At 56.7% G+C, this 115343-nt stretch carries 107 protein-coding genes, 1 tRNA gene and 1 other annotated feature (1 of these 109 running past the window's edge); of the genes, 51 read left to right on the top strand and 57 right to left on the bottom strand.

Annotated elements, in window-relative coordinates:
• From gmk to ACWHWP_RS00510, 7 genes are all read left to right on the top strand, one after another.
• Positions 1-496 carry the 3' portion of a guanylate kinase gene (gene gmk / locus ACWHWP_RS00540; protein WP_010426438.1) on the top strand. It extends 128 nt beyond the left edge of the window, so the window shows 496 of its 624 coding nt (coding positions 129-624); its start codon lies off the left edge, out of view; it ends in the stop codon at positions 494-496.
• A gap of 54 nt (positions 497-550) precedes the next feature.
• A complete protein-coding gene (rpoZ, locus tag ACWHWP_RS00535) occupies positions 551-826 on the top strand; it encodes a DNA-directed RNA polymerase subunit omega (protein ID WP_000135058.1) in 276 nt (91 codons plus the stop codon).
• A 19-nt stretch (positions 827-845) separates the two neighbouring features.
• Positions 846-2960, top strand: coding sequence for a bifunctional GTP diphosphokinase/guanosine-3',5'-bis pyrophosphate 3'-pyrophosphohydrolase (gene spoT, locus ACWHWP_RS00530; protein WP_047347514.1), 2115 nt, complete (start codon positions 846-848; stop codon positions 2958-2960).
• Between the two features lie 4 nt (positions 2961-2964).
• Positions 2965-3654, top strand: a complete 690-nt coding sequence (gene trmH / locus ACWHWP_RS00525; protein ID WP_059310323.1) for a tRNA (guanosine(18)-2'-O)-methyltransferase TrmH — start codon at positions 2965-2967, stop codon at positions 3652-3654.
• A 3-nt stretch (positions 3655-3657) separates the two neighbouring features.
• Positions 3658-5739, top strand: a complete 2082-nt coding sequence (recG, locus tag ACWHWP_RS00520) for an ATP-dependent DNA helicase RecG (protein WP_059310322.1) — start codon at positions 3658-3660, stop codon at positions 5737-5739.
• 108 nt (positions 5740-5847) lie between these two features.
• Complete coding sequence (xanP, locus tag ACWHWP_RS00515; protein ID WP_047347510.1) at positions 5848-7239, top strand: xanthine/proton symporter XanP; 1392 nt, start codon at positions 5848-5850, stop codon at positions 7237-7239.
• 119 nt (positions 7240-7358) lie between these two features.
• Complete coding sequence (locus ACWHWP_RS00510; RefSeq protein WP_447854887.1) at positions 7359-9047, top strand: AsmA family protein; 1689 nt, start codon at positions 7359-7361, stop codon at positions 9045-9047.
• A 116-nt stretch (positions 9048-9163) separates the two neighbouring features.
• On the opposite strand, the gene yicI is transcribed toward ACWHWP_RS00510, so the two are convergent.
• Both yicI and ACWHWP_RS00500 read right to left on the bottom strand, forming a co-directional pair.
• A complete protein-coding gene (gene yicI, locus ACWHWP_RS00505; protein WP_447854886.1) occupies positions 9164-11482 on the bottom strand; it encodes an alpha-xylosidase in 2319 nt (772 codons plus the stop codon).
• A 12-nt stretch (positions 11483-11494) separates the two neighbouring features.
• Entirely contained in the window at positions 11495-12886 is a 1392-nt protein-coding gene (locus ACWHWP_RS00500) for a glycoside-pentoside-hexuronide family transporter (protein ID WP_059310318.1), read from the bottom strand.
• A gap of 288 nt (positions 12887-13174) precedes the next feature.
• Here ACWHWP_RS00500 and ACWHWP_RS00495 point away from each other — a divergent pair.
• Together ACWHWP_RS00495 and ACWHWP_RS00490 are read left to right on the top strand one after the other, a co-directional pair.
• A tRNA-Sec gene (locus tag ACWHWP_RS00495) sits at positions 13175-13269 on the top strand.
• 137 nt (positions 13270-13406) lie between these two features.
• On the top strand, positions 13407-14720 hold the full coding sequence (locus ACWHWP_RS00490; RefSeq protein WP_063957944.1) for a hypothetical protein: 1314 nt from the start codon (positions 13407-13409) through the stop codon (positions 14718-14720).
• Positions 14721-14773: 53 nt separating this feature from the next.
• On the opposite strand, the gene ACWHWP_RS00485 is transcribed toward ACWHWP_RS00490, so the two are convergent.
• The gene (locus tag ACWHWP_RS00485; RefSeq protein WP_074170371.1) at positions 14774-14938 is read right to left on the bottom strand and encodes a YlcI/YnfO family protein; all 165 of its coding nucleotides are present in this window, start codon (positions 14936-14938) and stop codon (positions 14774-14776) included.
• Positions 14939-15065: 127 nt separating this feature from the next.
• On the opposite strand from ACWHWP_RS00485, the gene ACWHWP_RS00480 reads away from it, so the two are divergent.
• Complete coding sequence (locus tag ACWHWP_RS00480) at positions 15066-15407, top strand: SymE family type I addiction module toxin (RefSeq protein WP_063957945.1); 342 nt, start codon at positions 15066-15068, stop codon at positions 15405-15407.
• 59 nt (positions 15408-15466) lie between these two features.
• Positions 15467-16504 (top strand): virulence RhuM family protein, encoded by a 1038-nt coding sequence (locus tag ACWHWP_RS00475; protein ID WP_063957946.1) that lies wholly within the window; start codon positions 15467-15469, stop codon positions 16502-16504.
• Here the strand turns inward: ACWHWP_RS00475 and ACWHWP_RS00470 are convergent.
• The 5 genes from ACWHWP_RS00470 to ACWHWP_RS00450 form a co-directional block, all read right to left on the bottom strand.
• Entirely contained in the window at positions 16501-16941 is a 441-nt protein-coding gene (locus ACWHWP_RS00470; RefSeq protein ID WP_063957947.1) for an acetyltransferase, read from the bottom strand. The genes ACWHWP_RS00475 and ACWHWP_RS00470 overlap by 4 nt on opposite strands.
• 366 nt (positions 16942-17307) lie before the next feature.
• Complete coding sequence (locus tag ACWHWP_RS00465; RefSeq protein ID WP_447854885.1) at positions 17308-18306, bottom strand: class I SAM-dependent methyltransferase; 999 nt, start codon at positions 18304-18306, stop codon at positions 17308-17310.
• Between the two features lie 85 nt (positions 18307-18391).
• Positions 18392-19273 (bottom strand): GlxA family transcriptional regulator, encoded by an 882-nt coding sequence (locus ACWHWP_RS00460; RefSeq protein WP_447856611.1) that lies wholly within the window; start codon positions 19271-19273, stop codon positions 18392-18394.
• 241 nt (positions 19274-19514) lie between these two features.
• Positions 19515-19994 carry a hypothetical protein gene (locus ACWHWP_RS00455; RefSeq protein WP_059310310.1) on the bottom strand — a complete coding sequence of 160 codons (480 nt, stop codon included), beginning with the start codon at positions 19992-19994 and terminating at the stop codon, positions 19515-19517.
• Position 19995: 1 nt separating this feature from the next.
• The gene (locus tag ACWHWP_RS00450) at positions 19996-20802 is read right to left on the bottom strand and encodes a winged helix-turn-helix domain-containing protein (RefSeq protein WP_063957949.1); all 807 of its coding nucleotides are present in this window, start codon (positions 20800-20802) and stop codon (positions 19996-19998) included.
• Positions 20803-21609: 807 nt separating this feature from the next.
• Here ACWHWP_RS00450 and ACWHWP_RS00445 point away from each other — a divergent pair.
• Genes ACWHWP_RS00445 through ACWHWP_RS00420 form a run of 6 tightly spaced genes read left to right on the top strand, consistent with a single transcriptional unit; the run spans position 21610 to position 27648 of the window.
• The gene (locus ACWHWP_RS00445; RefSeq protein WP_059310308.1) at positions 21610-22212 is read left to right on the top strand and encodes a DNA-binding response regulator; all 603 of its coding nucleotides are present in this window, start codon (positions 21610-21612) and stop codon (positions 22210-22212) included.
• 52 nt (positions 22213-22264) lie between these two features.
• Positions 22265-22849, top strand: coding sequence for a fimbrial protein (locus ACWHWP_RS00440; RefSeq protein WP_059310307.1), 585 nt, complete (start codon positions 22265-22267; stop codon positions 22847-22849).
• Between the two features lie 53 nt (positions 22850-22902).
• Positions 22903-23580: a fimbria/pilus periplasmic chaperone gene (locus tag ACWHWP_RS00435; protein ID WP_059310306.1), complete on the top strand. Its 678-nt coding sequence runs from the start codon at positions 22903-22905 to the stop codon at positions 23578-23580.
• 23 nt (positions 23581-23603) lie between these two features.
• The gene (locus ACWHWP_RS00430; RefSeq protein WP_447854884.1) at positions 23604-26129 is read left to right on the top strand and encodes a fimbria/pilus outer membrane usher protein; all 2526 of its coding nucleotides are present in this window, start codon (positions 23604-23606) and stop codon (positions 26127-26129) included.
• Positions 26120-26638 (top strand): fimbrial protein, encoded by a 519-nt coding sequence (locus ACWHWP_RS00425; protein WP_447854883.1) that lies wholly within the window; start codon positions 26120-26122, stop codon positions 26636-26638. The genes ACWHWP_RS00430 and ACWHWP_RS00425 overlap by 10 nt, the downstream gene beginning before the upstream one ends.
• Positions 26635-27648: a fimbrial protein gene (locus ACWHWP_RS00420; protein ID WP_447854882.1), complete on the top strand. Its 1014-nt coding sequence runs from the start codon at positions 26635-26637 to the stop codon at positions 27646-27648. The genes ACWHWP_RS00425 and ACWHWP_RS00420 overlap by 4 nt, the downstream gene beginning before the upstream one ends.
• Positions 27649-27651: 3 nt before the next feature.
• On the opposite strand, the gene ACWHWP_RS00415 is transcribed toward ACWHWP_RS00420, so the two are convergent.
• On the bottom strand, positions 27652-28176 hold the full coding sequence (locus ACWHWP_RS00415) for a lipocalin family protein (protein ID WP_059310303.1): 525 nt from the start codon (positions 28174-28176) through the stop codon (positions 27652-27654).
• Between the two features lie 117 nt (positions 28177-28293).
• Here ACWHWP_RS00415 and ACWHWP_RS00410 point away from each other — a divergent pair, with 117 nt between their 5' ends.
• From ACWHWP_RS00410 to ACWHWP_RS00395, 4 genes are all read left to right on the top strand, one after another.
• The gene (locus ACWHWP_RS00410) at positions 28294-29019 is read left to right on the top strand and encodes a MerR family transcriptional regulator (RefSeq protein WP_429055306.1); all 726 of its coding nucleotides are present in this window, start codon (positions 28294-28296) and stop codon (positions 29017-29019) included.
• A 99-nt stretch (positions 29020-29118) separates the two neighbouring features.
• Entirely contained in the window at positions 29119-29532 is a 414-nt protein-coding gene (uraH, locus tag ACWHWP_RS00405) for a hydroxyisourate hydrolase (RefSeq protein WP_447854881.1), read from the top strand.
• Positions 29533-29634: 102 nt separating this feature from the next.
• The gene (locus ACWHWP_RS00400; RefSeq protein WP_447854880.1) at positions 29635-30594 is read left to right on the top strand and encodes a YbgA family protein; all 960 of its coding nucleotides are present in this window, start codon (positions 29635-29637) and stop codon (positions 30592-30594) included.
• A gap of 146 nt (positions 30595-30740) precedes the next feature.
• Entirely contained in the window at positions 30741-31829 is a 1089-nt protein-coding gene (locus ACWHWP_RS00395; RefSeq protein ID WP_447854879.1) for an AAA family ATPase, read from the top strand.
• Positions 31830-32001: 172 nt separating this feature from the next.
• On the opposite strand, the gene ACWHWP_RS00390 is transcribed toward ACWHWP_RS00395, so the two are convergent.
• The 12 genes from ACWHWP_RS00390 to ACWHWP_RS00335 all read right to left on the bottom strand — a co-directional run bounded on the left by ACWHWP_RS00390 (position 32002) and on the right by ACWHWP_RS00335 (position 44348).
• Complete coding sequence (locus tag ACWHWP_RS00390) at positions 32002-33252, bottom strand: HlyD family secretion protein (RefSeq protein ID WP_063432242.1); 1251 nt, start codon at positions 33250-33252, stop codon at positions 32002-32004.
• Between the two features lie 6 nt (positions 33253-33258).
• A complete protein-coding gene (locus tag ACWHWP_RS00385; protein WP_447854878.1) occupies positions 33259-34008 on the bottom strand; it encodes a hypothetical protein in 750 nt (249 codons plus the stop codon).
• Positions 34005-36101: a peptidase domain-containing ABC transporter gene (locus tag ACWHWP_RS00380; RefSeq protein ID WP_059310295.1), complete on the bottom strand. Its 2097-nt coding sequence runs from the start codon at positions 36099-36101 to the stop codon at positions 34005-34007. Before ACWHWP_RS00380 ends, ACWHWP_RS00385 begins: the two co-directional genes overlap by 4 nt.
• 66 nt (positions 36102-36167) lie before the next feature.
• On the bottom strand, positions 36168-36353 hold the full coding sequence (locus ACWHWP_RS00375; RefSeq protein ID WP_001196016.1) for a hypothetical protein: 186 nt from the start codon (positions 36351-36353) through the stop codon (positions 36168-36170).
• A 23-nt stretch (positions 36354-36376) separates the two neighbouring features.
• A complete protein-coding gene (locus ACWHWP_RS00370; RefSeq protein ID WP_013094846.1) occupies positions 36377-36571 on the bottom strand; it encodes a hypothetical protein in 195 nt (64 codons plus the stop codon).
• A gap of 72 nt (positions 36572-36643) precedes the next feature.
• Positions 36644-37300, bottom strand: coding sequence for a hypothetical protein (locus tag ACWHWP_RS00365; protein ID WP_235836459.1), 657 nt, complete (start codon positions 37298-37300; stop codon positions 36644-36646).
• Positions 37301-37303: 3 nt separating this feature from the next.
• Positions 37304-38902, bottom strand: coding sequence for a hypothetical protein (locus ACWHWP_RS00360; protein ID WP_059310294.1), 1599 nt, complete (start codon positions 38900-38902; stop codon positions 37304-37306).
• Entirely contained in the window at positions 38880-41474 is a 2595-nt protein-coding gene (locus ACWHWP_RS00355) for a CS1-pili formation C-terminal domain-containing protein (protein ID WP_063432246.1), read from the bottom strand. The genes ACWHWP_RS00360 and ACWHWP_RS00355 overlap by 23 nt, the downstream gene beginning before the upstream one ends.
• Before the next feature lie 6 nt (positions 41475-41480).
• Entirely contained in the window at positions 41481-42158 is a 678-nt protein-coding gene (locus ACWHWP_RS00350) for an EcpB family pilus assembly chaperone (protein ID WP_059310292.1), read from the bottom strand.
• A gap of 45 nt (positions 42159-42203) precedes the next feature.
• On the bottom strand, positions 42204-42827 hold the full coding sequence (locus ACWHWP_RS00345) for a common pilus major fimbrillin subunit EcpA (protein WP_059310291.1): 624 nt from the start codon (positions 42825-42827) through the stop codon (positions 42204-42206).
• 230 nt (positions 42828-43057) lie between these two features.
• Positions 43058-43543 carry a hypothetical protein gene (locus ACWHWP_RS00340; RefSeq protein ID WP_074164749.1) on the bottom strand — a complete coding sequence of 162 codons (486 nt, stop codon included), beginning with the start codon at positions 43541-43543 and terminating at the stop codon, positions 43058-43060.
• Between the two features lie 4 nt (positions 43544-43547).
• Positions 43548-44348 (bottom strand): transcriptional regulator, encoded by an 801-nt coding sequence (locus ACWHWP_RS00335; RefSeq protein ID WP_063432248.1) that lies wholly within the window; start codon positions 44346-44348, stop codon positions 43548-43550.
• A 374-nt stretch (positions 44349-44722) separates the two neighbouring features.
• Between ACWHWP_RS00335 and ACWHWP_RS00330 the strand changes: the two genes are divergently transcribed.
• Genes ACWHWP_RS00330 through ACWHWP_RS00315 form a run of 4 tightly spaced genes read left to right on the top strand, consistent with a single transcriptional unit; the run spans position 44723 to position 49640 of the window.
• Positions 44723-45307 carry a fimbrial protein gene (locus tag ACWHWP_RS00330; protein WP_059310288.1) on the top strand — a complete coding sequence of 195 codons (585 nt, stop codon included), beginning with the start codon at positions 44723-44725 and terminating at the stop codon, positions 45305-45307.
• 52 nt (positions 45308-45359) lie between these two features.
• Positions 45360-46052, top strand: coding sequence for a fimbrial biogenesis chaperone (locus ACWHWP_RS00325; protein ID WP_059310287.1), 693 nt, complete (start codon positions 45360-45362; stop codon positions 46050-46052).
• 15 nt (positions 46053-46067) lie between these two features.
• Positions 46068-48563 carry a fimbria/pilus outer membrane usher protein gene (locus ACWHWP_RS00320; protein WP_063430913.1) on the top strand — a complete coding sequence of 832 codons (2496 nt, stop codon included), beginning with the start codon at positions 46068-46070 and terminating at the stop codon, positions 48561-48563.
• 12 nt (positions 48564-48575) lie between these two features.
• A complete protein-coding gene (locus ACWHWP_RS00315; RefSeq protein WP_047347476.1) occupies positions 48576-49640 on the top strand; it encodes a fimbrial protein in 1065 nt (354 codons plus the stop codon).
• Between the two features lie 23 nt (positions 49641-49663).
• Here ACWHWP_RS00315 and ACWHWP_RS00310 read toward each other — a convergent pair whose 3' ends face one another.
• Complete coding sequence (locus tag ACWHWP_RS00310) at positions 49664-50329, bottom strand: LuxR C-terminal-related transcriptional regulator (protein WP_072250558.1); 666 nt, start codon at positions 50327-50329, stop codon at positions 49664-49666.
• A gap of 457 nt (positions 50330-50786) precedes the next feature.
• Here ACWHWP_RS00310 and ACWHWP_RS00305 point away from each other — a divergent pair, with 457 nt between their 5' ends.
• Entirely contained in the window at positions 50787-51398 is a 612-nt protein-coding gene (locus tag ACWHWP_RS00305) for a helix-turn-helix transcriptional regulator (protein ID WP_072250557.1), read from the top strand.
• Between the two features lie 69 nt (positions 51399-51467).
• Entirely contained in the window at positions 51468-52148 is a 681-nt protein-coding gene (locus tag ACWHWP_RS00300) for an EAL domain-containing protein (RefSeq protein WP_447854877.1), read from the top strand.
• Positions 52149-52160: 12 nt separating this feature from the next.
• Here ACWHWP_RS00300 and nlpA read toward each other — a convergent pair whose 3' ends face one another.
• Both nlpA and ACWHWP_RS00290 read right to left on the bottom strand, forming a co-directional pair.
• Positions 52161-52979, bottom strand: coding sequence for a lipoprotein NlpA (gene nlpA, locus ACWHWP_RS00295; protein WP_173829320.1), 819 nt, complete (start codon positions 52977-52979; stop codon positions 52161-52163).
• Between the two features lie 170 nt (positions 52980-53149).
• A complete protein-coding gene (locus ACWHWP_RS00290; RefSeq protein ID WP_447854876.1) occupies positions 53150-54634 on the bottom strand; it encodes an MDR family MFS transporter in 1485 nt (494 codons plus the stop codon).
• Positions 54635-54727: 93 nt separating this feature from the next.
• Between ACWHWP_RS00290 and ACWHWP_RS00285 the strand changes: the two genes are divergently transcribed.
• Complete coding sequence (locus tag ACWHWP_RS00285; protein WP_447854875.1) at positions 54728-55375, top strand: TetR/AcrR family transcriptional regulator; 648 nt, start codon at positions 54728-54730, stop codon at positions 55373-55375.
• Here the strand turns inward: ACWHWP_RS00285 and ACWHWP_RS00280 are convergent.
• Positions 55372-55791 (bottom strand): GNAT family N-acetyltransferase, encoded by a 420-nt coding sequence (locus ACWHWP_RS00280; RefSeq protein ID WP_447854874.1) that lies wholly within the window; start codon positions 55789-55791, stop codon positions 55372-55374. The genes ACWHWP_RS00285 and ACWHWP_RS00280 overlap by 4 nt on opposite strands.
• Before the next feature lie 186 nt (positions 55792-55977).
• Between ACWHWP_RS00280 and ACWHWP_RS00275 the strand changes: the two genes are divergently transcribed.
• The 5 genes from ACWHWP_RS00275 (at position 55978) to ACWHWP_RS00255 (ending at position 62707) form a co-directional block, all read left to right on the top strand.
• Entirely contained in the window at positions 55978-56547 is a 570-nt protein-coding gene (locus ACWHWP_RS00275; RefSeq protein WP_059310278.1) for a TetR/AcrR family transcriptional regulator, read from the top strand.
• Between the two features lie 148 nt (positions 56548-56695).
• Complete coding sequence (locus ACWHWP_RS00270; RefSeq protein ID WP_447854873.1) at positions 56696-57817, top strand: efflux RND transporter periplasmic adaptor subunit; 1122 nt, start codon at positions 56696-56698, stop codon at positions 57815-57817.
• The gene (locus tag ACWHWP_RS00265; protein ID WP_447854872.1) at positions 57817-60927 is read left to right on the top strand and encodes an efflux RND transporter permease subunit; all 3111 of its coding nucleotides are present in this window, start codon (positions 57817-57819) and stop codon (positions 60925-60927) included. Before ACWHWP_RS00270 ends, ACWHWP_RS00265 begins: the two co-directional genes overlap by 1 nt.
• Positions 60927-62291, top strand: a complete 1365-nt coding sequence (locus ACWHWP_RS00260) for an efflux transporter outer membrane subunit (RefSeq protein WP_447854871.1) — start codon at positions 60927-60929, stop codon at positions 62289-62291. The genes ACWHWP_RS00265 and ACWHWP_RS00260 overlap by 1 nt, the downstream gene beginning before the upstream one ends.
• Before the next feature lie 65 nt (positions 62292-62356).
• Positions 62357-62707: a YicS family protein gene (locus ACWHWP_RS00255; protein WP_447856609.1), complete on the top strand. Its 351-nt coding sequence runs from the start codon at positions 62357-62359 to the stop codon at positions 62705-62707.
• Positions 62708-62768: 61 nt separating this feature from the next.
• Here the strand turns inward: ACWHWP_RS00255 and ACWHWP_RS00250 are convergent, their stop codons facing one another.
• The gene (locus ACWHWP_RS00250) at positions 62769-63719 is read right to left on the bottom strand and encodes a LacI family DNA-binding transcriptional regulator (protein WP_264439643.1); all 951 of its coding nucleotides are present in this window, start codon (positions 63717-63719) and stop codon (positions 62769-62771) included.
• Positions 63720-64012: 293 nt separating this feature from the next.
• Here ACWHWP_RS00250 and ACWHWP_RS00245 point away from each other — a divergent pair, with 293 nt between their 5' ends.
• The 6 genes from ACWHWP_RS00245 to ACWHWP_RS00220 all read left to right on the top strand — a co-directional run bounded on the left by ACWHWP_RS00245 (position 64013) and on the right by ACWHWP_RS00220 (position 69923).
• Entirely contained in the window at positions 64013-64327 is a 315-nt protein-coding gene (locus tag ACWHWP_RS00245; protein WP_014830072.1) for a PTS sugar transporter subunit IIB, read from the top strand.
• An 11-nt stretch (positions 64328-64338) separates the two neighbouring features.
• Entirely contained in the window at positions 64339-65664 is a 1326-nt protein-coding gene (locus ACWHWP_RS00240) for a PTS sugar transporter subunit IIC (RefSeq protein ID WP_059310273.1), read from the top strand.
• 17 nt (positions 65665-65681) lie between these two features.
• Positions 65682-67058, top strand: a complete 1377-nt coding sequence (locus ACWHWP_RS00235) for a glycoside hydrolase family 1 protein (protein WP_447854870.1) — start codon at positions 65682-65684, stop codon at positions 67056-67058.
• Positions 67059-67063: 5 nt separating this feature from the next.
• Entirely contained in the window at positions 67064-67366 is a 303-nt protein-coding gene (locus ACWHWP_RS00230) for a PTS lactose/cellobiose transporter subunit IIA (protein ID WP_008500136.1), read from the top strand.
• 137 nt (positions 67367-67503) lie between these two features.
• Positions 67504-68883 carry a carbohydrate porin gene (locus ACWHWP_RS00225; RefSeq protein WP_047347464.1) on the top strand — a complete coding sequence of 460 codons (1380 nt, stop codon included), beginning with the start codon at positions 67504-67506 and terminating at the stop codon, positions 68881-68883.
• A gap of 134 nt (positions 68884-69017) precedes the next feature.
• Complete coding sequence (locus tag ACWHWP_RS00220; RefSeq protein ID WP_447854869.1) at positions 69018-69923, top strand: DMT family transporter; 906 nt, start codon at positions 69018-69020, stop codon at positions 69921-69923.
• Between the two features lie 48 nt (positions 69924-69971).
• Here the strand turns inward: ACWHWP_RS00220 and nepI are convergent, their stop codons facing one another.
• Positions 69972-71162: a purine ribonucleoside efflux pump NepI gene (gene nepI, locus ACWHWP_RS00215; protein ID WP_447854868.1), complete on the bottom strand. Its 1191-nt coding sequence runs from the start codon at positions 71160-71162 to the stop codon at positions 69972-69974.
• Positions 71163-71369: 207 nt separating this feature from the next.
• On the opposite strand from nepI, the gene ACWHWP_RS00210 reads away from it, so the two are divergent.
• Positions 71370-72368, top strand: coding sequence for an aldo/keto reductase (locus ACWHWP_RS00210; protein ID WP_447854867.1), 999 nt, complete (start codon positions 71370-71372; stop codon positions 72366-72368).
• A gap of 92 nt (positions 72369-72460) precedes the next feature.
• On the opposite strand, the gene ACWHWP_RS00205 is transcribed toward ACWHWP_RS00210, so the two are convergent.
• The gene (locus ACWHWP_RS00205) at positions 72461-73681 is read right to left on the bottom strand and encodes an MFS transporter (RefSeq protein ID WP_447854866.1); all 1221 of its coding nucleotides are present in this window, start codon (positions 73679-73681) and stop codon (positions 72461-72463) included.
• Positions 73682-74016: 335 nt separating this feature from the next.
• Between ACWHWP_RS00205 and ACWHWP_RS00200 the strand changes: the two genes are divergently transcribed.
• The gene (locus tag ACWHWP_RS00200; RefSeq protein WP_045285316.1) at positions 74017-74937 is read left to right on the top strand and encodes a LysR family transcriptional regulator; all 921 of its coding nucleotides are present in this window, start codon (positions 74017-74019) and stop codon (positions 74935-74937) included.
• Here the strand turns inward: ACWHWP_RS00200 and ACWHWP_RS00195 are convergent.
• Positions 74934-75386, bottom strand: coding sequence for a DUF1198 domain-containing protein (locus ACWHWP_RS00195; protein ID WP_059311562.1), 453 nt, complete (start codon positions 75384-75386; stop codon positions 74934-74936). The genes ACWHWP_RS00200 and ACWHWP_RS00195 overlap by 4 nt on opposite strands.
• A gap of 196 nt (positions 75387-75582) precedes the next feature.
• Between ACWHWP_RS00195 and ACWHWP_RS00190 the strand changes: the two genes are divergently transcribed.
• Complete coding sequence (locus ACWHWP_RS00190) at positions 75583-76383, top strand: MBL fold metallo-hydrolase (RefSeq protein WP_063430878.1); 801 nt, start codon at positions 75583-75585, stop codon at positions 76381-76383.
• 64 nt (positions 76384-76447) lie between these two features.
• Here the strand turns inward: ACWHWP_RS00190 and uhpT are convergent, their stop codons facing one another.
• From uhpT to ivbL, 7 genes are all read right to left on the bottom strand, one after another.
• Positions 76448-77839: a hexose-6-phosphate:phosphate antiporter gene (gene uhpT, locus ACWHWP_RS00185; RefSeq protein WP_059311564.1), complete on the bottom strand. Its 1392-nt coding sequence runs from the start codon at positions 77837-77839 to the stop codon at positions 76448-76450.
• Between the two features lie 132 nt (positions 77840-77971).
• Positions 77972-79291, bottom strand: a complete 1320-nt coding sequence (gene uhpC, locus ACWHWP_RS00180) for an MFS transporter (protein WP_047347451.1) — start codon at positions 79289-79291, stop codon at positions 77972-77974.
• On the bottom strand, positions 79284-80789 hold the full coding sequence (uhpB, locus tag ACWHWP_RS00175; protein ID WP_447854865.1) for a signal transduction histidine-protein kinase/phosphatase UhpB: 1506 nt from the start codon (positions 80787-80789) through the stop codon (positions 79284-79286). The genes uhpC and uhpB overlap by 8 nt, the downstream gene beginning before the upstream one ends.
• Positions 80786-81379 carry a transcriptional regulator UhpA gene (uhpA, locus tag ACWHWP_RS00170; RefSeq protein ID WP_022646555.1) on the bottom strand — a complete coding sequence of 198 codons (594 nt, stop codon included), beginning with the start codon at positions 81377-81379 and terminating at the stop codon, positions 80786-80788. Before uhpA ends, uhpB begins: the two co-directional genes overlap by 4 nt.
• Before the next feature lie 84 nt (positions 81380-81463).
• Positions 81464-81751, bottom strand: coding sequence for an acetolactate synthase small subunit (ilvN, locus tag ACWHWP_RS00165; protein WP_006808802.1), 288 nt, complete (start codon positions 81749-81751; stop codon positions 81464-81466).
• 3 nt (positions 81752-81754) lie between these two features.
• On the bottom strand, positions 81755-83443 hold the full coding sequence (ilvB, locus tag ACWHWP_RS00160) for an acetolactate synthase large subunit (protein ID WP_447854864.1): 1689 nt from the start codon (positions 83441-83443) through the stop codon (positions 81755-81757).
• A gap of 106 nt (positions 83444-83549) precedes the next feature.
• Entirely contained in the window at positions 83550-83648 is a 99-nt protein-coding gene (gene ivbL, locus ACWHWP_RS00155; protein WP_072059244.1) for an ilvB operon leader peptide IvbL, read from the bottom strand.
• A gap of 523 nt (positions 83649-84171) precedes the next feature.
• Here ivbL and tisB point away from each other — a divergent pair.
• The 4 genes from tisB (at position 84172) to emrD (ending at position 87028) form a co-directional block, all read left to right on the top strand.
• Complete coding sequence (gene tisB, locus ACWHWP_RS00150; protein ID WP_047347446.1) at positions 84172-84261, top strand: type I toxin-antitoxin system toxin TisB; 90 nt, start codon at positions 84172-84174, stop codon at positions 84259-84261.
• Positions 84262-84325: 64 nt separating this feature from the next.
• Entirely contained in the window at positions 84326-84772 is a 447-nt protein-coding gene (locus ACWHWP_RS00145; protein ID WP_063432040.1) for a GNAT family N-acetyltransferase, read from the top strand.
• A gap of 62 nt (positions 84773-84834) precedes the next feature.
• The gene (locus ACWHWP_RS00140) at positions 84835-85668 is read left to right on the top strand and encodes an EamA family transporter (RefSeq protein ID WP_059311571.1); all 834 of its coding nucleotides are present in this window, start codon (positions 84835-84837) and stop codon (positions 85666-85668) included.
• A 175-nt stretch (positions 85669-85843) separates the two neighbouring features.
• The gene (gene emrD / locus ACWHWP_RS00135) at positions 85844-87028 is read left to right on the top strand and encodes a multidrug efflux MFS transporter EmrD (RefSeq protein WP_447854863.1); all 1185 of its coding nucleotides are present in this window, start codon (positions 85844-85846) and stop codon (positions 87026-87028) included.
• Here the strand turns inward: emrD and ACWHWP_RS00130 are convergent.
• Complete coding sequence (locus ACWHWP_RS00130) at positions 86931-88019, bottom strand: cellulase family glycosylhydrolase (protein ID WP_447854862.1); 1089 nt, start codon at positions 88017-88019, stop codon at positions 86931-86933. The two genes, emrD and ACWHWP_RS00130, sit on opposite strands and share 98 nt — an antisense overlap.
• Positions 88020-88103: 84 nt before the next feature.
• Positions 88104-89030, bottom strand: coding sequence for a DNA-binding transcriptional regulator DsdC (gene dsdC, locus ACWHWP_RS00125; RefSeq protein ID WP_447856607.1), 927 nt, complete (start codon positions 89028-89030; stop codon positions 88104-88106).
• Positions 89031-89234: 204 nt separating this feature from the next.
• Between dsdC and dsdX the strand changes: the two genes are divergently transcribed.
• A complete protein-coding gene (dsdX, locus tag ACWHWP_RS00120) occupies positions 89235-90572 on the top strand; it encodes a D-serine transporter DsdX (RefSeq protein ID WP_447854861.1) in 1338 nt (445 codons plus the stop codon).
• Positions 90573-90589: 17 nt separating this feature from the next.
• Positions 90590-91876: a D-serine ammonia-lyase gene (gene dsdA, locus ACWHWP_RS00115; RefSeq protein WP_447854860.1), complete on the top strand. Its 1287-nt coding sequence runs from the start codon at positions 90590-90592 to the stop codon at positions 91874-91876.
• A 32-nt stretch (positions 91877-91908) separates the two neighbouring features.
• Here the strand turns inward: dsdA and ACWHWP_RS00110 are convergent, their stop codons facing one another.
• From ACWHWP_RS00110 to ACWHWP_RS00095, 4 genes are all read right to left on the bottom strand, one after another.
• Positions 91909-92256: a DUF202 domain-containing protein gene (locus ACWHWP_RS00110; protein ID WP_059311577.1), complete on the bottom strand. Its 348-nt coding sequence runs from the start codon at positions 92254-92256 to the stop codon at positions 91909-91911.
• Positions 92246-92593 (bottom strand): YidH family protein, encoded by a 348-nt coding sequence (locus ACWHWP_RS00105; RefSeq protein WP_024907384.1) that lies wholly within the window; start codon positions 92591-92593, stop codon positions 92246-92248. Before ACWHWP_RS00105 ends, ACWHWP_RS00110 begins: the two co-directional genes overlap by 11 nt.
• A gap of 92 nt (positions 92594-92685) precedes the next feature.
• On the bottom strand, positions 92686-94008 hold the full coding sequence (locus ACWHWP_RS00100; RefSeq protein ID WP_063957981.1) for a 6-phospho-alpha-glucosidase: 1323 nt from the start codon (positions 94006-94008) through the stop codon (positions 92686-92688).
• On the bottom strand, positions 94005-95627 hold the full coding sequence (locus ACWHWP_RS00095) for an alpha-glucoside-specific PTS transporter subunit IIBC (protein WP_063957982.1): 1623 nt from the start codon (positions 95625-95627) through the stop codon (positions 94005-94007). The genes ACWHWP_RS00100 and ACWHWP_RS00095 overlap by 4 nt, the downstream gene beginning before the upstream one ends.
• Positions 95628-95848: 221 nt before the next feature.
• Between ACWHWP_RS00095 and ACWHWP_RS00090 the strand changes: the two genes are divergently transcribed.
• Entirely contained in the window at positions 95849-96595 is a 747-nt protein-coding gene (locus ACWHWP_RS00090; protein ID WP_061096706.1) for a GntR family transcriptional regulator, read from the top strand.
• Here ACWHWP_RS00090 and ACWHWP_RS00085 read toward each other — a convergent pair.
• From ACWHWP_RS00085 to ibpA, 3 genes are all read right to left on the bottom strand, one after another.
• Entirely contained in the window at positions 96563-98224 is a 1662-nt protein-coding gene (locus tag ACWHWP_RS00085) for a putative transporter (RefSeq protein ID WP_063957983.1), read from the bottom strand. The two genes, ACWHWP_RS00090 and ACWHWP_RS00085, sit on opposite strands and share 33 nt — an antisense overlap.
• Before the next feature lie 214 nt (positions 98225-98438).
• Positions 98439-98867, bottom strand: a complete 429-nt coding sequence (gene ibpB, locus ACWHWP_RS00080) for a small heat shock chaperone IbpB (RefSeq protein ID WP_447854859.1) — start codon at positions 98865-98867, stop codon at positions 98439-98441.
• A gap of 136 nt (positions 98868-99003) precedes the next feature.
• Positions 99004-99414, bottom strand: a complete 411-nt coding sequence (gene ibpA / locus ACWHWP_RS00075; RefSeq protein WP_010426546.1) for a small heat shock chaperone IbpA — start codon at positions 99412-99414, stop codon at positions 99004-99006.
• Positions 99408-99479: a sequence feature (ROSE (Repression Of Heat Shock gene Expression) occurs in the 5'-region of heat shock genes and acts as an RNA thermometer to modulate expression.), on the bottom strand. Its footprint overlaps the gene before it by 7 nt.
• 248 nt (positions 99480-99727) lie before the next feature.
• Here ibpA and ACWHWP_RS00070 point away from each other — a divergent pair.
• Positions 99728-100060, top strand: a complete 333-nt coding sequence (locus ACWHWP_RS00070) for a YceK/YidQ family lipoprotein (protein ID WP_047347433.1) — start codon at positions 99728-99730, stop codon at positions 100058-100060.
• Here ACWHWP_RS00070 and ACWHWP_RS00065 read toward each other — a convergent pair.
• From ACWHWP_RS00065 to ACWHWP_RS00030, 8 genes are all read right to left on the bottom strand, one after another.
• Positions 100057-101286 (bottom strand): DUF3748 domain-containing protein, encoded by a 1230-nt coding sequence (locus ACWHWP_RS00065; protein WP_447854858.1) that lies wholly within the window; start codon positions 101284-101286, stop codon positions 100057-100059. The genes ACWHWP_RS00070 and ACWHWP_RS00065 overlap by 4 nt on opposite strands.
• A 51-nt stretch (positions 101287-101337) precedes the next feature.
• Entirely contained in the window at positions 101338-102675 is a 1338-nt protein-coding gene (locus ACWHWP_RS00060) for an MFS transporter (RefSeq protein ID WP_173829319.1), read from the bottom strand.
• A gap of 87 nt (positions 102676-102762) precedes the next feature.
• On the bottom strand, positions 102763-103911 hold the full coding sequence (dgoD, locus tag ACWHWP_RS00055) for a galactonate dehydratase (protein WP_447854857.1): 1149 nt from the start codon (positions 103909-103911) through the stop codon (positions 102763-102765).
• Complete coding sequence (locus ACWHWP_RS00050; RefSeq protein WP_447854856.1) at positions 103908-104525, bottom strand: 2-dehydro-3-deoxy-6-phosphogalactonate aldolase; 618 nt, start codon at positions 104523-104525, stop codon at positions 103908-103910. Before ACWHWP_RS00050 ends, dgoD begins: the two co-directional genes overlap by 4 nt.
• Entirely contained in the window at positions 104509-105387 is an 879-nt protein-coding gene (locus tag ACWHWP_RS00045) for a 2-dehydro-3-deoxygalactonokinase (protein WP_063431022.1), read from the bottom strand. Before ACWHWP_RS00045 ends, ACWHWP_RS00050 begins: the two co-directional genes overlap by 17 nt.
• Positions 105384-106073 carry a D-galactonate utilization transcriptional regulator DgoR gene (dgoR, locus tag ACWHWP_RS00040; RefSeq protein WP_003861109.1) on the bottom strand — a complete coding sequence of 230 codons (690 nt, stop codon included), beginning with the start codon at positions 106071-106073 and terminating at the stop codon, positions 105384-105386. The genes ACWHWP_RS00045 and dgoR overlap by 4 nt, the downstream gene beginning before the upstream one ends.
• Positions 106074-106299: 226 nt before the next feature.
• Positions 106300-107112: a sugar-phosphatase gene (gene yidA, locus ACWHWP_RS00035; protein ID WP_047347427.1), complete on the bottom strand. Its 813-nt coding sequence runs from the start codon at positions 107110-107112 to the stop codon at positions 106300-106302.
• A gap of 114 nt (positions 107113-107226) precedes the next feature.
• Positions 107227-108252, bottom strand: a complete 1026-nt coding sequence (locus ACWHWP_RS00030) for a zinc-dependent alcohol dehydrogenase family protein (RefSeq protein WP_447854855.1) — start codon at positions 108250-108252, stop codon at positions 107227-107229.
• 110 nt (positions 108253-108362) lie between these two features.
• Between ACWHWP_RS00030 and ACWHWP_RS00025 the strand changes: the two genes are divergently transcribed.
• Positions 108363-109298, top strand: coding sequence for a LysR substrate-binding domain-containing protein (locus ACWHWP_RS00025; protein ID WP_447854854.1), 936 nt, complete (start codon positions 108363-108365; stop codon positions 109296-109298).
• Between the two features lie 32 nt (positions 109299-109330).
• Here the strand turns inward: ACWHWP_RS00025 and gyrB are convergent, their stop codons facing one another.
• The 4 genes from gyrB to dnaA all read right to left on the bottom strand — a co-directional run.
• Positions 109331-111742: a DNA topoisomerase (ATP-hydrolyzing) subunit B gene (gyrB, locus tag ACWHWP_RS00020; RefSeq protein ID WP_447854853.1), complete on the bottom strand. Its 2412-nt coding sequence runs from the start codon at positions 111740-111742 to the stop codon at positions 109331-109333.
• Between the two features lie 28 nt (positions 111743-111770).
• Positions 111771-112844: a DNA replication/repair protein RecF gene (gene recF / locus ACWHWP_RS00015; protein ID WP_032648574.1), complete on the bottom strand. Its 1074-nt coding sequence runs from the start codon at positions 112842-112844 to the stop codon at positions 111771-111773.
• Positions 112844-113944 (bottom strand): DNA polymerase III subunit beta, encoded by a 1101-nt coding sequence (dnaN, locus tag ACWHWP_RS00010; protein ID WP_010426557.1) that lies wholly within the window; start codon positions 113942-113944, stop codon positions 112844-112846. The genes recF and dnaN overlap by 1 nt, the downstream gene beginning before the upstream one ends.
• Before the next feature lie 4 nt (positions 113945-113948).
• On the bottom strand, positions 113949-115343 hold a 1395-nt coding region (dnaA, locus tag ACWHWP_RS00005; protein WP_447854852.1), incomplete at its 5' end, for a chromosomal replication initiator protein DnaA.

Raw genomic sequence — 115343 nt, 5'->3', positions numbered from 1 at the left:
GCCGCGTCCGGGTGAAGTGCACGGTGAACACTATTTCTTTGTGGATCACGACGAGTTCAGAGCGATGATCGGCAGAGACGCGTTTCTTGAACACGCTGAAGTTTTCGGTAATTACTACGGCACCTCGCGTGAAACCATTGAGCAGGTTCTGGCCACGGGCGTGAATGTGTTCCTGGATATCGACTGGCAGGGCGCACAGCAAATTCGCAAGAAAATGCCTGACTCGCGCAGTATCTTTATTTTACCGCCATCGAAAGATGAGCTGGATCGCCGCCTACGTGGCCGCGGTCAGGACAGTGAAGAAGTCATCGCTAAGCGTATGGAACAGGCTGTTGCAGAAATGAGCCATTACGCGGAATATGATTACCTTATTGTGAATGATGATTTTGATGCCGCGCTGAGCGATCTCAAAACCATTCTTCGCGCAGAACGTCTGCGTATGAGCCGCCAGAAGCAGCGACATGACGCATTAATCACCAAACTGTTGGCAGACTGAACCCACTTTCAGTATCATGCCCAGTCATTTCTTCACCTGTGGAGCATTTTAAGTATGGCACGCGTAACTGTTCAGGACGCTGTAGAGAAAATTGGTAACCGTTTTGACCTGGTGCTGGTCGCCGCGCGTCGCGCTCGTCAGATGCAGGTAGGCGGTAAAGATCCGCTGGTACCGGAAGAAAACGATAAAACCACCGTTATTGCACTTCGCGAAATCGAAGAAGGTCTGATTAACAACCAGATCCTCGACGTGCGTGAGCGCCAGGAGCAGCAAGAGCAGGAAGCCGCAGAACTGCAGGCCGTAACCGCTATTGCTGAAGGTCGTCGTTAATTAAACCTGCGGGTCGCCCTTGTATCTGTTTGAAAGCCTGAATCAACTGATTCAAACCTACCTGCCTGAAGACCAGATTAAGCGTCTTCAGCAGGCGTATCTCGTTGCACGTGACGCTCACGAGGGCCAGACACGTTCAAGCGGTGAACCCTATATCACGCACCCGGTAGCGGTGGCCTGTATTCTGGCCGAGATGAAACTCGACCACGAAACGCTGATGGCCGCTCTGCTGCACGACGTGATTGAAGATACCCCTGCCACTTACCAGGACATGGAACAGCTGTTTGGCAAAAGCGTTGCCGAACTGGTGGAAGGGGTCTCTAAGCTTGATAAGCTGAATTTCCGCGACAAGAAAGAGGCGCAAGCCGAAAACTTCCGCAAGATGATTATGGCGATGGTGCAGGATATCCGCGTCATTCTCATCAAACTCGCTGACCGTACCCACAACATGCGCACGCTGGGCTCACTTCGCCCGGACAAACGTCGCCGCATTGCCCGTGAAACCCTCGAAATCTACAGTCCGCTGGCGCACCGTTTAGGTATTCATCACATTAAAACCGAGCTGGAAGAGCTGGGTTTTGAAGCGCTGTACCCGAACCGCTATCGCGTGATTAAAGAGGTGGTGAAAGCCGCACGCGGTAACCGTAAAGAGATGATACAGAAGATCCTCTCTGAGATTGAAGGGCGCTTGCAGGAAGCGGGGATCCCGTGCCGCGTCAGCGGTCGCGAAAAACACCTGTACTCCATTTACTGTAAAATGGTGCTCAAAGAGCAGCGTTTTCACTCGATCATGGATATCTACGCGTTCCGCGTGATCGTCCACGACTCCGACACGTGCTATCGCGTGCTGGGGCAGATGCACAGCCTGTATAAACCGCGTCCGGGTCGGATGAAAGATTACATCGCCATTCCAAAAGCGAACGGCTATCAATCTTTGCACACCTCGATGATCGGGCCACACGGCGTGCCGGTTGAAGTGCAAATTCGCACCGAAGACATGGACCAGATGGCGGAGATGGGTGTTGCCGCGCATTGGGCCTATAAAGAGCACGGTGGCGAAAGCAGTACGACCGCACAAATCCGCGCCCAGCGCTGGATGCAAAGCCTGCTGGAGCTTCAGCAGAGTGCGGGCAGCTCGTTTGAATTTATCGAGAGCGTGAAATCCGATCTCTTCCCGGATGAGATTTACGTTTTCACCCCAGAAGGCCGTATTGTCGAACTGCCTGCGGGCGCGACGCCGGTCGACTTCGCTTACGCCGTGCATACCGATATCGGGCATGCCTGCGTGGGCGCTCGCGTCGACAGACAGCCTTATCCGCTGTCTCAGCCACTCTCCAGCGGCCAGACGGTGGAAATCATTACCGCGCCGGGCGCACGTCCGAACGCGGCCTGGCTGAACTTTGTCGTGAGCTCTAAAGCACGCGCCAAAATTCGTCAGCTGTTGAAAAACCTCAAGCGTGATGATTCCGTTAGCCTCGGGCGTCGTCTTCTCAACCACGCGTTGGGCGGCAGCCGCAAGCTGGCCGAAATCCCGCAGGAGAACGTCCAGCGTGAGCTGGAGCGCATGAAGCTCGCCTCGCTTGACGATCTGCTGGCTGAAATTGGCCTCGGCAACGCCATGAGCGTGGTGGTGGCGAAGAACCTGCAGCAGGGCGACACGACAGCCGTACCTGCCACGACACAAAGCCACGGACACCTGCCGATTAAGGGCGCGGACGGCGTGCTTATCACGTTCGCAAAATGTTGCCGCCCCATCCCTGGCGACCCGATTATTGCGCACGTCAGCCCGGGCAAAGGGCTGGTTATCCACCATGAATCCTGTCGTAACATCCGCGGCTATCAGAAAGAAGCCGAGAAGTTTATGGCGGTTGAGTGGGATAAAGAGACCGCGCAGGAATTTATCACCGAAATTAAGGTGGATATGTTCAACCACCAGGGTGCTCTGGCGAACCTGACGGCAGCGATCAACACGGCGTCTTCCAATATTCAAAGCCTGAATACGGAAGAAAAAGATGGCCGCGTTTATAGCGCCTTTATTCGTCTGACCGCCCGCGACCGCGTGCATCTGGCGAATATTATGCGCAAGATCCGCGTCATGCCGGACGTGATTAAAGTCACCCGTAACCGAAACTAGTGGTATGAATTCACAACGTTACGCGCGTATATGCGACATGCTCGCCAGGCGTCAGCCTGACCTGACGGTCTGCATGGAGCAGGTCCATAAACCTCATAACGTCTCTGCTATCGTCCGTACCGCAGATGCCGTCGGCGTGCATGAAGTGCACGCCGTCTGGCCGGACGGCCGTATGCGAAATACGGTCTCGGCGGCGGCAGGCAGCAACAGCTGGGTGTCTGTCAAAAATCATCACACCATTGGTGAAGCCGTTTCGCACCTGAAAGGGCGCGGGATGCAGATCCTTGCGACCCACCTTTCCGCTAAAGCCGTAGATTTCCGCGAGATCGACTACACCCGCCCGACCTGTATTCTGATGGGCCAGGAGAAAACCGGGATCACCCAGGAAGCGCTTGATCTGGCGGATCGGGACATCATCATTCCGATGACCGGCATGGTCCAGTCTCTCAACGTCTCCGTGGCCTCCGCGCTCATTCTGTATGAAGCGCAGCGCCAGCGTCAGAACGCCGGGATGTACGAGCGCAGCAACAGCATGCTGCCGGAAGATGAACAGCAGCGCCTGCTGTTTGAAGGTGGTTATCCGGTGCTGGCTCGCGTTGCGAAGCAGAAAAAATTGCCTTACCCCCACGTCAACGCGCAGGGCGAGATCGAAGCCGATGCCGAGTGGTGGGCCACCATGCAGTACGCTGGGTAACCGATGAAAGGCCGCCTGCTGGATGCCATCCCGCTCAATAGCCTGACGGGCGTGGGCGCGGCGCAAAGCAATAAGCTGGCAAAAATTGGCCTGCACACCGTGCAGGATCTCCTGCTCCACCTTCCCCTGCGCTACGAAGACCGCACTCAGCTCTACAAAATTGGCGATCTGCTGCCCGCCATTTATGCCACCGTTGAAGGCGAAGTCCTGAACTGCAACATCACATTCGGCGGACGCCGGATGATGACCTGTCAGATCAGCGACGGCACCGGCATTCTCACCATGCGTTTTTTCAACTTCAGCGCGGCGATGAAAAACAGCCTGGCAACGGGCCGCAGGGTGCTGGCCTATGGCGAAGCCAAACGCGGGAAATACGGCGCAGAGATGATCCACCCGGAGTACCGCGTTCAGGGCGATCTCAGCACGCCGGAGATGCAGGAGACGCTCACCCCGGTCTACCCGACGACCGAAGGCATCAAGCAGGCGACGCTGCGTAAGCTCACCGATCAGGCGCTGGAGCTGCTGGATACCTGCGCCATTACCGAGCTGCTGCCGCCAGAGCTGGCGCAGGGGATGATGAGCCTGCCCGAGGCGCTGCGCACGTTGCACCGCCCGCCGCCAACCCTGCAGCTCAGCGATTTAGAAAGCGGCAAACACCCTGCCCAACAGCGTCTTATCCTTGAGGAATTGCTGGCACATAACCTGAGCATGCTGGCGCTTCGCGCGGGCGCGCAGCGTTTCCATGCCCAGCCCTTAAGCCCGCGCGATGAGCTCAAAGATAAGCTGCTGGCCTCGCTGCCGTTTAAACCCACCGGCGCACAGGCGCGCGTCACCGCCGAGATTGAACGCGATATGGCGCTCGACGTACCGATGATGCGCCTGGTGCAGGGCGACGTGGGATCCGGTAAAACGCTGGTTGCCGCCCTGGCCGCCCTGCGCGCGATCGCCCACGGCAAACAGGTGGCGCTGATGGCGCCGACCGAACTGCTGGCCGAACAGCACGCCAACAACTTCCGCGCCTGGTTTGCACCGCTCGGCATTGAAGTGGGCTGGCTGGCCGGGAAGCAAAAAGGTAAAGCGCGCCTGGCACAGCAGGACGCCATTGCCAGCGGACAGGTGCAGATGATTGTCGGCACCCACGCTATATTTCAGGAGCAGGTGCAGTTTAACGGCCTCGCGCTGGTGATTATCGATGAGCAGCACCGCTTTGGCGTGCACCAGCGTCTGGCGCTGTGGGAAAAGGGATTGCAGCAGGGTTTCCACCCGCATCAGCTGATCATGACCGCCACGCCCATTCCGCGCACCCTGGCGATGACGGCCTACGCCGATCTGGACACCTCCACCATCGACGAACTGCCGCCGGGTCGAACGCCGGTCACAACAGTTGCCATTCCGGACACACGCCGCAGCGATATCATCGACCGCGTGCGCAACGCCTGCACCCATGAAGGGCGTCAGGCCTACTGGGTCTGTACGCTTATTGAAGAGTCTGAGCTGCTGGAGGCGCAGGCTGCCGAAGCCACGTGGGAAGAGCTTAAGCTGGCGCTACCGGAACTGAACGTGGGTCTGGTTCACGGACGCATGAAGCCAGCCGAAAAACAGGCGGTGATGCAGTCGTTTAAACAGGGTGATTTACATCTGCTGATCGCCACCACGGTGATTGAGGTCGGCGTGGACGTGCCAAACTCCAGCCTGATGATCATCGAAAACCCGGAGCGTCTCGGCCTTGCCCAGCTCCACCAGCTGCGCGGGCGCGTTGGCCGCGGCGCGGTGGCGTCCCACTGCGTACTGCTCTACAAAGCCCCGCTTTCCAAAACCGCCCAGATGCGGTTGCAGGTGCTGCGCGACAGCAACGACGGTTTTGTCATTGCGCAAAAAGACCTGGAGATCCGCGGCCCGGGCGAACTTCTGGGCACGCGTCAGACGGGGAACGCGGAATTCAAAGTCGCGGATTTATTGCGCGATCAGGCCATGATCCCCGAGGTTCAGCGCCTCGCCCGCCATATTCACGAACGCTACCCCGAACAGGCGGCAGCGTTAATTGAACGCTGGATGCCGGAAACCGAACGCTACTCCAACGCCTGATTTCAGGCAAACATCGGCAGATTTACTTGTCTTTTTTTGCTGGCAATCGTTTGCTTTTACCAGGTGGTCAGATAAAATGCCCGCTTTTCCACCGTGGGATTGCCGCTAATGTCCGTTAACACCATAGAGTCGCCCGATGCGCAACCGGTTGCGCAGAAGCAAAACAGCGAACTGATTTACCGCCTTGAAGACCGCCCGCCGCTGCCGCAGACGCTTTTCGCCGCCTGCCAGCATCTTCTGGCGATGTTTGTTGCGGTAATCACCCCGGCGCTGCTGATCTGTCAGGCGCTCGGCTTACCGGCGCAGGACACGCAGCACATCATCAGCATGTCTCTTTTCGCCTCCGGCGTGGCCTCGATAATTCAAATTAAAGCGTGGGGTCCGGTGGGGTCGGGATTGTTGTCGATTCAGGGCACCAGCTTTAACTTCGTGGCGCCGCTGATCATGGGCGGTACGGCCCTGAAAACAGGCGGTGCGGATGTCCCGACCATGATGGCGGCACTGTTTGGCACCCTGATGCTGGCAAGCTGCACGGAGATGGTGATTTCCCGCGTTCTGCACCTGGCGCGTCGCGTCATTACCCCGCTGGTTTCCGGCGTGGTCGTGATGATTATCGGCCTGTCGCTGATTCAGGTGGGCCTCACCTCCATCGGCGGCGGCTATGCCGCGATGAGCGACCACACCTTTGGCGCGCCGAAAAACCTGCTGCTGGCGGGCGTGGTGCTGGCCATCATTATTCTGCTTAACCGTCAGCGTAACCCCTACCTGCGCGTCGCCTCGCTGGTGATTGCCATGGCGGCAGGCTATCTGCTGGCGTGGGCGCTGGGCATGCTGCCGGAGAACACCGCGCCGACCAACAGCGCGCTGATCACCGTTCCAACGCCGCTCTACTACGGCCTGGGCATTGACTGGGGCCTGCTCCTGCCGCTGATGCTGGTGTTTATGATCACCTCTCTGGAGACCATCGGCGATATCACCGCCACCTCGGACGTCTCCGAGCAGCCGGTGTCCGGCCCGCTGTATATGAAGCGTCTGAAAGGCGGCGTGCTGGCGAACGGCCTGAACTCGTTTGTCTCTGCGGTATTCAATACCTTCCCGAACTCCTGCTTCGGCCAGAACAACGGCGTGATCCAGCTGACCGGCGTGGCCAGCCGCTACGTGGGTTTCGTGGTGGCGCTGATGCTGATCGTTCTCGGCCTGTTCCCGGCGGTGAGCGGCTTTGTGCAGCACATTCCTGAGCCGGTGCTGGGTGGCGCAACGCTGGTCATGTTCGGGACTATCGCGGCCTCAGGCGTGCGTATCGTCTCCCGCGAGCCGCTGAACCGCCGCGCAATCATGATTATCGCGCTGTCGCTGGCCGTCGGTCTGGGGGTTTCTCAGCAGCCGCTGATCCTGCAGTTTGCGCCTGATTGGGTGAAAAACCTGCTCTCTTCCGGCATTGCCGCGGGCGGTATTACCGCTATCGTTCTGAACCTCGTTTTCCCGCCAGAGAAAAACTGATTTCTCTCACGGCAGGCAGTCAATGCCTGCCGTGACATCTAATTACACCATTCCCGCCTTGAGGATTGCGCATAAATCGTGCATAACTCCTCTATGTGCGTTTTGCGGGATGGAAGACCATGAAATTTATTGGAAAGCTACTCGTTTACCTTCTTGTCGCCCTGCTCATTGTGGTGCTGGCGCTCTATATTCTGCTCCAGACCCGCTGGGGTGCGGCTCAGGTCAGCAGCTGGGTGACGGTGAATACCGACTACGAGCTCAGTTTCGACAAAATGAACCACCGCTTTTCGTCGCCTTCCCACATCATTCTGGAAAACGTTACCTTCGGTCGGGACGGTAAACCCGCCACGCTGGTTGCCAAAAATGTTGATATTGGCCTGAGCAGCCGTCAGATAACCGATCCGCTGCATATGGACACCATTACGCTGTTCGACGGCACGCTGAATCTCTCCCCGCAAACCGCGCCGCTGCCCTTGCAGGCGGATCGCCTGCAGCTGAACAACATGGCGTTTAACAGCCCCAATACCGAGTGGGAGCTGAGCGCGCAAAAGGTGACGGGCGGCGTCAGCCCGTGGCAGCCGGAAGCGGGCAACGTGCTGGGTAAAAACGCGCAGATCCAGATGAGCGCCGGCTCGCTGACCCTGAACGGCGTACCGGCCACCAACGTGCTGATCGAGGGCCAGCTTAACGGTAAGGAAGTGGTGCTGAACACCATTGGTGCCGATATGGCCCGCGGCTCGCTCACCGGCTCCGCCTTGCGCAACGCCGACGGGAGCTGGATTATCGATACCCTGCGTCTGAATGAGATCCGCCTGCAGAGCGATAAAACGCTGATGGCGTTCTTCGCGCCGCTGACGACGATCCCTTCGCTGCAGATTGGTCGTCTGGACGTGACCGATGCCCGGCTCCAGGGCCCGGACTGGGCGGTAACCGACCTGGATTTGAGCCTGCGCAACCTGACGCTGAGCAAAGGCGACTGGCAGAGCCAGGAGGGTCGCCTGTCCATGAACGCCAGCGAGTTCATCTACGGCTCACTGCATCTGTTCGACCCGATCCTGAACGCGGAATTCTCTCCGCAGGGCATGGCGCTGCGCCAGTTCACCTCCCGCTGGGAAGGCGGCATGGTGCGTACCTCCGGTAACTGGCTGCGCGACGGCAAAGCGCTGGTGCTGGACGATGTCGCCATCGCCGGGCTGGAGTACACCCTGCCCGAAAACTGGAAAACGCTGTGGATGGAGCCTCTGCCGGAATGGCTGAACAGCGTCACGCTGCAAAAATTCGGCCTGAGCCGCAACCTGGTGATCGACATCGATCCTGCCTTCCCGTGGCAGATCACGTCCCTGGACGGCTATGGCGCAAATTTACAGCTGGTGAAAGATCGCCAGTGGGGCGTGTGGGGCGGCAGCGCAACCCTGAACGGCGCGGCGGCAACCTTTAACCGCGTGGACGTGCGACGCCCGTCGCTGGCGCTGAACGCCAACGCCGCCACGGTGAATATTACCGACCTGAGCGCGTTTACCGAGAAAGGAATACTTGAAGCCACTGCAACGGTTTCACAGCTTCCGCAGCGTCAGGCGACCGTGAGCCTGAACGGGCGCGGCGTGCCGCTCAGCGTGCTGCAGCAGTGGGGCTGGCCTGCGCTGCCGATTGCGGGCGATGGCAATATCCAGCTCACCGCCAGCGGCAGCGTGCAGGCCAATGCGCCCCTGAAGCCAACGGTGAACGGCAAGCTAAGTGCGGTGAATATGGATAAACAGCAGGTGCAGCAGACGATGACGGGTGGTGTGGTTTCAACGCCGGTGCAATAAACAAGCCGGGTGGCGCAAGGTAAATGCAAAACGGCAACCCTGTTGCCGTTTTTGATGTTTGTTCCCTCTCCCTGTGGGAGAGGGCCAGGGTGAGGGCATCAGACCGCACAATACAATTAAAGGTAAACCACCACCTCATCCCCCTCCGCTTTCACCACCACGCCCCACTCGCTTCCCGCATGTGAACCGCCCTTCACGCCGCTCACCTTCTGCACGTTGCGCAAGCAGACCGACCAGTTCCGCGCGTCGCCCGCGCCGGTAAAGGTCACGGTGTCGCCCTGACGAGATACCTTCAGCGTAAATACTACAGAACCGTCCGCCGCAGGCACTTCACTCACCGCCGTTGCGCCATCACTCAGGTTAAACAGCTGGAAAGCCGTCCCCTCGTTCCACGCGTAGTCCGGCTTCTGGTTATTGTTGCCCAGCGCCAGCAGCGTATTGTCGCGCACGTAGACCGGCAGGCTCATGAAATCATGCTGCTGCTTATGCCAGCGGCTGCCCTGGATTTCATCGTTGTGCCACAGGTGCGTCCAGCGTCCTTCCGGCAGGTAGAACTGCACGTCCCCCGCCTCTGAGAACACCGGTGCCACCATCATTGCATCCCCCAGCATATACTGGCGGTCGAGGTAATCACACGCCGGATCGTCCGGGAACTCCAGCATCATCGCCCGCAGCATCGGCGTGCCGAACTCGCGGGCCAGCGCCGCCTGACGATACAGATACGGCATCAGCTGACATTTCAGCTGCGTAAAGTGGCGAACCACGTCGCAGGACTCGTCATCGTACGCCCACGGTACGCGGTAGGATTTGCTGCCGTGTAAGCGGCTGTGGCTGGAGAACAGCCCGAATGCGCACCAGCGTTTGTAGACGTGCGCCGGGGCTGTGTTTTCGAACCCGCCGATATCGTGGCTCCAGAACCCGAAGCCGGAAAGGCCAATCGACAGCCCCCCGCGCAGGCTTTCGGCCATTGATTCGTAGTTGGCGTAGCAGTCGCCGCCCCAGTGAACCGGGAACTGCTGCGCCCCGACGGACGCGGAGCGGGCAAACAGCACCGCCTCTTCCTCGCCCACCGTCTCTTTCAGCACGTTCCACACCAGCTCGTTATAGATGAAGGCGTAGTGGTTGTGCATTTTCTGCGGATCGGACCCGTCAAACCACTGCACGTCCGTCGGGATACGCTCGCCGAAGTCGGTCTTGAAGCAGTCCACGCCGATATCCACCAGGCCCTTCAGCTTGTCGGCATACCACCGGCACGCGTCCGGGTTAGTAAAGTCATATATCGCCAGCCCCGGCTGCCATTTGTCCCACTGCCACACGCTGCCGTCCGGGCGCTTGAGCAGGTAGCCCTTCTCTTTCAGCTCCTGAAATACCGGTGACTTCTGGCCGATGTACGGGTTGATCCACACGCAGACCTTCAGCCCTTTCTCCTTCAGGCGGCGGATCATCCCTTCCGGGTCCGGGAAGGTCACCGGGTCCCACTCAAAATCACACCACTGGAAGGCCTTCATCCAGAAGCAGTCGAAGTGGAAGACGTGCAGCGGCAGGTCGCGCTCGGCCATGCCGTCGATAAAGCTGTTTACCGTCACTTCGTCGTAGTTGGTGGTGAACGAGGTAGTCAGCCACAGGCCGAACGACCACGCCGGCGGCAGCGCCGGACGCCCGGTGAAGCGGGTATAGCGGTTCAGCACCTCTTTCGGCGTCGGGCCGTCGATCACGAAGTACTCCAGGTATTCACCTTCGACGCTGAACTGCACTTTGGAGACTTTCTCCGAGCCAATTTCGAAGGAGACGTTTTCCGGATGATTGACCAGCACGCCGTAGCCGCGGTTGGTCAGGTAAAACGGGATATTTTTGTAGGACTGGTCGGTGCTGGTACCGCCGTCGCAGTTCCAGGTGTCGACCCGCTGGCCGTTGCGCACCAGGGCGGTAAAGCGCTCGCCCAGACCGTAAACCGTCTCCCCCACGCCCAGATCCAGACGTTCAAACACGTAATTGCGGTCGGTAGTGGCGTCCTGCACGTAGCCGTTGTTTTTCAGCTGGCTGCCGGTGATGCGCTGCCCGTCGCGCAGGAAATCCAGCGCCCAGAACTCGCCTTTGGTAACGCGCACGCTGACGTTGCCGCTTTTCAGCTCGGCAAACTCCGCGTTGTTTTCAATCTCAACATTCGCCTCTTTCAGCACGTTGAGCGGGTAATGCGGGCCTTTATCCTGCGCGCCCTGGAAGTGCTCGATGCGCACCCCAACAATCCCTTCCTGCGGTGCGAAAAGCCGGACGGTGAACATCAACGTATCGAGCTGCCAGGCGCGTTCCCGCACGTCGCGCGGCGCCACGTAGACCACCAGGTCGTTGCCCTGGCGCTCCACGTCGAACACCTGAACCGGATACGTCACGTTCAGCCCCGGTTGAATAAGCCAGTTTCCATCACTGATTTTCATACTTTCGTCCTCTTAGTTCTGTAATTCTTTGCTGACCGGCAGGTTTTCAAATTCCTGCTGGTTGCGGCGTGCGCCCTGCGCCAGCTCGCCCAGGATTTTGGTCAGGAAGGGAGTTTTCAGGGTGTAGTAGCGTTTGGCGATAATGGCGCTCAGCACGTAGCAGACCGCCGGGGCCAGGGTAAACAGGCCGATAATGATGCTGATGGTCGCGCTGTTCTGGGTTTTGGCTGCCGCGTCGTAGCCGCCGCCTGCCAGCATCCAGCCGATCATCGCTCCGCCCAGAGCCAGGCCGAGCTTCAGCACGAACAGCGTCCCCGCAAAGCTGATGCCGGTCAGACGCTTGCCGTTGGTCCATTCGCCGTAGTCGACGGTATCGGACATCATCACCCACTGAATCGGCGTCACCAGCTGGTGCAGGACGCCGATGACGAAGATAAAGGCGAACATCAGTACGGTGGCGTGCATCGGCACGAAGAACATCGCCACGCTAACCACCGCCAGCGCGGCGTTGGTCCACCAGAAGATGCTGACCTTGCACTTCCAGTCGGTGAGCGGTTTCGCCAGCGCGGAGCCAATCAGGTTGCCGACGCAGTAGGTGGTGAGGAACGCGACGAACACCTCCGGCGAACCCATGATCCAGGTGCAGTAGTACATCATCGCGCCGCCGCGCACGCAGACGGCGAGGATGTTGAGGATGGTGAGCACGCCAACGATGCGCCACTGGTCGTTGTGCCAGATGTCGCGCAGGTCTTCCCGCATGGAGGTAGTGCTCGGTGGCACCTGGATGCGCTCTTTGGTGGTGAAGAAACAAAACGCCAGCATCAGGAACGCGACCACCGACAGCACGGCGATCCCGCCCTGAAAGCCGAACGCCTTATCGTCGCCGCCAATCAGGTTCACCAGCGGCATCATCAGCACCGTGGAGAGCATGCCGCCCGCCGTCGCCAGCACAAAGCGCCAGGACTGAAGGGAGATACGCTGCGTCGGGTCGTTGGTGATCACGCCGCCGAGCGCGCAGTAGGGGATATTGACCACGGTATAGAGCAGGGTCAGCAGGGTGTAGGTAACGGCGGCGTAAACCATTTTACCGTTGAGGCTGAGATCCGGCGTAGTGTAGGCCAGCACGCAGACGATGCCAAAGGGGATCGCGCCGAACAAAATCCACGGACGGAACTTGCCCCAGCGGCTGCGGGTGCGGTCGGCAATCAGCCCCATGCACGGGTCGGAGATCGCATCCAGCGCGCGTGCCAGCAGGAACATGGTGCCGACAAACCCGGCGGGAATGCCGAAAATATCGGTGTAAAAAAACATCATATAAAGCATGACGTTATCGAAAATGATGTGGCTGGCGGCGTCTCCCATGCCGTAGCCAATCTTCTCTTTTACTGACAATACTTCGCTCATCTTTTCTATCCTTCACGCTGTAAGGGGCGCTGAGACCGGTTACAAAGTTTTAAACCATTGTTTCAGGAGCGGGTATTGCGTTTTCTGGTTAGCAGATTACGTTTCTTGTTTTTTGTGATCGCGGTAAATGTTGGGGAGCACGAGGGGCTAACATGAGGATTTTATTAAGAATTAACTGAAAGGGGGCCATTCAGGTCAAAAGAGAGGTGAAAAAAGTGTGTCGGGGTATGTGGTAAATGCCTGAAAGTAGCTATAATGCGCCCCGCCTCCATGTAGCAATGCAGGCGCGGAAGATCGTCATCTCCGGTGAGGTGGCTGGATTTCAAATCCAGTTGGGGACGCCAGCGTTCCCGGGCAGGTTCGACTCCTGTGATCTTCCGCCAAAGTTCAGTTAGACAAAACAAAATATTTAGCCCGCACCGATTATTAATCGTACTATTAACAAAATAAAACATTCTTCATATCTAATAATCTTTACGCAAAACTCGCCTATAATAAAATAATCAATCTGGAGTTAACAATGAATATCACTTTAGATTTTCAAACAGTTGCTGAATTTTTCCATGAAACTCTAATCAGAGCTTTTAATTTAAGAACTGAAGATTTTAGTATAACTGAAAATGGAGTACATCAATATACAATTAATGACCATACATTATCTTTTTCCATTTCTGACATTCAAAATATCGCCAATCATCTTTCAAGTTTTTCTTCTGCAGGTGGAACTGACATTTATAATTCTAATGAGTATGAGGTTGTAATTAGGAATGTTTCACGCATCCCTTTTTTAAACATGCGTGGTGGAGTTTTAGAAGAAAAAGTAGATCAAGTTAATAAACTTAAATATTTTATAGGGCCACTATCCCCAAAACATCTCATCGCTCTGCTTCAAAATATCAGTACGATTGGAGAGCCAATTTCTTTATTAAAACGAATCTCAAGATATCCATTAAGCCATAGAGCCTATAAATTAAGAGACGAAATCTCTAGTTTTTCAAATGCGATTGATTTGATAATGAAGCTTTTTAGCATGTTTTCATCATTACATATTGAATCACAGAACAACAAAACAATTAATGAATTCGAAAAATTTGCAGATTCATTTTTATTTGAAATAAGCTACAACCTTGATATTTCAATCATGCCACAAAGACACATTGAGGAACTTGTAAGGGTTGGAAGGATTATACGAGAGAGAAGATCCACATATGAAGAAATAGATGTACCAAGAAGACATTACATTAAAGATTTGGTACACCATTATCAAATGGGAGTATCTGCAGAGGATCCTTTTTTAGAATTCATATCTTTTTATCACGTTGCAGAGCATTTTTTTCAAACCGTTTATGAAGACGAAGTCATAAATCAGATAAAAGACAAAATTACTCATCCTAATTTCTCATATAAAAGAAAAAATGACATTAAAACTCTTATAGGAAGTGTTAAAAAACTAACTCGCACAAAAGAGGATGGGATTGGTGTCTCTGAAATAGATGCTTTGGAGTACACTATAAGAAAATTTGTTAATTTAGATGATTTAAAGAATAAAATACAATCATATGATAATGACACTTATTTATATTATATAAATAGTGAGGTACCATTTTCTTCCGGTCCTCAAATTAACTTTACAGATGAAGATGAAAATAAGACACTTAAATCAATCGTAAAAAGAATATACTATACTAGAAATGCCATTGTCCATAGCAAAGATGGAGAAAAAGGGAAATATTTACCTTTTTCACACGAAAAACAATTAGTTAAAGAAATCCCTTTGATTCGGTTTATTTCCGAATCAATTATAATAAAAAACTCAAAGGTTGTAGATAGCTAAAATATACATTATTGATGGAAACCAATTAAAGATTTACGCGTTTCCATCAATAGTTATAATTTCATTTCAAGTCGCTGCCTACAAGCTTCCTTCACCCACTTACTAAAATTCCCTTTCCCCGCCGCCTTCTCAATCTGCTCCAAAAGCTCATCCTCAAACCGGATGTTCTTCATCGTGCTCTTGGTACGGTCAAAGTTTGGTTTCTTTTTCTCTTGCATGGTAGGTACCACTTCGGTTAATTTATCTGCATGTGGTACCTACCACATGGATTCAGAATTCTGCAACGCCCAGCAGTGTTGGAGCACTAAAGGGCGTCTAACCTCACCAACTATCAAGGAGTTGATTATGGCTGATTCGCATTCTACCCCAGACACAGACCAATCCGGAACCGAGCGTTCGTTAATTGTGGGATACCGCCCGAATGTTTTCGACAAATCCACGCCGAAAATCATCCTTTCCGGCAAGTGGCTACGCGCGGCGGGTTTTGATACCGGACAGCAGGTCACGGTAAAGGTCATGAAGGGATGCATCGTTCTGGTGGCGTATAACGAGCAGGAGCAGAGGTTGCAGGATGATTATAAACGGACGAAGGCAAAGCTTATTGAGATAGAAAACGCGCTTGCAGCCATCCAAACTCCGCGTCCTGGAAAGCGCCTCGCAAAATCAAATACAAACCACCTGGCTTAGCGGCTGTTTCTGGCATACTACACGCTGGTAAGGTTAATTACTCGAAAGAGGGAGGCGACATGGCAGATCAAAACGTAATCCACTCTCCGGCTGGCGAATTTGTTATGTTTGCCAGCGATGATGGAACCGTTCGCATCACATGTCGCTTTGAACACGAAACGCTCTGGCTGTCGCAAGCAGCCATAGCGGCGCTTTATCAGGTCACTCCTCAAGCCATTACTCAGCATATTAAAGCGATTTACGAAGAGGGTGAGCTTGAACAAAAAGCAACTTGTAAGGCTTACTTACAAGTTCAGCAAGAAGGTCAGCGCAAGGTTAATCGCAACACACTTCACTATAGCCTGCCCGTCATTCTCGCCATCGGCTATCGCGTCCGCTCCACGCGAGGGACACAGTTCCGCCAGTGGGCCACCCAAACGCTGCAGGAATATCTGGTAAAAGGCTTCGTTATGGACGACGAGCGCCTGAAAAATCCACCTGTTGGATCATCCGCCGTACCTGACTATTTCGATGAAATGCTGGAACGCATTCGCGATATACGGGCCAGCGAACGCCGGGTTTATCTCCGCGTGAGGGAGATTTTTGCATTAGCCGCTGATTATCAGCCATCACTCAAAGAAACCACGCAATTCTTCCAGACCATCCAGAATAAACTGCATTTCGCCTGCACGGGCCTTACCGCTGCTGAGTTGATTCACCAACGCGCGGACGCCACGCAACCGCATATGGGGCTGACCAGCTATAAAGGCGAAGAAGTCCGTAAAATCGATGTCACCACTGCAAAAAATTATCTGTCTCAGGATGAGGTGAGCGAACTAAATCGTGTCGTTAATATGTGGCTCGACTTTGCTGAAGATCAGGCCAAACGCCGCAAGCAGGTATTTTTACGAGACTGGCAAACCAAGCTCGATCAGTTCCTGCAATTTAACGACCGGGACGTTTTAGAAGGCGCAGGCAAAATCAGCAAGAAAGCGGCTGATGAAAAGGCGTGCTCAGAATACATCGAGTATGAAAAGAAGCAGCGCCTGCTGAAAGAAGCCGAGGGTGAGAAAGATATTGTCGGCTTATTAAAATGGGATAAGCAGGCTAAGCGCTAATCCCGATTCAACCGCATATGCAACAGCGGAAACGGATTCCCCTGCCCGTCCACTTCTGAGCGCCCGACCTGCTCAAACCCCATATGGCGATAAAACGCGACGCCCTGCGGATTCTGCTCATTCACGTCCACCTCGTTCGCGCCAAACTCTGCGATGGCATATTGCAGCAGCAATTTCCCAACGCCCTTCCCGCGGCTCGCATCGTCAACAAACAGCATTTCAATGCGGTTTTCATCCACGCCTAAAAAGCCGTGAATAACGCCTGCGTCATCGCGAGCGATCACGACGGTGAGGTTTGGCAGATACGCGTTGAGCAATAGCGGGCGCAGCGCCGCAATATCGCTTTCCTGTAAAAAGTGATGGGTGGCGCGAACGGAGGATTCCCAGATGGTAACCAGACGTTCGAAGTGTGAGGGGTGTGCGGTTTCTATTTTCATGGGGGGATCATTATAGAGCGCTGAGATTAAATCAAGTTTCCCGAAGCATAGAGACTGTAAATTGAAAACCTTAAACGAAGTTATATCTTCCCGGACGTCAGAAAGTCGAGAGCGTATCAAGGAGATGGCAAGGGAGTTGATTCAGGAAACAGGTCAGCAGATAGAGCATGAAAAGCAAGAATCATCACCTGACATGGACAACAAAGAAACGAGTTAACCGTACATGGCAGTTGTTCGGGTAAACCGGACAACTGAGGAACAGTTAATATCACAGCGGCCTGTTCCCCCTCACCCTAACCCTCTCCCTCAAGGGAGAGGGGACTGTCCGTGCGGTTTCTGGCCAACACAGCGCATGTACCTATAGCGCTAAACCCTCACCTCCATCACCGCGTACACCCCATCCTTCGGCACCACCACGGTGACGTTTTCCACCGGCACGCCCGCCGCGATGTGGATATCCTGCAGCTGCTGTAACGACCTCGGGTGAATATCCTCCCAACCGATACCGCGCAGGACAAAATCAATCTGCGGGCTGCTGGTCAGCATGTTCGACACAATCACCGCCCCGCCTGGCTTTACCAGCCGCAGCGCGCGCTGGAGGAAAATTACCGCATCGGTATCGTTGAAGTATTCGAAAATCCCCAGCGCGTCGACCAGTTCGGCCTGATGCTCGCCCAGCTCCAGCAGTAAGTCCTCGTTACGCACCAGCGTATGGACCAGGTTGCGCCGGAGCAGGGTCAGCTGTTCGCCCACGACAATGCCCTCTTGAGCCGCCATGGTTTCGGCCCAACTGAGCGCCACGGGGTCTTTGTCCACCAGCGTGAGATACACTTGCTGGCCGTCGAGCTTTGCCTCGCGCAGCGCCTCCAGCACCGGAATGGCGGCCCCGCTCGCCAGGCTGACCCAGTTATTCTCGCTTTCATTATGAATGTACTTATCCACCAGCGCGGCCAGCACCCGGGCGCGGGAGCGCACGCCTACCGCATCGTTAGCGTGGATAAACCACTGACGGCTGTCGCTGTCCATTTTGGTTCCGTCGGGCAGGCGGTCTTCCAGCGGGTTTTGCACCACAAACAGCGCCAGCGCGGAGGGCACCAGCCGGGTTCGCCACGCGGTAAGCGCCGGACGGTTGCGAAAGGCCTGCTCGGAATAGCGGTTCTGTGGGACAAGCACGGCCTGTCCCCCCTCGTCGTACTCAACGCGCGGAGGCCGGAGCGCAGGCTCGGCCTTCAGCGCCCGGTCGAGGGCGGCGATCTCACGGGCAGCATCGTCTTTCATCGGCCACCGATCGCTGACGTCGGGAAATGACGCACTGAAAATCGTCATATTTGCCGGTGCATCGCCGCGAAATGGCTGCCAGTTCATGTCGTCTTCCCTCCGTTGGGCTTTTAACGGAAGTCTATCCAGGCGAGCCAGTAATACCCTACGAAGAAAGCACGAAATCGGGGCATTAGCTCTGCGACGTGCGCCATACCCCGGGCGTGCAGCCGTACTCGGTCTGGAAGTGACGGATAAAGTGCGCGCAGTCGCTAAAGCCCATCCGCCGCGCAATGTCCGTGACGCTTTGCTGCGAGTTCTTCAGCAGCCAGCAGGCGTAGCGCAGCCTGGCGCTGCGGATAAATTCCCGCGCCGTTTTGCCAAACTCGGCGTGAAACAGGCGGTTAAGCTGACGCTCGCTGAGCGCCACTTCGCTGGCCAGCCCGGCGGTGCTGAGCGGGCGCGTCAGATACTGCTCAATCATCATGACCGCACGGCGCAGGCGCGAGTCAGGGATCAGGGCTATGTTGGCAGGCCGGGGCGTGGCCGTCTCATGCGGCGTCAGGGAAAGGCGCTGGCAGGCACTATGGGCGATCTCACTGCCGGCGTGGGCGCGAATAAGCTCTGTCGCCAGGGTGATGGTTGAGATCCCGCCGGGGCAGGTCAGAACATCCCCCTCGTCAATAAAATCATAGCCTTGTTCGGCGTATACCTGCGGGAAGGCTTGGCGGAATCGCTCAAGGTGGAAAGGGTGAATCGATGCGCGTCGCTCGTTCAACAACCCCTCCTGCGCCAGCACAAAGCTGCCGGTGCCGATGCCAATCAGCGGGACCTTCATATGGTGGGCATGGGCGAGGTAGTCTCTGTCCCCCGGATAACCCTGCGAGAGGTACTCCAGCTCGCCGCCGATGGTCGCAATATAGTTAAACGTCTCCGGCGGCGCGTGCGGGGCATCGGGCCTGATGCTCACCCCGGAGCTGCTGGTAACAGGGTTATCAGGCTGCTCGCTGAGTAAACTGATTTTGAATGCTTTTTTCTTTTGGGCTTTGGTTGCGTATCGCAACGCTTCCAGCAGGCCGGACAAGGCTAGCAGTGAATACCGGGGCCACAGCAGTAACCCAATATGCAGCTGAGTTTCCGACGCAGATATACCTCCACCGGAAGAGTCAAAGAGAGTTTTCATTTTCTTGCCAAATTTGAATAAGAACAACATTATTGCAACACGTGGCTGCTATTTATATTCCTAAGATAATCCTTAAGCTCTAAATCAAGCATAAATGAAAACGACGGCTTTGATAACTTTTTACTAAATACGCTCATCCATTTTTTGAACTGCGGCATACATATGTCGGTAATGTTCCTAACGTGAAAATATAGTTATCATTTTGTTGTTCATTGATCCGAATATAAATACTTTTTCCGGGGTATACGAAGAACTGCGGCTCATATTTTTCAAGCCAGTTATCGGTAACATTATCGTCCGGGAATTTCATATGCCGTAAGGAAGTCAGTAAAAAGACATTATCCTTGCGCTCAACCTGAAAAAATATTTTCCGGTCAATATTTTTTGTCGGATCGCTATCAACGCTGCCATTCATACTGAGCGTCCCGCTGTTGCCGTCAAAGATGTAATTCAGCCACAGGGTGAGTTTCTCTTCGGGATGATGCTGTACCAGGTTCGCCTGACACGAAAAAGGCTGCACGTAATACCGGTGCCACAGGTAATAACCCGACAGCATTACCCCCACCAGCAGACATGCGGTGAACAGATACAGCAGCTGACGAAAACGGGTCATGCTAGCGCTCCTCAATAAAATAGTCAGAGATGCAGCGATTCGGCTCCTTCATCGATCTGTCACACCGAATCACGGACGCGCGCGGCAGCAGGGAGTACCAGCTGATGTACACCCACGGATAGCTCGTGCAGGCGTCCTTAAACGGCGTCACATATGCCAGGGCTTTCGACCGCTCGTCCTGGGTCTGAATATCCTGAGCCAGGTAGACGTGACACGCCCCGACCAAAGCAGTAAACCTATAGTCATCGATAAAACGGTTTTCACGCGCGCTGCTGTGAGTTGCGATGCTTGCTCCAACCAGCACCAGCAGCGCGATCAGCATGCCAGGAAGCCACCGGGAGCGATGCCCGGCTGCGCGGGTTACGGCTACCGGTTCCGCCGACAGCGGTGGCAGCGCGGCAGGCAAGGCCATGACGCGTGGCTCAGGCATATCTTCCTCAGGAAGCTCCGCTGCGCGGGGATGGGCGTCTTTGATCACGATTTGCGTATCGCTCGCCAGCGTTAACCCGATGCGCGGAATGGTGACGATGGGGTCAACCTCAAAACCAATCTTTTTCAGCCCCTTTCGCAGAATAGAGATGTTTTGATAATAAGTATTGGGCGAGACCAGCATACCGCGGCGCTGCCAGACAATATCCAGAAACTCCTGTTGCGTGACAATAGTTCCGGCTCTTTCTATTAATAACAACAGACATCGGCCTGCCGGAGAATTTAAAACCACAACCCGATCGGGGCTGGCGATATCCCTCAGCGTGCTGGTCGCGGGATGAAACTCAACCATATTATTGATGATGTAATGCTTATGCATAGCGTTGGTGAGTGTTCTCCGTTCAATTGCGCCGTTTTTCACGACGGCCTGTCAGTACACCGGCGAATGTAGAATACGTTCGCCACGTAACATAAGGATTAATGTGGCTGATAAAGATTATGCTGTATATATCAGCCATTGGCGAAAAATCTTATTTTCCTCTCTTCTCTCTGTCGCTTCACTGAAGCGTGAGACGCATTAAACGCCGCTCCGGCGCGCTCTGGCTAGCTGAATATCCTCTCTCTTAACTTTTCTGAAGTAGTGAAGGAACACGGTAGCAGACCAGGAGTAATCCGCCACGCTTGACATTGACAAAACCCTACAAAAACCATAATTGAACAGCGTGGACATGGACGTCTGAAATATACAGAACGGTTAACACTTAAGTTTTCTTAACTTCCTTTAATATCAATAAATAATGCTATTTTTGCCGATATTCACCCTGCGGTATCATCAGTATAAATCGATGATAACACTCGGAAATTGTTATCCTCCGTCAGCACTTCAGCCCCCGCACTGACGCTAACAGACACTTCCCTTACACAACATTTAACAAAGACAAAGATTAATAAAAAAAAGCGGTTATGATTATTTACAGGCAATAAAGAGGAGAAACATCAACAGAGGAACCGATCGACAGCGGTATCAAAAACGACAATTAATACAAATTAAGATTAATTCAGATTACCTCTTTTATGGCCGGCGTATAGTAGGCCTACTCCATGCATAGCGTGATGACTTCGAGAACTTAGACCAACCTTAATCGTATCGGTTTGTCTTATTATTATTATAAATCGAGGGACTAACATGGCGAATAAGAATGAAACACAACAACATTTACGCATCGCGTTAATGGGTGGCGACCATTATGCGCGAAAGGGCATCATCACAATATTAAGGAGCATTACGCCAGAATCTCAGATTGAAATGACAGCCGGGGATTTTCAGCAGCTTGATAACGTATTGTCGACTACGCCAATTGATATTCTCCTGTTATCAGGTTCTGACAAGTATCACACCGGATATGATTATCTTAATGGGTTGAAAAGAATCAAAGCGAAATATCCCGGCGTGATTGTTTGTATGTATTCCGCCCCTGCGCATTCATCGCAATGGATCAGAGGCGATATCGATGCCTATATCTCGCTGCATGAGTCGGTTTATTGCTGGCGGACGAAATTATTAAAAATGGTCGATAGCCGCTATCGCCCACAAAAGAAACCAACGGCGTTATCGCTGACGCCAGGAGAGTGGAGGGTCTTGAAGGAACTCAGGAACGGACTGGATATGAGTTACATCGCAGAAACAGAGAAGCTTTCATATCGCCGGGTAAGCGCTTTAAAAAACTCCGCGATACGAAAACTCGGGCTCAGGAATAAGACAGATTTGCTGGTCTTTTTAACCAGTTAGACCTGCCGCTTTCAGAGCAAATCTCATCAATAAAAACAAAGGAATTAAGAAAATGAAAGCACGCGTAAAACACAACACATTTCTGGCATTAAGCATTGCCGCTCTGCTGCCTGCCGGTTCCGCCATGGCGGCAACCGCGAGCGGCGGCACGGTGAACTTCAGCGGCAAAGTCGTGACCTCCGCCTGCGCCATCAGCGCAGGCAGCGCCAACATTGACGTCGATCTGGGCGAAGTGCGTACCGCCACGCTGGCGGCCGCAGGCAGCGAAGCCAGCACCGCAAAAGCGTTTGCCATCACCCTGGAAGATTGCGAAATCGCCGATACCTCAGCGTCAACGGAGGCAAATCCGATTGCCGCAACAACCGTATCCGTCACCTTCACCGGTACGCCGGACTCCACCGATGCCAATAGCCTGGCCGCCGGAGCAAACGGCAGCACCACCTCCGCGCAGCATGTGGCGATTCGTCTTTATGACGAACAGGGCAACGTGGTGAATCTGGGCGAACCCGCAGCGGCCATCCCGCTGCGTAAGGGTGCCAACACCCTGAACTTCAGCGCGAAATATTACTCGCCGCAGGGCGGTGCCACCGCGGGTGATGCCAGCGCTGTCGCGACCTACACCGTTACCTATTCGTAATTTTCAGGCCCGGTCTGCTGGCCGGGCCTGACTCAGCTTTGAGGAGCGTTACTATGCGCGTAAACACATGGATTTGCCTGGCTGCCACAGTATGTTCAACCGCCGCGTACGCCGGCGGCGTGGGGTTAGGCGCAACGCGAATGGTCTACTCCAGCGCCACCAACCAGTCCATGCTGCAGGTCAGGAACACGCATCCCGACGCCACGTTCCTGATCCAGTCATGGATGGAAAACGAGAAAGGGCAAAAAACCAACGATTTCGTTATCACGCCACCGCTGTACGTCATGAAACCCGCCAGCGAAAGCGCGGTAAAAATTATGTTTAACGGCAAAGCCCTGCCAGAAGATCGCGAAACGCTCTACTGGATGACGGTCAAAGCCATTCCGCAGCAGTCCAAAAGCGGTTCCGGCAATTCGCTGCAGTTTGCGTCGGCAAACCGCATCAAGGTCTTTTATCGCCCGGAGAGCCTCGGACAAGGCGCAGGCGAGGCATGGAAAAGCCTTTCGGGCGTGTATCGCGCCGGGAAAGTGACACTCACGAACCCAACGCCGTACTACCTCACCACTATCAACGTGAAAATTGATGGTATGCCGGTGCAGCCGGTGATGGTGCCGCCGAAATCCAGCGTGGCGCTGGCCGAAACCTTCAGCCATGCGAACACCATGAGCTATCAGACCATTAACGATTACGGGGCATGGACCCCCGCCACGCGCGCGTCGTTATCCCAATAATAAAAACAGTAAGGCGTGACCACGTGAAAAGAAAAATCCTGTGCGCCACGGTGATCTCCCTGGTGATTCGGCAAGCCGTGGCTGCCGAAAGCGAACTGCAATTTAACCCCGCGTTCCTCAACGGCGAGAGCGCAAACAGCGCCGATCTCGCCTGGGTTAACGCCGGGAGTGCGCTGCCGCCGGGAGACTACAACCTCAACGTGTATATCAATAACAACTACGCGTTCACAGGCAACGTCACGTTCCGCATTGCTGAAAATACGGCGGGAGAAGCCCTGCCGTGCCTTACGCCTGAACAAATCGCCGCGCTGGGTATCGACAGCCAGCAGGCAAAAGGCGGCGCGCTGCCGCTGGCGCAGCGCTGCATCTTCCTGACACAGGCATTTGCCGATAGCCGGTTTGATTTTGACCAGCAGACGCTCACCCTGAACTTCACCGTACCGCAAAGTGCGATGCGCAATTTGCCGCGCGGGTACGTCAGCCCGGAAAGCTGGGAGGCAGGGATCCCTGCCGCGTGGCTGAATTATGTGGTGAACGGTTCGAACAATGAATATCAGGGCGAGACGCGCACGCGCGATCGGCAGCTGTTTGCAAGCCTGAACAGCGCCATCAACCTCGGCGCGTGGCGGCTGCGTGATTTCACCACGTGGACCAAAGAGAGCAACGAGCTTACCCACGTGCAAACCTGGCTGCAGAGGGATATTCCCGGCCTGAATGCCCAGGCGTATGCCGGTGAAACCTATACCTCGTCACAGATCTTCGACTCCGTGGGCCTGCGCGGTGTTGCGCTGAAAACCGATGACAACATGCTGCCTGCCAGCCTGAGCGGCTACGCGCCGGAAGTCCGCGGTATCGCCCGCAGCAACGCCACCGTGACGGTTCGCCAGAACGGCAACATCATCTATCAAACCTCCGTTCCGCCGGGGGCGTTTGTGCTGAAAGATCTCTACCCGACGTCGTCAGGTGGCGATCTCGCGATCACCATTCAGGAGAACGACGGCAGCCAGACGCAATACACGATTCCCTTCGCCAGCGTGCCGAACCTGGTGCGTAACGGGCAGGTGAAATATGCCTTCGGTGCCGGGACCTACCGCCCGATGGGCGATCAGGCGTCGCCCTCTTTCGCGCAGGGCGAGATGTTCTACGGCTGGCGCTACGGCCTGACGTTTTACGGCGGGGCGCAGTTTGCCGATCGCTATAACGGTCTGGCTTTCGGGGTTGGGCAAAACCTCGGCCGCTTTGGTGCCTACTCCATTGACCTGACCCACGCCCGCAGCCAGCTGGCGGACGATCGGCACTACACCGGCGATTCCGTGCGCCTGCGCTACAGCAAGCTGCTGAACGACATCGGCACGCGGGTAAACTTCTTCTCGCTGCGCTACTCCACGGAGGGGTTTTATACCCTCAGCGATACCACGTACAAAGGGATGGCGGGCGGGACACCAAAGCAGATTGTGGAAGACGATGGCACCGTCACCACCCACTACGACACGGTATATAACCTGCGGATGTCGCGTAAAGCCAAAAACCAGCTGCTGCTGTCGCAGCCGATGGGGGAATACGGCTCGCTGTCGCTGTCGTGGGATCAGCAAACCTACTGGAACACGTCAAATACCACGCAAAGCCTGCAGTTCGCGTGGAACGCCACGTTTCGTAACGTGTCGCTTGGCGTCAGCGTTCAGCGCAGCGCCAGCCTGTACGACAACAAGAAAGAGAACCTTCTGGCGCTCTCCCTGTCGGTGCCGTTTGGCAACCCGCAGCTCGCCACGCGCGCCCGCTTTACGACTACCCATGCGGATTCAACCGGCACCACCGCCAGCACCGGCGTGAGCGGTTATCTGCCGGGCCAGGAGAACCTGTTTTATAGCGTTAACCAACGCTACAGCAGACAACAACAGTACGGCGGTGATGTCGCCCTGCAGTACGAAGGCGCGCGCGGGGACTATAACCTCGGCTACAGCTATACCCGCGATTCCCAAAACCTCAGCTACGGGATGAGCGGCGGCGCGGTGCTGCATGAAGATGGCCTGACGCTAAGCCAGCCGCTCGGCAATACCAATATTCTGGTTAAAGCTCCCGGGGCCAGCAACGTTTCCGTGCTTAATCACAAGGGCATCAAAACCGACAGCCGTGGCTATGCGGTGATCCCGTACGCCACGCCGTATCGCGTCAATCAGGTCGCGCTGGACGTCACCACGGCGGGTAACGACGTAGAGCTGGAAAACGCCATCGTCAACAAAACGCCCACCGACGGCGCGCTGGTCCGCGCCACCCTCGTCACGCGCCAGGGGGCAAAAGCGATGTTTAGCGTGCGTCGCGGCAACGACGTGCTCCCCTTCGGCACGCTGGTCTCACTCAGTGATGACAAAACCAGCGGCATCGTCGGCGACGGCGGCAGCCTGTATCTCTCCGGTCTGCCCGTTAAGGGCGCGTTGAGCGCGGTGTGGGGCCGCAGCAGCGACCAGCGCTGCACCATTAACTATGCGTTAAATAAGAAAAATTATAATGCCCGCACCGGCCTTTATTCACAGGAGGTGGTATGTCAGTAACGCTTCGAATGGCCAGCATTGTCCTGCTGCTGTTTTTTACTCTCCCCGTTCGCGGCTATGACGTGCTGGTTTCCGTCACCGGCAATTTGATCGGCAATACCTGCGTGGTCGCCGCGGGTTCTAAAGAGCAGGAGGTACCGCTGGGGACCATTGGGATAAAACAGTTCCCCCGAGCAGGGGCGGTAAGCAATATCAAAACGCCCTTCACAATCAGGCTTGAAGCCTGCGGGCCGACCTTTGCCGGGGTAAAAATCCGCTTCAGCGGCACGCCGGACGATGACGACCCGCAGCTGGTAAAAATTGCCGACGGCGGCGCAACCGGCGTGGCGGTGCAAATCCTCGATAAAGACGGCGTGCTGATTCCACTGAACACGCAAACCACCGCCTGGGGCACGCCGGGCGATGACAGCGTAGAGATGACCTTCTATGCCCGACTGGCCGCCACGGGCGCGCCCGTCAATGCCGGCGACGTCTCTGCTTTCGCGACCTGGACCACGGAGTATCAATGATGCGTTTATTTTTTTTTATTAGCGGATTACTGCTCTGCGCCAGCGTACAGGCGATGGAGTGGAAATCGGATATTACCCTCTCCCCTCAGCCGATGACCTACAGCGGGCCCGCGGATTCGGTAGTGCCGGGCAACATCATCGGTTCGACCTGGAGCGCCACCGTCAGCGTGCAGCAGGTATTCTGGTGCGGCTGGGTGTTTACCTGCTCCAAAGGCACGCTGGAGCCGAGCAGCAGCGCAATTTCAAGCGGCATGACGGTTACCATAGATGGCGTGAACTACACCATTTTTGAAACCGGCGTGCCGGGGGTGGGGTATATCATCGGGCTGAAGGATTTCAACGGCTCCGCCTGGATACCGTTGCAGGGCGGTATTACGCAAAGCTACCCGGCGGATGGTACCAATGGCTATGCCACCGATTTAGGCTGGTCGGCCAAGGTGACCTTTATTAAGACCGGCACGGCCCTGAAATCAGGGGTTTACCAGATCCCCACCATCAACGCCGCGGTCCTGACCGCGTATAACAACGAGGTCAAAACGGCAAAGGTCATTATTAACCCTACCACCATCACCGTCACGGCGAGCGGCTGTACGGTGGGCACCAAAAGCGCGAATGTCGATCTGGGCACGATTGATATCCGTACCTTGACCACCGTGGGCAGCACGTCACCTTCCGGGTCGTTTAACGTCAGCCTGACCTGCGATGCGAACGTGGCGGTTAACGCGGTGATGACCGATCAGACCACGCCGTCGAATACCTCGTCGGTGGTCACGCTGACAGGCGACTCCACGGCGTCCGGCGTGGGGGTGCAGTTTTTCTATAACGGCACCGGCCCGCTGATGATGGGGCCAGACAGCTCGGCGGCGGGCACGACGAACCAGTTCTTTATCCAGAGCACCACCGCGGCGCAAACCCTGTCGCTGCCGTTCCAGGCGCAGTACATCCGCACCGGCGAGCTGGTCCCCGGCTCGGCGAACGCCCTGGCAAGCATTACGTTTTCCTACCAGTAGGGGCTAGTGCTTCACCCACACCAGCTGGTCAACCCGGAAGCCCAGACTGCGCGCGGTGTTCAGGTAATCCTGCTTCACCGCCTCAGGAAGGGTTGGCGTGCGCGACAGGATCCACAGGTAATCGCGGTTCGGGCCGCTTACCAGCGCGTACTGGTACTTATCGTCGAGCCTGATCACGTTATAGCCGCCGTAGAACGGGCCGAAGAACGATACCTTCAGCGCGGCGGTGGTCGGTTCGCCGGTAAAGTACGCTTTCCCCTCGCTCTCGTTCCACTTGTTCTTCACCGGATCGTAGCCCCGGTTAAGCACGCTAATGCCGCCGTCGCTGCGCTTGCCGTAGGTGGCAGTCACCTGCTCCAGACCGCGTTCAAAGCGGTTTTCCAGGCGGGCGACCTCATACCATTTGCCGAGATAGCGGCTGGCGTCAAAACCGGAAATCGGCTGCACGCCTTTCGGCGGCGTAGGGGATTTACAGGCGACCAGGGTCAGGGCAATGGCAACACCGGTCACAACAGGCCATAGCTTCATGAGAATTCCTTTCATTTGCACGGTTGGATGTTAAGTGTAGTGCACCGTTTCGGCGCTTCATCCCGTTCGGGAAAATTCGTAGTATATTGAGAGTATTCCTCCACTCTGGACACGGACATGGCTTACTCCATCGGCGAATTCGCCAGACTCAGCGGCATCACCGCCACCACCCTGCGGGCGTGGCAGCGTCGCTACGGTTTACTCAAGCCACAGCGCACGGAAGGCGGCCACCGCCAGTACAGCGATGAAGACGTCCAGCAGGCGCTAAAAATCCTCGACTGGGTAAAAAAAGGCGTCCCGATCGGCCAGGTCAAACCGCTGCTGGAACGCCCGACGCCGGGCCGGACCAACAACTGGCAAACTCTGCAACAGAACATGCTGCAGCGCCTGCAGGACGGCAAAGTCGAGTCCCTGCGCCAGATGATTTACGACGCCGGACGCGAGTACCCGAGACCCGAACTGGTCGCTAACGTGCTGCGCCCGCTGCGCAGCCAGGTTTCGGCTAACGTCGCCGCCGCCATGACCCTGCGCGCAATTCTCGACGGCATCATCATCGCCTACGCCTCGTTCTGCCTCGAGGGCGATAAAAAAGCGCCGGGCGATAATATTCTGCTCAGCGGCTGGCACCTGAACGACCCGTGCGAGATCTGGCTCGAAGCCTTAACGCGCACCGGACAGGGCCACCGGATCGACATTCTGCCCTCGCCCCCTGACGCGCTGGCACCGGAAATTTTCCCGGAGCGCAAATGGCTTCTGGTCACCAGCGGCAAGCTCACCGCGGCGCGGAAAAAGCAGGTGGCGCAGTGGCAGCAGCAGGTTTCCCTTGAGGTGATTATCCTCTGACGATTTTCTCCTGTGGGAATTGTCACGAAAAGTTGAATATTTTCCCGCGCTGCGAATGCTAACGTTTTCCTGTGACCACTCACTCCACAGGAAAATATCATGAAAAAAACGACCCCTCTGCTGATCCTGGCCGCGATGGCCTTTACTCCTGCCGCCTTCAGCGCCGCCCCGGCTGGCACGCTGAGCGTACACGTTCTCGACCAGCAAACCGGGATGCCGCCGTCGGACGTGACCGTTACCCTGGAAAAGCAGGAGCAGGATAAATGGACCCAGCTTGCCAGCGGTAAAACCGACCATGACGGACGCATCAAATCGCTCTATCCGCAGGACCAGGACATGCAGCCCGGCGTGTATAAAGTGACCTTCAAAACCGCAGAGTACTTCCACGGCAAAAAGCTGGACTCCTTCTTCCCGGAAGTCCCGGTGCTGTTCACCGTAACCCGCACCAACGAGAAGCTGCACATCCCGCTTCTGCTGAGCCAGTACGGCTACTCGACCTACAAGGGCAGTTAATACTTGTTGATTTTAAAGGAATATAAAAAATAATTCCGCGAATACTTGGACAAATTAGTCATGTTGTGTAAGTTTTAAGTATATGAACGGGAGGACCACACCATGACAACGAAACCTGTGCTCGGTATTAGCGGATGTTTGACCGGTTCCGCCGTACGCTTTGACGGCGGACACAAGCGTATGGGCTTCGTCATGGATGAGCTGGCCCAGTGGGTGAATTTCCGCCCCGTCTGCCCGGAAATGGCCATCGGCCTGCCGACGCCCCGCCCGGCGCTGCGCCTGATCGTGACGACGAATGGCGAAACGCAGATGCGCTTCAGCCATGCGCCTCATGACGACGTTACGCAGAAAATGGCGGACTTTACGGCAGACTTTTTGCCGAAGATCGGCGATCTCTCCGGTTTTATCGTCTGCGCGAAATCCCCAAGCTGCGGCATGGAACGCGTGCGGCTGTATGATGAAAACGGCAACCGGGGCCGCAAGGAGGGGGTCGGGCTGTTCACCGCCGCCCTCCTTGAAACCTGGCCGTGGCTGCCGGTGGAGGAGGATGGACGCCTGCACGACCCGGTGCTGCGGGAAAACTTCGTCGAGCGCGTTTTTGCGCTGCACGAGCTGAACATACTGCGTAAAAATGGCCTGACGCGCCGCGCGTTGCTGGACTTCCACAGCCGCTACAAGCTCCAGCTGCTGGCACACCACCAGGCGGGTTACCGTGAAATCGGCCCGTTCGTTGCCTCGCTGTACGAGTGGGAAGACCTGGACGCCTTCTTCGTGGCGTACCGGGAAAAGCTGATGACCATCCTGAAAAAACCCGCCTCGCGGAAGAATCACACCAACGTGCTGATGCATATTCAGGGGTATTTCCGTAACCAGCTGAACACCCGCCAGCGCGGCGAGCTACGCGACGTGATCCTGCACTATCGCAACGGACATCTGCCTATCCTCGCCCCGATCACGCTGCTGAAGCACTACCTGGCCGAGCACCCCGACCGGTATCTGATGACGCAAAACTACTTTGATCCCTATCCTGATGATTTGGGTCTGCGTCTGGCAGTCAAATGATCACAAAAATGCGAAGGCCCCATTGACCCGTAGAGGCCCAAAGCAGTACCCCGTTTAGACGACATCCTCACTGTCGTCTCTTTTTTGCATTTCATCTAAAAGGCTGTGATTATATACAGGCTTATTCTGCAAAAAGGGGCCTGCCTGTGATCAACACCCTGCACATCCAAAACTACCGCTCCATCCGCGATATGTCGCTGGAGCTGGAGCAGCTCAACATCGTCTTCGGGCCGAACGGCACCGGAAAATCCAATATCTACAAGGCGATACACCTGATGCACAGCGCCGCACAGGGGCAGTTTTCCCAGGCGCTGGCAAACGAGGGCGGCATTCTGAAGGTGTTCTGGGCAGGCAAAACCCGCAGCGACCAGCTGCGACGGATGAACCTGGAGGTGGAAACGGAGACCTACGAATACGAGCTGCAGGTAGGGTTTGTCGAGAAGCTGCCTTACCCTTCGCAGTTTCAGCTAGACCCGGTGATTAAAGAAGAGTCCATCTGGCTGAGCGGCCAGCACAGACGCCCGTCGTCCCAGCTGATGAAGCGCAGGAATCAGGCGGTGTTTCTGAATAACGTGCATCACGAGAAAGTGACCCACAGCGGCACACTTTATGAAAACGAATCGGTATTCGGCCAGCTCGGCGAGCCGCATCTCTACCCGGAAGTGTCGCAGATGCGCGAGTCCCTGCGGAACTGGCGCTTTTATCATGAGTTTTCCGTCTCATCCGGCTCGGCAATGCGCGCCCCGCAGGTCGGCTTCCGCTCCCCGGTGCTGGCCAGCGACGGCGCCAACCTGGCGGCGGCGTTCCAGACTATCGTCGAGATTGGCGACGAACTGCTGCTGATGCGCATTCTCGACCAGGCCTTCCCCGGCTGCGTGTTCTACAGCGACAACAGCGGCGGGCGCTTCCGGATGATGATGCAGCGCGAAGGGCTGAGCAGACCGCTTGAACCGGCGGAGTTCTCTGACGGCACCCTCCGCTTCCTGTGCCTGGCGGTGGCGCTGTTAAGCCCGCGCCCACCGGCGTTTATCGCGCTCAACGAACCGGAAAACAGCCTGCACCCGCAGATGCTACCCGCCCTTGCGAGCTTAATCGCCGAGGCCAGCCGCTACTCGCAGATCTGGCTCACCAGCCACTCGCCGGAGCTGGCGACGTTGATTGAGAAACAGAGATCGTTTTCGCTGTATCAGCTGTCGATGGTGGAGGGAGAGACGAGGGTGGAGAGGCTGGGGTAAACGCCGGGTGGCGCTGCGCTTACCCGGCCTACAAATGAGTCCGAAACGTTTTTCGCCACTCCGCCGGACTGACCTCAGTTCATGGGCTATCCTCCGGTTGGTGTGATAAGGAGGATAGCCCGTTGCCCTGCTTAACAATGTGGGTTAAAGGGCGATAACCGATGAAATCGGGTCAATCGATAAACCGCTTGCGCACCCGCTCCAGCGGCGCGATAAGCAGGTTGATGAGCGGCTTACGATCGATAACGATATCGGCGTTAACCGTCATCCCGCCCATCAGCAGACGCTTTTTCTTGTCCGGGTCGGTAAACCAGGAAGGCACCCGCACTTTAGCAAGGTAGTAGTTCTGCCCCTCCTGCAGCGGGATGAGCGCCGAATGGGCATCGATGTTCACCTCATAGAAATCAGACAGGGTTGCCTCTACCGAGCCATATTTATCCACCGGCCAGGAGTCAAAGCGCAGCTTCACCTTATCCCCTTTTGCCACCCGGCCCACCCCCGTGGCAGGCACATAGAGATACCCCTCCATCGACGCGGCGGTATTTTTACGGATCACCACCACCACTTCGCTGTTTTGCGTAATGGCCCGGCCCGGCGGGAAGTTAATCGCCACCACGTAGCCGTCGGCAGGAGCCAGCATCGCCATGGTTGAACTGCCCCGGCTGGAGAGGTTGCGGTCAATTTCGCTGATCCGGTTCTTCACGTACAGCTGCTCCTCGCTCAGGGAGTCGATTTGCGACTGGGTGCTGTCGGTGAGGCTGGTTTTGCGCGCCTCGAGGTCAAGGATGGTGCTCTCTTCCAGGGTCAGGTTGAGCTGGGCGTTAAGCACGTCGTTGTGGCTTTTATCGAGATCCACCTTTGAGACATAGCCTTTGCCCGATACCGATTTCCACGCCTCGTACGTGTCGGTGTTGTTTTTAAGCAGCGCGCGCAGCTTTTTCACCTTATCGCGGGAAACCGCTATCTGCCGGTCGGTAAGATCCAGCTGCTGCGCCAGGTTTTTGCGGTAGGACGCAATAGAATCATCAATGGCCTGAATGCGCTGCTCGCTGCGCTTTTTCTCCGCCTCCATCTGCTGGCGGTCGAACTGTACCACCGACCCCTGCTTGCCGCCGTAGTCCTGCGAAACGGTAAAAAGCGGGTCATTCTCTTTCACGTACTGGCCCGGACGCACCGCGAAATCAACGATGGTGCCGGACTCTCTGGCGCGGACTTCCACATCGCCCTGGGCCGGGATCAGCACGCCGCGCGCCAACGTGGTCTCCGAAAAATTAAAAACGATGGAAAAGACCAGCAGGCAGAGGAAAAAGGAGATAAACAGCGTCAGCACGCCTTTCAGGCGCGGGACGTTGATCTCATAGCTCTTTGAAAAATGGTGCGGGATTAGCGCCCGACGTTGTCGGCTTCGGTTTTTTAATTTCACGACATGTCATCCATGATAAATCACTGAAAGATCGTCCCATGCACTCCAGAGCGTGGGGGTTTTACGCAGCGCATTCAGCGTGGCGGTGGCGGCCTGGCGGTAGTCCTCTGGCGCATACGTCTGGCTCTCTAACCCAAACTCCGCCGCGTGCAGCGAACAGGTGGGCACCAGCGTGCGAACCGCGTATCCGTAGCGCGTTAAAAAACGCGTCGAGACATCCGTTAACCACGCTTTCTGGTCGCCCGCCTGGGTCATGAACAGCGGTGCATCCGGGAGGCGTTCATCCATCAGCAGCACGGTCACCAGCCGATGCGGCGCGAAAAACGCCCCCGCACGCCGCCCTTCGTGAGCGGCCATCAGCTTGTGCAGCGCAGGCTGGCGGGTGACAAACTGAAAGCGCACGTCTTCTGGCGCGGTGGCGAGCAGCGCATCCGCGATAAGGCCAAACCCGGCCCAGCGCATGCCCAGCAGCAGGGTGCGAGGACGGGAATAGAAATCCTGCTCGCGGGTGAATTCCGCCACGCGGGCATGGAGATCGAAGCGCACGTTGCGCCGCCACAGCGCGGGCGGGAAGATCTGTTCCACGAAGTTAAAGCCGCTCATCTCCCGGGCGTTCTGTCGCAGAAAATCGGCCGGGACGTCGGCCTCCGGGCAGCGCATAAACTGGCTGTAGTTTTGCGTTATCCGGCCTGCCAGCAGGGTGCGTCCGGCCTGCCGGGCGCAAAGTCGGGCGTAGAGACGGGGGAGAAACATCATTGCTCACTCTCCCGCAGCGTGCCGTTTTCCATGGTGTAGAGCCGTCCGTGGCAGCCGACCACCTCCGGCGAGTGGGTGACGAAAACCAGGCCGATTCCCAGACCACGCAGATTCGCCAGCACCTTCTGCGCGGTGGTTTTATCGAGGTTTGCCGTGACTTCATCGCACAGCAGCAGCTTCGGCTGGCTGTACAGGGCGCGCGCCAGCACCAGACGCTGCATCTCACCGGCGGAGAAAAAGGTGTTCCCCGGCAGCAGCTCCGTTTCATAGCCGTGCGGCAGACGCGCCACCACGTGGTCGATCTCCGCCAGACGGCAGGCGGCAATCACCCGCTCTTTGTCCGGGGCGCTATCAAAACAGGAGAGGTTATCCAGGATTGAGCCGGTAAAGAGAATATCGTCCGCGTGCACGATGCGAATATGCTGGCGCAGCGAGGAGAGATCGCATTCGGTAATGGGGATCGCGTTGATCCGCAAGCTGCCCGAAGTGGAGAGCAACATCCCGGAGATCAGGCGCAGCAGCGTGGTCTTCCCGGAACCGCTCTGGCCGACAATCACCGCTTCTTCTCCCTGCTTCAGCGTCATGTTGATGTGCTGAAGCGTCGCCTCGCGCCCCGGATAGGCAAAAGAGACATCCTCAAATTCCAGGCTGACGGGCGAGGTCACAATCTTCCGGCCGAACTGGCTGGCTTCGGAGGGGGCAAACAGCAGGTCGCCAACGCGATCCAGCGGCCCCTTCAGCGCATTTTTATCCAGCAGCTTTTGCGCCACCTGCACCATCGCATCGGAGAAATAACGTTTGTAGCTTATGTAGGCGTAGAGCATCCCGATGCTCATCTGCCCTTCCAGAATAAGCCAGGCGCCGAAGCAGACCACCAGCAGCTGCTCGGCGTTGATCACCAGCAGCGAGGCGACGTCAAAGCGGGCCAGCAGGCGCTCTTTGCGCATCAGCCCGGCAATGTGTTCGCGCTGAGATTTGTCCATCACCGCGTCCCGGGCCTGCTCCATGTTGTTGGCCTTCAGGGTGATGATCCCCTTCTGCGTCTCCACCAGCAGCGATTCATACTTCGCGGTGCGCTCAATGGAGTCATCCACCGCGCGCTGGTAAGGGCCAATCAGCGAAAAGCGGATCAGGAAAAACACCCCCATCAGCAGCATCGTCAGCACGGCGATTTTCACGTTATACAGCAGCATAAACAGCAGGCTGGTAAAGGCGATCAGGCTGGAAAAGAGGATCTGCACATAGCCGTTGCTGATGAACTCCGCGCAGGCGTGGAGTGATTTTTCAATCGCCAGCACGATGCCAGGCGGGCGGCTGCGGAACCAGCCGGTCTGGGTGCGCAGCATATAGCGGCGTACCGACTGGCTGAGGTCGTCATAGGCAATGTTGCGCATCAGGATCTCAAGTATCTGCTTGAGGAACTTACCTATGACTTCAAAAATAAAGACAATGGCGAAGATCGCGGTGAGTAAAATCACCAGATCGTTGTCGTTTCGCGAGATGGCCTCGTCCATGATCAGCTGCACGTAGGTGGGGCTGGCCAGCATGGTGATGAGGGTAAAAATCGAGAGCACAAACAGCAGCACCTGCCGCTGGAACAGGCTTGGGGATTTGTTGGCCAGCCGGCCCAGCGTGAGCGTATCGTCGGGCGATTTTTTGTCGAAGCGCGGCGTTGGCTTGAGCTCCAGCACGTAGCCGGAAAAGAGTTTTTGCGCCTCCTTGAGGCTGTAGCGACGCACGCCGCTGGCCGGGTCGTGGACCGTCACGCTGCGGCCGTCGACCTTCACGATAACCACGAAGTGATTGCCGCGCCAGAAGGCGATGAGCGGCAGTTCGGCACTTTCAATTTCAGTGATTTCGCCCTTTAGCACCCGGCCCGTCATATTTTTATCGCTGGCGAGGGTCATTAATTCCGCCATCGAGGTTCCCGCGTCGGCAGAAACCGAAATCTCCCTGCGCAGCTGGCTGACGGAGACATGGTGTTCGTAGTGCCCCAGCACCATCGCCAGGCAGGCCAGCCCACATTCGGTAAATTCATGCTGGCGAATAACGGGTGTCTTACCCTTTTTTTTATACTGAAAAAGCGAAAACATAATTATCCGTGGCTGAAATAAAAAAATGGCCCGGCAATGCGGGCCATAGGTGCATAGGTCAAGAACTTATGCGCTGAAGAAGCCGCCGATGAAGCCGCCCACCAGGCCAAACACGCCGCCGATGGTGCCGCCCAGCGCGCCTAACATCTGGCTGCCCGCGTTATAGCCCGCGCTCGCGCCCTGAATGGCAGCAGCAAACGGATCCCAACCACCGATGATGGCCTGTGCTTTTTTGAAATCGATAACTTGCATGATTGTCTTCCTGTTAATCTGAATTAGTTGTAGCTGCCAACCAGCGCACCCAGGAAGCCCATCGCGCCACCCAGAATTCCGCCAACCACACCGCCTACCATGCCCATGATGCTTGCTCCGGTGTCGTAACCCAGCTGTGCGCCCTTAACGAGGCCAGCGAACGGGTTTAATGCACCACCGATAATGTCTTTCGCTTCTACGAATGAAATCGCTTTCATTTTATTCTCCTGTAGTTGTAAATCTTCAGCTTGCGCCAAAGGTTAATTTCCTTTTATGAAGGAAAGCGGTTGTTACGGGCAGCTCGAAAGCGGAATGATTTTATTCCCATAAATAATCATCCGCCTTGCTGGCTGCGCGTAATTATCTATTTCCAGCCGTTGACCCGGCGGAAGATATTTTGAATCGTTATATTGTGAGCTACACCCCTGTGAGGAGACATATTTAAACCAGGTATTCCCGGTATTACTCACCACCCCGTTGCTAAACGCATAATCAAAATGTCTTGTCCATGGGCGGACAATTAAAATAGCCTCAAGCGAAACCACCACATCCGACTGGATGCGTTGGCCTTTGCTCATCACAACCCGCGCCTGGAGCGGCGTCTCGGTGAATTTAACGCGATAATAGCGCTCTTTGCTGTCGTGCGGACCGGTGTAATAAAACTTAAAACCGGCCTGCTCGCCGCTCTCCAGCGTTAACTGTTTAGGCGAGAACATTACCTCGCCATCTTTTATTTCAGTCTCTTTTCCGTGCTCTTTAGGAATATCGACCTGAATAAGCGAAACAGTATAATTCTGTCGAACGCTGGTATCGTTTTTTATTGGCTGAAAAACAACTTCTTTTTCGGGTAGAAAATCAATATTTAGACTTTCAATAATTAAAGCATTTGCGCTTGCAGAAATGAAGCAATTTATTGCGAAAATAGCCAGGAATTTTCCAGTCATCATCGTTTAATTCCAGGAAGCGCTGACATCAATTCGACCCTGGGCCGTCACTTCGCCAAACCAGTTATTACCGTCATAGGTGGTTTTCGATACCGGGTTATTCATCACAAACTGCAACACCAGCGGCGTTTTCCACAGCCACATGTCCGTCACACCGGAGCTTATCTTGTCCCACTCTTCCGCATGGGTGGCGGGCGCGGGAATGGACAGCGCTTCGCCCTTGCAGTTATGCGCCTTCAGCGTTTGGCTTTTGCCCACCAGCACGTTGCCGGGGATCGGCACGGTGAAGCCGTTGCCGCTAAAGGCGCAGTAGTCCACGCCGTTCAGGCTCTGCGTCGGCCCGGTGACCTTCACCGTTACCGCAATCGCCGCGTCTTTCTGCGCGCCGCTGTAGGTAATGGTGTAGGGGATCTCAATCGGCGCCTCGCCAATTGTTCCTTTTCCGGAGCCGCCAAGGCCGTTAGGGTCGAGGGTGTAGTCCGGGCTATCCGGCACAATCGCCAGTCCTGGCTGGATAGGGTTAATGACCAGCCCTCCGCCCGGCTGGAAGCAGAAATCCGCCGCCAGCGAACTGTTGCCCGGCGTCAGGCACAGGCTGACGATATTGCCAATGTTGCTGCCATCCCCCGCCTGCGCCACGCTCAAAATCAGCGCCTTCGGTAAAAAGATTTTAAGGTTGGCCTTGCCGCCGTTTTTTTGCGGCGCGGCGAGGAAGGTATTCGCCAGCACGCGGGTATCGCTCAAAATACCGCCGGAGATGCTGTACCAGTTGCTCTCGTCGAAGGTGATTTCCGCCGCCAGACCCGTTCCGCCGCTCATGTGCGACTGCAGCACGCCGTTAACGCGGGATGACGTCAGCGCCAGGCCCGGGTTATAGCCGGTGATATCTTCGCCGACGAAGGTATATTCCAGCAGCGAACAGAGCACGCCCGACACCGTATTGCGGGTGTATTTGGTGCAGGTCGCCCCGGTGGAACCATCCACAATCGTGACCTCGCCGCTGATCGGGTCTATCCCCAGATCCAGCGCCCGCGAGTTGGTCATGGTCAACGTCCCCACCTTGTGCAGCGTGTTGGTGGTGGTCACCTTATTGATAGAGGTGATCTGCGGCGTGGAGGTAATGGTCACCTCGTTGCCGGGAGCCGCATTGAGCAGATAGTTAAAGAACGGATCCCCCAGCACCCAGCGGCCATAGGAGGTGCCGGGTTCGACGATCGGCGGTTTCACCACCATAGCGGTGTCGGTATAGCTTGTCGCCGCGGTATAGCCCGTGGTGCCGCAGCTTGAAGAGCACGCGGTGCCCTTAAAGAACGGCGAGGCGCTGGAGCCGGTGACGCTGAAGTTGATGGTCAGCGCGCTGCCCGCAGGGCCGGTAAAGCTGTTGTCCGGAATGTAGCTGGCAATCCCGTTGTTGGTTTTGGCGCTCAGGGTCGGCCACTCGCGCGATCCGTGTAAAAACGCGGTTGAGGTGCTGTTCAGGCTAAACAGCGCCGCCGTGTTGCCCGTCCCGTTGTTGTCCGGGTTGTTGATCGCAAAATAGGGCATCTGCTGCGCCTGCGCAGCCGCGCTAATCAGCAGCAGATTAAGAGCGAATATCTTTTTCATCTTCACGTTCCCGCGTTCCTTTTGCTTCCTGCCAGACGAAATCGCCCTTATCGCAGGAGATGTCCCCAAGCCACAGCGCGCCGCGGTTGGACTCGATATCCAGACGCACCTCGCAGACGCTGTCGTCCGGCGTGGCAATGCTGAGCACCGGATTATTCTTGTCCACGTCAATCACGAAGCGACCGTCGTTTTCCGTGCGGGTCAGCCCGACGTGGTTTTTGATTTGCGTGGCGCTCACCGGGTTGCCGCTGGCATCGACAAGGCGACCAAACAGGGTGACGATTTTTTTCACCTGCGGCTTCATCACCACCGTGTTACCCGGGTAGACCGTGATATGCCGACGGGCATTCGCGCCGATGTCATAGCTTTCGGTCCCGGTTTCGCTGTTCATCACCTCCAGGTCATAGGCCTGATAGGCCGGCAACGACAGCCAGGTTTTATCGCCCTTAATGCGCTCCGTGCGGCCGTTCAGCTTCAGCGTGAGCGACTCGTCGGACTTCAGTCCGGTGCTGACAATCACCCCTGCGCTGTCGGTCCCTTTACCTGCCGCTATCGCTTCTTTTGACCAGCCGACGCTGCCGTCGCTGGTCAGCGTGGAGTTCCAGCCCTTGCTGGTGCCGCTCTGCACGCTGAGGATGTTGCTGTTCCACGGCGTGTCGAAGCTGACGCTGCCGCCGCCGCTCACCGTGCGATCCTGGTTGCTGCTGAAGGCTCTTGAGACGTTGGCGGTGACCGACTTCAGGTAATCCCCTTCGAACTGGCGGCTGGCGCTGACGTTAAGCGCCGTGCCGGTATCGCGGTTATGCGACACGCCCACGGAGACGGTGTTACCCAGTGGGATGGCAAAGTCGAGCATCACGTAGCGGTCTTTCTCTTCGTAGTACCCTTCGTACTTATTGCGCGACATGCCCAACCGCAGGCGCGCCGTGCCGTAACGACCGGCGTACAGCCCCTGGGAGTAGTCAATCTGATAGCGTTTATAGCGGTATACGTCGTCTTCCTGCCGCATCAGGCTCAGGTTCCCGGCGGAAGGCAGGCCAAACGACGGCAGGCTGAACGACGCGCCCCACGTGTTGCCTTTGTTTTCATAGATATCGAGGAACTTGCCGCTGGAGAGTTGCTCGTGGGAGTACCAGACCGAACCGATATTCCACGGCAGGCTGACGTTAGCCCCGTAGTTGGCGCGGTACGTGCCGTCCGAGGCGGCCATCGTCTGGGTGTTCACCGAGAAATACCCGGTCAGGTTCAGGGAGGCCCACAGTTCGCTGACCACGTGTTCGCGCATCATGTAGCCGGACGCGTTCCAGTCGACCATCCCGCTGCGCTTGCTGAAGGAGGTGCCGACCAGCGACATGGTGTCTTTGTGCTTAGTGTCGTAATCGTAGTAGTAGCTGTTGTCCTGCTCGTTTTTCCGTTTGGCATACTTCTTGTAGTTGACGACGGATTTGTCGCGGCTATAAATACCGCCCCACGTCTGCCAGCGCAGCGACTCCGACACGTTATTGCTGAAGGGTTTGTTCACCGTGTACATGCTGCGCGACACGGTGCGGCTGCCGCTGACCACTTCCACTTCCACGCTGTAGATACCGTAGGGCAGCGCGCTGGTGTCGATTTCGTGGTTACCCACGTCAAAGCGCTGAATGCCAATAAGCTGGCCGTCGCGGCGAATACGGGCTTCCCCGGCCGTCGGGAAATAGACCACCACCGGCGTCAGGGAGAGGGTATTGTCCCGCTTGCGCGAGTTAGCCTGGTTGCCCACCGACACGCCGTACACTTCACCACCGGAAATACCGCTGACGCTGGCCAGCGACTGCATCGCCCAGCCGTTCAGCATCCCGGCGGCGTAGCGCATGCCCTGATAGTCACGTTCCCACATCACCGCGTTCATCTGGGTGTCGCTGCTGCTTTCGTTAACGTAGCCAGAGCCATCGACCAGCAGGTGATCGACCCCCATCGAGATCCAGCTTTTGGCGTTGAGATAGCCGGACGACCAGCTATCGCCGTAGCCGCTTTCGGTATGATATGCGCCAAGGTTATAGGAGAGCGTGCCGCTCAGATCGTCTGATTCAGGGGCATCGATATCCACTTCACGGGGACGAATGTTGACCCCGTAATCGCGCTGGGAGAGATTCAGCAGCAGACGCATCTTTTTCTGGTCCAGCTCAAACGCCGACCCGGCGCTCACCGGAATACGCATTTGCTCGTCGAACTGTTTGCCGCTGATGCTTTGCAGCAACGTCCGCATCTCTTTCGACAGACGAATACCGTTATCAGACTCCTGGACCTGCACGTCGCGCAGCCCGAGCTGCCGATCTTTCGCGTAAATCGTCACGTCGCCAATACGGACATATTCGCTCACGTCACGCGCGCCGCTCGCCGTTTGCGCGGCATTCGGGCGGGTATTGACCAAATAAACAGGGATTTTGATCCCCTGCTCCAGCAGGGCATAGAGCGAGTCGGGAAAACGGTAATTAGCGATAACCACGGAGCTGGAGGCAGCATGCGCATACGCGGGCAGGAGGCCGGATGTGCACGCCATCATCACCGGCAACACTAATTTATTTTTCACCATGCATCCTTACTTAACAGGAATGAACTGTTTCAGGTCCCAAATTCCGAGATGAAAATGGCTGTCCGTAACGTTGATATCGTCGATCGCGCGTGAGGTACCCGGCATCAGGTAGAAGTTTTTAACGCACGGCGTGGTCGGTGATTCCGGGTTGGGTTTCAGGCACGTCCCGCTCGCATTCACGCGAAACGCGGTATTGCCTTTATTGGTTATTTTTCCGGCCACGTAGACGTAATCGACGTTCTTCTTCCGGGGCTGTACCACCAGAATGGTGCTCACCACGGCGCGGGTCATCCCTTTGCCATTCTTTTGCGAGCCGTTATCAAGATCTTCGCTGACCCCTTCATCAATGAAGGTCACGCGGTAGTAGCGCTCCCGGTCATCGGCCTTGCCGTGGTAGTAAAATTTGACGATATTGCTGGTGCCGGCGGGCATAACCATGCGCGTGGGCGTCAGCAGCAGTTCGTCGATTTTCTCCGGGTTAATGACAATGCCTTCATCCATCGGGCTGCTGATACGCTGGGCGCTGATGGAAATAATGCGCACGCTGTCCGCTTCGTTTTTTAATTCCTTGGCGGTGGAGTCGGCATCGGCAGGAATAATGGTGGTGACTTTGCCCACATTAATTGCCAGCGCGGAGGAAGAGACAAAGAGTAAAAAGAAGAAGATGGGTTTGAGGCTAAACATGATATTTCCCTAAACAGGGGCTTACGCCCCTGTAACTGTCAGCTCTTAGCCCCAGGTTGCGCGGAACGCAACGGACACAGTACCTTCCCACAGGCTGTTGGTCAGGTCTTTGAACTCTTTCGCCGCACCGGTGCTGTCCTGTGCAGAATCGACGTAGAACACAAATTTGTCCTGGCCGGTCACTTCGGTATTCGCCGCCGCGCCTGCGCTGGTGGTCAGGTTCCACAGGCCAGAAGAGACGCCGGTGTTGTTTGAAGAGTCAACCAGGGTCGTCCATGCCGTTGATTTCGCACCCACTGTGCCACCGATTGAGCCCAGATCGGTCCCGCCAAAGCGCGCGCCCACTTTCAGCTTGGTTGATTCGCCGCCAACGCTGAACAGGGTGTTGTCAGAGTCGTCAACAATCGCTTCCAGTTTGAAGCTGGTCGCTGAAGAGTGGTCACCACGAATAGCCACATCAAACAGACCGGTGTCGGTGTTAAAGGCTTTCGAGCTTGCGCTATAAACGAAGTTAAGGGCACGCGTCGGCGTGACAACCAGATCGGAATCGCTGTCTTTCGTTGCAGAAGCCTGCCAGGTTGCAGAAGCGGTAGTTTCCGCTGCATTAACAGCGCTCAGGGCAGAAAGAGACAGCAGTGAGCCCAGAACGATAGCGTTCAGTTTGTTCATTTATTTAGTCCTTCAAAAAAGAATCCAGATGTTTAAAAAAGGGGAGCCCCTTTTTCGAGGCGGAGTATAGTCACCCCAAAAATAACGAGGCAATACAGAAAATTTCATCCTGCCCACGGGAAAGGACGAAAAAAAACAGAATACATTTGCATCTTGTTGTTACATAATGAATAAACTTGAGACTTCTTGATTAATAGACAAACATCTATTCTTATTACTTTGCCGTAATATCAGGATGTCGGCACGGCCACGCACATCATTATAGGCAATACCAGTCCTTTAATTAGCCAGGCATGACTTTTAACCCGGGTAACATAAAAGAAGTCGATATTGTCCAGCAGTAACTCATTGACGATGCCGTCCGGTGCAACATCATCTTCAGATTTATTCAGTTTCTTTCCTTTAATATAGAAAATATCGCTGCCGGCCACTTTCTCAACATTGAGCACGTAGTTTCGATCTATCAAATAGCGCTTGTCACCACGGGTAAAATCCCCCTTGTGGATCACCGTGACAATATCGTTGCTGTTAAAAAGAAACAGCGTCGTTAAGGACATGTCTGCTGATTCTCCCGTGGAGTATTTTTTCCAGGAAACCGTATCTGACTGACAGCCAAATCCCTCTTCCTGCGTTCTTTCAGGGTGAAACAGAAGAAAGGCGATACCAGAAAGGAGCACGACCACGCCTAATACTATGCTCAGATTTAACTTCGACACGATCTTAACTCCCTGTCAGGCTTCTGTAAGAGATGCAGTTTTTGTAGCTATCGACGTTATCCTGTAGATAACAGACAGCCAGGAAATCATTTTCCAGCTGTGACTTTTTAAATTTTGAATAATACGCGTCAGCGTCCTGATGTTCGCAGTCGATCTGTTGATGAGCGATGACCTCTTTGGCCCGCTCAAAGTAAGCCTGCTGCGGCTGATACATATTTTTGTCGATAAGATAAACCGTACAGCGCTCGATTTTGCCCAGCAGATGGATATCAGACTCTTTCGGGCGCTCTGCCACGCGCATGTTTTGATAGAAAAAAAGCGCAGCAATGCCGGCAATGACGACCAGCGCCATTACGCACAGCGTGGTAAAGCCGCTGTCCCGACGACGCAGGCGCGCAGGCGGGTCTCGCTGTTGAGTTACCACGTCGGGCGCTTCCGCCACGATTTTCTCCGGGGCAGAGACGGGTGGCCTTACCGTGTGATGTTCTATATGCGCGGCCAGGCTAAATCCTTTACCACGAATTGTTTTAATCAACAGAGGATCGCGGCCTAAACTGCGAAAGGCTTTTCTAATTTCACTTATGGCAACATTAAGGCTAACCGAGGAGCCGGAAAACCCGCGGTCTTCCCATACTTTCTTAATCAGATCGTCCCTGTCGAGGGTTTTCCCATTATTAATGATAAGTTCATATAGCAACCGTGCCGCCTGGTTGGATAACTTAATGGAAGATTCCTCTTCTCCATTAATCATGATCACACCGGAGTCCACTTCATAAAGCATTGCGAGATCAATAAGATACTTCATATGATTATTACACCACTGTTCTTAACGACTGTATTTGTCTCGCAATAATAGGTCTAAAGAGTGTGTGGTCAAGTCATCAAATATTATTTGAGCAAGCGGCATAGAAAACTTCATAAATTAACAATTATTAATTCATTAATCAGGAACTCCGAATGAAGGTGTTTAGGTTATGATCTTAAAAAAAACATTATAACAAGATTATAATCTTATAATATGCACACAATCGGAATAATGTTTTGTTATGTATCTTTTTGATGCAACATAATATCGTCAAGGCTCGTACTCAGGTCGCTATGCGGGTTAGCCGATATCAGTGTGTTGCGCAGCCGGGAAATATTCTTTTTTATACAAAACAAAACATTATGGAGTTTATCATGTTCAAAACGATCATGACCGTATCTGTGCTTGCCGCAGCCATTGCTTCTACTCAGGCGATTGCCGCTGATAACTCAGCAGGTGGCGTAATTAACTTTACCGGTGCGATTACCGATACCACCTGTACGATTAATGGCGGAAAAAGCGCGGATATGACCGTCGCCCTCTCCCCAATTTCGGTTAAGGATGCCGGAACTACGGTTGGCCTGATTACGAAAAATAAAAAATCCATTTCGTTAACCTTCTCGGGCTGTACGCCTGCTGCGGGCACGACCGGCACGCCGCTGAAAGTGTACTTCTCCAGCGCCGATAATATTTCTACCGACGGTAAATACCTGCTGAATAACAGCGTCAATGAAAGTGACGCAAGCGTGGCCCGTAACGTAGGTTTCGCATTAGTGGAGCCGGGTAAATCAACGCCTGTTACGCTCAATCAGGCTTACACCACCAGCATTATGGGTACTGCAGCGGCGCCAGATTCTGAAACGCTGACGCTGGACGTTTATTACTATAAAACCAATGCCGCTGCCGCAACGGTCGGTGCATTGAGCTCTAACGTGACGTACACCATTTCCTACCTGTAATTTCAGTTAATCAGGCTTCGTTTCTGCGGAGCCTGTTTTTAAGGTTACCATTATGCGTAAGGTTATTTTGCTGGCATTCCTGCTGCTCGGCACGGGCTACTCATGGGCCAATATTGTTATTAATGGCACGCGTGTTCTTTATCCTGAGAATAACAAAGAGGTTATTGTTCAGTTAATCAATACGGGAGATGCCCCTGCGCTGGTGCAGTCATGGATCGATGACGGCGATATTAATTCGACGCCGGAAACGGCAAAAGTACCTTTTCTTTTATCCCCGCCGGTGGTGAAGGTCAACGAACATAATGGTCAGCAACTGCGCATTAAAAAGCTGCCTGCCAATTTGCCTGCCGATCGCGAGTCGGTCTTTTTCCTGAACGTGCTTGATATTCCACCGAAGCCGGAAAATGTGCAAAACCAGAATACCGTTCAACTGGCGATTAAATCTCGCATCAAAATGTTTTACCGCCCGGCCGCGTTAACCGGCACGCTGGACGACGCGACGGGAAAACTGACGCTGATTGCCAGCGGCAAACAGTTCCGCATCGTAAATGAGAGCCCTTTCCATATTACCGTTGCCAATATTTCTCAGGGTAAAAGCAAATTATTGCAGGAATCACCGATGGTATCGCCATTTGGTCAGCTCACCGTGGCAACCAAAAGCGCGGTGACGCGCGGCCAAACCTACCAGCTGATGTATGTAGACGATTTGGGTGCTTACAAAACCCGCACGCTTATCAGCCAGTGACCGGAAAGACTCGCCATGAAATTGAAACAAAACAGGCTCTGCATGCTGGCTGTCTGCTCGCTTCTGCTTTCGCATAAATCGGGTGCGGTATCGTTTGATACTTCCCTGCTTGCTGGCGCATCCGGCGAGTCCGATCTGTCACGTTTTTACGAAAACAACGCCATGCCTGCCGGCCCGCAGGAGATGGATATTTACGTCAACGGGGACTGGAAGGGACGCTACACGGTGACCTATGGCGAACAGCGTGATGACGTTCGCCTTGCATGGAAAGATGCCCTGATGCTGGGGATCAACACCAAAGCGATTCCGGCGCCCGCCATTGCTCAGGGACAGGTGCAACTGCACGATCTCGTTCAGGGTGGCGAGGTGAAAACGGATACCGGCACCCTGAGCCTGGCGCTCACCGTGCCGCAGGCGGCCGTGCTGCACACGGAAGAGGGCTACGTTGCGCCTCAGTTCTGGGATGAAGGGATCCCGGCGCTCATGCTCTCCTGGAACACCACCTGGTACAACACGCGGACGAAAGGCTCAGCGAAAGAGACCAACGACGATTTTTACGCCGGGCTGGATTCCGGTGCCAACCTGCTGGGCTGGCAGTTTCGCGACAGCAGCACCTGGCGCAAATCCGCAAGCGGCGACAGCAGCTGGCAAAACAATACCCGCTACCTGCGTCGCCCGCTGGCGGCGCTGAAATCTAACCTGACGCTGGGCGACTTTTATATTCCGGGCGATCTGTTTGATTCCCTGCGCGTGCGCGGCGTCTCGCTGGCGTCAGATATCAAAATGCGTCCCAACTCGCAGCAAGGCTTTTCGCCGGTGGTGCACGGGGTGGCGCGCACCAACGCCCTGGTAAAAGTGATCCAGAACGGCAACGTCATCTATCAGGAAAACGTTCCGCCGGGCCAGTTTACCCTCGACAGCATTCAGCCGACCGGATCGGCCGGTGATCTGCTGGTGGTCGTGCGCGAAGCTGACGGTTCACAGCAATCCTTCACGGTGCCCTTCTCTGCCGTGCCCGGCATGCTCAAAGAGGGCGTGAGCGAGTACAGCATGATCGCGGGTAAAGTGCATCAGAACACCGTCGAGGCGGAACCGGCCTTCCTGCAGGCCACGCTGCGCTATGGCTTTAATAACCTGATAACCGGGTATACCGGTACGATCGTGAGCGACAATTATCAGGCCGGGCTTATCGGCACCGGCTGGAATTTGCCGTTCGGCGCGGTCTCCGTGGACGTCACCCATGCCAAGACGACGCTGCAGGACAGAACCGACAGCGGCCAAAGCTTTCGCGTGTCGTACAGTAAGTTTATCGATACGACGGCCACCAACTTCACGCTGGCGGCCTACCGCTATTCCACAAAAGGCTATTACAGCTTTAGCGACGCGCTCTACTCCCGCGAAGGGTATCAGCGCCTGAAAGCGCAGTATGACGACTATAAGGATCGCTTCGGGGTCGCCCCGGAGATGACGATGAGCACCTGGGATGCCCTGCGCGCCGCGCAGCCTAAAAATACCTTCACCCTTAACCTGAACCAGCGTCTGCTCAATAACTGGGGCACGGTGTTTATCTCCGGCACGCAGCGCGACTACTGGAACGCCACGCAAACCTCGCGCGAATATCAGGCAGGCTACTCCAACGCCATCGGCCGGGCCAGCTACACCGTCTCCGCCAGCCGGGTGCGCAACAGCGAGCGTGAAGAGGAGACGCGTTTTTACCTCTCCCTCAGCCTGCCGTTCTCAGCGTTTGATAACAACGCGTGGATCACCTCCAGCCTGACGGCCAGCGACTCGCATTATGAGCAGAGCAATATCAGCATAAGCGGCAACGCGCTGGAGTCGAACCGCCTGAGCTATACGCTCTCCGGCAGCAATGCCCGGGGCGGGAACAACACGGCCAGCGTGAATACCGCATACCGTTCGAACTTCGCCACGCTGGGGGGTTCATACAGCGAGTCCTCCGACTACCGCCAGACCGGGCTGAACGGGCGCGGCAGCCTGGTCGCCGTGCCGTGGCATCTGCTTGCCTCGAACGAAACCGGCACCACCATGACGATTGTCGATGCCCCTAAGGCGGAAGGACTGATGGTCAACGGAGATGAAAGTATCGTGACCAACCGTGACGGCGTGGCGCTGGTCCCTTACGCCACGCCGTACCGTAAAAACGCCATTACCCTGTCCGAAACGGCGAACAGCCGTGGGGCAGAAGTGCGCGGCAACATCGCTAACGTCGCCCCGTACGATGGCGCGGTGAATTACATCCGCTTCGACACCGACCAGCGCCAGTCCTGGATGCTTCGCGCCACCCGTCCAGACGGGGCGCCGCTGCCGTTTGGTACCGAAGTGCTGAACGAGCGCGGTGAGTCGGTGGGGTATGTCGGCCAGGCCAGCGTGCTCTACATCCGCGCGGAAGAGCCGCCACGCGCGCTTAACGTCCACCTGCGTGACGGAAACTGCAATATCGCCGCACCGGCGTGGGGGCTGGAAAGCCCGCCTTCTGTTTGCCATAACTAACGGAACATCAACATGATACGGTTACTGACCTTTCTGTTTCTCGCCTGCGTCAGCGGGGCAAGCTATGCCACCTGCTCCGGGGGCAGCATTTCCTATGGCCCGCCAATCAGCGTCGACCTGTCGGATAAGCTCACGCCGGCCACGCCAACCTGGACCGGAAGCTTCACCACCCAGTACAGCGGGTCGTTCAACTGCTCAACCGGCAACAGCGAGTTTTCCTATACGCCGATCCTCTCGACCGACAGTAACTACGCCACCATTCTGGGCTTCAGCAACAATAAATATATGGTGCGGGCGGAGATCACCAGCACGCATCCCAACAAGACGCTGGCCGCCAGCGGTAACCATACGGCTTCTGAGCTGAATACCCCTTTCACCGTGCGCTTTACGCTGGTAAACCAGAGCGGCACCACGCTTACGGGCGACACGGCGACCATGAGCGACGTGCTGTTCGTCAGCGATATGAGCGGCATGTCGCTGTGGGAGATCATTACCTGGCCGATAAACCAGCTGGTGAAAATTGTGCAGTGGCTGTTTAACGGCTTTAAGTGGCCATACGATAACCGCGACATGTTTGGTCAGCCGATGACCATCAAATATGCGCCGAAGCTGACGACCTGCTCGTTTGACAACGCGGGGCTGACGGTGACGCTGCCTACGCTGGGCATTCCCCAGCTTAGCGCCTCTTCTCAGCCAGGGCTGACCCCCTTCACGCTTAACATGAGCTGCCAGAACCTGAGCGCGAACGGCAGTTCTGACCGGGCCATCGAGATGTTCCTCTCCAGCAATCAACTGCTCTCCACCGACAGCTCGGTGCTAGTTGATACCAGCAGCAGCGCCGCGCAGGGCGTTGGCCTGCGGCTGATTCAGCGGAACAACCCGCAGCTGCCGGTTGTTTTCTCAACCTCCACCACCAGCCGTGGTAACGCCACGCTGCTGTTTAGCGTGGCGGCGGGCGGGGCACTGAACAAGACCTTCACCCTGCCGATGGCGGCGTCGTACTATGTCTGGGCGCCGGGGAAGGTCACCCAGGGCAAGCTGAATACCTCGGCCACGCTGAATATTATCTATCCGTAATACGCAGTCCGGGACATCATCGCTTAGTTCCCGATTTTCCCCGCCATCTGCAGGTACCTGATCAGTTCACTGTGGTTGGCGAGGTTGAGCTTCTTCATCGCATTGTGCTTTTGGGTGGCGATGGTACTGGCAGAGCGGCTTCGCAGCTGGGCAATTTCCGTCACCGTGTAGCCTTCCACAATAAGATGAAGAACCTCCCATTCCCGGGCGGAAAGCACCGAGCGCGATCGCGCGCCGGCGCGCATCATCCCCTTCAAAAAGGATGAGATCCGCGGCTTAACGTCCTCTGTCGTCAGCAGCGCCCGTAATTCCGTTTTCAGCTCCCCGGGCTCGTCCTGCAGAGAAAGCGTCAGCTCGTACTTCATCTCCAGCACTTTTTTTAATAACCCGTACTGTAATTCCGGAACAAAAAGCACGCGCTTTACGTTATGCGTATGACACAACATATTAAGCCTGTTACTGGTTTGCACTCCCCAGGCGTTATGATTAAACAGATAGCTGAACTCGGTTATCACCATATCGACCTGGCGATCGATAATCGCATCAAAGAGCTGCTCTGTTGATTCAACTATCGATATGCGCAGGGAATATTCAGGCAGTAATTTCTGCAGCGCATCGCTTATCATCTCCTGCAGAATATTGACCCGATAAAACACAATAACCCTGACGGTTAATTCAGAATAAATCATATTATTTCATTGTTAACGCGAATAAAGGAGAGAGATAGTAATTTAATAAAACCACGCTCACAACTTATTCCCGCCAGGATTTTAACGCCTGGTCCGATAAAAATCCGCAACGGGGGAAAACAATAGCCTGAGGTAAGGATTTCCTGGACAGAAAGAGGCATAATCCACGCAAAAACTGGCCTGCGCGGCCATTCCGAACCAGACCAAATCTTAACTTTCGTTATTTTTCAGCATAAAAACCTGTTTGCAATATTATAAGAAGATTAAACATATTGGTTCTGACATTAAAATATTTTTTGAATTTTATTTCCCTCTAATAAAAAACATCCTCTTTACTCGATATGTTCCTCTGGCATACCTTTTACGCATCATCCCACCACCAATTAACGGGTGACCACTCCATTCGAATGACCGTTTTGCTTACAGGGACCTGGTGCTTAGCTAAAGGAGAATGACCATGAAAGAAAAAATATATGTGGCCGTTGTTGATAGTTGCGAGTTCACAATGATTGGACTGCAATATCTTGGTAACCGCGAACCTGACGAGCATCGGGATGTTATTTTCCATGGGTTTAGCAATATTGAAGATTTTCTTCTCAGCGAACGGACGTGGGATATCGTAATTTACGATCCGCTGAATACCGGAAGCTTTGTGATTACGCCAAATGAAGACATCCTGCGCATGAAAGAAATACAGCCTGATGCGAGGATCTATATCTACTCGTTATCCGCCGGTTTCCTGAAGTTTAAGCATGTGGATGGCGTCATCAATAAGCGCGTTTCGCTGGGGGACATCAAGGCGATGTGGCAAATCCTGATGAGCCAGACACCAAAGGCGTTAAACCATTACAACGTAAGCATTACGACGCGACAGCGCCCTGCAAGGCTCTCTAATGAGGAAGCCAGCGTGCTTCGGGGCTACTCATGTAACCTGAAAACCAAGCAAATTGCCCGCCAGCTGGGCTGCAACGTCAGGCTGGTCTATTTCTACAAAAACAACGCCATGAATAAGCTCAAGGCCGTCCGGGGCCCCTCGTTCTATCAGAGCATTCGCTGGATCTTGAATTAACTTCCCGACCGTGTGTCGTTTGCCTTTGTTCCCGTGTCCGCGGGAACCTTTTTTTCTCAGGGTCTCGTCATGTACACCGTTCTACCCTCTCCCATGCTGCATACCATTACGGGGCTGCGGTTTCAGCCTTTAGTGGATTTTCATTCCGGCCAGGCCGTGGCGCATGAGGTTCTTGTGGAGATCCACAACGTCAATCTGGAGGTGTTCTTCGCTTCGCTGCCCGCCCGCTGTGCGCTGCAAATCTTTTTCTGGCAGGCAAACACGCTGTTACGGAGGCCGGACAAAGGCCAGTACTGGCTAAATTTTCCGGCCGATCGGCTGCTTGACCCCAAAGCCATCGAGCTGTTACTGGCCCTACGCCATCAGCAGCGCTTAACGATTGAGATTCAGGACCCGCTAACCCTGACCCGCATGAGTACCGCGGAGCAACGCGACATCCACAAAAACCTGCACCGGCTTAAGGCGGCGGGCTGGAAAATCTGGCTGGACGACCTGACGTACGAGCTGGCCGACGACTATGCGCGACTTGCCCTGCCGGTTGACGGCATCAAGCTTGACCGCTCAGAGCTCAACGCCGCTGCCCGGTTTGACGCATTCGTTCACTTCGTCAGAGATAACATTGCCAGAGCTGTCGTGGTTGAAGGGATTGAAACCGCGCAGGATTTACAGCGAGCCCGCGCGTCGGGAGCCCGGTTCGGCCAGGGTTTTCTCTGGCCGGAAAGCCGGATAGACGCCAGCGTGACGGCGTAAAGACCGGTGGCTTTACCAGCCCGGTACCGCCCCGCCGTTAAAAATCGTTTCAGCCGCTTTTGCCACTTCAGGCGACTGATAGGACTGGATAAATTCCTTCACGTTCTCCGCGTCTTTGTTGTCTTCGCGCGTGACCACAATGTTCACGTACGGGGAGTTTTTGTCTTCAATAAAGACGCTGTCATGCACCGGCGACAGCCCGGTTTGCTGAATATAGGTGGTGCTGATAATGGCGACATCCACTTTCGGGTCATCCAGCACGCGCGGCAGCTGCGCCCCTTCCAGCTCCATAATCTTCAGATTTTTAGGGTTTACGGTAATATCCAGCGCCGTCGGCAGCAGACCGACGTCCGGCTTCAGGGTAATCAGCTTCTCTTTTTGCAGCAGCAGCAGCGCGCGACCGAGGTTGGTTGGGTCGTTAGGAATGGCAATGGTCGCCCCGTCCTTCAGGTCGGACACGGATTTGATTTTGCGGGAATAGCCGGCCATCGGAAAGACGAAGGTGTTCGCCACGGCCACCAGCTTGTAGTTATGCGCCTTGTTATCTTCTGCGAGGAACGGGCGATGCTGGAAGACGTTGGCATCCAGCTCCCCCTGGTTGGTGGCATCGTTGGGCAGCAGCGAACCGCTGAACCCCACCAGCTCCACGTCGAGGCCATATTCCTCTTTTGCCACTTTTTTAGCAACTTCCGCCACGTCCTGTTCAGCGCCATTGATGACGCCGACTTTAATGTGTTTGGCATCGCTGCCACTTTGATCGCATCCTGCCAGCAGCAGACCCGCGAGAACCAGAGCACCCAATCGACGTTTCACAAGACAGTTCCTTTTGATAAATGATGTAGTGACTATATCGACAACGAGACGCTGAAATAAAAACCGAAAAAGAATCAATAAGAAGGATAAGTTATATGCGGTCTGTTGCCGGGTGGCGCTGCGCTTACCCGGCCTGCGCGCGGAGGTGTTACAGGCCCGGTAAGCAAAGCGCCACCGGGCGATGGGCATCACGCCTGCCGGCGCAGCGGCGCCTCGCGTAAAAACCACGACAGCGCAAACGCCAGCACCATAATACCTGCCGCCAGCAGGAACACCGCATGAATGGCCGAGCCGAACGCATCAAGGTAGTCCAGCCTCAGGGCGTCAGGCAGATGATGAATGGCGGTCGGGTTCAGCTCGCGCGGCAGCTCTGCCCCTTCAGGCAACCTGTCCATCAGCCCCGCCTGAAGAACATGGGTGAACACCGCGCCAAACAGCGCAACACCGATCGCCCCGCCGATGGAGCGGAACAGCGTGACGCCAGAGGTCGCCACCCCGTATTGCTCGGCAGAGACGCTGTTCTGTACCGCCAGCACCAGCACCTGCATCACCAGACCCAGCCCCATGCCCAGCACGCTGGTAAACAGATACAGCTGCCAGGTTGGGGAGGTGAGCGAAATGCGCGTCAGTAAAAACATCCCCACCACGCCGAGCAGGGTGCCGAGGATCGGGAACAGGCGATATCTCCCGGTATGGCTAATAATGCGCCCGCTGATAATCGAGGTCAGCAGCAGCCCGCCCATCAGCGGTATGAGCTGCAAACCGGCCTGCGTTGGCGTGGCGTCTTTCACCACCTGCAAATACAGCGGCAGGAAGGTCACCGAGCCAAACAGCGACATGCCGATGATAAAGCCAATCAGGCTGCAGAGCAGGAAGCTACGGTCGCGGAACAGCGACAGCGGAATAATCGGCTCCCACGCCAGCCGCTCCTCGTAGATAAACCCGGCAATGCCCGTCAGGCCAAAGGCCAGAATGCACCACAGCTGTGGGTCGCTCCATTGACGAACGGTCCCGCCTTCGGTGGTGAACAGGATGATGCAAAGCAGCGCCATGCTGAGGTAAATGGCCCCCAGATAGTCAATCTCATGCTTGCTGCGCCGCGCGCTGCCGTGAAATACCGCGCCGATGACCAGCAGCGCAAACAGCCCCAGCGGCAGGTTGATGTAGAAAATCCAGCGCCAGGAGGCGTGCTGGACGATAAACCCGCCGATCAGCGGCCCGATGACCGTCGCCAGCCCAAACACGCCGCCAAACAGCCCCTGATAGCGCCCGCGATCGGCTGGCGGGATCACGTCCGCCACGGCGGCCATGCTGATCACCATCAGGCCGCCGCCGCCCAGCCCCTGCAGGGCACGCATCAGCACCAGCTGAGTCATGTTTTGCGCCAGCCCGCACAGCGCCGAGCCCACAAGGAACAGCACAATGGCAATTTGCAGGACGATTTTACGCCCAAACAGATCGCCAAACTTTCCGTACAGCGGCACCACGATGGTGGAACTGAGGATGTAGGCCGTGACCACCCAGGAGAGTTTATCCAGGCCGCCCAGTTCGCCGACAATGGTCGGCAGCGCCGTGGAGACAATTGTTTGATCCAGCGCGGAGAGCAGCATCACCAGCAGCAGCGCGCTGAACAGCAGCTTGATCGACGGCGCTTTCTGCGCGGGTTGAGCCATTACGTCGGACTCCATAAGACATTACTTGAAATTAATTAATCGTATAATTAATATTTGTGGAAGTGATGAATAAGATCAAGAGATACTGTGGCCATGCCAGCACAAAAGGACAATTCTGAACCGCGCCGTCCGGGCCGCCCTCGCGGCGGTAAGCGCGCCACCGCCAGCCGCGAAGAGCTGCTGGACATCGCGCTGACCCTTTTTTCCCGTCAGGGGATCGCCAACACGTCGTTAAATGCGATAGCCAAAGAGGCGGACGTGACCCCCGCAATGCTGCACTACTACTTCAACTCCCGGGAGCAGCTGCTGGATGCGATGATTGAGGAGCGTTTCCTGCCGTTACGCGAGAGGATCGGAACGATTTTCGCCGATAACCAGGATTCTCCGGTCAACGCCCTGACGGAAATGGTTAAGGTGCTGGCCGAGCTGGCGGAACAGCATCACTGGTTTGCGCCGCTGTGGATGCAGGAGGTGATTGGCGAAATGCCGGTACTGCGCACCCACCTGCAGGCGCGGTTTGGTGATGAGAAGTATCAGGCGACGCTCGCTACCCTCAAAGGCTGGCAGCAGGAAGGGAAGCTGAATCAGGCGCTGGCACCCGAGCTGCTGTTTACGACCTTGCTGAGCCTGGTGCTGGTCCCGTTCTCACGCATGCGTAATGACGAGAGGCTGAAAGCCCTCTCGCCAGATGTTGTCGTGCGTCATGCGCTCGCGGTGATTGGCAGCGGGATCGGCGGCTAGAGCGCCTTCGCCAGATAGTGTCTCTGCATACCCGCATAGGGGTAATCCTGGAGGGACATCTGCAGCTGGTAGCCCTGTTTTTCGTAGAACGGACGCGCCTGGAAGCTGACGGTATCCACCAGCGCGTGCTTGCAGCCTTTACGTCTGGCTTCCTCTTCGGCCGCTTTGATGAGCTGGCTGCCCACGCCGGTGCCCCGCACGGTGTCGCTCACCCAGAGAAAATCAATATTCAGCCAGTCGCCTTTCCGCACGCCGATCAAGCCGCCCAGCATGACGCCTTTTTCGTCTCGTACGTACACCCCCATATCGCCGCTAAAGGTCGCCAGATCTAAAAACCGCGCGTTATACGCTCTCAGTCCCGTTAATAACTCTTCTTTTTCTGCGGGTGTAACATTATCTGTTATGCTCAGGTGCATATTTCTCTCCTTATTTTCCATGCAATCTGAATATCTCACAGCTTAACCTTCATAAAAACTCCTTATTTCCTCCATTGTTTAAACGAGGAAATATTCATTCAATATGTAAATAAAAAAAGCCTTTCCAAAAGGCACCCAAAACGTATAATGAGAACGATCATTCTCACTTTTAAACGGTAGCCGACGATGAGCACAAAGCTGGAAGAACGACAAAAACTGCGCCAGGACGAGATCGTCACCGCCGCGCGCCGCTGCTTTCGCGCCAGCGGATTTCATGCTGCCAGCATGTCGCAGATCGCCAGCGAGGCGAAGCTCAGCGTCGGGCAAATTTACCGTTATTTCAGCAACAAAGATGCCATTATTGAAGAGATGATCCGCCGCATCATCGACTCGCGCATCGAGGAGATGCAGGGTAAAACGCTGGTGGAGGGGATGCCGCAGGCCCTCGCCTGGCGACAGACGCTTAACGAAGACGACGATGCGCTGATGCTCGAAATGTCCGCCGAGGCCACGCGTAACCCTCAGGTTGCCGCCATGCTGACAGAAGCCGAATCACGTATGTTCGCCAACGCCTGTGCGCACCTGAAAAAACAGTTTCCCCACCTGAGCGATGAGCATATTCGCTGCTGCGTGGAGATTACCGCCGTGATGATTGAAGGCACCATTTATCGTCGGTTTACGCCATTAAAAGTACCCTCAGAAAAATTAGAGCCCATTTATCAGGATATTTTAAATATGCTTTTCAGTGCGAAGTAATCGCATATGAATAATTAGCGGGAATAAGTCATTCCCCATTTTTACATTTCTGGCTCAGCCAGAGATGCGGTATCGCTGTGCCTTTAATTAGCCCTCCTCCCCGTTAAGCCATTAACAGGGCAGGCATCGTTCACCCTGGAAAAAGATTATGAAAACCATAACAACCTCCATCGCGGCATTACTCCTCCTGACAGGGTGCGATAATGCGCAAACGTCTGCTCCCCAGCATCCCCTTCCGGAAGTGGGGATTGTCACGCTCATGAGCCAGCCGGTTTCCGTCGTCAGTGAACTGACTGGCCGCACCACCGCCACGATGAGCGCCGAAGTGCGTCCACAGGTGGGCGGCATTATCCAGAAGCGGCTCTTCACCGAAGGCGATACGGTGAAAGCCGGACAGGCGCTGTATCAAATCGATCCCGCCAGCTACCGCGCCGCGTTTGATGAAGCCGCCGCGGCGCTAAAGCAGGCCCAGGCGCTGGTCGAGGCCGACTGCCAGAAGGCCCGGCGCTACGCGCAGCTGGTGAAAGATGACGGCGTGTCGCGCCAGGACGCGGAGGACGCCAAATCCACCTGTTCACAGGACAAGGCCAGCGTCGAGTCAAAGAAGGCCGCGCAGGAGAGCGCGCGCATTAACCTCAACTGGACCACCGTCACCGCGCCGATTGCCGGACGCATCGGCATCTCCTCCGTCACGCCCGGCGCGCTGGTGACTGCCCAGCAGGACACCGCGCTCGCCACCATTCGCGGGCTCGACAGCATGTACGTCGATCTCACGCGTTCCAGCGCCGATCTGCTGCGGTTACGCAAGCAAACCCTTGCCTCGAACAGCGATACGCTAAGCGTGTCGTTAATTCTCGAAGACGGCAGCACCTACGGTGAAAAAGGCCGCCTGGCATTGACCGAAGTCGCGGTCGATGAATCAACCGGCTCCGTCACGCTGCGCGCCGTCTTCCCGAACCCGCAGCATCAGCTGCTGCCCGGCATGTTTGTTCGCGCCAGAGTGGACGAGGGCGTTATGGATGACGCGATCCTCGCGCCACAGCAGGGCATCACCCGCGATGCCAAAGGCACGGCCACCGCGCTGGTGGTGAACGCCAGCAACAAGGTGGAGCAGCGTCAGCTCGAAACGGGTGACACCTACGGCGACAAATGGCTGGTGCTGAGCGGGCTGAAGGCGGGCGACAGGCTGATTGTGGAAGGTACCGACAAAGTCACCGCCGGCCAGCAGGTGAAGGCTGAAGAGATGAAAACCAGCGGAGGGAACGCCTGATGTTTTCCCGTTTCTTCGTGCGTCGCCCGGTCTTTGCCTGGGTGATCGCCATCCTGATCATGCTCGCCGGAATGCTGGCCATCCGCACGCTGCCGGTCGCGCAGTACCCGGACGTCGCCCCGCCGTCGATCAAGATCTCCGCCACCTACACCGGTGCCTCCGCGCAGACGCTGGAAAACAGCGTGACGCAGGTGATCGAGCAGCAGCTCACCGGGCTGGATAACCTGCTCTACTTCACCTCCACCAGCAGTTCGGACGGGTCGGTAAGCATCAACGTCACCTTCGAGCAGGGCACCGACCCTGACACCGCGCAGGTGCAGGTGCAGAACAAAGTCCAGCAGGCGGAATCGCGCCTGCCCACCGAGGTGCAGCAGACCGGCATTACCGTCGAGAAATCGCAGAGCAACTTCCTGCTGATCATGGGCGTGTACGATAAAACCGACACCGCCAGCAGCTCGGATATCGCCGACTGGCTGGTGAGCAATATGCAGGACCCGCTGGCGCGCGTGGAGGGCGTTGGCAGCCTGCAGGTGTTCGGGGCGGAATACGCGATGCGCATCTGGCTCGACCCGGCGAAGCTGGCCTCTTACTCGCTGATGCCTTCCGACGTGCAGAGCGCGATCGAGGCGCAGAACGTGCAGGTTTCCGCCGGTAAAATCGGCGCGCTGCCCTCGTCAAACGCCCAGCAGCTGACCGCCACCGTCCGCGCCCAGTCGCGCCTGCAGACGGTGGATCAGTTTAAAAACATCATCGTGAAGAGCCAGTCCAGCGGCGCGGTAGTGCACATCAGCGACGTCGCCCGCGTGGAGATGGGCAGCGAAGATTATACCGCCACCGCGAAGCTGAACGGCCACCCGGCGGCGGGCATGGCAGTCATGCTCTCGCCGGGTGCGAACGCGCTCAACACTGCGACGGCGGTAAAAGACAAGATTGCTGAGTTCAAAAAGTCGATGCCGGAAGGCTACGACGTGGCCTACCCGAAGGACAGCACCGAGTTCATCAAGATCTCGGTTGAGGACGTGATTCAGACCCTGTTCGAAGCCATTATCCTCGTGGTGGTGGTGATGTACCTGTTCCTGCAAAACATCCGCGCGACGCTGATCCCGGCGCTGGCGGTACCTGTTGTTCTGCTGGGCACCTTCGGCGTGCTGGCGCTATTCGGCTATTCCATTAACACCCTGACGCTGTTTGCGATGGTGCTGGCCATCGGCCTGCTGGTGGATGACGCCATCGTGGTGGTGGAAAACGTCGAGCGTATTATGCGCGACGAAGGCCTGCCCGCCCGGGAAGCGACCGAAAAATCGATGAGCGAAATCTCCGGCGCGCTGATCGCCATTGCGCTGGTGCTTTCTGCCGTATTCCTGCCGATGGCCTTCTTCGGCGGCTCCACCGGGGTGATTTACCGTCAGTTCTCGGTCACCATTATCTCCGCGATGCTGCTCTCCGTGGTGGTGGCCTTGACCCTGACGCCCGCGCTCTGCGGCTCAATTCTGAGCCACACGGCTCCGCACAAGAAAGGTTTCTTCGGCGCGTTTAACCGCTTCTACAGCAGGACCGAGCATGGCTATCAGAACAAGGTGCTGCGTGCCCTGCGCCGCTCCGGCGGCATGCTGGTCATCTACGCCCTGCTCTGTGGCGCGATGGGGTTTGCCATGCTGAAGCTGCCGGGCAGCTTCCTGCCAACGGAAGACCAGGGCGAAATCATGGTGCAGTACACCCTGCCAGCCGGCGCGACGACGGTGCGTACCGCCGAAGTCAGCCGCCAGGTGCGCGAGTGGTTCCTCACCAAAGAGAAAGCCAACACCAACGTGATCTTTACCATTGAAGGCTTCAGCTTCAGCGGCAGCGGCCAGAACGCCGGGATGGCGTTTGTCTCCCTGAAAAACTGGTCCGAACGTAAGGGCGACGAAAACACCGCTCAGGCCATCGCCCTGCGCGCCACGCAGGAGCTGAGCACCATCCGCGATGCCACCATCTTTGCCATGACGCCGCCTGCGGTGGACGGTCTGGGCCAGAGCAACGGCTTTACCTTTGAGCTGATGGCCAGCGGCGGCACCGACCGCGACACGCTGCTGAAGATGCGTAACCAGCTGATTGGCAAAGCTAATCAGGATGCCTCGCTGCACGCGGTGCGCGCCAACGATCTGCCGCAGATGCCGCAGCTTCAGGTGGATATCGATAACAACAAGGCTGTGTCGCTGGGGCTCACCCTGAGCGACGTCACCGATACCCTCTCCAGCGCCTGGGGCGGCACCTACGTGAACGACTTTATCGATCGCGGTCGCGTGAAGAAGGTCTATATCCAGGGCGACAGCGACGCTCGCGCCGTGCCGTCCGATCTCAACAAATGGTATGTGCGCGGCAGCGATAGCACCATGACGCCGTTCTCCGCCTTCGCCACCACCCGCTGGGAGTATGGCCCGGAAAGCCTGGTGCGCTACAACGGCTCGGCGGCGTATGAAATTCAGGGCGAGAACGCCAGCGGCGCCAGCTCCGGTACGGCGATGAGCACAATGGAACAGCTGGCGAATAACCTGCCGTCCGGCAGCACCTGGGCGTGGAGCGGTTTGTCGTTGCAGGAAAAACTGGCGAGCGGCCAGGCAATGAGCCTCTATGCCCTCTCGATCCTGGTGGTGTTCCTGTGTCTGGCGGCGCTGTATGAGAGCTGGTCGGTGCCGATTTCCGTCATTCTGGTGATCCCGCTTGGGGTGCTGGGTGCGGCGCTTGCCGCCTCCCTGCGCGGCCTGAGCAATGACGTCTACTTCCAGGTGGCGCTGCTGACCACCATCGGCCTGTCGTCGAAGAACGCCATTTTGATTGTTGAATTTGCCGAGGCAAAAGTCGCCGAAGGCTACTCCCTGACGCGTGCGGCGATGCGTGCCGCTCAGACGCGTCTGCGCCCCATCATCATGACCTCGCTGGCGTTTATCGCAGGCGTGACGCCGCTGGCAATCGCCACCGGGGCAGGTGCCAACAGCCGCGTGGCGATCGGTACCGGCATTATCGGTGGAACGCTCGCCGCCACGCTGCTGGCGATCTTCTTCGTTCCCTTATTCTTCGTACTGGTGAAACGTCTGTTCTCCGGTAAGCACTCCAACCGGAGGTCATAATGTTTCGTGTATCTATTTTAGCGTTAGCCCTGCTGAGCGCAGGCTGCGTGTCGTTAGACCCCACTTATCAGCGCCCGGATGCCCCCGTCCCGGCAACCTTGCCCGGCGCACACGGCGAAGCCACCGCCGTGGTGAGCCAGTGGCAGCAGGTGATGAACGACGCCCGGCTGAAAAGCGTAGTGACGATGGCGCTGAGCAGCAACCGCGACGTGCAAAAAGCGATTGCGGATATCGACGCCGCCCGCGCCCAGTACGGCGAAACGCGCTCGTCCCTGTTCCCGACGGTGGACGCGGAGCTGAGCCACACCCGCAGCCGCACGCTAGCAAGCGGCGTCGCGACAAGCGATGAGGCCAACGGTGCGGTCTCGAGCTTCGAGCTGGATCTGTTTGGCCGCAACCAGAGCCTCTCCCGCGCCGCGCGTGAAACCTGGCTTGCCAGCGAATTCACCGCGCAGAATACGCGCCTGACGATGGTCAGCGAGCTGACCACCGCCTGGGTGACGCTGGCGGCGGATAACAGCAACCTGGCGCTGGCGAAATCGACGATGGAGAGCGCGGCGAACTCGCTCAAGATTGTGAAGCGCCAGCAGGACGTCGGCGTGGCGGCGGCGACGGACGTCAGTGAAGCGATGGCGGTTTACCAGCAGGCGCGCGCCAGCGTGGCGAGCTACCAGACGCTGGTGATGCAGGACAAAAACGCCCTTAATCTGCTGGCGGGCGATACGGTGCCGGACAACCTGCTGCCCGGCACGCTGGAGAGCCTGAGCGATAATGCCATCACGCTGATCCCGGCGGGCGTCAGCTCCAGCGCGCTGCTGCGTCGCCCGGATATTCAGGAGGCCGAGCATAACCTGCTGAGCGCCAACGCCAACATCGGCGCGGCGCGCGCCAACTTCTTCCCGACCATCTCGCTCACCGCCAGCGCGGGCGTCGGCAGCGATTCGCTCTCCTCCCTGTTCAGCCACGGGATGAAGGTCTGGTCGTTTGCACCGTCCATCACCCTGCCGCTGTTTAGCGGCGGGAACAACCTGGCCCAGCTGCGCTACGCGGAAGCGGAGAAGAAGGGACTGATTGCCACCTACGAGAAAGCCATCCAGAGCGCGTTCAAGGACGTGGCCGACGCGCTGGCGCGGCGTGAAACCCTGAGCGAGCAGCTGGATGCCCAGCGCGAATACGTGGCGGCCGAGCAAAAAACGCTGGACGTGGCGACCCGCAGCTATCAGGCGGGCGCGGGGGATTATCTGACGGTCCTGACCGCGCAGCGGTCGCTGTGGTCGGCGCAGTCGTCGCTAATCGCGTTACAACAAACCGACCTGGAAAACCGCATCACCCTGTGGCAGTCGCTCGGGGGCGGTATTCAGTAACGCTTGCGGGGCAATCCTGAAGCGCGGTGAAGAGAAAATTCATACTTTCGGCTGGCGTCGCTACACTGAATGTAACGATATATTTCATGGGAAGCATGTGTCTCTTAAAGGGGGTTTCGATGAAAGCTGCGCACCTGGTCTGCCTGCTGGTTTGTCTGCTCTTCGCTGCGTTTGCCCATGCTCAGGAAAAGGACGACCCGGCGAAAGAGGCTCAAATCAAGCAACAGGTTCTTAAAGACGTGAAGAAAACCTGTACGCCACAGAAAAAACAGAGCGATAAGGCCTGGCAGGAGATGATTTTGTCGTCCGAGGCCAATCAGCTGCTGATCAAAAACGCCATTACCGCCGTCAAGCGCGACAACCTGGACGCCTACTGGGCCGCGATTGGCCAGGTGGATTGTATGGAAGATTATTGAGGGCTGGAAACGTGCTTCTCGCCGGGTGGCGGCTGCGCCTTACCCGGCCTACACAACATGTTTAACGCTTACGCACGTCCGGAATAATCAAATCCCCGCGCAGCACGTACGACCCCAGCATCTGCGTTTTCTCCGTCAGCCAGCTCACGATACGCGCCGCCATGGCATCCATTGAATATTCAATCGCCGGGATCACCGGAATACCCGGTAGGTGCAGCGATCCGGCCAGGCTGAAGACCATAATGTCGTCCGGCACGGATTTATTAAATGCCTGCAGCTGCGGGATCACCCGCTGGGCTTCCTGCTCGTCCGCCACCAGCAGCGCGTTGAAATTCAGGGTGCTGGCGTTGTTCAGCAGCTCCTGCAGCGCAACGGATGAGGAGGTGGCGTCCATAAAGACCAGGTTGCGATTAAAGGGCAGGAAATTTTTCTCCAGCGCGTGCTTGTAGCCGAGCAGCACCTGGTCGGCAAAACCGCTGCCGTGCGGGTGGATCAGCGCAATCTGGCGACGCCCCTGGCTGGTGAGGTAGTTACAGGCGGTTTCGGCGGCAAACGCGTGATCGAACTGGATGCTGTTGGCGTTATCAGACTCCATACAGTCGACCAGAATGACGTTTTCCATATCGACGTCCAGCGGAAAACGGGCGCCAATCACCAGGATATCATCACAGAGCCCGCAGGAGAGTTCTTCAAGGGCGTGCATCACTTCCGCTTTGCTATGCGCGAAGCGCAGCAGCAGATGTTTTTGATGCTGGCTGAGCTGTTTTTCCAGCGCGTAGAGATAACCGGTGGTCTGGTTAATGTTTTCCTGCGCGCAAATCACGCCAATACAGCCCGTCGACTGGCTTAGCAGTGATTGTGCAATCACGTTAGGACGATAATTCAGCTCATCCACCGCTTTCAGAACGGCCTGACGGCTGGCTTCCTTCACGCCGCGTGACCCGCTCAACACTCGCGATACCGTGGCTTTGGACACCCCGGCAAGACGTGATACATCATTGATTGTCGACATCTCTTTCCCCTGACAGGCTTACCTCGTGCCTGCAAATTCCATGACCGCTTCGGCTCACATTATAGCCAGAATGGAGTATATCCGTTTCCGTTTTCCATGGAAACCGATTTTCCGTTTCCACTCTAAATGATGTCAGAACAGCCAAATTCTGTGACACACATCGGGTTAATTAGCCTCATAAATCAGGGTTCTTGATGGTTGTCACACTTCTGTCTTTTATAAATGGAAACCGGTTTCCATATGATATCCAATCATCATCGCAATAACTTTTTACATTTAGAGGATGGTTGTCGATGTTCAAGATAATGCTGTGCTGCTCTGCAGGGATGTCCACCAGCCTGCTGGTCAGCAAAATGGTCGATGTCGCGAAAGAACGTGGTTTGCCGGTAAAGATTGATGCGTACGGCGTTTCCGAATTTGATACGCAGTTTCCGCAATACCAGGTTGTCCTTCTCGGACCGCAGGTGAAATACATGTTACAGACACTCTCAGACAAGGCGGCTACAAAAGGCATTCCGGTACAGCCCATCGACATGATGGACTACGGCATGCAGCGTGGCGATAAAGTACTGGACTATGCTCTGTCGCTCATCGAAGCGGCACACTAAAAGGTGTTCACATGAGTTCGTTATATCAATCCATGGTCGCGGTGATTGAGCAGTCAATTACCCCGCTGGCCGCGAAGCTCGGTCAGCAAAAGTATGTGATTGCCATCCGCGACGGCTTTACCGCCGCGCTGCCGTTCATGATCATCGGCTCGTTTATGCTGGTGTTCATCTTCCCGCCGTTCTCGGCAGATACCACCAACAGCTTCGCCCGCGGCTGGCTGGATTTCTCCCAGACCTACCGCGAGCAGCTGATGCTGCCCTTTAACCTCAGCATGGGCGTGATGACCTTCTTCATTTCGGTGGGGATTGGGGCGAGCCTGGGTCGTCAGTTTAACCTCGACCCGGTGATGTCCGGCCTGCTGGCCTTTATGGCCTTCCTGCTGGTCGCCGCGCCGTATGCCGACGGCAAGATCTCCACGCAGTACCTTTCTGGTCAGGGCATCTTTACCGCGCTGATCACCGCGATTTACGCCACCCGCGTTTACGCGTGGCTGAAGCAGAACAACGTGACCATTCGCCTGCCGAAGGAAGTCCCGACCGGCGTGGCGCGTTCGTTTGAGATCCTGATCCCGGTGATGGTGGTGATCGGCACCCTGCACCCGCTGAACCTGTTCATCGAAGCGCAGACCGGCATGATTATCCCGCAGGCGATTATGCACCTGCTGGAGCCGCTGGTGTCCGCCTCTGACTCGCTGCCCGCCATTCTGCTCTCCGTGCTGCTGTGCCAGATCTTCTGGTTTGCCGGTATTCACGGCTCGCTGATTGTCACCGGCATCATGAACCCGTTCTGGATGGCAAACCTCTCGGCAAACCAGGCGGCGCTGGCGGCCGGCGCGGCGCTGCCGCACGTTTACCTGCAGGGCTTCTGGGATCACTACCTGCTGATTGGCGGCGTAGGCTCCACGCTACCGCTGGCGTTCCTGCTGCTGCGCAGCCGCGTGACCCATCTGCGCACCATCGGCAAAATGGGCGTGGTGCCAAGCTTCTTTAACATCAACGAACCGATTCTGTTCGGCGCGCCGATCATCATGAACCCGATGCTGTTTATCCCGTTCGTGTTCGTTCCGCTGGTCAACGCTTGCCTGGCGTACGGCGCAACCAAGCTCGGCTGGCTGGCGCAGGTTGTGTCGTTGACCCCGTGGACCACGCCTGCACCGATTGGCGCCTCGTGGGCGGCGAACTGGGCGCTCAGCCCGGTGGTGATGTGCCTGGTCTGCATGGTGATGTCCGCGCTGATGTACCTGCCGTTCCTGCGTGCCTATGAGCGTACGCTCATCAAAAACGAAGAGCAGAAAGCTCAGGCGACCGTCGGTAACGCTGAAGCCGCCAGCCATTAAGTCAAAGAGGAAGAGTCATGAAATACGCATTTCCCGATAACTTCTGGTGGGGCAGCGCAAGCTCCGCTCTCCAGACCGAAGGGGCAAGAGAGGGGGAAACCACGTGGGATTACTGGTTTGCCCGCGAGCCGAACCGTTTTCACAACGGCGTGGGGCCGCAGCACACCTCCACGTTTTATCAGCACTGGAAAACGGACATTCAGCTGTTAAAGCAGCTGAACCACAACAGCTTTCGCACGTCGATTAGCTGGGCGCGCCTGATCCCCGACGGCATCGGTGAAGTGAACCCGGAAGCGGTCGATTTTTATAATCAGGTCATTGATGAGCTGAATGAACAGGGCATCACGCCGTTTATCACCCTGTTCCATTTCGACATGCCGATGGCGATGCAGGAGATCGGCGGCTGGGAAAACCGCGACGTGGTGGACGCTTACGCCCGCTATGCGCAGATGTGCTTCGAGCTGTTTGGCGATCGCGTGCTGCACTGGTTTACCTTCAACGAGCCGATCGTGCCGGTAGAGGGCGGTTATCTGTACGACTTCCACTATCCGAACGTGGTGGATTTTCGTCGGGCGGCTACCGTGGCGTATCACACCGTGTTGGCCCACGCGAAGGCCGTTCAGGCTTACCGCGCCGGACATTACGCGGGTGAGATCGGTATCGTGCTGAACCTGACGCCGTCATACCCGCGTTCGCAGAATCCGGCAGACGTGAAGGCGGCGCACATCGCAGACCTGATGTTTAACCGCAGCTTCCTTGACCCGGTCCTGCGCGGTGAATACCCGGCAGACCTGGTGGCGCTGCTGAAATCCTACGATCAATTACCCGCCTGTAAACCGGAAGACGGTTTCCTGATCGCGGAAGGAAAAATCGACCTGCTCGGCGTGAACTACTATCAGCCGCGTCGTGTGAAGTGTCGCGACAGCGCGGTGAACCCGCAGGCGCCGTTTATGCCGGAGTGGTTCTTTGATAACTACGAGATGCCGGGCCGCAAGATGAACCCGTACCGCGGCTGGGAAATCTACGAGCCGGGTATTTACGATATTCTGGTTAACCTGCGCGACAATTACGGCAACCCTCGCTGCTTTATTTCTGAAAACGGCATGGGCGTCGAAAACGAGCAGCGCTTTATTGAAAATGGCCAGATTAACGATCAATACCGCATTGATTTCATTTCCGGGCATTTAACCTGGCTGCACAAAGGCATTAGCGAAGGGTGCAATTGCCTTGGTTACCATATGTGGACATTTATTGATAACTGGTCGTGGTGTAATGCGTATAAAAATCGCTACGGATTTATCCAGCTCGATGTAAAGACGCAGCAGCGCACCCTTAAAAAGAGCGGAGAGTGGTTTGCCGCCACCGCGTTGAATAACAGTTTTGACAGAGAGTAATTGTGATGATCGCACTAGAAGAAGCCGTAATGGAAATTATCGTCAATGCCGGCCAGTCCCGCAGCCTGTGCTTTGAGGCACTGCACGCGGCGCGTCAGGGCAACATTGACGAAGCCAAAAGCCTGCTGCGCGAAGCCGACGGCTACGCGCGCCAGGCGCACAAGATGCAGACCAAACTGATCGAGCAGGATGCAGGTGAAGCGCGCCAGCCGATGACCTTAATTATGGTGCACGCGCAGGATCATTTAATGAATTCGCTATTAGCGCGTGAACTGTCTGAAGAAATTATTCATTTATATCAGAGATAGTCTATGGCGAAATAAATTACTGTAATACCTCTGGACCTTAAATAGAATTCCACTTGTTCTGATGATAGCGACATATTCTGTCAGATCGGAGCGGGATGGTTATTGTCTGAATAAAATTAAACTATATTGAGATAACCATGAATACGATTAAAAAACTTCCATTAACCATGGCGGTTATCGCCGCGCTTTGCCCAATTTCCGTGCTCGCACAGGAATTCACGCAGGAGCAAATCGACGCCATTGTGGCAAAAGCGGTGGACAAAGCCCTGGCCGAGCGTCAGGCCAAAATGGATGCTGCCGTCGCGAAAAAAGCGGACGTGGTGACCGAGCCGCAAAGCGCGGCGCAGTCCCCGGACATGGCGATTCCGTTCGGCATTAAGTTTACCGGCTACGCCCGCTACGGCGCGCACTTCCAGGCCGCCGACCAGAAATACGTGGCGGTAGACGGCTCCTATAACGGCGCGTCCGCGATTGGTCGTCTGGGTAACGAAGGCAACGGCGGGGAATTCCAGCTCTCCAAAGCCTTTAAGGGTGAAAACGGCGCCATCTGGGACATCAACGTGATGATCGACCACTGGGGCGACGAAGTTAACCTGAAAAAGGCCTACGCCGGGGTGACCAACATTATGGCCTCCAACCCGAACGCCTATTTCTGGGCGGGTCGTGACTTCCACCAGCGTCCACAGCAGGGCATTAACGATTACTTCTGGATGAACCACGACGGCCAGGGCGCCGGGGTGAAGAACTTCGACATCGGTGGCGTGCAGTTCGACGTGGCCGCCGTGGCGGCAGTGGAATCCTGTAGCCCGGAAGTGATGGAAGATGAGGCCAACCCGTCGCGCATCACCTGTACCGGCGGTTCCGGCACGGGCGATAAAGGTAACTACGCGGCCACCTCAAAAATCCACGGCATGAAGCTCGGCCCTATCGACATGGAGCTGTATGCCAACTACGGCTTTGACTCCAAGGCGGTGGAGAGCGACGAGCGTCTGAACGCCTGGCAGGGCGGCGTGGTGCTGAGCCACACCAACGACAGCGGCGTGAACAAGGTGATTGCCCGCTATTCCGATAACGCGGACAACAGCGTGTTCAACAAAACCGAGGATCTGACCACGGTCTACGCCAGCTTCGAAGGGCTGTACAAATTCACCCAGGCCACGCAGGTGGAGTACATTCTCGCCTTCCACGACTACGACAACAGCCGCGATAAAACCGATAACCGCAAGAACTACAACGCCATCGTGCGCCCTATGCACTGGTGGAACGACGTTCATTCCACCTGGCTGGAAGCGGGCTGGCAGCACGTGGATTACGACAACGGCGGCGACAACAAGGGCTGGAAGCTGACCCTGTCGCAGAACATGTCTATCGCCATGGGGCCGGAGTTCCGCCCGATGCTGCGCTTCTACGTGACCGGCGGCAAAGTGGATAACGAGCGCACCGCGCGCGTGAACGGCACCAAAGACGAAACGCTCGACGACTTCAACGTCGGCGCGATGTGGGAGGCGTGGTTCTAGTACAGCGCCGTTTGTTTCGCCCGGCGGCGCTGCGCTTGCGCGGGCCTACAAAACCTTGTAGGCCCGGTAAGCGCAGCGCCACCCGGCAAGATCCCATGTTATGCTACAACAAAACAAACATAGCAGGGGAGAACATGGGTTCCACACGTAAAGGGATGCTAAACGTCCTGATCGCCGCCGTTTTATGGGGAAGTTCAGGCGTTTGCGCGCAGTACATCATGGAGAAAAGCCACATTTCTTCGCCTTACCTGACCATGGTTCGCCTGCTGTTTACCGGCGTGATCCTGCTGACCTTATCCTTCGTTCACGGCGACAAGATTTTCTCGGTCATCAAACATCGCAAAGACGCCATCAGCCTGCTGATTTTCTCGCTGGTTGGCGCGCTTACCGTGCAGCTCACCTTCCTGCTGACGATTGAAAAATCCAACGCCGCTACCGCCACCGTGCTGCAGTTTCTGTCGCCGACGATTATCGTGGCGTGGTTCGCGCTGGCGCGGAAAAAGCGCCCCGGCGTGTTTGTCCTGTCCGCCATCATGACGTCGCTTATCGGCACCTTCCTGCTGGTCACCCACGGCGATCCGACCTCGCTCTCCATCTCCCCTGCCGCGCTGTTCTTCGGCATTGCCTCGGCCTTTGCCGCGGCGTTTTACACGACGTATCCGTCAACGCTGATTGCCCGCTACGGCACGCTGCCGATTGTCGGCTGGAGTATGTTGATTGCCGGATTGATGCTGACGCCGTTTTACGCCGGACGCGGGACCACTTTTGTGATCGACGGCAGCCTGCTGCTGGCGTTTTTCTACCTGGTGGTGATAGGCACGGCGCTGACGTTCAGCCTGTATCTGAAAGGCGCGCAGATGATCGGCGGGCCAAAGGCGAGCATTCTGAGCTGCGCCGAGCCGCTGAGCAGCGCGCTGCTGTCGGTGATTTTGCTGGGCGTGGCGTTCACCCTCCCGGACTGGCTGGGCACGCTGCTGATTGTGTCGTCGGTGGTGCTGATTTCGATGGATTCGCGTAGAAGGGTTAAGGCATCGGCGTAGCCTGATGCCCTCACCCCACCCCTCTCCCACGGGAGAGGGAGAAAAGTACTACTTCGCCTTAACCTTCCCCGCCACCAGCAGCGCCGTCAGCAGCATCAACGTGCCGGAAATCACCAGCGGTGACGTCAGCCCCAGATGGTCGAGCGCCACGCCACCCACCGCCGCGCCGCAGGTGTTCGCCAGCTGGATCACCGCCACCTGAATCGACCCGGCTTTCTCCGCCTGATCGGCAAGCGTTCGGGTGATCCACGTCGACCAGCCGACCGGGATCAGCGCAAAGGCAAAGCCCCAGATAATCGCAATCGCAGACGCTACCCACTTATCGCTGCCCCACAGCACCAGCACCGCTGCACTGACAGCCAGCACCAGCGGCGCACCCGCCAGCGCCACTTTCAGGGAGCGTTTCAGGAACTGGGATGACAGCGAGGTGCCGACAAAGCTGGCGATACCGAAGCTCAGGAGCACCAGCGTCAGGCCGTCCACGTCAAAGCCCGCCATGGTCATAAACACCGGGCGGATATAGGTGAAGAAGGCAAACTGCCCGGCAAAGGCCATAAAGATGGCGGTCATCCCCGCCAGCACGCCGGGGCGCTTCAGCAGCGCGAACATGTTCTGCTTATGGTGTGCCGCTTCGCCCGGCAGCGACGGCAGCGCTTTCCACACCCAGATAATGCACAGCAGCCCCATCACCGCCGCCGCGTTAAAGACGTTACGCCAGCCGATAATCCCGCCGAGAAAACTGCCGAGCGGCGCGGCGATCACCAGCGCGATGGAGACCGCACCAAAGATAACGGACAGGGCCTTCGGCACCGTACGCGCCGGCACCAGGCGCATGGTGAGCGAAGCCGACATCGCCCAGAAGCCGCCGAGCCCCAGGCCAAGACAGGCGCGACCGAGCAGCAGCAGGGTGAAGCTTTCAGCGAAAGAGACCAGCAGGCAGGAGAGCGTCAGCAGAACGCTGAACAGGATGACCACCTTGCGGCGGTCGATGGTGCCAATCACCTGGGTAATAAACAGGCTGGCGAACATCGCCACAAAAGCCGTCACGGTGACGGACTGCCCCGCCACGCCTTCGGAAATGCCCAGATCCTGCGCCATCGGCGTCAGGAGGCTCACCGGAAGAAACTCAACGGTAATCAGGCAGGCGACGCAGAACGCCACGGAGAAAACCGCCGACCAGTTGGGGCGAGAAACCTCTTTGGTCTGCGGTCTGGTCGTGGGCTGGATATGTTCTGTCATGGCGTCACCTGAAAATAAAAACGTGCGGAAAAGTCGCGCAGTTTATCATCAAAAGTGTGACGAATTTAACGTTTAGACAACTTTTGACGTTTTTAATGAGCCTGGAGGGGGAGCATCGTCGACTGATACCTTTTCAGCATAACGAAAATGAAAATTCAGTATCCACATTTGAGGTGAAACAATCATAGCGTCTGAAAAGGAGAAACTATGAAAACACGTACTTTATCTCAAAATCTTACCGTCAGTGCTGTCGGCTATGGTGCCATGGGTCTGAGTGAATTTTATGGCCAGACTAATGACAAAGCCTCACTGGAGGTGTTGCATAGCCTCATCGATCTGAACGTGACGTTTATTGATACCGCAAATTTATATGGCCGTGGTCATAATGAAAGACTAATCGGTCATTTTCTTGCCGGGCTGGATAAAAGCACTCGCGAGCAGTTCAAAATAGCCACGAAGTGCGGCATCGACCGCTCGCCTGACGAGTCTTACGCCCGCACCATCAACAATACGCCTGACTATATCATCCGCTGCTGTAATGAGTCCCTCAAGCGGCTTGGCGTGGAGCGAGTCGACCTCTTTTATCTTCATAGATTGAGTAACGAAACACCGGTCGAAGAGAGTATGGATTGTCTGCGCACCCTTGTTAAAGAGGGCAAGATCAACCACATCGGCCTTTGCGAAGTGTCGGCTGCAACGCTGCAACGGGCCCATGCGGTACATCCGGTCACCGCGCTGCAAACGGAATATTCTTTGTGGACACGCGATATTGAGGAAAGCATTCTGCCGGTCGTGAAAGAGTTAGGCATCGGTCTGGTGCCTTACTCGCCTCTTGGCAGAGGCTTCCTGACGGGAAAATACCTGAACAATAGCGAGTTTGCAGAAGGTGATTTCCGTAGAAATAATGAACGTTTCATTCAGTCCAGCCTCGATCATAATCGCCAGCTGCTCGATGTCATCCACCCGCTGGCGGCGAAGTACGGCTGTACCGCAGGTCAAATTGCCCTTGCCTGGCTGTTAGCGCAATACGAACGACTGGTTCCCATCCCGGGCACTAAGCACACCGGCTATCTGGCCGAGAACGCGCGCGCTGCCGATATTGTGCTTGAGAAGAGTGACATTGAATTATTGAACAGTCTGCATCGCCGGATAGAGATTAAAGGCGATCGCTATTCTGCAGAGGGTATGAAAGGCGTGAATGCCTGATACCTCATCGTGAAAATAAAAAAACCGGGCTTCACCGGTTTTTTTATCCGTTGTCGGCAATGATTATTTTTCATCCATGCTATATGCGGGCGTTAAATGGACTCATACGATTTCTCCATCCGGGATTGTTTTGCGGTCAACGTGGCAGGGATAAACACGACAAGCAGAACGGACAGGCCGATGGCCGTTCCGGCGACGATATACAGGAGCGGCAGTGAAAATGATGAAACCATCCAGGCACCGACTGACGCGCCGATACCAATGGCGGTGTTGAAAAACGACACGTAGATTGCAGAGGCCGGGAAGGTTTTACCCTCCGCCATACGTAAAACCCACGTCTGGAAGCCGACAAATATCCCTGACACGGCCACACCCCAGATAATCATGCCGGTGAATATCAGCCCAGTAGAGAGCGATGAATCTGACAGGCCCAGGAAGAACAGCACTGCACAAATCAACAGAACAGACATAGAGACCGTCAGCTTGAGATACTTATCAATCAGCACGCCGGTCAGGAAATTACCGGCCAGACCCGAAATACCGTAAACAAAAAGCACCGCAGGAATAAAGGCGTTGGACAGTAAACTCTGCGTATGTAGCCAGGGTTCAATATACGTAAAGGCAGCAAAGTGGGCCGTCACAGCCAACATAGTTGCTAAATATATTTTCCATAAGGTAGACGATCTCAACACGCTCTTTAACGCATCCAGACCAAGCGCACTTTTACTGGTAATGTGGGGAATAAGAACGCTAATGCCCGCAAAGGCAATTGCGCTCAACGCGGCCATCATCCAAAATGCCTGCCGCCAGCCGAAGTGAATACCAATATAGTTAGATATCGGCACGCCAAAAACGCTTGCTGCGGAAACGCCTCCAAATACGATTGACGTCGCCACCCCAATATATCTGGCAGGTACGATGGCAACCGTCGTCGCGCCGATCATCGCCCAGAATGCTCCATGAGCAAGTGCACCCAGTACGCGGGCGCTAAGCAGCATGCTGTAGCTCGTTACCGTTGCAGCCAGAATATTGGAGATCAGAAGCACCACGGTGAGCACGAGTAAAAGCCGCTTTCTGGACACATTCCCTAAAAAGACTGAAGCAAACAGCGCACTCAACGCCCCTACCCAGGCATAAAGCGACACGGTCATGCCCACCGCGGACTCTGAAGACTGTAGCCCCTCTGCGATTGGCGTTAATAAACCTACTGGCGCCAGTTCAGTGGTAACAATAGTAAAGGTTGAAATAGCCAGAATAAATAAAGCAAGCCATGACTTTAAGGTCATTTTTTGCGGAAAACGTTCTACAGCCATACTCGCCACCTCAATATAATAATCAGTAAATTTTTGCGAATCAGAAAATATTAAATGTTGTTACCCACAAACGGGGCACCCGATATCTTTATGCCAACGATGATATTTCTGAGAACCTTATTTATGTTCCTCGGGATAGTTTAGAATTGAGATATCCTTGTGATAAAAATAAGGAAAAGCAGAAATGAATTTATCAACTCAGCGGGCAAGTGGAATTATTAAATTTGTAATATACTTTTTGTATTACTATTAAATAAGGTTTTTCTTCATAGCGTTAGCGTGTAATATCAAAATCGAAAAAAGCCTAAATACCTTTTCGCATTCAGGACTCACGTATGGCCACAGCAGAACATTTAATCAGCAATAACCTGCCCAGTATCAAACAATTACAATGCTTTCTCGCTGTTGCACATGAACTGAATTTCCGTAAGGCTGCCGAACGTCTACGCATGACTCAACCGCCATTGACGCGTCAGATAAAGTGCCTTGAAGCGGTTCTGAAACGTCAGTTGTTCAGCCGCAGCACGCATGACGTTAGCCTCACTGAAGCAGGTCGTGCGCTGGTTGTTCAGGCTGAAAAAATACTTAAAGACATCAGTAATCTAAAAGAAGACCCTCTCTCTTCTGAAACGAGCCTGCGAATCGGACTCACGCGGACGCTTAATTTTGAATATATTGAACCCGTGAATACCCAGCTTCAAAAAATGAACGCAGGAGATGATGTCGAAACGCCGGACCTGACGTCTGCCCAACTGCTGCAAAGCTTGTCTAAAAATATGCTGGATCTGGTGCTGACCGGTGAAAAAGGAACGGGTCATGAAGACATTGTTCAATACCGCTGGGTCTGCCAGGAACCGTTGCTCATCGCAATGCCCTCTTTACATCCTGCCAGCCTGAAAGAGAAAGTCGCGCTGGAGGATATTAGCGATCTTCCCATTTTCTGGTTTTCCAGAAGCGCCAACCCGTCATTCTACGACAAATGCGAAAGCTACTTTGATACGCTGAAAACGCCGCTGAAGCGGATAAAAGAGCCGGATGATACCCTCGTGATGCTAAGCCGTATCGCAAGAGGGAAAGGATTTGCGCTGCTGCCTCAGTCGAAATGCACCTTTAATCAGGAAGGGCTTTGCTACCGTGAACTCACGGACGCGGAGGCAAAAAGGTTAAACATAGATATCTATGCCGCCACCCGCCTCAATGAAAACAGAGAAGAGATTCTTAACGCTCAAAATATCCTGTGCGGAAAAACGGCTTAATGCAGGTAAAACACCCCCTCTTCCGGCAGGAAGAGCTGGTTATAGCGTAGCTGGAAGGCATTCAGCTCCTGCGGATCGGGCTCCATCTCGCGCATAAAGCCAAGCGCCAGACGAATTTGCGCATCGGTGATGGGCGCCGCCAGGCGGGCTTTTCGCAGCATACGGTGCCAGGCGTGGAGGTTCTCCTCGCTGCCGTCGACAATGCAGACCTGCCAGATCAGCAGCACCTGCGCGGCGTTTTGCAGATGCGCCTCGTCGGGGCGTTCAAGATAATGGATAAACTCATTGCCGGGCGTTTTACCAAACTGGTCGATCATCGACTCGACCGGCATTGGGGTCATCCCCAGACGTTCGCTCAGGCGTTTGATTGCGCGGCGGGAGTCTGAGGTCAGGACGCGAAATCCCACCACAAACACCACGGCAAGCGTTGCCAGCATTATCCAGACCATGCGTTCTCCTTAGACTAGCCGCTCATCATAGCGGGAAACGCAGGGCGTCAACAGCGGGCAGAAGCATAATAGTGAACGGAAAAGCGCTGGAAAAGGGCAGAAAAGTCGTTTTAGTTTTTATAGGGACGATTGTATATCCACGGTGTATGGTCAACGGGTGGTGGTAACGAATCATGACTTCAGGGAAAGAGCGAACATGTCCATAACAATCAGTGTCCTGCTGGAGAATCGGCCTAACCATAACGCTAAAAGCTCACTGCGGGCCAAAGCAGGGCTCAGCCTGTTTATACAGGATGAAAATGATTCCATTCTCTTTGATACCGGTCCTGATGATAGCTTCCTGCATAACGCAGGTCTGATGGGGGTCGATTTAACCTGCCTGACCGCAGCGGTACTGTCTCACGGGCACTATGACCATTGCGGCGGCGTTCCGTGGTTACCGGATAATTGCCGGATCGTATGCCATCCCCACGTGGCCCGCGAGCGTTATTCGGCAATACGGTTTTCGGGGTATACCGCCAGACTAAAAAAACTGTCGCTGAATAATGATTATTCACGCTATCGCATGGAATACAGCCGTACCCCGCTCCAGCTTGGGGAGCGCTTTATGTGGTCAGGGGAGATCCCTGTCGCCAAACCGCACGCATACGGTGTTATCGGCAGCAAAAATGCGAATGCGGATTATGTAAAAGATGAAGGGGTTCTGATTTATAAGTCTGACCGTGGCCTGGTCATTTTCATCGGCTGCGGGCACCGAGGGCTGATTGATATTGTGCGTTACTGCCAGAAAATAACCGGTATCAATCACATCCATGCAATTTTCGGCGGTTTCCATCTTCGCTGTGCGTCACCGCGTAAGCTCTGGGCAGTCAGGCAGTTTCTGCGCGTCCTGCAGCCCGACAAAATAATGGGCTGCCATTGTACGGGTAAATGGGGCAATTTGTGGTTGCCGGACGCAGTCACCCCGTCAACTGGGGATATTTTTGTTCTGGGGTAGGTCTTAACTCATTGAATAAAAAAAGCCCGGCATCACACACCGGGCAAAGAAGTTACCTGCACACTCAGGCTGTTTTTAATTTCTGCACACGATTCTCACGACGAATTTTACGTTCTTCCAGCACCGCAACCATCGCCATCAGGACGATACAGCCTATGGCTGCCGCATCCAGCGCGGCGAAGGTGCCCGCCCAGCCGGTGAGGCCGAAAATCGGCGTGCCGTCGGCGATCATCCCCAGACCCAGCTTGGCGAAGCTGTCGCCGATCAGGTAGGCGAAGGTGCCTTTAATCCCGTCGGCGGCACCGATCGCTTTTTTCGGTACGAAGCCGACTGCCGCCACGCCGATCAGCAGCTGCGGACCAAACACCAGGAAGCCGAGCGCAAACAGGGACGCCAGGTAAACGTACTGGTTGCTGGCATGCTGGTACACGCCGAGGGTGGCGATAATCAGCGCCAGCGCGACGCAGGCTACCAGCGCACGACGGCCGTTGGCGAGATCGGAGAGCCAGCCCCACAGCAGGGTGCCGACCAGCGCGCCCACTTCGAACAGGGTGAAGCCCTGGATCGCCACTTCTTTAGAAAGCTTCAGCTCCTGGAAGGCATAGACGGTCGACCACTGGTCAATACCAATGCGCACCACGTACAGGAAGATGTTGGAGAAGCAGAGCAGCCAGATCACTTTGTTTTTCAGCACGTACTCAACAAAGATCTGCCATTTGGTCATCTCGTTCTCTTCGGTCTCTTTGTCCTCTTCGCTGATCTCCTCGCCGAACAGCTCTTCAGCTTTGCCGAGGCCGTAGGATTCCGGGGAGTCGCTGCCGAAGCGCAGGCCGATAAAGCCGACAATCAGGGCGATAATCGACGGGAAGATAAACATGCCGATCACGTGGCCGTCGAACAGGTAGTTCGCGCCGAACAGCGCCACGCCTGCCGCACCCGCTCCGCCGAGGTTGTGGGAGATGTTCCACATGCCGAGGTAGGAACCACGCTTGCGGCGCGGGGTCCATTTGGTGATGGTGGAGTAGCTGCACGACCCGCCAGTGCTCTGGAAGAAACCGCTCAGGGCGTAGAAGGCGATCATCAGGAACAGGCTAACGGAGCCGGTGCCCATGCTGGCGCTGAAGCCAAGCATACAGATAGCGGAGAGGATCAGCATAAACGGCAGAAACTGCTTGGTGTTTTTGCCGTCCGCGTAGTAGGACACAACGGTTTTCCCCACGCCGTAGGTGATGGAGAAGCCCAGGCCAATCATCCCCAGCTGCGTCATGCTCAGCCCGTAGGTGGAGATCATGTCGTTCTGCGCGATGTTAAAGTTTTTGCGGATCAGGTACATGGTCAGGTAGCCGATAAAGACCACCAGATAAGACTGCATGAACGGTTTGAACCACATTTTGCGCCGCACATCGAGCGGCAGATCCAGGGTCGGCTTGCGCACCTGATTTAAGAAGGCCAGCATGACTGAGTTACTCCTGAGCTGATTTTTGCAGCATTGTAAAAATCAGCCGGGAGAGAAGCCTGAGACAGCGTCCAGGTAAAACCGGGAAAATTTCCTAGTTTTGCGCCATTCGGGGCGAAAAGGTGAGGCGCATCACGCTTCGCTGGCCTCGCGCGGCGCCTGCGCGTTCAAAAACGGCAGCAGCAGCAGGGCGGAAATCCCCGCCGCGATGGCGATCACCGCGAAGAAACCGCTCCAGTGCCAGATGTCGATCACCCGCGCCAGAGGCCAGCCGGAGAGCGACGCGCCAAGGTACGCAAACAGCCCGACAAAGCCCGTCGCCGCGCCGGCCGCCTCTTTATGCGAACACTCTGCCGCCGCCATGCCGATCAGCATCTGCGGGCCGAACACGAAGAAGCCGGTGGTGAAGAAGCACGCCGCCTGCATCACGTAGCTTGCAAACGGCATCAGCCACAGCGAGCCGACGGAGAGCAAAATCCCGGCGGCAAAAATCAGGTTCATCGGCCCGCGGTTACCGTTGAACAGCTTGTCCGATCCCCAGCCCGCCACCAGCGCGCCGATAAACCCGCCCAGCTCGAACATTGTCACCGCCGAGTTGGCGGTCACGAGGTCTACGCCGAGCGTCTCGGACATGTACAGATTGCCCCAGTCGTTGATGGCCGCACGCACCACGTAAACCAGCACGTAGCAGAGCGAGAGAAGCCAGATATAGGGGTTTAACAGCACGTATTTGGTGAGGATCTCTTTGCGCGTCAGCCCCGCCCCCTCCTGCTGCTGCGCCATTTCCATCTCGTCGTGTCGCCAGTCGCCCACCGCGGGCAGGCCTACAGTTTGCGGCCTGTCGCGCAGTCGCCAGCAGAGGAACAGCCCGGCGAGAATGGCAAGCCCGCCGGCAATCATCATCCCCGCGCGCCAGCCGTAGTGCAGCGCCGCCGCGCCGACCACCATCGGGATCAGCGCCCCGCCGACGTTATGCGCGGTGTTCCAGACGGCCCACCAGCCGCCGCGCTCGTTGCGCGAGTACCACGCGGTGAGCAGGCGGGCGCAGACCGGCGCGCCCCAGCCCTGGAAAAAGGCGTTCAGCGCCCACAGCAGGGCAAAGGCCCACAGCGAGGTGGAGAAGCCAAACAGGATATTCACTACCCCGGTCGCAATCAGCCCAACGCCCATGAAGTAGCGGGCGTTGGAGCGGTCGCTGACGATGCCGGAGAAGAACTTCGACAGGCCGTAGGTGATGTAAAACAGCGTCGCCAGCAGGCCGATATCGGTGCGGGTCATCACGCCGCTGGCGAGGATCTCCGGCGCGGCGGCGTTGAAGCTTTTGCGAGTAAAGTAAAACAGCGCGTAGCCGAGCCAGATGGTAATCAGGATGTGGCGACGCCAGTAGCGGTAGCGGGCGTCGATTTCCGCTTTGTTGCCTATCGGCGCGGCGTTCGCGGGAGTTTTAAACATGGTAGCTCCTTAGCGGCAGGCTGACGCTGACGCGCGTCCCATGGGTGCAGGAGATGTTCAGCGTGCCGCCCAGCGCCTTCACGCGCTCGCGCATGCCCGCCAGGCCAAAGCCCTGCTGCCCGGAGCCCGGCGGCAGGCCGCAGCCGTCGTCTTCAATCACAAGCTTGAGGCTTTCATCCTGCTGCCAGCCCTGCAGCGTCACCGCGCAGGCACTGGCGTGTTTGACGATATTGTTCAGCCCTTCCTGACAGACGCGGAACAGCGTCACGCGCTGGCCTTCGCTCAGGGTAGCTTCATTGATGCGCCAGTCGAGATGGCTGACGATCCCGCGGCTCTCCAGCTCCATCTCGCGCATCAGGGAGCGCACCGCCTGCTCCAGCGACAGGTCATCAAGCTGGCGCGGGCGCAGCCGTCCCAGCAGGCGGCGAACGGAGTCATAGACCCCCAGCGAAAGCTGTTCGATATGCGCCCCGCCCTGCTTCACGCCGGCGTTTTCCGCCGCCAGACGCTGGACAATGCCCGCCTGCGTGCGGATGGCGGTGATGGTCTGGCCGATATCGTCGTGCAGCTCGCGGGCAACTTCCTGTCGCACGCTCTCTTCAGTTTCCAGCAGACGCTCCGCCAGACGACGGTTGCGCGCCAGCTCGGTCTGCAGGGACTGGTTCAGCTCGCGCAGGCGCTGAATACCCGCCCCCAGCAGCAGCCCGGTCAGGCTCTGGGCCAGCAGGGAGAGCAGCAGGTCCACCGGATGGTCGTGCCAGGTCTGGCTGGCAATCAGCGCGATGGCGTTCATCAGCGTGGCGATCAGCGCCCCCTGCCAGCCGTAGTGCCAGGCCAGAGCGATGATCGGCAGCGCCAGGCAAAACGGTGTAAAGCGCGAAAGCTCGGCGGGAAGGCCAAGCTGCAGCCACAGGCTCACCACAAACAGCAGCAGATACCAGATGAGGTGCCGGGCGCGCCAGTTCACCGGTTGGGAAACCAGCGCCGGGCCAAGCGGCTGCCAGACGGTACTGGTGAGGTAATGCCAGATGACGAGGCAGGTCGGGGCCAGGGTCAGGCCGCCGGTCAGGGTCAGCAGCAGCGCGTTAAGCATCTCCTTATCACCCGCCCACGGCAGGGACTGCAGCAGCGCAGCGGCAATCAGCGCTGCCCCCTGGCGCAGCAGGGTGCGCCAGTCGCGCTGGTGACGATAGCGGGAAATCAACGCAACCGGGAGGAGCGTGAGCACGCTTCCGGTCATCAATAAGGGCAGGTGCGCGAGGGCGACTTCCTGCGCCAGCCAGCCCAGCATCAGCCACTCTGCGCCCAGCAAAACGGGCCAGTAGCCGCGCGGGCATTGCAGCATCAGCCCCAGACGCAGGCCGAAGGGGAACAACAGCACCGCCAGCTCCGGGCGCTCCACCAGGTGCAGGCTGATGCTCCACAGGCAGAACCAGGCGGCGGAGAAGATAAAGAAGCTGGCGGCGACGGCGATCAGCCGCGAAAAGACGGGACTCATTGCCAGCTGTCAAACATGCGGCGCGCCAGCTCGACGTCGTTGCTAACGTTGAGTTTTTCCATCAGGTTGGCGCGATGAACGTGAACGGTTTTCGGTGACAGATCCAGCTCCGCGGCAATCTCTTTTACCGACATGCCCTGGGCAAGCTTCTCTGCCACCTGACGCTCGCGCCGGGTAAGCGGATCCTGGCGTCCGGCCGCCAGCTTGATGGCGATATCCGGCGTCAGATAACAGCCGCCGGTGGAGACGGTGCGCACGGCGGCGATCAGCTCGTCCGGACTGCAGCGTTTGGAGAGGAACCCGCGCGCGCCCGCGTTGAGCGCCTGCTCCACCAGCGCCGGGCTGTCGTGGACCGAGAGCATGATGGTCGCCATCCCTTTCGGCAGCTGGCTTAACAGCTCCAGCCCGGAGAGATCCGGCATCGAGATGTCGCAGATACAGACCTGCACCCCGCGCCCCGGCAGACCCGCCAGCGCCTCGCGACCGGAGCCAAACTCGGCCACGACCTGAAAATCCGGTTCGAGGTTCAGAAGCTGGGCAAAGCCGGAGCGGACGATAAGGTGGTCGTCGATGAGAGCGATGGTGGTCATGTGTCTTCCTGCGGTCTGAAAACGCCGGATGGCGCTGCGCTTATCCGGCCTACAAGAGCGAAAGACGCTTACCTTAAGCGATCTTTATTCGAAAAACACCGCAATTTTGTTAAACATGGTGGGATCGGACTGGTTGCGCGCCACTTTGGTGACATCTTCCAGCTTGTCGATCTGCGCCATCATCTGTTCCAGACGCTGGTCATCGTTGACCAGCAGCCAGATGCGGCTGTGCTCGCTGCCCTGAATAGGCAGACAGAGAATGCCTTCCACGTTAAACGCGCGGCGGGCAAACAGCCCGCAGACGTGAGTCATGACGCCAGGGTGGTTGCGGACGGTGAGTTCCAGAATGACGTTTTCGTGTTGTTTCTGCATGGCTTATTCCCCCACCATCTCAGTATTTGCCGCACCCGGCGGCACCATCGGATACACTTTTTGTTCAGGGTCGATACGCACGTGGATCAGCGCCGGGCCAGGACGAGAGATCGCCGCCTGCAGCGCCGCGTGGGCATCCTCTTTCGCGTTCAGATCGCAGGTGTGCAGGCCAAAACCGGCGGCAATCTGCATAAAGTTAATCATCCCCGGATAGGTCGCGGCAAACACGCCCTGCTTATAGAACAGACTTTGCTGCTGGTGAACCAGCCCCAGCGCCTCGTTGTTCATCAGGATGATTTTTACGTCCAGCTGGTTTTCGGCCGCGGTGGCCATCTCCTGAATGTTCATCATCAGGCTACCGTCGCCGGAGAAGCAGATCACCTTGCGGTCGGGATTCGCCAGCGCCGCGCCCACGGCGGCGGGCAGGCCAAAGCCCATGGTTCCCAGGCCGCCGGAGGTCAGCCACTGGCGCGGACGGTTAAGCGGGTACGCCTGCGCGGTCCACATCTGGTGCTGGCCAACGTCGGTAGTGATGATGGCGCTGTCGTCCACGCAGGCGGCAACGGCGTTAATCAGCCCGTAGTGGCTCAGCGGGTCGCCTTCGGTTGGGATTGCGCCCGGGAACTCGCGCTGCAGATCGGCCACCAGCTGACGCCAGTCGGCGCGGTCGGCTGCGTCCGTCTGCGGGATCAGCTGCGCCAGCACCTCTGCCACATCGCCCTGAATCGCCACGTGCGGCTGCTTGATTTTACCCAATTCGGCGCGGTCAATATCCACGTGAATGATTTTGGCGTTCGGGCAGAACTGCTCGGTTTTGCCAATCGCCCGGTCATCAAAACGTGCGCCCATAACAATCAGCAAATCCGCCTCTTGCAGGATGTAGTTGGTGCTGCGCGCGCCGTGCATGCCCAGCATTCCTAATGACAGCGGGTGTGCTTTTGGCAGCATACCCAGCGCCATCAGGGTCATGGTGGTCGGCAGGTTGGCCTTTTCCGCAAACTGACGGATTTCATCCGCGGCGTTGATTGCCCCGCCGCCCAGATAGAGCACCGGGCGTTTGGCAGTGTTAATCATGGCGGCGGCGTCGCGCACGCTCTCAGCGCTGAATTCCGGCGCGGGGGCACACTCGCCCGGCTCCGGCAGCACGTCAATCTCGATCTCTGCGGTCTGGACATCCTTAGGAATGTCTATCCACACCGGGCCTGGGCGGCCGGACTGCGCGATGCGGAACGCATCGCTGATAACCTGAGGCAGCTCGGCGATGTCGCGAACTAAATAGTTATGCTTGGTGATGGGGATAGAGATGCCGTAGGTATCCACTTCCTGAAACGCATCGGTACCGATCATCGAAGACGGCACCTGGCCGGTAATGCAGATCAGCGGAATGGAGTCGAGGCGCGCGTCGGCGATGGCGGTCACCAGGTTGGTTGCGCCCGGGCCGCTGCAGGCCATGCAGACCGCCGGTTTGCCCTGAGTACGCGCCATGCCCTGAGCGATAAAACCGGCCCCCTGCTCGTGGCGCGCCAGCACGTGGCGGATCTGCGTACTTTGGCTTAACGCATCGTACAGCGGCAGCACCGTGCCGCCAGGGATGCCCGCAACGGTGGTGATGCCCTGTCGTTCCAGCAAATGAACGATCAGCTGCGCGCCGGTGAAACGCGTCTTCGTGGATGTTGTGCCCGAAATTGCCATGCTCCAGTCCTTTTCTTCTGGGCCGACTTTCCGGGGAGGGTCCTAAACGAAAAACCCCGCCCGGTTTGCGCCGGCGGGGTTTTGGATTCGTGTGTTGATCCAGTCCCTACGGCGCATTGCCGACGACCACCACCACACGCACGACGACCACTGCGGCTGGTTGCGCAGTTTTTAGTAGGGTCGCGGTGTTCATGGATGAAGTCATTGGGGACCTGTGTTTGGAATCATTGATTGAATTTATACAAACACAGGTTTTTCGGCGTGACAATGGAAATATTTTCATCTGCGCAAAAATGCGTCAGGGATCACGTTTCGTTTGTTGAGTGATAAAAACAAAAAACCCCGCCGGAGCGAGGTTTTTATCAGGGTTTTGCGGTTGGTCGCCGCAGAACACACTGTGTTACGTCAACGCAAAAAAGTATACGCGATCGAAGACGAACGCGCAATTCAGGCACGGATTTTGACGTTTTTGAGTATGGATGGGGTTTCGGGTTTTGTCCAAAAAAATACTGTTCATGCATACAGTATTTATCTATACTGAGGGTGTTCGCAGTGAGCGAGGGGGCCGCAGTTTTACCGGCGCAATGAAGTCCTGGCTGAAACGGGTGGTGCCGTCAGTGCCTTAACCCCTGAAGTGAGCACACTGTGTTACGTCAATCCAGGTGCTGGCAACAGGCGGCGGAAAGGTACGCCAGCATCGTGCTCCTTTTAACCAAAAGGAGACGCGTATGAGCGTAGTGGATATGGTGATACTTATCCTCAAACTCATTGTTGCTGTACTGCAACTGCTTGATGCTGTCCTGAAATTCATTCGCTGATTCAGGTTCAAGTCGCACCTGAGAGGGGCGGGCAACCGCCCCTCTTTAATAACGAGGGAATGCTATGTCGCGTCTGTTAATTGAGCCGGTTACCCCAGAAGAGCCGGGGTACATCGCCCTGAAGGCTGAAAGTATCGCATCGAATTTCAACATGCTGCGCAGGCTGGAAGAGAACTGGCAGCGCGGCGAAAACCGCTTTAACGCGCCGGGCGAAAAGCTGCTGGGTGCGTTTCTCAACGGCAGGCTGGTGGGCGTGTGCGGCCTCAACCGCGATCCGTTCAGCCAGCAGCCGCGCGCCGGGCGCATTCGCCATCTCTACGTCAGCGAGAAGTGCCGCGGGTTGGGCATTGGCAAACAGCTTTTGACCGTGGTAATGGCCGATGCCAGCATCTGGTTTGATTTTCTCAATACCCATGCGCCGGACGCCGCGTACGGCTTCTATCGCCAGGCGGGTTTTACGCTGGTGTCTGACGAACCGCGGGTGACGCACCGTCTGTTTTGCGCAATCTGAGCGGCTGGCAGCATCGGGTTGTGAATGTTACAGTTAAGTGACAACTCACCACCCGACGCGCCATGACCATCACCGTTTTCTGCATTTTACTCTTCGCCGCACTGCTGCATGCCAGCTGGAACGCCATCGTCAAAGCCGGAACGGATAAGCTCTATTCTGCAATCAGCGTCAGCGGCTCCGCCACGCTGATTGCCCTGGTTTTACTGCCTTTCTCCCCACAGCCGTCTGCTGCAAGCTGGCCGTTTTTGATTGTCTCCTGTGCCTTACAGGTGGTGTACACCGTGCTGGTAGCGAAGACCTATCAGGTCTCTGACATGAGCCAGACCTACCCGCTGATGCGCGGCACCGCGCCGCTGCTGGTGGCGCTGGTAAGCGTGCTGGCGCTCGGCGATAGCCTCTCGTGGCTCGCCTGGTCCGGCATCGGGGTGATTTGCCTGTCGATACTGGCCATGGCGATGAACGGACGCATGCAGTCGCGAAAAGGGATCCGGCTGGCGCTGCTGAATGCCTGTTTTATCGCGGGCTATACGCTGGTGGACGGCACCGGCGTGCGGCTCTCGGACACCGCGCTGGGCTACACGCTGTGGACCTTCTTTATGAACGGCTTCTGCCTGCTGGGCTGGGCGATGGTGGCGCGTCGGCGCGAAGCGTCCAGCTATCTCCGTCTGCACTGGAAAAAGGGGCTGCTCGGCGGCGTGGGAACCATGGGCTCTTATGGCCTGGCGCTATGGGCAATGACGCAGGCACCGCTGGCGGTGGTCGCGGCGCTGCGCGAAACCTCCATTCTCTTTGGGGCGCTTATCGCATTTTTACTTCTAAAAGAGCGGGTTGCGGGCCTGCGTATTGCTGCGGCGCTGGGTATTGCAGGCGGCGCGATTCTGCTGCGCCTGGCGTAAATCACTGGCAACATTAGTTGCCGATCTTGTTTATAAATCCTGCCTTGTTCTATTTCTTCATTCATCACAGCAATGCTTAATTTGTCATCTCACTGTGGTAGATTCCTCGCGCATTTATGGGAATGCGTAGTCACTTATTCTTCATTTTTCTCTTTTGGCAAAAGTATTCAGCGACATGAAAAAACAAAGGAACGTTAACTTATTGTTGATGCTGGTGTTACTGGTGGCCGTCGGTCAGATGGCGCAAACCATCTACATTCCGGCGATTGCCGACATGGCAAAGGAACTTAACGTCCGCGAGGGCGCAGTGCAGAGCGTGATGGCGGCCTACCTGCTGACCTATGGCGTTTCGCAGCTCTTTTACGGCCCGCTGTCTGACCGCGTCGGGCGCCGCCCGGTGATCCTGGTGGGCATGAGCATTTTCATGGTGGCGACGGTGATTGCCATTACCACGCACAGCCTGACCGTGCTGATTGCCGCCAGCGCCCTGCAGGGCGTCGGGACCGGCGTCGGCGGGGTGATGGCGCGAACCTTACCGCGCGATATGTATCAGGGCACCCAGCTGCGTCACGCCAACAGCCTGTTGAATATGGGGATTCTGGTCAGCCCGCTTCTCGCCCCGCTGATTGGCGGCCTGCTGGACACGATGTGGTCCTGGCGCGCCTGCTACGCCTTCCTGCTGGTGCTGTGCGTGATTGTTACCTTCAGCATGGCGCGCTGGATGCCGGAAACCCGTCCGCAGGACGCGCCGCGCACGAAGCTCATCGCCAGCTACAAAACGCTGTTCGGTAACGGGTCGTTTACCTGTTATCTGCTGATGCTGATCGGCGGGCTGGCGGGCATTGCGGTATTCGAAGCCTGCTCCGGCGTGCTGCTGGGCGCGGGTCTTGGCCTGAGCAGCATGGTGGTCAGTATCCTGTTTATTCTGCCGATCCCGGCGGCGTTCTTCGGCGCGTGGTTTGCCGGACGCCCGAACAAGCGTTTCTCAACCCTGATGTGGCAGTCGGTAATCAGCTGCCTGCTGGCTGGCGTAATGATGTGGCTCCCGGGGCTGTTCGGGGTGATGACCGTCTGGACGCTGCTGATCCCGGCCGCGCTGTTCTTCTTCGGCGCGGGCATGCTGTTCCCGCTCGCCACCAGCGGCGCGATGGAGCCGTTCCCGTTCCTTGCAGGCACGGCGGGCGCGCTGGTGGGCGGTTTGCAGAACATCGGTTCCGGCGCGCTGGCCTGGCTCTCCGCGATGATGCCGCAGACCGGGCAGGCTAGTCTGGGGTTGCTGATGACGCTGATGGGGCTGCTGATTTTACTGTGCTGGCTGCCGCTGGCGTCGCGTGTCCCGCATCACGAGCAGCCGGTTTAACCGCATGATGGCCCGGCTTCTCGCCGGGCTTTTCACAGACGGGCGCAATCATCGCCTGTAATAACGGCTCTGGCGCGGGCCGCCAGGCGCCCTCTTCTCCGTCGTAAAACTGGAAGTCCGCGTTAAGCGCATACGGAATTTTCGCCTTTTGCAGCTCGCAGGCCATAAACGTGGCAAACGCCAGCTGCGAAGCGGTAGGCGTTAAGCGGCTTGATTCCCCAACGCCCCAGCCCCCGACCCAGCTAACGTGACCGGTTTTTTGCTGCCAGCGCAGCGCGGTATTGATGCGGTTATGGATAGCCGCTTTCTCCGCCGCCGTGCCGGATGTCCACGGGTATTTACCGCTGTTTTTCAGCGGCCCCCACGGGAAAATATGCCACTCCGCCAGCAGGTAGTTCTGGCTATGCGCGGGCAGCTTCAGGCTGGTTAAATCCTCCGGCGCGGCGCGCAGGCGCGGTGCAATGAAGATCATGCGCTGCGGGTCAATGTCGTGGATCGCTTTAATGCTTTTTTCATAGACGCGGTTTAACGACGCCAGGTTGTGATTGAGCTTGTCGGTTGGCTCATAGATGAGATCAAAACCCAGCAGCGGGTAGCTCTGGCCGAAATAGTGCGCCACGGCAATCCACCAGTTGATCGTCTCTTTCTCGTTATCGGCTTTCGGGTCGTTTTTATATTCATCGGCCTGATAAGCGACTATCGGGATCACGCCATACTGCTCGCAGGCTTCCACCAGCTTGCGCAGGTGAATCAGCCGCGCTTCCGTCGGTTCATCGGCCACGCGGATACGCACGTGGGTTATGCCTTTTGCGCGAAAATCGCGAACCACCAGCGGGTCGAATTCGCGAATACCGCGCTCGGTGCGCGCCCAGTCCACATCCATTCCGACGCCCAGCTGCTGCGCATAATGGGCAGCCGTCAGCGGCGGCTCAGCGGCAATCGCCCAGCCGGAAGAGATCAGTAACGCAGAGGCAATAAAAGGCTTTAACACGGTTTACCCTGGATAAATCAAAAGCATTACCTGTATTTAGCACGCTTTTTCACATTTGGTGTAGCGTCAAAGCGTAATAATTCTTCACCTTGCCAGTTCTCTCAGCCAGCCGATAAAGGCGTCAATTTTCGGCCACTGACGACCGGGAAGCGTTGAAATGTAATAATGCTGATGGCACCTGAGGGTTTTGTCGCCGAACGGTGCGATCAGCTCGCCCCGCTCGAGACGTTTTTGCACCAGCCGTTTTCTCCCCATCGCGACGCCCACATCATTGATGGCCGCGATAATGGCCAGGTCCGAGCGATCGAAGCCGATGCCCGAGGATGGCGGCATATTCACTGCAAAATGCTGCGCCCAGCTCAGCCACTCGTCCGTGCCGGAATCATTGCTCCAGGCCTGACGGTCGTGCAGCAGCGTGCAGTGGCTGAGGTTATGGGGGTTTTTCAGCAGCTCATGCTGCCGGGCATACGCCGGCGAGCAGACGGGCAAAATATCCTCGTCCATTAAAAAGTGATGAGAAAGGTGGTTTGGCGGCGTATCATCGAAATAGAGCGCCAGATCGACGCCGGTTCGCTGCATGTTGACGTAATCATTGCCGGTCAGGATGGTGAGTGAAATCGACGGGTAGCGGCGGGTAAAATCCCCCAGCATCGGCACCAGCCAGCACTGGGCGATCGACGGCCGGGAGTACACCGTTAGCGTACCGGACAGCGCCTGGTTTTTGATATCCAGGATTTCCTGATTCAGGGTGTCGAGGGACGATTTCAGCGTCCAGTAAACGCGCTTTCCCTCCTGCGTCAGCTCCACTTTACGGTGCGAGCGGACAAACAGCTGAATGCCCAGCTCCTCTTCCAGCAGGTTGATGCGGTGGCTCACCGCGCTGGGGCTGAGCGACAGCTCCTCAGCGGCCAGCGCGAAGGACTCATGCCGCGCCGCCACTTCAAAGGTATACATTTTCGACAGCTGCCAGCCGTTTAACAGCCGGTTTCTGGCTTCATTCGCATCGGTCATCACAATTCTCACGCGTTATTTCTGCGCTCAGCATACCGCTCAAGCATGAATTTATGTGAACCAACGGCAAAATAACTGCGCTTTTTAGAGTTCAGTCACTCAGTTGATCCAATCTGGCTCACCTGAACGCCAATTTATATCGTTTGTCAGCCCACGCCGTTTTTTCGTCCAATACCCCCAGATGACATAAGGGTGAGGTGAGATATGGGATCTCAGGTCTGGGTTGTGGCTACGCTGCTTGTCAGCATCGTGTTGATTGTTTTAACCATCGTAAAACTGAAGTTTCACCCGTTCCTCGCGCTGCTGCTGGCGAGCTTTTTCGTCGGCGCAATGATGGGGATGAGCCCGCTGGATATGGTGAACGCCATTGAGAGCGGCATTGGCGGTACGCTGGGCTTCCTGGCGGCGGTTATCGGCCTTGGCACTATTCTCGGCAAAATGATGGAAGTGTCCGGCGCGGCAGAGCGCATCGGAATTACGCTACAGCGCTGCCGCTGGCTGTCAGCAGACGTGATTATGGTGCTGGTGGGCCTTATCTGCGGCATTACCCTGTTCGTGGAAGTGGGTGTGGTACTGCTGATCCCACTGGCGTTTTCCATCGCCAAAAAGACCAACACGTCGCTGCTCAAGCTGGCCATTCCGCTCTGTACCGCGCTGATGGCGGTGCACTGCGTGGTGCCTCCGCATCCGGCGGCGCTGTTTGTCACCAACAAACTAGGTGCGGACGTCGGAACGGTGATTGTCTACGGTCTGATGGTGGGCCTGATGGCGTCTCTGGTCGGTGGTCCGCTGTTCCTGAAACTGCTCGGCGATCGTCTGCCGTATAAGCCGGTTCCGGCGGAATTTTCAGACCTGAAGGTGCGGGATGAGCATACCCTGCCGTCGCTCGGCGCCACGCTGTTCACCGTGCTGCTGCCGATTGCTCTGATGCTGGTGAAGACCATCGCCGAGCTGAATATGGCGAAAGAAGGCACGCTGTATACCCTGCTGGAGTTTATCGGCAACCCGATCACCGCGATGTTTATCGCCGTGTTTGTCGCCTACTACCTGCTGGGGATCCGCCAGCACATGGGCATGGGCGCAATGCTCACCCATACGGAGCACGGCTTTGGCTCTATCGCGAACATTTTGCTGATTATCGGCGCGGGCGGCGCGTTTAACTCCATCCTCAAAACCAGCGGGCTGGCGGACTCGCTGGCACATATTCTCTCGAACCTGCATATGCACCCTATCCTGCTCGCCTGGCTGGTGGCGCTGGTGCTGCATGCCGCCGTCGGTTCCGCCACGGTGGCGATGATGGGGGCGACGGCGATAGTCGCGCCGATGCTGCCGCTCTACCCGAACGTAAGCCCGGAGATCATCACCATTGCCATCGGTTCCGGCGCTATTGGCTGCACGATCGTGACCGATTCTCTTTTCTGGCTGGTGAAGCAATACTGCGGCGCGACCCTGAATGAGACCTTCAAATACTATACGACGGCGACGTTTATCGCCTCGGTGCTTGCACTTGGCGGCACATTCCTGCTTTCCTTCATTATCTGAGCGCGAAGAGACGTATTATGGAAAACGCAACTATCACTACTTTAACCGCACGGTTTCCTCTGGTTGAGGATCTGATTGCCCTGAAAGAAACCATCTGGCTCAACCCGAACGCCACCACGCTTGCAGAAGGGCTGCCGTATGTCGGGCTGACCAAAGCCGACGTGGAAGACGCGCATGCGCGCCTCAACCGCTTCGCGCCGTACCTGGCGAAAGCCTTCCCGGAAACGGCGGCAACGGGCGGTATTATCGAATCCGAACTGGTCGCCATTCCGGCAATGCAGGCGCGGCTGGAGAAAGAGTCTGGCAAATCCATTCCCGGCACGCTGCTGCTGAAAAAAGACAGCCATCTGCCGATCTCCGGCTCGATTAAAGCGCGCGGCGGCATCTATGAGGTGCTGACCCACGCGGAAAAGCTGGCGCTGGAAGCCGGGTTGCTGAGCACTGAAGACGACTACAGCGTTCTGCTGGAGCCGCGCTTTAAGGACTTCTTCAGCCAGTACAGCATCGCCGTGGGCTCAACCGGCAACCTGGGGATGTCTATCGGCATCATGAGCGCACGCATTGGCTTTAAGGTGACGGTGCATATGTCCGCCGACGCCCGCGAGTGGAAAAAGGCCAAACTGCGCAGCCACGGCGTTATCGTTGTGGAATACGAGCAGGATTACGGCGTGGCGGTGGAGCAGGGCCGCAAAGCGGCGGAAAGCGATCCGAACTGCTTCTTTATCGACGATGAAAACTCCCGCACCTTATTCCTGGGCTATGCGGTGGCGGGCGAGCGCCTGAAGGCGCAGTTTGCCGAACAGGGCCGGGTGGTGGATGAGGAGCATCCACTGTACGTCTACCTGCCGTGCGGCGTCGGCGGCGGCCCAGGCGGCGTGGCGTTTGGCCTGAAGCTGGCCTTTGGTGACAACGTCCACTGCTTCTTCGCGGAGCCCACACACTCTCCGTGCATGCTGCTGGGCGTTTACACCGGCCTGCACGATGAGATTGCGGTACAGGATCTGGGCATTGATAACGTCACGGCAGCGGACGGGCTGGCGGTAGGACGCGCCTCCGGCTTCGTGGGCCGCGCGATGGAGCGCCTGCTCGACGGGTTCTATACGCTTTCCGACCAGAGCATGTACGACATGCTCGGCTGGCTGGCGCAGGAGGAAGGCATTCGGCTGGAACCGTCTGCGCTGGCGGGGATGGCTGGGCCGCAGCGCGTTCATTCGCATACCAACGTTACCCACCTGGTGTGGGCGACCGGCGGCGGGATGGTACCGGAAGACGAGATGGCGAAGTATCTGGCGAAAGGGAAGTAATTATGCCGGGTGGCGGCTGCGCCTTACCCGGCCTACAGGTGCAAAATTTGTTGAATGTGGGTGACAGCAAACAGCAGTGACAGCGACAGCACGGCCAGGGCGATGAGGAACTTATCCCGCACCGCCTTCGGCTGTACAAAGTCATCCTGCGCCACGTCCATCAGGTTACGGCTGCGGGTATAGCGCCATAAAATAATCGCCACCAGCGCCAGCACGATAATTGAGATCCAGAATGGCCCCCCCGTGCGGTGCCAGTTGTGCTTAATCGCCAGGGCAATCAGCGCGCCATACCCCAGCAGCGTGCGCAGCCAGGCCAGTGACGTCCGCTCCGGCTGCAGGCCGGGGTCCGCTTCGCGTCGCGCTTTGCGGCTATCCGCCATAGAACACCAGCACCATCACCACGCCCGCCACCGCCAGCAGGATTGCGCTGATGATGAGTAACCCGCGCGTATAGGGCAGATCCTGCTTCAGGCGCATCGCCTTCTCATTGCGCAGCCAGCGCAGGTAGCCGTAAATCGCCAGTACGCCCGCAAACAGGCACAGCAACAGCGCCAGCACTTCGCGAATCAGCGGCGTGGCGAAATCAGGCGCGAGCTGGTCGAGGCCGACGCCTGCCGCCAGAAAACCGAGCGCCGTGCGGATCCACGCTAAGAACGTGCGTTCATTAGCCAGAGAGAAGCGGTAGTCCGGCGCCTCGCCGAGGCGGGAAATTTTCATGAAGGTTCCTTGTCGTGCTACGGGCAGGCTTCAGCATAGCGTAAATCGACAAGGACAAGGAGACCGGCATCGGGCGATGCCGGTCAGGACGATTAATGCAGCTCTGGCCAGTACGCTTTGTTGGCCTCGATCAGATCATCCAGAATCGCTTTCGCGACGGACGCGCTCGGCACGGTTTTCGACAGGGTGATAGCCTGCCAGAGTTTCTGATACGAGCGCTGCTCCCAGGCATCCACCACCAGTTTTTCCACCGCCACCTGCTGGCTCATCAGCCCTTTCTGGAAGTGTGGAATATCGCCCACCGTGAGCGGCTCCGGTCCGTTATGGCCCACCAGGCACGGGATCTCCACCATCGCGTCGGCATCGAAGTTATGGATGGCCCCGTTGTTTGGCACAATCAGCAGCATCCGCTCCTGGGTGTTGAAGGCAATCGCGGTTGCCAGATCGACGATGTACGAGGCATGTTCGTCGATTTCCAGCTCACCGGCGGAGGATTTTCCCGCCTCGATAATCGCCCGGCAGGAACTGAACACGTGCTTCTCACGGTGATCCATGACCTCATTGGCGCGGGTGCGTTCCGGGTTGGAATGCGCGACCACGTAGTCCGGGAACAGGTAATACTTCAGGTAGGTGTTCGGCATGGTGTCCGGATCCAGCGCCTGCACGTCTTTTGCTTTGGCAAAGGTATCGTTCCAGCTCGCTTCGGTATGCGCATCTTCCGAAGGCGGAACATAGCCGTTTTTCGCTACGTATTCCTGCAGTTTCGGCATCAGATCTTTGCCGTTGAGATCTTCAATCGACGTCCACCAGCCGAAGTGGTTCAGGCCATAGTAGCGCACGCGCATCTCTTTGCGGTCCTTCAGGCCGACAATCTGCGCCATACGCCCTTCAATGCCGATCGGCATATCGCAGATATTGAGGATTTTAGCGTTCGGACGCAGGCGGCGCGTGGCTTCCGCAACAATCGCCGCCGGGTTGGAGTAGTTCAGCATCCACGCGTTCGGGGAGTACTGCTCCATATAGTCCACCAGCTCCAGCACGCCGCCGATAGAGCGCATGCCGTAGGAAATCCCGCCAGGTCCGCAGGTTTCCTGGCCCAGCACGCCGTGGCGCAGCGGGATTTTTTCATCTTTTTCACGCATCGGGTATTTGCCCACGCGGATATGCGCCATCACGAAATCCACATCGCTAAACGCCGCTTTCGGATCGGTGGTGTAGCTGAACTCAATCTCCGGCGCCTGCTCCCTGAGGATGATTTTGCACGCTTCGGCGATGGTTTCCTGACGCGCGCCGTCGTTGTCATAAAACTTCAGGGCGCGCAGCGGGAAACGGTCACGGTTGGCTAACAGCATCAGGACGATACCAGGCGTAAAGGTGCTGCCGCCGCCTGCAATGACAACTGAGAATTTTTTCATGATATAGCCTCTGTCAGGGTGGTTTGTTCATTTGTTAAAGGGGTTTTCATCAGCGATTCCAGCTGGTCGCGCACCTGAGGAACGTGCAGGCCGACAATCACCTGAATGCCGTTGCCGCGTCGCACCACGCCGTGGGCGCCGAGGGCTTTGAAGACGTCATCGCTTTGGGTTTTCGCCATATCGACCAGGGCGATACGCAAGCGGGTGGCGCAGTTGTTAATGCTTTCGATGTTGGCCGCGCCGCCGAGCGCCTGAAGGAACCCGGCAGCCTGCCCGACCTGCTGGCTGGCCGCTGCCGGGGCGGTGGTTTGCCCGCGCGCCGCCTTATAGTCGGCCTTGCTGTAGAGTTTGATTTCGCTCTCTTCCCGGCCCGGCGTTTTCAGGTTCAGACGTTCGATCAGCGTTTTGAAGACCACGAAGTAGATCCCGGTGAAGCAGACGCCGATGCCGATCTGGGTGAATACCGTCGAGGCGTGGTTATGGAACATCGGGATCCAGTTTTGCGGCAGGAACTGGTCCAGCAGGCCGCCGCCCATGTTCCCGACCACGCCGAAGGCGTACATCACCGTTGCCATGGTGGCTGCCAGCAAGGCGTGCACGGCAAACAGCAGCGGCGAGATAAACAGGAAGGTGAATTCGAGGGGTTCAGTAATGCCCACCAGCACGGCGGTGAGCGTAGCCGGGACCAGCAGCCCCGCCACCTTGACGCGGTTTTCCGGCGACGCGGTGTACCAGATAGCGAATGCAATCCCCACCGAGCCAAACACTTTTGAGTTGCCGTGCAGCGCGAACCCGCCTTCCGGGAAGAGGGTTTTCAGCGGCAGGGTGCTTTGGCTGAACTCCTGCAGGTGCTGCGCCCAGTAAACCTGGATACCGCCTTCCACCGCCGCCGGGCCGAAGATGAACGGACCGTAGACAAAGTGGTGCAATCCGGTTGGGATCAGAATCCGTTCCAGGAAGGTATACACCCACACGCCCAGCGCACCGGCAGAGCGCAGGAACGCCTGCAGGGACTCGATGCCCATCTGCACTTTCGGCCAGCCCAGCAGCGTCAGCCAGGCACAGGGGATCATGACGAAGAACGCGAGGATAACGACGAAGGAGCTGCCCTGGAAAATCCCCAGAAAGACCGGCAGCGGCTTGTCGAAGTAGCGGTTGTGGATGGCGGTGACGATGCCTGAAATCACAATGGCGCCGATGATGCTGGTATCGAGCGTTTTGATCCCGGCAATCATCGCCAGCCCGCTACCCGCCGTCGGTTCGGCGGAGAAGTCGACGCCAAAGAAGTGGCCCCAGGTCATGCCCATCGCGTTGATGAAGTAGTTCCAGGTCAGGAAGCTAATCAGCACCGCCAGACAGGCGCGGCCCTGCGCCTGCTTCGCCAGGCCAATCGGCAGGCCGACGGCAAAAATCAGCGGCATGTTGCGAAACACCGCCCAGCCGCCCTCTTCAATGATGTGAACAATCTGCGCGAAAAGATGATCGGGGGCGGTTAAGGCTTCGCCGACAAACAGCGGGTTGCGAAGCATGATGGCGATTCCGACCACAATCCCGGCGAACGGAAACAGCAACACCGGGGTAAACATGGCACCGCCAAAACGTTGTATTTGACTGAGCATTTTTAAATCCTCATGAAACAACCTGTAGGGGTAGAGGCCTTTATGGTTTTTTGCTGGCCTGAGGTGAGCATAAGAACTTACCGATGCGCGAACATGGCGCGCCGCTGCGATTCGTGATCGCATTCATGGTTTTATTTTGACCAATCAGGTCTACTTTTTGCTGTAAATATGGACATGTCAGGACGCCATCCACGCCCTGATAAGGGCAGAGAGGTCTACTGGTGATCTACAAATCAATCGCCGACAGGTTGCGGCTGCGGCTGAATTCGTCGGACTACAACATCGGCAGCCCGCTGCCGGGCGAAAAAGCGCTGGCGCAGGAGTTTGGCGTGGCGCGAATGACCATCCGCAAGGCGCTGGATCTGCTGGTGAGCTGGGGTCTGGTTGAGCGGCGGCACGGCAGCGGCACGTTTGTTTCGCGTAAAGACGTTCACCACGAAACCACCAACCTGACCGGGCTGGTGGAGGTGCTGCGCCAGCAGGGGAAAGAGGTACAGAGCAAGGTGCTGCAGTTTGAAGTGATGCCCGCGCCGCCCGCCATCGCCAGCCAGCTGCGGATTCAGGTGGATGAGCGGATCTATTTTTCCCGACGGGTGCGCTACGTGGACGGAAAGCCGCTGATGCTGGAGGACAGCTTTATGCCGGTGAAGCTGTTCCGCAACCTCTCTCTGGCGCATCTTGAAGGGTCAAAGTTTGATTACATCGAGAAGGAGTGCGGGATTACCATCAGCGGCAACTACGAGAGCCTGACGCCGGTGCTGGCAGATAAACAGCTGGCTGGCTATATGAATCTACCGGAACAGACGCCGCTGCTGCGCATTACCTCTCTTTCCTACAGCGACAGCGGCGAGTTCCTCAACTATTCCGTCATGTTCCGAAATACCAGCGATTACCAGGTGGACTACCATCTGCGGCGCATCCACCCGGAAGATTTACTAGCCTATCCCCCAGAACAGCACCGCCAGTAGCTGCGGGGTGATGATGCGCAGGAACATCACCAGCGGGTAGACGGTGGCATAGGACAGCGCCGCCGCGCCGCTGGTGGCGTGCAGGTTATTGGCAAAGGCCAGCGCGGGCGGGTCCGTCATTGAGCCCGCGAGCATGCCGCACAGCGTCAGGTAGTTCATTTTGGCGAACATACGCGCCAGTATGCCTACCGTCAGCAGCGGGATCGCCGTGATGAATATGCCGTAGCCGACCCAGCTCATCCCTTCCCCCCTGACCAGGGTATCGACAAAATCCCCGCCGGATTTTAGCCCAACTACCGCCAGGAACAGCACAATGCCCAGCTCGCGCAGCGCGAGGTTAGCGCTCGGCGGCATAAACCAGTAGAGCTTACCGATGCAGCCAATACGCCCGAGGATCAGCGCCATAATCAGCGGCCCGCCCGCCAGGCCCAGCTTGAGCGCGACCGGGAAGCCCGGCACGTACACCGGAATGGAGCCCAGCAGCACGCCAAGCCCGATGCCGATAAACACAGGCAACATCTGCACCTGCTGCAGTTTTTGCTGGGCGTTGCCCACCATATCTGCGACGGCGTCAATGGACGACGGTCGCCCGACCAGGTTGAGGATATCCCCGAACTGCAGGCTCGCCTCCGGGCTGGCGACCAGCTCGACGCCAGCGCGGTTAAGCCGGGAGATGACCACGTCATAGCGCTCTTTCACCTGCAGATCGCGTATTTTCTTGCCCAGAACCTGCTCGTTAGTCACCACTACGCGCTCCACGCGCATATCGGTGCCGCGGGTGGAGAGCGAAGTATCCACTTCCTGCCCAATCACCAGCCGCGCGTTGTTTAAATCGCCGGGCTGGCCGACCAGGTGCAGCAGATCGCCTTGCTGGATAACGGTGCCCGGCGCGGGCACCATCAGCATCTCGTCGCGCTTAAGGCGCGAGCAGATAATATTGGCGCTGTTCAGGATCGGCACGTCCTGAATCGCCATGTTGTTCAGGTTGGGGTTATCGACGCGAACGTTGATGGTTTTGATCGGCATATGGCCGTTGGTGAGCGTCGTTTCGTGGTCCTTCGCCTCTTTGTCGACGTTGATGCGAAACAGGACGCGTACCAGCCACATGGTGAGCAGGATGCCGCAAATCCCAAACGGATAGGCCATGGCGTAGCTCATCCCCATCTGGTCGACAATGCCGGGTTCGATACCCAGGTCACGCAGGATTTGCTGGCCCGCGCCGAGCGCAGGCGTGTTGGTGACCGCCCCGGAGAAAATGCCCAACACCACGGGCAGCGGGATAGCAAAGATTTTGTGCAGGATCGCGGTGACCAGCCCGCCCATCACCACAATGCCGAGGGCAAACAGGTTGAGCCGTAGACCGGAGACCCGAAGAGAGGCGAAAAAGCCCGGCCCCACCTGAATGCCAATGGTATAGACGAACAGGATCAGGCCGAACTCCTGAGTAAAGTGGAGCATGTCGGCGCTGAGGACCAGCCCGAGCTTGTCGGCGAAGTGCCCGACAAAAATGCCGCCAAACAGCACCCCGCCAATCCCAAACCCGACGCCGCGGATTTTGATATTACCGATCCATAATCCAACAACAGCGACCAGGGCCAACACGCTGACGGTTAACGCGATATCACTCATGATCCACTTCCTTGCATAACCTTAGTTATGTTAAGGATTCTCTCAGAGCCGCAGGCGGTTGTATGGGCGATGGCGCACAAAAAAGCCCTGCCGGGGCAGGGCTTTGTGCGGTCTGTGAGTATTGTCGGGTGGCGGCTGCGCCTTACCCGACCTACAGGATCGGCCGGTTTGGTAGGCCGGGTAAGGCGCAGCCGCCACCCGGCAAAAAAGCGGATTAACTATTCAACGCCGGACGCTCGCTAATGGCGATACGCTGCGGCGCGATGGCTTCCGGCACGTTGCGGAGCAGGTCGATATGCAGCAGCCCGTTGGTAAACGTTGCGCCGGACACTTCCATATGGTCTGCCAGGGTAAAGCTCAGGCTAAACGGCTGATTAACCAGCCCCTGATGCAGCCATTTGGTTTCGGTCTCTTCTTTTTCCGGCGTCCCTTTCACGGTCAGACGGGTGCCTTCAAGCTGGATATCCAGGTCATCCTGGCGGAAACCGGCCAGCGCCAGGGTGATGCGATAGTGGTTATCGTCACTTTTTTCGATGTTGTACGGCGGAAACGTCTGTTGTTCATTGCTGCTTTGCAGGGCGTTAGCCAGTTTGTCAAAACCAATCCACTGACGCAGTAAGGGGGATAAATCGTAGTTACGCATACTAAATCTCCTTCTGAGAAGCGAGTTCGGCACAGTTTAATTTTGTGCGCAGTTGTTCCTGCGAATCCTGATGGATTCGCATATGCTCCCGTTACGGCAAGCAATTCTGGGTGGGCCGCTCACGCGACCCGCGTAATTAGTTAATTTCGATACGGCGCGGTTTTTTCTCTTCCGGAATCACACGTTCCAGTTCGATAAACAGCAGGCCGTTAACCAGGTTCGCGCCTTTAACGTGAATGTTCTCGGCTAACTGGAACTTGCGTTCAAAGTTGCGCTCGGCGATGCCCTGGTAAAGGTAGGTACGTTCTTTCTGCTCGGCCGCATGGGAACCTTTCACCACCAGCAGGTTGTCCTGCGCGGTGATCTCCAGTTCGTTTTCTGCAAAACCGGCGACGGCAATAGCGATGCGGTAGTGGTTTTCGTCAACCAGCTCAACATTGTATGGAGGGTAGCCGTTGCTCTGGCTTTGGTTATTTTCTAAATGGTTAAACAGGCGGTCAAAACCAATTGCAGAACGGTATAGCGGAGAAAGATCGAAGTTACGCATAAATAAAACTCCTGAAATCAGCGAGAAAATGTAGCCTTCCACCATGGACAGGCCTTTGTGCCCCCGAACACCCATCAGGCGAGTTCGTTATCGGGCCACATTCTTAAAATGGGTCTGCAACCGGGCTTTTCAAGCGCCAGGGCTGCACTTTTTTTTGCACTTTTGTGCATCTCGCATAGACTGGGACAACAGCACAAAGGGTTAAATTGCGATGGCTGCCACAGTGCGGGGTTGTCGGGCTATCCATTTTGGATAAGGCTCGCTATAACCCTGAGTTGCAGGTCTATGCAGTGCCATTAACGATGACTGAGTGATGATGAAAAATGTTCTGATAAAGCTGACGACGTTCAGCGGGGTAGTTTTACTTTGCGGGTGTTCGAGCGTGATGTCTCACACCGGCGGTAAAGAAGGAACATATCCGGGGACCCGTGCCAGCGCGGAAATGATCTCCGATGACGATACAAACTGGGGCACCAAATCCCTGGTTATCCTGGATATGCCGTTTACGGCTGTGGCGGATACGCTTCTGCTGCCGTGGGATATATTTCGTAAGGACAACTCCGTGCGCTCACGGGTAGAAAAAAGCGAGCAGGAAAACCTGGCGACAAACGCCGTCATCCCGCCCGCTGAAATGCCTCCACGCTAGTTCTGCGCGGTTTCCGTTAACCACAGCTGACGGAAACCGCCTGTCTCCTCCATCCACGCAATAAAGCGCCCGTCCGGGGAAAACACCACCGCATCAGCAGACGGCGGATTGCCGTGACTGGACGTCAAAAACGTCACCTTCCCGGTCCGCGCGTCGCAGCAGGCGATCCGATTTTCGAGCACAAACCCCAAAGAGTTGCCGGAAGGATGCCAGTTAAATGCAGACTGGATGCCGCTCTCCGTATGGGTTAACTGGCGCGGCTCGCCGCCCTCGGGTGAGATTAACCACAGCTGAACCGTACCGTTTTCATCACGCATCAGAAACGCGATCTGCGTCCCCTGCGGGTTGCTGCGAACCCAGTGGCGCGGCACGTTCACCAGACCCGGATAGCGGTTCTGATGGGTAAAGGTTAACCGGCGCTGCATCACCCCCGCGGGCGGCGCAGGCAAGGTTTCTGCCGTGCCCTGCAGCGGCGCATCGCCCGCACGCTTCCAGCTCTGCTCGTCTTCCGGCAGGTCGACGATAAACAGTTCAGGCACTTTTTCACCCTGCGCAGAAAGGGTATCGCCGATAAACGCCAGCCTGTCGTTGCCCACCCAGCCCTCTTCATAGGCGCGGTTGATTTCATCGCTGCCCGGCTGTGGGTTAGGCGTCGTGCGGCTGACCAGCACGCTCCAGAAGGTTCCCGAATATTCACGGGGATGGTTCCCCTGCGGGTTCACCGGGCCGTAAGGCGCAGCCACGCCGACGTTGCGTAAATCAAGCTTAGGGTCGCGCGCGTGCAGGACATGGTCGTTATAGGTAAAGCTGACGAACTGCCCGTTCGGGCTGTAGACGTGGACGTGGCTGCCGCCGCGCAGCGCGCCTGCGGTGTAAGGCGCGGTGATATCCATCGCATCCAGATTGCTCACCTGGCCGTGATGCGCAATTACCCCCTGGCGATGATGAAAATCGTAGTGCCAGTCTGCATCCGGGTTTTTCGGGCCGTGAATAAAGACGTATTTCTCCTGGGAAGGATGAACGGTCACCACGCCGACGTGCGCGCCGTCAGTGGCGCGATAAACCACCTCCACCTCGCCCGAATGGACGTTAACCCGCTCAATGGTTTCACCGGTGAACGACGCGCCCGACGGACGCACGTCGTAGACTAGCCACTGGCTGTCCGGCGTCCAGGTATTGATATTGGTGAGCTGGTGGTTACGGGAAGCGAAGGTGATTTGTTTCATGAGGATACCCTGATGCGCGGTTTTCGCATCAGGGTAAAACATCAGCGGGATTTAGCCTACTCGTTTAACGTCGCCCACCAGCAGAATGTAGGAGAGCGCACCGATCAGCGCCACGGCGGAGATATAGACCAGCGCCGGACCAAAGCCGTAGTCCTGCGCCAGGTAGCCGATAACCAGCGGCACGGTGATGCCGCCCAGCCCACCAACGAAGTTAAATACGCCGCCGGTCAGGCCAATCAGCCGCATCGGTGCCAGAGACGACACCAGCGACCAGGTGATCGAGGCGAAACCGTTACCGAAGAACGCCAGCGCCATCAGGGTCATAATCCACACCGGATCGTTAGTGTAATTGGCGCCCATGATGCAGGTGGAGATCAGCAGCCCGCAGATAATCGGCGTTTTACGCGCCACGCCCAGCGAGTAGCCTTTTTTCACCAGCTTATCGGCCAGCCAGCCGGAGAGCAGTACGCCGAAGAAGGCCGCCAGGAACGGTACGGTGGTCATAAAGCCCGCCTTCAGCGCGGTGATCCCCTTCTCCTGCGTCAGGTAGTTCGGGAACCAGGTCAGGAAGAACCACAGCGTTGAGGTGACCGCAAACTGCCCCAGATACACGCCCACCAGCTTACGGTGGAAGACCAGCTTCCAGTCCGCTTTGGTCAGCGGCTGGCGCGCCTCTTTTTTCACCGGCGCATCGCCATCCACCAGGCCACCGCCGTCGCGGATGTAGTCCAGCTCGGCTTTGGTGATGCTTTTGGTCAGACGCGGCGGCTGGTAAACCTTGAACCAGATCAGCGACCAGATAATGCCAATCCCACCGGTGACGATGAACACCCAGTGCCAGCTCAGCAGTTCCTGGATCCAGATCAGCAGCGGCGTCAGGAATGCCAGACCGACAAACTGACCGGAGGTATAAAAGCCAACGGCGGAGGCGCGCTCGTGTTCCGGGAACCAGCTGGTCACCATGCGGTTGTTGGTGGGGAATGCCGGCGCTTCGAAAATACCGGTGATGGCGCGCAGGCCAATCAGCGACATCAACCCGGTCGCGAAGCCCTGGAACAGGGTCGCCACGGACCAGCCGAAAATGGCGATGAAGTAAGTCAGACGTGACCCCACCCGGTCAAGGAACCAGCCGCCGGGGATCTGACAGAGCGTATAAAGCCAGGCAAACGCCGAGAAGACGTAGCCCATTTCCGCTTTGGTGATGCCAAACTCTTCCTGAATATGGGCCGATGCCACGGCAAGGTTAGCGCGGTCGACATAGCAAATGACCACGGTAATAAAAATCATGATCAGCGTCAGGTAGCGGCGACGCCCGGTTTTTGCTGCAGTAACTGGAATATCCATCGCAATCTGTCTCCAGATTTTGGGCATAGCGAAGCCGCTCACCATGCCCTGTAATTTACAGAGGGTTATATTTTTGTATGTACGTTTTTATTGCCCGGTGGCGCTTCGCTTACCGGGCCTACGGGAGGGCCATCACCACTCCGCTACGCTGCCGTCCTCATGACGCCACAGCGGGTTACGCCAGTCCGGCGCGTTTTTACTGAGCTCAATGACTTTGGCTTCGTCAATTTCTACGCCCAGGCCCGGCTTCGTTAACGGTTTAAAGAAACCGCCGTCCATGCTGAAGTCTTCTTTGTTTTTCACAAAATCGAGCAGTTCCGCGCCCTTGTTATAGTGAATGCCCATGCTTTGCTCCTGGAACACGGCGTTGCGGGAGACAAAGTCGACGTGCAGACAGGCAGCCAGCGCGATCGGTCCGAGCGGGCAGTGCGGCGCCAGCGCCACATCATAGGCTTCTGCCATCCCGGCAATTTTGTAGCATTCGGTGATGCCGCCCGCGTGGGAGAGATCCGGCTGCAGAATCGCAATACCGCCCGCTTCCAGCACGCGCTTGAACTCGAAGCGAGAGAACATACGTTCACCCGCCGCGATAGGAATGTGGGTCTGTTCAGCCAGCTTCGGATAGTACTCCGCCTGCTCGGCCAGCACCGGCTCTTCGATAAACAGCGGGCGATACGGCTCCAGCTCTTTAATCAGCACTTTGGCCATCGGCGCGCTGACGCGGCCGTGGAAATCCAGACCAAACTCAATCTCGTTGCCGAAGGCTTCACGGATTTGCGCCACGGTATTCACGGCACGATCGACCGCACGCGAGTTGTCGATAACGCCCATCTCTTCGCAGCCGTTGAGCTTGAAGGTGTCAAAGCCGATGTTGCGCAGCTGCGTGATGCCGTCGATAACCTCCGCAGGACGGTCGCCGCCCACCCAGCTGTAGGCTTTGATTTTGTCGCGCACCAGGCCGCCCATTAGCTGCCAGACCGGCGCGTTCAGCACTTTGCCTTTGATATCCCACAGCGCCTGGTCGATGCCAGCGATGGCGCTCATCAGGATCGGGCCGCCGCGGTAGAAACCCGCGCGGTACATCACCTGCCAAAGGTCGTTAATGCGCGCTGGATCCTGACCAATCAGGTACTCGCCCAGCTCATGCACCGCGGCTTCAACGGTGCGCGCACGCCCTTCAATCACCGGTTCGCCCCAGCCCACAACCCCTTCATCGGTTTCGATTTTCAGGAACATCCAGCGCGGGGGTAAACGGTACGTGGTAAGTTTGGTTATTCTCATTTCACTGCCTCTCGATACGCTTTCACAAATGCTCTCGCCTGCTGCGCGGTACGTTCCACGGGCTGTCCGGCGCGATAGAGATCGCTGCCCAGCCCCGCGCCCACGCAGCCCGCGCTCATCCACTGGCCCAGGTTTTCTGGCGTTACGCCGCCCACGGCAAAGACCGGCACGCTGGCGGGTAAGACCGCTTTCAGCGCTTTGATGTAGTCCGGTCCAAAGGCCGACGACGGGAAAATTTTGAGCGACTGCGCGCCCGCATCGAGGGCAGTAAAGGCTTCCGTGGCGGTTGCGCATCCCGGGCAGACGGTCATGCCGTAACCCACCGCGCGGCGGATCACCTCAGGCTGAATGTTGGGCGTGACGATAAGCTTGCAGCCCATTTTCGCCAGTTCATCCACCTGCTCCGGGTGCAGCACGGTGCCTGCGCCAATCAGCGCCTTCTCACCGAAGGCCTCCACCACGGCCGGAATGCTTTTTTCCCATTCCGGGGAGTTGAGCGGGATTTCTACCGCGTCGAACCCGGCGTCGATAACCGCGCCAACGTGCTCCAGCGCTTCGCCGGGCGTAATGCCGCGCAAGATAGCGATAAGGGGAAGATCAGTTTGCCACTGCATGAGCGATGCTCCTTATTCCTGCCTGAAATGCCGTGTCGCCGGATACCGTTGAAACATCGCGCCCAATGGCGCGGAACGCCTGCTCGTAGCGCGAGGTCAGCGATGCGCCTGCGACAATCGTGATAGCCTGCCCCTGCGCGACAAAATCACGCATGCTGGCGACCTCTGCGCCAATCAGCAGGCCAGAAAGAAACTCGCTAACCTGCTCGCGCGGGAGGCTTCCCAGCACGTGCGAGGCGCGAACCTCAAAAAGAGACGGCAGAACATCAGGCGAGGCGAGGCCACGCTCAAGACCGGCGGTAAAGGCCTCAGGGGACGTTTTCTGCTCAGGCAACCCCGCGCCCACCAGCGAGTGATTGAGCAGCAAATGGTGTAATTCGCCGGTCATCACGGTGCGAAAATCATGGATTTGCTCAGCGTCAGCCTGGACCCACTTGCAGTGGGTGCCGGGCATAACGTAGGCAGAAGAAGGAGAAAGCATGCGCGCGCCAAGCAGCTGCGTCTCTTCGCCGCGCATCACGTTGTGGTTATCGTCGCGAGAGACGCACAAACCGGGAATAATCCAGATATTGTCGCCAACGGACGTTAACTGCTCGCCAATAGTGGAGAAATGGGCAGGAACAGGCAGATAAGGCGCTATTTTCCAGCCTACGTTACTGCCGACCATACCCGCCATTACCACCGGCGTGGCGCTATCGCGCCAGTTTTGTGTGACCTCTGCTAACACCGCCTCGGGGGATTTACCGTTCAGGCGCGTCACGCCTGCTTCTGATTGCCTGCTCTCCAGGCACTGCTCGCCCTGATAAAGCCAGGCGCGCAGATTGGTCGATCCCCAGTCAATTGCGATGTAGCGAGATGTCATGTGATTTCCTTCAGCCTTCGTGTCGAGCTGGCGATCATGGTGAGCGCCGCCTGCTCTGCCGCATCGCCGTCCTGATGCCGTATCGCATCGAACAGCGCTTTATGTTCCTGGAGCGTTTTCGGCATGTTGGCCTCATCGCCCATCCAGGTACGTTCAAATACCGCCCGCTGTAGCGAGCTAATCGCCACGCTAAGCTGCTGTAGCACCGGGTTATGCACCGACTGCAGCACCGCTTCGTGGTAGCGAATGTCCGCCTCGTTGAACGCCTCCCGGTTCTGGTTATTGGCGATCATGTCGTTTAAAGCCGACTCAATCTGCGCCAGGTCGCCTGACGTTGCGCGTTCCGCCGCCCAGCGGGCGATGGCCGGTTCCACCAGGTTTCGCACCTCGCTCATCGCGCCGATAAGCCGCGGGTCGTAGTCGTTTTCCAGCACCCACTGCAGCACGTCGGTATCGAGGTAGTTCCACTGGTTGCGCGGGGCGACAAACGCGCCGCGGTACCGTTTCATTTCAATCAGCCGCTTCGCCATCAGCGAGCGGAAGACTTCCCGGATGATGTTGCGCGAGGTTTCAAACTCCTCACACAGTTCAGCCTCTGCCGGTAGCGGCGAACCGGGAACGTATTTGCCCCCCACAATCTGGGTGCCCAGCGTGATGACGATGCGATCGGTTTTATTGAGAGTCATGGAGAGTCCTTGTGCTCTGTATGTCCATCACTACTTTACCGCGACCGCTGAATTTCACCTCACTTTTGCAGTACAAACGTGAGGGCGTTCGTCTTTGCCGTAGCGACAATGTAGTACAATCAAATAATGTTGTACTACAATACAGATCACAAAAAGAACAATTCAATAAATTCAGCGTAAAAAAAAGCCCCGGTTGATAACCGAGGCTGATGAAATGAAAAAACGATTACTGCAGGACAAACTTCTCAATCGCGTAGGCCACACCGTCTTCCAGGTTGGATTTGGTCACGAAATTAGCCACTTCTTTCACCGACGGAATGGCGTTATCCATCGCCACGCCCATGCCCGCAAATTCAATCATCGCGATGTCGTTTTCCTGATCGCCCAGCGCCATGATCTCTTCAGGCTTAATGCCTAAAGCATCGGCCAGCGATTTTACGCCCGTGCCTTTATTAACGCGTTTATCGAGGATTTCGAGGAAGTACGGCGCGCTTTTCAGCACGGTGTACTTCTCTTTTACCTCAGCCGGAATGCGCGCAATCGCTTTATCCAGGATCTCGGGTTCGTCGATCATCATCACTTTCAGGAACTGGGTGGCCGGATCCATCTTCTCGGCTTCGCAGAACACCAGCGGAATGGTCGCCACGTAGGATTCATGTACCGTGTAGTAACTGATATCACGGTTGGCGGTGTAGAGCGTATTGCGATCGAGCGCATGGAAGTGTGAACCCACTTCGCGGGACAGTTTTTCCAGGAACAGGTAGTCGTCGTAGCTCAGCGCGGTTTGCGCAACGGTACTGCCGTCCGCGGCTTTCTGCACCAGCGCGCCGTTATAGGTGATGCAGTAGTCGCCAGGCTGATTCATGTGCAGCTCTTTCAGGTAGCTGTGCACGCCGGCATACGGACGCCCCGTGGTCAGGACCACATTCACGCCCTTTGCGCGCGCCGCGGCGATCGCGTTTTTAACGGCTGGAGAGATAGTGTGGTCTGGCAGCAGCAGCGTGCCGTCCATATCGATTGCAATGAGTTTGATAGCCATGAGTTCCCCGGGATAAATGAGTGCTGCCTCATGCTAACGCGATTAAGCCCACAAAAATAGAGCTACCTTGCGCAACAAAACACCCCTTTTACGCCCATCCCGGGGAACGACGACTCACTCGCGGGTGAGAACAATTTTACCGAACGCGCCGCGATCCAGATGTTCGAGCGCCTTTTCGAGTTCATCAAAGCGGTAGCGATGCTCAATCACCGGTTTCAGACCCGTGACGTCAACGGCACGGACGAAATCTTCCAGCGCCCGGCGATGACCAACGCCAATCCCCTGAATAACCGGGGATTTCAGCAACAGCTCTCCAGCGGACAGCGAAATGTCCGTCCCGGCCAGCACGCCAATGACCGAGATACGTCCATGAACGGCAACGGCGCGCAGGGAATGCTTCAGGTTCTCCCCACCCACGGTTTCGATAATATGGTCGATGCCGCGATCCTGCGTCAGTGCCAACATTTTTTCAGCCCAGTCGCCTTTCAGACGGTTGATGCCATGGCTGGCCCCCAGCTTTTTAGCCAGCGCCAGTTTTTCATCGCTCCCCGAGGTGACAAACACCTCTGCGCCGTGCGCTTTGGCAATTTGCAAAGCGAAAATCGCCACGCCGCCGGTACCTTGCACCAGCACCGATTGCCCGGCGCGCAAGTTTCCACGCTCCACCAGCGCGAACCATGCGGTTAGCCCTGCGCAGGGTAAGGTGCTGGCCTCTGCATCATTCAGGGTCTCCGGGGATGCCACCAGCGCGTCTTCACTCACAATCACATACTCGGCCAGCATGCCCTGGAAGTATCCGCCGGACGTTTTATAGGGCAGATTGCGCGCGTCCGCCTGGGGCTTACCGTCGATCCACTCAGGGAAGAAGGTTGAGATGACGCGCGTACCGGGTTTGAAACGCGTAACGCCTTCGCCGATGCTGTCCACCACGCCCGCCATGTCAGACGCCGGTGTAAACGGGAAGGAAAGCGGAATCGGCATCGTGCCTTCAATCACCATTTTATCGCGATAGTTGAGCGCAACGGCATTTACCCGTACGCGCACTTCGCCCGGGCCAGGCTGTGGAACAGGTTCCTGAATGAGTTTGAGGCTCTCGCGCCCGAGGGCGCTCATGGACCAGCGCTGCATTGTCTCTGTCATTTTTTCTCTCCTGCCATCAATTAAGCTTTAGTACTGACAGTCTACCGTTGACGTCTGGTCACCAGTGGCGATAAGTTTTCTCTTAATTGATGCCAGAACAGATACAATCTATGACCGATACGCTAAAGGATATTCCGGTATTTGTGGCTGCCGTTGAGGCAGGAAGTTTTGCTCAGGCCGCCATTCGTCTGCATTTGTCACGCTCGGCGGTAGGAAAAAGTATCGCTCGCCTTGAGCAGCGGCTGGGAGTGCGCCTGTTTCAACGCACCACCCGCAGCCAGAGCCTGACGGATAACGGCGCGCTTTTTTATGAGCGCTGCCTGCGCGCGCTGGAGGAGATTCGGGGCGCTGAGTCGCTGCTTGAAACAGGCAAACAGCAGGTCAGCGGCCGCCTGCGCGTTGCCATGCCGGTACTGTTTGGTCGCCAGTGTGTCGCCCCGCTGCTGATAGAACTGGCGCAGGAACATCCCGGCCTTGAACTGGAGATGTCATTCAGCGATCGCGTGGTGGATCTCGTCGAGGAAGGGTTCGATATGGCGGTGCGTAACGGCACGCTTCAGGACAGCAGCGTTCTGGTCGCCAGAAGGCTGGGGGAGCACCGCATGGTGCTGTGCGCCGCGCCGGATTATCTGCAGAAAAGAGGTCAGCCAGAAACCGTTGCTGATTTACCCCACCATACGGCCATTAACTATTTGAGCGCAGGCAGAGTGTTGTCCTGGCAGCTGATGGATTCCGAAGGGACGTCGCACACCTTTACTCCCCGCTCATCGCTCAATATGGATGATTTGCAGGCGATTTGCGACGCTGCGCTGGCCGGACACGGCATTGCGTGGCTGCCCTGCTGGATGGCCAGCAGAGAAATTCATCAGGGAAAACTTGTCCCGCTGCTAAAGCAGGCGCCGGATGTGCGCTTCGACGTTCATGCGGTCTGGCGGCAGACGCCGCATCTGCCGCTGAGAGTCAGGATTGCCGTCGATATGCTCGCCAGCCGTTTACCGTCAATGCTGTCGCTGGATATGCCTGCGCCCACAAAAAAGCCGCGCTAAAAGCGCGGCCTGTGTTTTGCAGTGAAACGACATTAAATATCGATGTTCGCCGCTTTCAGCGCGTTCTCTTCGATGAAGGCACGACGTGGTTCAACCGCATCGCCCATCAGGGTAGTGAACAGCTGGTCGGCAGCAATCGCGTCTTTAACGGTGACGCGCAGCATGCGGCGGCTTTCCGGATCCATGGTGGTTTCCCACAGCTGGTCCGGGTTCATTTCACCCAGACCTTTATAACGCTGGATTGCGAGGCCACGGCGGGACTCTTTCACCAGCCATTCGAGCGCCTGCTCAAAGCTGGCTACCGGCTGACGACGTTCGCCACGTTCGATAAACGCATCGTCTTCGATCAGGCCGCGCAGCTTCTCGCCGAGCGCGCAGATACGACGGTATTCCGGACCGGTCACAAACTCGTGCTCCAGCGGGTAGTCGGTATCGACGCCGTGGGTACGCACGCGAATAATAGGCTCGAACTGCCCGTCAGCGTTCTGCTGAATATCGCATTTCCACATGCTGCCGTGCTGCTCTTTCTCGTTCAGATCGGTCACCAGGGCGTTCACCCAGCGGGTTACGGTCTGTTCGTCGCTCAGATCGGCTTCGGACAGGGTTGGCTGATAGACCAGCTCCTTCAGCAGCGTTTTCGGATAGCGGCGTTCCATACGGGTGATCATTTTCTGCGTAGCGTTGAACTCGGACACCAGACGCTCCAGCGGCTCGCCTGCCAGCGCAGGGGCGTGAGAGTTCGCGTGCAGGGTAGCGCCATCAAGCGCGATCGCGATTTGATACTGATCCATCGCTTCGTCGTCTTTGATGTACTGCTCCTGCTTGCCTTTCTTCACTTTGTACAGCGGCGGCTGGGCAATGTAGACATGGCCACGCTCAACGATTTCAGGCATCTGACGGTAGAAGAAGGTCAACAGCAGCGTACGGATGTGCGAGCCGTCGACGTCCGCATCGGTCATGATGATGATGCTGTGATAGCGCAGTTTGTCCGGGTTGTACTCATCGCGGCCAATGCCGCAGCCCAGCGCGGTGATGAGCGTCGCCACTTCCTGAGAAGAGAGCATCTTGTCGAAACGGGCTTTCTCAACGTTGAGGATTTTACCCTTCAGCGGCAGAATCGCCTGGTTCTTACGGTTACGGCCCTGCTTCGCAGAACCGCCCGCGGAGTCCCCTTCCACAAGGTACAGTTCGGACAGCGCCGGGTCACGTTCCTGACAGTCAGCCAGTTTGCCCGGCAGGCCTGCGAGATCCAGCGCGCCTTTACGACGAGTCATCTCACGGGCTTTACGCGCCGCTTCACGAGCACGCGCCGCATCAATAATTTTGCCCACAACGATTTTCGCGTCGGACGGGTTTTCCAGCAGGTATTCACTCAGCAGTTCGTTCATCTGCTGCTCAACTGCCGATTTCACCTCAGAAGAGACCAGCTTGTCTTTGGTCTGCGAGGAGAACTTTGGATCCGGTACCTTCACGGAGACAACGGCAATCAGGCCCTCACGGGCATCGTCACCGGTGGCGCTGACCTTCGCTTTTTTGCTGTAGCCTTCTTTGTCCATGTAGGCGTTCAGGGTACGGGTCATCGCCGCACGGAAGCCTGCCAGGTGCGTACCGCCGTCGCGCTGTGGAATGTTGTTGGTAAAGCAGTATATGTTTTCCTGGAAACCGTCGTTCCACTGCAGCGCCACTTCCACGCCGATACCGTCTTTTTCGGTGGAGAAGTAGAAGATATTCGGGTGAATTGGCGTTTTGTTCTTGTTCAGATACTCAACGAACGCCTTGATCCCGCCTTCGTAGTGGAAGTGGTCTTCTTTGTTGTCGCGTTTGTCGCGCAGGCGAATCGAGACGCCGGAGTTCAGGAACGACAGTTCACGCAGGCGTTTCGCCAGAATGTCGTATTCGAATTCGGTGACGTTGGTGAAGGTTTCGAGGCTCGGCCAGAAACGCACCATGGTACCGGTTTTGTCGGTATCGCCGGTGACGGCCAGCGGAGCCTGCGGCACGCCGTGGGTATACAGCTGACGGTGAATTTTGCCTTCGCGCTGGATAACCAGCTCCAGCTTCTGCGACAGGGCGTTAACCACTGAAACGCCTACGCCGTGCAGGCCGCCGGAAACTTTATAGGAGTTATCGTCGAACTTACCGCCTGCGTGCAGGACGGTCATGATCACTTCCGCCGCAGAGACGCCCTCTTCCGGGTGAATGCCGGTTGGGATGCCGCGTCCATCATCGGTGACGGAGACGGAGTTGTCCGCATGGATGGTGACCACGATGTCTTTACAGTGACCCGCGAGCGCTTCGTCGATAGCGTTATCTACCACCTCGAATACCATGTGGTGCAGACCGGTGCCGTCATCCGTGTCGCCGATATACATACCCGGGCGCTTACGCACCGCATCCAGTCCTTTCAGGACTTTGATACTGGAGGAGTCATAAGAATTCGACATCAACGTTTCTCGCTCATTTCAACTTGGGTTAATCCGTTATTTTACCCTTTTCCACGGTAAACATCTTCGAATTTTCGTCCGACATGTCTATAACGTGTTCAGCGCTAATGGCGCTGACGAAAACCTGCGACTGCGTGGCTTTTAAGCGGCTGGCAAGCAGCCCGCGCCGCGCGTCGTCAAGTTCCGAGGCAAAATCATCTATCAGGTACAGGCAGCGTCTCCCGCTCTCGCGGGTAAGAAACTCCCCCTGCGCCAGGCGCAGCGCGCACATCAGGAGCTTGAGCTGCCCGCGCGACAGCGTATCTTCCACCGGCGCACCGTCGGCACGAATGCGGAAATCCGCCTTGTGCGGGCCGTGCGCGGTGTAGGTCAACATGCGGTCGCGCTCGAAGTTTCTCTCTAACACCTCGGCATAATCCGTCTCTTTCTCCCAGCCGCGCTGGAAGGAGAAGGTGAGAGAGAATTCGGGTAAAAACTGTTTGCAGGTATCGGCCATGTCTTCGGCAATACCCGCGCTGTATTCGGCACGCCAGCGGCTGATTTGTTCCGCAAGAGGAATAAGTTCCATATCCCACGGACGCAGCTGGGCGTAACGCGTCACCTGGCGCAACGCGGCGTTACGCTGCTTAAGCAGGCGCTTCAAATTGCTCCAGGCGTTAAAGAAACCGGCTTCGTTGTGAAAGCATCCCCAGTCGAGGAACGCTCTTCTGTATTTGGGGCCGCCGTTGAGTAAAGTAAACCCCTCTGGCGTAATCAGCTGCATTGGCATCAGTAATGCCAGCTCGGCCACTTTGTGACCGTCGGTACCGTCGATGCGCACCTTGCTGTCGCCCTGCTTGTCTTTGGTCAGGCCGATGGCGGTTTCCCGCTCCGCCCCCTGCAAACGCCCGTGCAGAACAAAAGATTCCTGTTCGTGGCGGATGACGCGACCAATCTGCAAACTGCGAAACGCCCGACCGTGGCCGAGCGTGTAAATGGCCTCAAGCACGCTGGTTTTGCCGCTGCCGTTTGCGCCAACCAGGAAGTTAAAGCCAGGGGATAAAGCGAGATCCGCGCTTTCGATATTGCGAAAGTCGCGGATCAACAGACGGGTGAGCGACATTACAGTCTCATTGGCATGACAACATAGGCAGCCGACTGCGATGCGGCATCTTCGATCTGTACGCTTGAAACGGAGTCGGTCAGCAGGATGCGCACGTTCTCGCACTTCAGCGCATTCAGCACATCCAGCACGTAGCTGACGTTAAAGCCGATTTCCATCTCGGTTCCGGCGTAGGTGACGTCCAGAATTTCTTCTGCCTCTTCCTGCTCCGGGTTGTTGGCAGTGATTTTGATCTGGTTTTCACTCACGTACAGGCGCACGCCGCGGAATTTCTCGTTAGAGAGGATCGCGGCACGGGCAAAGGCCTGCTTGAGGCTATCGCAGCCTGCTTCCAGCGTTTTGTCCGGATTCTTCGGCAATACGCGGCGATAATCCGGGAAACGACCGTCAACCAGCTTCGATGTGAAGACAAAATCACCCACGTGCGCGCGGATGTTGTTGCTGCCGATCTGCACGCGCAGCGGCGTGTCGCCACCGTCGAGCATACGCATCAGCTCAATCACCCCTTTACGCGGCACGATCACCGAATGGTTTGGCAGCGAGTCGCCAATCGGCATTGAACAGACCGCCAGACGGTGGCCGTCGGTGGCTACGGTACGCAGCTCTTCACCTTCGGTTTCGAACAGCATGCCGTTTAAGTAGTAACGAACGTCCTGATGCGCCATGGAGAACTGCGTGGCTTCAATCAGACGCTTCATCGTCGCCTGCGGCAGGGTGAATTCAACTTCACTTTGCCAGTCGTCCAGGTTCGGGAAGTCGGCAGCGGGCAGCGTGGAGAGCGAGAAACGGCTGCGGCCAGAGCGCACCAGCATACGGTCACCTTCCAGCTGCACGGCGATTTCAGCGCCTTCCGGCAGCCCACGGCAGATATCAAAGAATTTACGTGCCGGAACCGTGGTCGCGCCCGCGTCGTGCGGCTGAGTCAGCGTAACGCGCGCGATCATTTCCATTTCCAGATCTGTACCGGTCAGCGACAGCGTACCGTCCGCGACCTGAAGCAGCAGGTTTCCGAGAATAGGCAGCGTTGGGCGGCCACCTAATGGGCCACTCACCTGTTGCAGCGGTTTTAATAAATGTTCACGTTCAACGGTAAATTTCATAGCGTCACGATGATAATGTTCTGATTAGATTGGAAAAATCTTCTTTTATGTCGTGGCTTTCTTCGCGTAACTGCTCAATCTTGCGACAGGCGTGCAGCACGGTCGTATGGTCACGGCCACCAAACGCATCCCCGATTTCCGGCAGACTGTGGTTGGTTAACTCCTTTGCCAGCGCCATCGCCATCTGACGCGGGCGCGCCACCGAGCGGGAACGACGTTTAGACAGTAAATCTGCCACTTTGATCTTGTAGTACTCAGCCACCGTCTTTTGAATATTGTCGATAGTGACCAGTTTTTCCTGCAATGCCAGCAAATCACGCAGCGCTTCACGCACAAAATCGATGGTGATCGCACGACCGGTAAAGTTGGCATTGGCGATAACGCGGTTCAGTGCCCCTTCGAGCTCACGCACGTTGGAGCGCAGACGCTTGGCGATGAAGAACGCCACTTCACCCGGCAGGCGAATGTCGTTTTCATCGGCTTTCTTCATCAGGATCGCGACGCGGGTTTCCAGCTCCGGTGGCTCGATCGCCACGGTCAGGCCCCAGCCGAAGCGGGATTTCAGACGATCTTCAACGCCGTTGATCTCTTTTGGATAACGATCCGAGGTCAAAATGATCTGCTGATTGCCTTCCAGCAGCGCATTGAAGGTGTGGAAAAACTCTTCCTGCGATCGTTCTTTATTGGCAAAGAACTGAATGTCATCGATCAGCAGGGCGTCAACGGAACGATAGTAGCGTTTAAACTCTTCGATCGCATTGTTTTGCAGGGCTTTTACCATGTCCTGAACGAAGCGCTCGGAGTGCATATACACCACTTTGGCATTGGGCTTGCGCGCCATAATGCCGTTGCCCACCGCATGCAGCAGGTGCGTTTTACCCAGACCCGTGCCGCCATAGAGGAACAGCGGGTTATAGGCCCCACCGGGGTTATCAGCAACCTGGCGAGCCGCCGCGCGCGCCAGCTGGTTCGATTTACCTTCAACGAAGTTATCGAACGTGTGTTTCACGTTAACGTTAGAGCGGTAGGTTGGCTCAGCCGGAGCCGGGACATTATCCCAGCCCTGACGAGCGGGTGCGACGCGAGGGGCCGGCGCGGGTGCGGCCTGAGCAGGCGCAGCCACGTTCACGGTTTCACGTACGGTTTGGGTGACCGGCTTTGTGCCCACTTCAAAGCGCAGCTGCGGGGCGTCTGTTCCGCAGAAATCGTTCAGCAGTCCATTGATGTTATTAAGGTATTTGTCCCTTACCCAATCGAGCACAAAACGGTTTGGCGCATACAAAGCCAGCGTGTTATCGCTCAGTTCCGCCTGCAACGGGCGGATCCACATACTGAATTCTGTGGCTGGTAACTCATCCTGCAATCGGGCAAGACACTGCTGCCAAAGCGAAAGTGACAC

This window comes from Enterobacter sp. WI-ESBL-E8 (assembly GCF_053364895.1).
This window is presented reverse-complemented; position numbering and strand designations above follow the sequence as displayed.

Bases quoted from the DNA above. Each gene is read 5' to 3' on its own strand.
- rpoZ (WP_000135058.1), top strand. From the start codon at position 551: ATGGCACGCGTAACTGTTCAGGACGCTGTAGAGAAAATTGGTAACCGT.
- trmH (WP_059310323.1), top strand. From the start codon at position 2,965: ATGAATTCACAACGTTACGCGCGTATATGCGACATGCTCGCCAGGCGT.
- recG (WP_059310322.1), top strand. From the start codon at position 3,658: ATGAAAGGCCGCCTGCTGGATGCCATCCCGCTCAATAGCCTGACGGGC.
- xanP (WP_047347510.1), top strand. From the start codon at position 5,848: ATGTCCGTTAACACCATAGAGTCGCCCGATGCGCAACCGGTTGCGCAG.
- ACWHWP_RS00510 (WP_447854887.1), top strand. From the start codon at position 7,359: ATGAAATTTATTGGAAAGCTACTCGTTTACCTTCTTGTCGCCCTGCTC.
- yicI (WP_447854886.1), bottom strand. From the start codon at position 11,482: ATGAAAATCAGTGATGGAAACTGGCTTATTCAACCGGGGCTGAACGTG.
- ACWHWP_RS00500 (WP_059310318.1), bottom strand. From the start codon at position 12,886: ATGAGCGAAGTATTGTCAGTAAAAGAGAAGATTGGCTACGGCATGGGA.
- ACWHWP_RS00490 (WP_063957944.1), top strand. From the start codon at position 13,407: ATGAATATCACTTTAGATTTTCAAACAGTTGCTGAATTTTTCCATGAA.
- ACWHWP_RS00485 (WP_074170371.1), bottom strand. From the start codon at position 14,938: ATGCAAGAGAAAAAGAAACCAAACTTTGACCGTACCAAGAGCACGATG.
- ACWHWP_RS00480 (WP_063957945.1), top strand. From the start codon at position 15,066: ATGGCTGATTCGCATTCTACCCCAGACACAGACCAATCCGGAACCGAG.
- ACWHWP_RS00475 (WP_063957946.1), top strand. From the start codon at position 15,467: ATGGCAGATCAAAACGTAATCCACTCTCCGGCTGGCGAATTTGTTATG.
- ACWHWP_RS00470 (WP_063957947.1), bottom strand. From the start codon at position 16,941: ATGAAAATAGAAACCGCACACCCCTCACACTTCGAACGTCTGGTTACC.
- ACWHWP_RS00465 (WP_447854885.1), bottom strand. From the start codon at position 18,306: ATGAACTGGCAGCCATTTCGCGGCGATGCACCGGCAAATATGACGATT.
- ACWHWP_RS00455 (WP_059310310.1), bottom strand. From the start codon at position 19,994: ATGACCCGTTTTCGTCAGCTGCTGTATCTGTTCACCGCATGTCTGCTG.
- ACWHWP_RS00450 (WP_063957949.1), bottom strand. From the start codon at position 20,802: ATGCATAAGCATTACATCATCAATAATATGGTTGAGTTTCATCCCGCG.
- ACWHWP_RS00445 (WP_059310308.1), top strand. From the start codon at position 21,610: ATGGCGAATAAGAATGAAACACAACAACATTTACGCATCGCGTTAATG.
- ACWHWP_RS00440 (WP_059310307.1), top strand. From the start codon at position 22,265: ATGAAAGCACGCGTAAAACACAACACATTTCTGGCATTAAGCATTGCC.
- ACWHWP_RS00435 (WP_059310306.1), top strand. From the start codon at position 22,903: ATGCGCGTAAACACATGGATTTGCCTGGCTGCCACAGTATGTTCAACC.
- ACWHWP_RS00425 (WP_447854883.1), top strand. From the start codon at position 26,120: ATGTCAGTAACGCTTCGAATGGCCAGCATTGTCCTGCTGCTGTTTTTT.
- ACWHWP_RS00420 (WP_447854882.1), top strand. From the start codon at position 26,635: ATGATGCGTTTATTTTTTTTTATTAGCGGATTACTGCTCTGCGCCAGC.
- ACWHWP_RS00415 (WP_059310303.1), bottom strand. From the start codon at position 28,176: ATGAAGCTATGGCCTGTTGTGACCGGTGTTGCCATTGCCCTGACCCTG.
- ACWHWP_RS00410 (WP_429055306.1), top strand. From the start codon at position 28,294: ATGGCTTACTCCATCGGCGAATTCGCCAGACTCAGCGGCATCACCGCC.
- uraH (WP_447854881.1), top strand. From the start codon at position 29,119: ATGAAAAAAACGACCCCTCTGCTGATCCTGGCCGCGATGGCCTTTACT.
- ACWHWP_RS00400 (WP_447854880.1), top strand. From the start codon at position 29,635: ATGACAACGAAACCTGTGCTCGGTATTAGCGGATGTTTGACCGGTTCC.
- ACWHWP_RS00385 (WP_447854878.1), bottom strand. From the start codon at position 34,008: ATGATGTTTCTCCCCCGTCTCTACGCCCGACTTTGCGCCCGGCAGGCC.
- ACWHWP_RS00380 (WP_059310295.1), bottom strand. From the start codon at position 36,101: ATGTTTTCGCTTTTTCAGTATAAAAAAAAGGGTAAGACACCCGTTATT.
- ACWHWP_RS00375 (WP_001196016.1), bottom strand. From the start codon at position 36,353: ATGCAAGTTATCGATTTCAAAAAAGCACAGGCCATCATCGGTGGTTGG.
- ACWHWP_RS00370 (WP_013094846.1), bottom strand. From the start codon at position 36,571: ATGAAAGCGATTTCATTCGTAGAAGCGAAAGACATTATCGGTGGTGCA.
- ACWHWP_RS00365 (WP_235836459.1), bottom strand. From the start codon at position 37,300: ATGATGACTGGAAAATTCCTGGCTATTTTCGCAATAAATTGCTTCATT.
- ACWHWP_RS00360 (WP_059310294.1), bottom strand. From the start codon at position 38,902: ATGAAAAAGATATTCGCTCTTAATCTGCTGCTGATTAGCGCGGCTGCG.
- ACWHWP_RS00355 (WP_063432246.1), bottom strand. From the start codon at position 41,474: ATGGTGAAAAATAAATTAGTGTTGCCGGTGATGATGGCGTGCACATCC.
- ACWHWP_RS00350 (WP_059310292.1), bottom strand. From the start codon at position 42,158: ATGTTTAGCCTCAAACCCATCTTCTTCTTTTTACTCTTTGTCTCTTCC.
- ACWHWP_RS00345 (WP_059310291.1), bottom strand. From the start codon at position 42,827: ATGAACAAACTGAACGCTATCGTTCTGGGCTCACTGCTGTCTCTTTCT.
- ACWHWP_RS00335 (WP_063432248.1), bottom strand. From the start codon at position 44,348: ATGAAGTATCTTATTGATCTCGCAATGCTTTATGAAGTGGACTCCGGT.
- ACWHWP_RS00330 (WP_059310288.1), top strand. From the start codon at position 44,723: ATGTTCAAAACGATCATGACCGTATCTGTGCTTGCCGCAGCCATTGCT.
- ACWHWP_RS00325 (WP_059310287.1), top strand. From the start codon at position 45,360: ATGCGTAAGGTTATTTTGCTGGCATTCCTGCTGCTCGGCACGGGCTAC.
- ACWHWP_RS00320 (WP_063430913.1), top strand. From the start codon at position 46,068: ATGAAATTGAAACAAAACAGGCTCTGCATGCTGGCTGTCTGCTCGCTT.
- ACWHWP_RS00315 (WP_047347476.1), top strand. From the start codon at position 48,576: ATGATACGGTTACTGACCTTTCTGTTTCTCGCCTGCGTCAGCGGGGCA.
- ACWHWP_RS00310 (WP_072250558.1), bottom strand. From the start codon at position 50,329: ATGATTTATTCTGAATTAACCGTCAGGGTTATTGTGTTTTATCGGGTC.
- ACWHWP_RS00305 (WP_072250557.1), top strand. From the start codon at position 50,787: ATGAAAGAAAAAATATATGTGGCCGTTGTTGATAGTTGCGAGTTCACA.
- ACWHWP_RS00300 (WP_447854877.1), top strand. From the start codon at position 51,468: ATGTACACCGTTCTACCCTCTCCCATGCTGCATACCATTACGGGGCTG.
- ACWHWP_RS00290 (WP_447854876.1), bottom strand. From the start codon at position 54,634: ATGGCTCAACCCGCGCAGAAAGCGCCGTCGATCAAGCTGCTGTTCAGC.
- ACWHWP_RS00285 (WP_447854875.1), top strand. From the start codon at position 54,728: ATGCCAGCACAAAAGGACAATTCTGAACCGCGCCGTCCGGGCCGCCCT.
- ACWHWP_RS00280 (WP_447854874.1), bottom strand. From the start codon at position 55,791: ATGCACCTGAGCATAACAGATAATGTTACACCCGCAGAAAAAGAAGAG.
- ACWHWP_RS00275 (WP_059310278.1), top strand. From the start codon at position 55,978: ATGAGCACAAAGCTGGAAGAACGACAAAAACTGCGCCAGGACGAGATC.
- ACWHWP_RS00270 (WP_447854873.1), top strand. From the start codon at position 56,696: ATGAAAACCATAACAACCTCCATCGCGGCATTACTCCTCCTGACAGGG.
- ACWHWP_RS00265 (WP_447854872.1), top strand. From the start codon at position 57,817: ATGTTTTCCCGTTTCTTCGTGCGTCGCCCGGTCTTTGCCTGGGTGATC.
- ACWHWP_RS00260 (WP_447854871.1), top strand. From the start codon at position 60,927: ATGTTTCGTGTATCTATTTTAGCGTTAGCCCTGCTGAGCGCAGGCTGC.
- ACWHWP_RS00250 (WP_264439643.1), bottom strand. From the start codon at position 63,719: ATGTCGACAATCAATGATGTATCACGTCTTGCCGGGGTGTCCAAAGCC.
- ACWHWP_RS00245 (WP_014830072.1), top strand. From the start codon at position 64,013: ATGTTCAAGATAATGCTGTGCTGCTCTGCAGGGATGTCCACCAGCCTG.
- ACWHWP_RS00240 (WP_059310273.1), top strand. From the start codon at position 64,339: ATGAGTTCGTTATATCAATCCATGGTCGCGGTGATTGAGCAGTCAATT.
- ACWHWP_RS00235 (WP_447854870.1), top strand. From the start codon at position 65,682: ATGAAATACGCATTTCCCGATAACTTCTGGTGGGGCAGCGCAAGCTCC.
- ACWHWP_RS00230 (WP_008500136.1), top strand. From the start codon at position 67,064: ATGATCGCACTAGAAGAAGCCGTAATGGAAATTATCGTCAATGCCGGC.
- ACWHWP_RS00225 (WP_047347464.1), top strand. From the start codon at position 67,504: ATGAATACGATTAAAAAACTTCCATTAACCATGGCGGTTATCGCCGCG.
- ACWHWP_RS00220 (WP_447854869.1), top strand. From the start codon at position 69,018: ATGGGTTCCACACGTAAAGGGATGCTAAACGTCCTGATCGCCGCCGTT.
- nepI (WP_447854868.1), bottom strand. From the start codon at position 71,162: ATGACAGAACATATCCAGCCCACGACCAGACCGCAGACCAAAGAGGTT.
- ACWHWP_RS00210 (WP_447854867.1), top strand. From the start codon at position 71,370: ATGAAAACACGTACTTTATCTCAAAATCTTACCGTCAGTGCTGTCGGC.
- ACWHWP_RS00205 (WP_447854866.1), bottom strand. From the start codon at position 73,681: ATGGCTGTAGAACGTTTTCCGCAAAAAATGACCTTAAAGTCATGGCTT.
- ACWHWP_RS00200 (WP_045285316.1), top strand. From the start codon at position 74,017: ATGGCCACAGCAGAACATTTAATCAGCAATAACCTGCCCAGTATCAAA.
- ACWHWP_RS00195 (WP_059311562.1), bottom strand. From the start codon at position 75,386: ATGGTCTGGATAATGCTGGCAACGCTTGCCGTGGTGTTTGTGGTGGGA.
- ACWHWP_RS00190 (WP_063430878.1), top strand. From the start codon at position 75,583: ATGTCCATAACAATCAGTGTCCTGCTGGAGAATCGGCCTAACCATAAC.
- uhpT (WP_059311564.1), bottom strand. From the start codon at position 77,839: ATGCTGGCCTTCTTAAATCAGGTGCGCAAGCCGACCCTGGATCTGCCG.
- uhpC (WP_047347451.1), bottom strand. From the start codon at position 79,291: ATGTTTAAAACTCCCGCGAACGCCGCGCCGATAGGCAACAAAGCGGAA.
- uhpB (WP_447854865.1), bottom strand. From the start codon at position 80,789: ATGAGTCCCGTCTTTTCGCGGCTGATCGCCGTCGCCGCCAGCTTCTTT.
- uhpA (WP_022646555.1), bottom strand. From the start codon at position 81,379: ATGACCACCATCGCTCTCATCGACGACCACCTTATCGTCCGCTCCGGC.
- ilvN (WP_006808802.1), bottom strand. From the start codon at position 81,751: ATGCAGAAACAACACGAAAACGTCATTCTGGAACTCACCGTCCGCAAC.
- ilvB (WP_447854864.1), bottom strand. From the start codon at position 83,443: ATGGCAATTTCGGGCACAACATCCACGAAGACGCGTTTCACCGGCGCG.
- ivbL (WP_072059244.1), bottom strand. From the start codon at position 83,648: ATGACTTCATCCATGAACACCGCGACCCTACTAAAAACTGCGCAACCA.
- tisB (WP_047347446.1), top strand. From the start codon at position 84,172: ATGAGCGTAGTGGATATGGTGATACTTATCCTCAAACTCATTGTTGCT.
- ACWHWP_RS00145 (WP_063432040.1), top strand. From the start codon at position 84,326: ATGTCGCGTCTGTTAATTGAGCCGGTTACCCCAGAAGAGCCGGGGTAC.
- ACWHWP_RS00140 (WP_059311571.1), top strand. From the start codon at position 84,835: ATGACCATCACCGTTTTCTGCATTTTACTCTTCGCCGCACTGCTGCAT.
- emrD (WP_447854863.1), top strand. From the start codon at position 85,844: ATGAAAAAACAAAGGAACGTTAACTTATTGTTGATGCTGGTGTTACTG.
- dsdC (WP_447856607.1), bottom strand. From the start codon at position 89,030: ATGACCGATGCGAATGAAGCCAGAAACCGGCTGTTAAACGGCTGGCAG.
- dsdX (WP_447854861.1), top strand. From the start codon at position 89,235: ATGGGATCTCAGGTCTGGGTTGTGGCTACGCTGCTTGTCAGCATCGTG.
- dsdA (WP_447854860.1), top strand. From the start codon at position 90,590: ATGGAAAACGCAACTATCACTACTTTAACCGCACGGTTTCCTCTGGTT.
- ACWHWP_RS00110 (WP_059311577.1), bottom strand. From the start codon at position 92,256: ATGGCGGATAGCCGCAAAGCGCGACGCGAAGCGGACCCCGGCCTGCAG.
- ACWHWP_RS00105 (WP_024907384.1), bottom strand. From the start codon at position 92,593: ATGAAAATTTCCCGCCTCGGCGAGGCGCCGGACTACCGCTTCTCTCTG.
- ACWHWP_RS00100 (WP_063957981.1), bottom strand. From the start codon at position 94,008: ATGAAAAAATTCTCAGTTGTCATTGCAGGCGGCGGCAGCACCTTTACG.
- ACWHWP_RS00095 (WP_063957982.1), bottom strand. From the start codon at position 95,627: ATGCTCAGTCAAATACAACGTTTTGGCGGTGCCATGTTTACCCCGGTG.
- ACWHWP_RS00085 (WP_063957983.1), bottom strand. From the start codon at position 98,224: ATGAGTGATATCGCGTTAACCGTCAGCGTGTTGGCCCTGGTCGCTGTT.
- ibpB (WP_447854859.1), bottom strand. From the start codon at position 98,867: ATGCGTAACTACGATTTATCCCCCTTACTGCGTCAGTGGATTGGTTTT.
- ibpA (WP_010426546.1), bottom strand. From the start codon at position 99,414: ATGCGTAACTTCGATCTTTCTCCGCTATACCGTTCTGCAATTGGTTTT.
- ACWHWP_RS00070 (WP_047347433.1), top strand. From the start codon at position 99,728: ATGATGAAAAATGTTCTGATAAAGCTGACGACGTTCAGCGGGGTAGTT.
- ACWHWP_RS00065 (WP_447854858.1), bottom strand. From the start codon at position 101,286: ATGAAACAAATCACCTTCGCTTCCCGTAACCACCAGCTCACCAATATC.
- ACWHWP_RS00060 (WP_173829319.1), bottom strand. From the start codon at position 102,675: ATGGTGAGCGGCTTCGCTATGCCCAAAATCTGGAGACAGATTGCGATG.
- dgoD (WP_447854857.1), bottom strand. From the start codon at position 103,911: ATGAGAATAACCAAACTTACCACGTACCGTTTACCCCCGCGCTGGATG.
- ACWHWP_RS00050 (WP_447854856.1), bottom strand. From the start codon at position 104,525: ATGCAGTGGCAAACTGATCTTCCCCTTATCGCTATCTTGCGCGGCATT.
- ACWHWP_RS00045 (WP_063431022.1), bottom strand. From the start codon at position 105,387: ATGACATCTCGCTACATCGCAATTGACTGGGGATCGACCAATCTGCGC.
- dgoR (WP_003861109.1), bottom strand. From the start codon at position 106,073: ATGACTCTCAATAAAACCGATCGCATCGTCATCACGCTGGGCACCCAG.
- yidA (WP_047347427.1), bottom strand. From the start codon at position 107,112: ATGGCTATCAAACTCATTGCAATCGATATGGACGGCACGCTGCTGCTG.
- ACWHWP_RS00030 (WP_447854855.1), bottom strand. From the start codon at position 108,252: ATGACAGAGACAATGCAGCGCTGGTCCATGAGCGCCCTCGGGCGCGAG.
- ACWHWP_RS00025 (WP_447854854.1), top strand. From the start codon at position 108,363: ATGACCGATACGCTAAAGGATATTCCGGTATTTGTGGCTGCCGTTGAG.
- gyrB (WP_447854853.1), bottom strand. From the start codon at position 111,742: ATGTCGAATTCTTATGACTCCTCCAGTATCAAAGTCCTGAAAGGACTG.
- recF (WP_032648574.1), bottom strand. From the start codon at position 112,844: ATGTCGCTCACCCGTCTGTTGATCCGCGACTTTCGCAATATCGAAAGC.
- dnaN (WP_010426557.1), bottom strand. From the start codon at position 113,944: ATGAAATTTACCGTTGAACGTGAACATTTATTAAAACCGCTGCAACAG.